Raw genomic sequence first — 115,343 nt, 5'->3', positions numbered from 1 at the left:
CAACTACACAATAAGTAATACTTAAAATGGCATTGCTATATTCATTTTTCGGAATAGACATGGCCAAAGCGATGGAAACACCGCCGCGAATTCCACCCCAAAATAAAACTTTTATCGTCTGCGGACTAAATCTTGTTCGGAAGGACATAAATTTTGTAGGTCCCCAAATCGAAATAAACCTTGCAATCAAAACCACAGCAATTGCCAATAATCCCGGAACTACATAATGATTTAGATCTTTAATCATCAATAATTCAAAACCGATAAAAAGGAATAAAACGGCATTCAGAATTTCATCGATCAGTTCCCAAAACTTGATCAGATAATCCTGTGTGATAGATTTCATTTTAAATTTAACATTAAAATTACCCATAAACAATCCTGCTGCAACCATCGTCAACGGACCGGAAACATGCATTTGTCTTGCAACAAGATAACCTCCCATCACGACCGCAAGCGTTACCAATACAGAGATAATATAATCATCAATTTCTCGCATCAATCTGGAAGTAACCCAACCTAAAAGAACACCCAGAAGCAATCCGCCACCGGCTTCTTTCATTAATAAAATTGTGATATTTTCAACACCTAAATCAACTTCTTTTCCTACAGCCAACTGTAAAACCACTGTAAAAACTACAACCGCCATACCGTCATTGAACAACGATTCTCCGGCAATTTTTGTTTCTAATGACTTTGAAACATTAGCCTGTTTTAAAACACTTAAAACCGCAACCGGATCGGTTGGCGAAATCAATGCTCCAAATACTAAACAGTAAATAAAAGGAATTTTCAGCCCCACCAACGGCAACAGATAAAACATTCCGAATCCTACAATAAAGGTTGAAATGATTACTCCAGCTGTTGAAAATATAAGAACCGGCCGGAACTGTTCTTTTAAATCATTAATATTAATATGAATTCCTCCTGCAAAGAGAAGAAAATTAAGCATTGCTCCCATCAGAACTTCTGTAAAGTCTATACTGTTCATCAAATCATTGAGATGACCGAACGTTTTAGGAAGAAAACTTTCACCAAATAAAACCAAAATGATAGATACCACGATGGCAATGACCATAATCCCGATGGTGCTCGGAAGTTTTAAAAATCTGTAGTTGATATATGCAAAAATGGATGCTAATACAATAAGCGCTGAAAATGAATAATATAATTCCAATAAAATTGTTTTAAAAAATTAAGTCTAAATAAAGTACTTTGATATAAATTTTGTTCTCGCCTTTTTCCCAAACGTCGACGATACCATCTTTCAAAGTTTTAGAAGCTCTTGTATAGTCTTGTCCCACATTCATTACATTGAGAAAGATATACTCATCTCCCACGCTGTTTACTTTAAATGCTGTTTTTTCTGATTTTCCGTCCCCGGAATCTTTGATAGCATCCGTAAGGAGCCTTAATTGGGAAATGTGATGAGCGAAGTTTCCTATATCTTTTGTCTGATCATAGGAACGCAGTAAAATAAGAATAACATCAAGGTTGGTAGGATCTTTTGAATAAAGTATTTTACCAAGCCTGATGCATTCTATAAAATTGTTGCTTTTGAAAGCCTCTGCTAATTCTTTGAAATCGTCTCCTGCTTGGGAAACCAGATCTTTCCTGAAATTTCTTCCGTAGTACAAATGCTGCGCTTCTGTACTGTCGATAGATTTTGGAAGTCCTCTGAATTTAAAGATAAGTCTGTCGTAATTGTACGCAGATTTGGGATTGCTGAGGTTTTTCTCGATATTTTTCAAATCGAGTTTTGTCTTTTGACCAAAGCCAAAAAACGGAAGAATAAGTAAAAAGAATAAAATTCTGCAATTCATTAATCTTCTTTTTCTGAAGCTTCGTCTTCGTCGTTATCGAAATATTCGAAGAGGAAATCATTGTATGGGAATCTTGAAATATGAATTTTCATCACCTCATCATAAACCAGTCTTTTCATCTCAGGGAAATTTTCTTTCGTAAGAGCAGAAATGAAAACTGCAGGGTGCTTAGATTTTGCCATCCAGGTTCTCTTCCATTCTTCAAGAGAAACGTTTTTGCTTGAACTTGGCGTAAGATCGTCCTCGTCTTTTTTCTCGTAACTGAAATCATCAATTTTATTGAAAATCATAATCATTGGTTTCTGATGTGCATTGATTTCCATTAAAATCTGATTCACAGATTCTATATGATCTTCGAAGCTTTCGTGAGAAATATCAACAACGTGAATCAATAAATCGGCTTCACGCACCTCATCCAAAGTAGACTTAAATGATTCTACCAATTGAGTCGGCAATTTTCTGATGAAACCTACGGTATCCGTCAAAAGAAAAGGTAAATTTCCGATTACTACTTTTCTTACGGTTGTATCTAAAGTTGCAAAAAGTTTATTTTCGGCAAACACATCAGACTTAGAAATAGCATTCATCAAAGTTGACTTTCCTACGTTGGTATACCCTACCAAAGCAGCACGAACTACTTTCCCGCGGTTATTACGTTGGGTTGCCATTTGTTTGTCGATAATTTTCAGCTTGTCTTTCAATAAAGATATTCTGTCGCGGATGATCCTTCTGTCGGTTTCAATCTCTGTTTCACCGGGACCACGCATTCCGATTCCCCCTTTTTGCTTATCTAAGTGAGACCACATTTTGCTCAATCTCGGCAGCAAATATTGGTATTGCGCCAATTCAACCTGAGTTCTTGCATAAGAAGTTTGTGCTCTTTGTGCGAAAATATCGAGAATAAGATTGGTTCTGTCAAGAATTTTTACTTCAATTTCTTTTTCAAGATTTTTAAGTTGAGAGGGAGACAATTCATCATCAAAAATTATGGTTCCGATCTCATTTTCCTTTACATATTCTTTTATTTCCTGTGCTTTTCCACTTCCTACAAAGGTTTTGGGATCTGGCTGAGTTAAATTCTGAGTAAAGCGCCTGTCTATTGTAGCGCCCGCCGTATGAGCTAAAAACTCCAGCTCGTCCATATATTCCTGCAACTTATCAGCATCTTGATTTTGGGTAACAACGCCCACCAAAACTGCCTTTTCGTAACTATGTTGTTTCTTTTCTAGCATTAAATTCTGTATAATTTATAAGATTTACAAGATAATATTTTTAATCAATAAATGCAACTACACTGTCTAAAAACAGGTGATTTTTCTCAAATAGTTACAGTATCTGTTTATATAATAGTTATTTATTCTCTTTTCTATGATAAATATTATTCTGAATCTTGAAAAATAAGATTATTCAGGTTTATATTTAGTTATTATTAATTTGTAGCAGAGAAAATTAATCCCAATCTGCAGCGATAAATTGCATTTGAGTTCCTTTGTCATCATAAAGCGTAAGAAAATGGCCATTGATTTCATAACGAGTCATTTTTTCAAAAACTTTTGTGAATTCTGTTTCCAGATTCATTTCCTGACAAGCCATTAAGGTGCTTCCTAACCCGGAAAACTCCACTTTGTTTTTAGATTTAAATTTTGAAGTAAAAAACATTCTGTTGCAGCCCATCATCGCTGTTCCTCGGATTTTACCGTCTGTTGCTGGCGCAGTAAGGTTGATCTCTGCTTTATTTTTTACAAGCTCTTCTTTTGTGAAGCCATCAAACGAAACCAACATCCATTCTCTTTGGTAGTGCTGATTATTCAACTTTGCCGTAGAGCAGCTTACAGCTAAATTTAAAATAAAAAAGGCGGAAAGAAATGATAAAATGTTTTTCATATCACTCAGCCACCCATTTTCGTACCAATTGCTGACAAATTATCGTAAAAATTAGTAAATTAGCCCCACAAAAATTATTTTATAAAATGAAAAGAATATTTTTACTATTCACTTTCTTGTTAGGCTTTGCTCAAATGAGGGCAGACGAAGGAATGTGGCTATTGATGCTCATCAAAAGACTTAATGGGGTAGACATGCAAAAACAGGGTCTAAAGTTGACTCCGGAAGAGATTTATTCTGTAAACAACTCTAGCTTAAAAGATGCAATCGTAAGCTTTGGAGGATTTTGTACAGGAGAAATCGTTTCAGACAAAGGGTTGATTTTTACAAATCACCACTGCGGGTACGGTGCTATTGCAGCGGCTTCAACTCCTGAAAAAGATTACCTGAAAAATGGTTTCTGGGCAATGAATCAGAAAGATGAGTTTAACTCTAAAGATCTTTATGTAAGATTTTTGGTAAGAATGGATGATGCTACGCAGAGAATCAATTCTAAACTAAACGAAAATATGTCTCCGGCTGACAGAAAAGCTGTAATTGATGCTGAGACTAAAGCAATTCAGGCAGAAAATTCTGAAAACGGAAAATATACTGTTGTAGTAAAAGATTTCTTCAACGGGAATGAATTTTACTATTTTGTTTATCAGGATTATAAAGATATCAGATTAGTAGGTGCACCGCCTTCAGCATTAGGTAAATTCGGAGGTGACACAGATAACTGGGAATGGCCTAGACATACTGCTGACTTTACAGTTTTCAGAGTATATGCAGATGCAGCAGGAAATCCTGCAGAATTTAAGCCAACCAACGTTCCTTTGAAGCCTAAGCATTATTTACCTGTTTCTCTTAAAGGATACAAACCTGGTGATTTCTCAATGATTCTAGGATATCCGGGAAGAACAAACCGTTACCTTACCTCTTATGGTATTGATCAAATGGTAAACAAAGATTATCCGGCTTGGGTAGAAGCTTCAAGACTTGCAATGGATGTGATGAAGAAGTATATGGATAAAGATAAGACAACTCAGCTTGCCTACGCTTCACAATATGCTTCTGTTGCCAACTATTGGAAAAACAGACAAGGAACAATTGATGCCGTGAAAAATAACGGAACAATTGCCGATAAAGAAGCTATTGAAAAAATCTACAGAGATTGGTCTGTACAGCCAAACAACGAAAGTTATGATGGCGTTTTAGAAGGTATCAAAGCTTATTACAAGCAGGTATCTGATAGAAATGTTGAGAAAAATTATGCTTCTATTCTTACAAGAAATACAAAATACATCAGCCTTTCTTACCAATTGGGAAGTCTTTTAGATGCTTATGCTTTACAGGATATGAAAGGTAGACTGGCCATGAAACCGAAAGTAGAAGAAGCTATTAAAACCGCTTACGAAAGCATCAATACTGATTTAGAATCAGAAATGATTACTTCTATGGTTAAGCTTTACCAAAGCAAAGTAAATCCTGATGTTGCTTCTAAAACAATTATGGATCTAGACGCCAACAATCTTGCAAAAATGGCGGCTTCATCAATATTTGCCAACAAAACTTCGGCTACAAATTTTATGATGAACCCAGACCGTTTGAAATTGGATGCAGATCCGCTTTCAAAAATCGCAAAAGGAATTATAGCTGATCAAAAATATTCGGCAGAAAGATTTGTGAAGGTTGACGATAATTTTGCTAAAAACAACCGTCTTTTCTTAGGTGGTTTAATGAAAGCAATGCCTGAGAAAAAATTCTATCCGGATGCAAACTCTACAATGAGGCTTACTTACGGATCTATTGATACCTTACCAATAAGAGACGACAGAAATTACTTTGGTGTTACTGACAACTACTACACAACAATGGAAGGTTTAGTAGGAAAATATAAAGCTGGTGACGAAGAATTTGATCTTCCACAAAGAGTAATTGCACTTCACAACATGAAAGATTATGGCCAATATGCTGATAAAGCAGGTTACATGCCGGTAAACTTCCTTTCTAATAATGATATTACAGGCGGTAACTCTGGTTCACCGGTAATTGATGGAGAAGGAAACCTTATCGGTATTGCTTTCGACGGAAACAGTGAAGCATTGAGCGGAGATATTGTATTTGAAGACAAATGGCAAAAAACAATCAATGTTGACATCCGTTTTGTTCTTTGGACAATTGACAAATATGCAGGTGCAAGAAGAATTGTAGACGAACTAAAATTAGTTAGAGACGAAAATACTCCAGCTGATACAGGGAAATCTAAACTAAAAAATGTTGCTCCGGCAAAAAAGAAAAAGTAATTTTCTAAACAATATTTTTTAAAACCGTGGAATTTATTTCACGGTTTTTTTGTTGTCTTTTTTTAATTAAATGATTCTGTACAAATATTCAGATGATCTATTTAAAACTTTTATTGATGAATTTTCTTCACCCGGAAGTGTTGAAGAATAACATTTTTTTGTACTTAATCTTTTCAAATTTTATAGGTTAAAAAACTAACTCCATAAAAAAACAATCATTTTTATACACTAAAAATCAATTACTTAGAATTTATTTTCAATAAAAACATATTTTTCTTGTCAGGATTCTTACATAAACACGACTATACTTATAAATCAGTTAAAACTATAAAAATACATTTATGAAAAGGAACATTTTAAAAATGACAACGCTCGGATTTGGGCTTATGACAATTTTCAGCCTTTCATCATGTGATGATGACGAAATGATGGTGATGGAAAGTCCTATGGAAAAAACAATTACTTTTGAAAATATTGTTACCCCAAAAGATTTTGTAGAAAGTGGCAGCTTTCAGGGAACCAATACTCCGGTTATTATGCCTGGAGAATCAGTCTCTTTTAAATTCATTGCAGGAAAAGCGCAGTCTTTAATGTTCGCAACGATGTACGGAGCATCCAAAGATTGGTTTTTTGCATCAAAACAGCCCGGAATAAAATTATTTGATGCTAATGGAAATGCCATTACCGGCGACGTTTCTTCGGAAGTTTTATTATGGGACAACGGCACAAAAGACAATACTACTGGAACCGCTCAGAACAATCCTATCGCTCAGGTTCCCAATGTGAATGCCTCTCAACTGGTAAAACTAAATCTTAGCTACGACATTATGAAATCTGAATTTACCTTAATGATAACAAACACCTCTGGAGGAACAGCTAATGCGACACCTTTATCTCCGGGAGTTTGGGCAGTTTCAAACTATAATGGTTCGCAATTGCTTAATTCTGCTCCATTTTTTACACCTAATGCATTATCAAATCCAGAAATTACAGATATTGCTCAAATGGGAAGCATTACTAAAATGGTAACCAAACTTAATGCAAATACAGGAATTATGACCGGGCTTTCTCCTGCTTTGGTTGTGGTTTACAGTGGTAATCAAAACCCTATTTACCAAGCAGGCCAGCTAGATTCTGGTAATGGATTAAAAGAAGTTTCTCAAACCGGAAATGTTATGAAACTTCAAACTACTTTAAAAGCTATGCCTAACGTAAAAGGAGTTTATATTGCAGGAAATGCTCCTCTAGCACCGGGAAGCAAGATGATGACCAGCTTTTCATTTACACCGGGAGATAAAATAGCCTACGTAACCATGTTTGGCTTTTCTAATGACTGGTTTTATGCTAATGAGCAAAGTATTGATGCGGGTACAACAGGCGATCTTACATCAAAAACAACTTTGTATGATTCGGGAACAGGAGTCAATCAATATCCTGGAGCAGGAAACCGTCAGTCTTTATTTGGAGGAACTCCTCAGGCAGAAAGTATTGTTATTTCGAAAGTAGGAACTCAATATCCCGTACCTGCAGTACAAAATGTCTTAAAAGTGACCGTGAATTAATTAAATATAAATCAGGGTTTAATAAAAACATCAAATGATTTCGATGAGCATCTCTGAATGAAAATTCTGGGGTGCTTTTTTATTAATGAAAATTGATATTAAAGATTCCTACATTTAGTTAGGAAATAAATACTTCATCTGATAAAAAATAGTCAAAAAAGAGAGCTGTTTTTTGCAAAACAGCTCTTCATAATAAGATATAAAAAAGGTTATTCCTTTACTATTTTTTTTGTAATAGTTGCTTTCGTTCCGTGTAACTTGAGAATGTATAATCCTCTAATCAGCGTAGAACAATCTATTGTGCCATTCAAAGTCTGACCTTTATCTATCAACCTACCTCCCGTGTCGTAAATTTCATATGTCATTACTGTGGTTGACTTAACGTAAAGAATATTTTTTACAGGATTCGGATAAATTTCTATATTTTCCTTTTGTTCATTAAAAGCAATATTTCCAATATCTTTTTTTCCTGAAGCATTCGTAGCTATTCCTCCCATATTAGAGGCTGTTCCCAACATTTGTCCAAATCTTGGTTCTTCTTTCACACATCTTACATTCATTGCATTCATTGGATGATTGGTATAAAATTCATTCATTGCTATTAATCGAGATAAAGATGCATTAATTGTTTCAAAAGCAAGATTATATGCTGTTCCATAAGAATTTGTTGATTTTAAAGCGCCTGTCCAAACTCCTGAAAGCCCCAAATTCATTGAAGACGACAGAGCATTATTACTGCTAGATCCTCTAAACCCTGTAGCAGGATAGTTTCCAATTTTATATTGTGTATTGATATTTCCTGAATTCGAAGATCCATTGAATTGATATCCATACACCAAGCTCGCATTTTTCACTGTTGATCCTAAGTAATACGGAACTCCTCCATTGTATATATCTGATGGGGTTTTAATTTCAAAACCAACATCCTGAACAATACCCAAACTATGGATTTTAAATTTGTCTACAGAAGCATTAGGCATGAAAAATCCATTATACCAAGGAGAGCTTCCCTTATTATCATTAGTATGATTAGGATCACTTGGCTCATTATCTGGTATCGTGATTGAAATATCAGGAACCCTCCATCCTCCAGGACATGGATCGAAAGGAGACTTCACCGTCGCATGACCCCATCTTTCCATCATTTGGTTAGGTGTAGAAAATAACCAATCTTGACCGTAGGCTGCATTAAAACTCGACCTATTTGTGTATTTCTCATTAGGTATCATAAACGCCAAAGGATTTTCAACGGAATACTTAAGATTATTTTGAATCTTTTCTTTTTTAGATGTTCCCACAGTTCCGTAATCGACATCTCTACGCTTAGTATAGTTATTTACATAACTGTTTCCGTTAAGCTCAGTAAATGATGAAACATACATATTTCCATCGACGTCAGGTCCAGATGATGTCCAGATGGAATAGTCTCCTGTTTTTTTGAGTCCGTTTGCTGTATTCAACCCTGTTTTTATAAATGTTGGAATTGGATCTTTTCTTCCCCATTGATATTGCATTCCAGCAGAATTATTAATCATAGCTAGCTCTTCTTCTGTTACTGCTTCAGGGTTTACAACATTCGGAAATGAATCTGTAGCACCCAAATTCCTGTCCATAAAGGTACTTTTCATAGGCTGCGCTCCGGAATTGGTAAAGTTCACATAGTTTGAGGTTGAAGGTAATAATACATCTTCAGTTTGATAAACGACTTCATTTATATCACTGTTATTTACCCAAACATGCCAGCTCCAATAAGCGGGATTTGAAATATTATCATTATGTAGCGAGATCAATGCATTTCCTATTTGGTTTCCTGCAATTTTTACCGAAATATAACCATTTTTAATGTTACTTATGTTGGTCGGTATATTGATTACCTTGACATTTGAAATTAAAGATTTGTTATCTGACCAATATACATTTACTTTCAGATTGTTGAAGCTTAACATTCCATGATCTGACAGATACTGATTGTAAACAGAAAATGCTTTTGAAATAGGAATCTGTATTTCCTGCTCGGTAGTTGATTTTGTAATTGCATAACTGTTGGGCTCTGTAATTCCGTCAGTAAAATTTAGTAGGGTATTTGAAATTAAATACTCTGTCGGAAAATTATAATTAACAGCATATTTATCTTCTATGCAGCGACATGCTGCTGCACCTGATAAAGCACCTGACTCGTAAGCGGAAACATAATATTTTCCAAACATATTAGGGTATTGTATTGTATCTGGTTGTGAGGAAAATTGCCCAGCGTCTCCATATGCATGAAAATAATATGAATATGGATTATTAACCTCTTCACCATTATTATTAATTGATATAGAAGCAACTGTGGCAGACTGAACAATAATCTCGTGCGGATCCTGATGATAAAAATCTCCAGTACTTCCTACAACATATTTACCATTACCCGGATATACTCCCATATTCCGGTTTCTTACTCCTAGAATTGTAGTATTGGTAAAATCTATCCCCAGATTTGCATAAATCTTAATTCCTGCTAAAGCATCATTCTGCTGGGTCGGTTTTACGTTACTATATGTGGCCTTATCATTACTAGGGTTACCCTGATTTCTACCCCATGGAGAAAAAGCATTCTGAACGGTAAGAGAAAAAGCATTATTGATGTAAGACGGTACTCTCCAGTTGTTTGGACATGGATCATATGAAGTTTTTGGCTTATAGGTATTTATTGCTCCTCCTGTATTGTATGCCAACTCAGAATTATCCCCCCAGAGGTCAGCTTTTTTTCTACTTGCATGGTCTACCCCAATATCTTTTGCAAACCAAGCGTCTCCAGAAACTATATTTATAAAAATTAAGTTTAAAGGATTGTTGACAGCATATTTTATATTACTATTAATATCAAGATACTGTCTCTGTACACTAGCAAGCCTGTTGACAGATCCATCACTTGTATAATCATATAAATGTTTTTTCAAACCGGCAGTCCCATTAACTTCATACATAGAACCATCTTTATTTTCAAACGCAGGGAAGGGATCTTTTCTACCCCACTGATACATTAGACCTCCAGATTTGTTCCAGTCATATCCAATGAAGCTCTTATTTGTAGCACCCAGATTTCTATCCATCCATTTAGGGGTAAATGTTTTGTTAACACCGTTTTCAACATAACTTGCTAATGGTCCATTATTATTAACATGTCCATAATTAACTCCCCCCGTTGGGTCATCTGTTACCCATATATGCCAACTCCATATTATTTTGTCATTAACTTTTAAAGCAACAACAGCATTTCCTTTTCCTTTAGTTTTATCTATTTCAACTTTTATTTTAGCATCTTTTGCAGATCCTCCCGCAGGGATTTCAATAGGTAAACTATAGTTAGTTGAACGTGTAAGTCCTGCGACATCTTCCCAATAAACCTCTGCTGTCTGCACTCCAATAAGTGCCGTAGAATCGTTTATCAATCCGTTTTGGTCATTCCACATTGCATAAGCCTTCTTTACAGGGATATAAATACCGTCAACTTCATTATTGTTTGAATCTTTACCTGTATATATATATGAGTTTGGTGCTTTACTCCAGTCTCTACAATCTGCCTGAGTAATAGTAGCTGTTACGCTTGATGTACAACCTGCATTATTTTTCACAACGATGGTATAGCTTCCAGATGCGAGAGCTGATTTCACATTGGATGTTTGATAAGTAAGCCCTCCATCAAAACTATACTGAATATCCGATTTAGGAGAAGTAACAGTAATAGTCCCCGTAGTAGTAGAACAGGATGGCTGAACGATATCCAGAACTGGATTTGTGGGAATACTTGGAGCTTGGTTAATAACAACACTTGTTGCGCTTGATACAGAACCTGCTAAATTTTTTACTTTTACTAAATATGTTCCCGGCGATAAGCCCGATCTTATATTTGATGACTGAAAAGTTGCACCATCATCAAAACTATAAGTAACATCTGTAGTTGGCGATGTTACCGTAATAGTGCCCGTTGATACGGTACATGAAGGCTGAAGTACCGAAACTACAGGAGTCTGTACTTGAGCTGTATGTATGTAATTATTTATCTTTAATGAAGATAACAATCCATTTCCAAAATCTGCCAACAGCTCAGCATAATGATTACCTACGGTAGAAAATGTAACGCTTGGATTATTTTGTGTTGAGGTCAAAATATTTGCTCCATCCTCAAAGCTCCAAGAAACCGACGTAGGGCTACCTGATGACAGATTACTAAACTGAACATTGCTTCCTACATTTACAGAAGTGGGTGTAGCAGAAAATTCCGCAATCGGCGAAAACGTAAATCCCAAACCAAAATTCACATTTGCGTTGACGTCTGTTGCCTGTCTCTGCCCTGTATTATTCGTATACACTTTTACCTTCACATAATATTTACCTGGTGTCAGAGGATAACTTATCACTTCAGGGTTCCTGCTGTTTAGCCATCCTTTAGCACCATCGCTCATCCACGATGTAGCAGTAATTAATAATTCGGTTTCGCTTCCGTCAGAGTTTTTTTTAACTAAATAAGTCCAGTTTCGAACAAAAGATAAGGATCTAAGATTTAAAACAGCCGTTGTCACCCCGTTTGGAATTTCAAATACTTTACTTTCATAATAATGGTTTCCGGTAATTGCATTGTTTCCGGTAATCCATCGTGTAATTCCTACAACTCCTCCTGTTGAAGCAGAAGACCATCCTATCGCATTAGAATGACGTGTGATAGGCGTACTTGTTACTCCATTAGGATCTTTGTACTTCCAATCGCTATCTGTAGCACCAATCTCTGCCATAATAGTACCGTCATCATTTCTTCCTGTACAAAGATCTATTACATTCGCTGCAGAAACCTGAATGCTTTTGGTAGAGAATGAACTTCCAGAAGCATTATTTACGGTTAATTTTGCGGTGTAAATTCCTGTTGCAGTATATGCCACGCTAGGATTCTGATTTGTAGAGCTGGAAGGTGTTCCTCCAGTAAATTCCCAAGTAAAAGAAGTCGGGCTTCCTGTACTTTCATTAGTAAATGTTACCGAATTTGCACCTGAAACGGCAGCCGTAAATTTCGATAACGGGCTTTGTGCATTGAAAAGCATTGCGCAAAACAACAGAAAAAGTAAATTAAATTTTTTCATTATTTGTTGTTTTTAATTATCCCTACTCTATTAAAGGCTTTTCGGGGTACTCCTTTTTATTTATACACTAGATTTCAACTCATTAATATTTAATTGGAAGTGAATAAAATTTTTATAATAGTGCTGATAGAATGTTATTGAAAATTATTGTAATCAGAAATTAAAGTAAATCACTCTTTAAAAAATCACACATTCCAAAATTCCCGATCGAGGCTTCTGTACTGTATCGCTTCCGAAATATGATGAGACAAAATACTTTCAGACTCTTCCAGATCAGCAATTGTTCGGGCTACTTTTAAAATTCTGTCAAATGCTCTGGCAGAAAGATTCAGTTTCTCCATAGCTTGTTTAATAAGGTTAAATGAGGCGTCATCAAGTTCACAAAACGTTTCAGTTTCTTTTGGTCCAATTTGGGCATTGTAGCTGATTTGCAAATCTTTATACCTTTCATTTTGAATTTCTCGGGCCTTTAAAACTCTTTTTCTGATATCTTCGCTTTTTTCACCTTTCCTTTTATCCGTCAATTTTTCAAACTCAACTTTCTGCACCTCAACATGAATATCGATTCTGTCTAAAAGTGGTCCCGAAAGTTTATTCATATACCGCTGCATTTCAAGAACAGAAGACGTATTATTGGGATCATCGGGGAAATATCCGCTCGGACTTGGGTTCATCGAAGCAATCAGCATAAAACTTGCAGGATAATTTACGGTAAACCTGGCTCTGGAAATTGTTACTTCTCGGTCTTCTAGAGGCTGGCGCATGACTTCCAAAACCGTTCTTTTAAATTCGGGCATTTCATCAAGAAATAAAACTCCGTTATGAGCCAATGAAATTTCTCCCGGTTGCGGGTAACTTCCGCCACCAACAAGCGCAACATCTGAAATCGTATGATGAGGTGAACGAAATGGGCGAACGGTCATCAAAGAAGTTTCCGTTCCCATTTTCCCTGCTACTGAATGTATTTTTGTGGTTTCTAAAGCTTCTTTTAAAGTAAGTGGCGGCAAGATACTCGGAACTCTTTTTGCCAGCATTGTTTTTCCGCTTCCCGGTGGGCCGATAAGAATAATATTGTGACCTCCGGCGGCGGCTACTTCCATTGCTCTCTTGGCGGTTTCCTGGCCTTTTACCTCAGAAAAATCAAAAGGGAAATTATTTATTTTATCCTGAAACTCTTTTCTGGTGTCTAAAACCACCTTTTCAAGAGGCTTTCCTTCATTAAAAAAATCGATGACTTCTTTAATATTTTCAACACCATATACATCAAGATTATTTACAATGGCGGCTTCTCGGGTGTTTTGTTTAGGTAAAATAATTCCTTTAAAACCACCTTCACGAGCCTGAATAGCAATGGGAAGTACTCCCCTTATCGGTTGCAAACTCCCATCAAGCGAAAGCTCGCCCATAATGATATAATCTTGTACATTTTCACCAAGAATCTGGTCAGACGCTATTAAAATTCCGATTGCAATACTCAAATCATACGCTGCACCTTCTTTCCGCAGATCTGCGGGAGCCATATTGATTGTAATCTTTTTTCCGGGAATCTTAAATCCGCAATTTTTGAGTGCCGCAGAAATTCTGTAACTGCTTTCTTTGATGGCATTATCGGGAAGACCTACCAAATGATAGCCTACTCCTCCTGTATCAACATTGACTTCTATGGTAATGGTTTGTGCAGAAACTCCATGAATGGCGCTGCCATAAATTTTTATCAGCATTATATTGTGTTTTAAGTAAAAATAATCAAAATTTCTATCAAATAATAATTAAATTTTATCAATTTGACAAAAGGTAATAGCTATCGAACAACTTAAACCAGAACAATATTTTTGTTCTGGTTTAAGTTTAATATGTAAGAAAAAATTTAGTAAGCCAGCGTTATACCTGCTCCCCAACCCATATCACTATCATAATGGGTAGATAAGGATGCATTTCGGGTAACTATATATTTTAAACCCAGCATATATTCTTTATCAGTATTTACCGAAAATGCTCCACGCAACCTTTGAGTAAGAGGAATATCTTCTCTTCTTAATTGCAGTCTTACAATTCCGTCTGTGAAGACTTCTGCCTGAAAATCAACCAGCATTGGTAAAGTGTAAACCACTCCGGCACTTAGCGTTGCACGTTGGTCTTTTTTACTTGTCTGCCCAAAAAGGTTTTTTTCCAATTCAGAACCGTGAGAGTTTCTGTATCTCCAATCAAAACCAATAAAAGGCATTAACCATTGCATTTTACCAATATATCGGCCAATATGGGTTTCTGTTTCGTAGCCGTGCATACTGTTGTATCCTAATCTCCATTCTGTACCGATGCTCCATCTTGCATTTTGCAACATTGCCTGACCGTCGTTACCATTGGTTGCAAAATCATTTTCCGCCATAAGATGCCATTCGTTACTTTCGTTCTGAAGCATTTTATAGGCTTTTTCTTTATTCGGAATTTCCGAGTTCTGATAGTCGCCAACGGCAAAAACTCTGTTCATCCCTGCCATCATGTGATATAAAATATGACAATGAAAAAACCAGTCTCCTTCGGTATTGGCAGCGAATTCTATTACATCTGTTTCCATGGGCATGATATCCAATACATTTTTCAATGGAGATTGAGCCCCGTTGTCATTAAGTACACGGAAATCAAAGCCGTGCAAGTGCATCGGATGTCTCATCATAGAATTGTTGATCAATTTTATTCTTAATGTTTCTCCTTTTTTAACCTGTATTTTATCAACTTCGGAAAGCACTTTATCATCCATACTCCAGACATAACGGTTCATATTTCCTGTAAGAGTAAGGGTAATATTTTTTATAGAATCTTTTTTCGGCAGTGAAGTATCGTATGGAGATTTAAGCATATTATAGTTTAAGGTTACTATATCTCCCATATTGTGTGAAGAATGATCCATCTTCATATCCTTATCCATATCTGTTTTTTGAGATTTTTTTGGTTTCTCACCAGAGATTTCAGGATACATTACAGCATTCATATCCATTTTCTGGAGGCTCATTGCCATTCCCATATCTTTCATATCGCCATTCATCTTCATCATATCATTCATCATTTTCATCCCTTCAAAATATTTAAGTTTCGGAAGTGGAGCATGAAGCTGCTTTACACCTTCTCCTATATAAATTGATGCTGACTTTGTTCTGTCTTCCGGGGTTACCAAAAGTTCGTAAGACGTATTTTTTTCAGGAATGGTGACTACGATATCGTACGTTTCAGAAACTCCGATGATAAGTCGGTCTACCATCAACGGCTCTACATCGTTACCATCGTTTGCTACAACTTCAATCTTACCACCTGCATAATTAATCCAGAAATAGGACGAAGCACCTCCGTTGGAAATCCGAAGCCGTACTCTGTCTCCTGCCTTAAATTGCGATAATTGCTGTTCAGAATTACCGTTAATCAAAAATTTATCGTAATAAATATCGCTTACATCCATTGCAAGCATCCTTTTCCATTCATTGGTCACTTTAGTTCCGAAATGCCCTTCTTTTATGGCTTCCAAATAACTTTGAGTGCTTTTTTTCTTTATCCCAAACCAATCATTGGCGTTGTGAAGCATTCTATGCACATTATGAGGGTTTAGATCTGTCCATTCACTTAAAATCAGCGGAATTGCCGGAATATCATCAATCCCTTTTCTGAACGTCGGATCATCATTTCTTTTTTTCAAGATCAGCGATCCGTACATTCCGATCTGCTCCTGCATTCCTGAATGGGAATGATACCAATGCGTACCTTGCTGAATGATCGGAAATTTATAAGTATACGTAGAATGCGGTTTAATCCCCATTTGGGTAAGCATAGGAACACCGTCTTCTTTGTTGGGCAGCATCAATCCGTGCCAGTGCAGAGAAGTTTCTTCATCCATCATATTATGTACAATGATTTCCGCAGTATCACCTTCGGTAAATGTGAGCGTCGGCATCGGAATCTGACCATTAACTGCAATCGCTCTTTTCATTTTTCCTGTGAAATTAACCAGCGTATCTTTTACATACAAATGATAGGTTACTGTTTTACCTTCCGTTATTTTCTTCTCAGGGAAAGGGGAAACTTTTTTGTTCTGAGTATTATGCGCAGAATGCTCCTGTGCTTTTGTAAAGGAAAATGAAAACAAAATCCAGAGAACTATATATTTAGTTTTTTGCATGTTACTCCTTGTTTTATTTTAAAGTTTCAACTGTATTTCCACAAGTAAGCATTTGTGCTCCGTAATATGGATTTTTAATTGTGCTTTCCGTACTCAGCCAGTTAGCATCCTGCATAGGACAATACTGATAATAAATAGGAGCCGAATGTTTTGAAGTTTTCAGCAATTCATACATGTTTTTAGATAACGATTTGAAAGCTTCTCTTTGTTTTTTAATATCCTTAGTTTGAGAAATCAGCCTTGCATATGTATTTAAAACATCCCTAATTTTCATCCACACATTATGCTCTTCTGTTGACAGTTCATTCATTTTTACCGCTGTGATTGCATTAGTCAACTCTTTAGATTTATCCGAAGCTGTTTTTGCATCAGTTTTTACTAAAGCATCTTTTATTGAAAAATAATGAGATTGAACATTGCTCAAAGGTGAGTCAGATTGTTTGCTTTCTTTAATCATTAAAGAATGGTCATGCCCGTGATCAGCCATTGTTTCGGCCGCAGTCTTATTCCTTTTGTATTGACAACAAGACGGAAGTTTAGCATATACACCATCCGGAGCGTAAAAAGATTCACTATCATATCCTGCCTGCGCAATTCTTTTTAAAATTTCCTGTTGGTCTGTTTTCGATGCATCATAAGTTAGAGTTGCCATTTTTGTTTCTTTATCCCAGTTTACCTTGGCTACGTTTTTGACATTTCCGGTTTTTTCAATTGTTGATTTGCACATGTCGCAATTTCCAGAGATTTTTACCGTTTCGGTTTTTGCATTTTTGATCTGGGCAGTATATATCAATGATACTAAAAGCATCATGACGGCCATTATTTTTGATATTGACTTCATAATATTTTTTTATTGTAATGATCACAAGTAAATGCAGCATTTACTTGTCTCATTGTTTTGAATTAAGTTTAAATAAATAATAAAGTTGAAAACAGAAACGTTTTCAAAAAAGCATAGCTGTGGCTATACATTAAAGGATTATCCAATTTTAGGAATCAGCCAAATGGAATAGAAACCTTTGGAAATATTAGTTTCATCATTCAGAAAAGAATGGGATACATTAACCTTTACTTTAGTGAAAGAGAAACTGTTAGAATAAAAAAAAGAAATATTGCTGTTTGTAGGACATTTACACAAAGCATTGCTACAATCGTTTCCGCAATGATTTTTTTCAGATTTCTTATGCTCGCAATCATCTTTTTTTGATGTAGAAGCCTTCGAATCTACTTTATGAGTTGAAGCAGCCTCCATTTTGCATGCATACATCTTATTGGGCATTAAGAAAAACCCCAAACAAAAGAAAAACAATATGTAAACGCTACGAAACATCTTCCTGCGAAGATAAAGCTTTTCTAATCCAAAAATAAAATTTTTAACAATTTTTAATTGCCATAATCACAATATATCTCCAAGCAAAATATTTATATTTGTAAATAACCTTCTTTTAAAGAAGCACAAAAAGAGAGAACATTTGATTATGACAATAAAACCTGAAATATCCTGGGCAGATTTTGAGAAATTAGACATTCGATGCGGGACAATTATTTCCGTGAATGATTTTGAAAAAGCAAGAAACCCTTCTTATCAGCTTGAAATCGATTTTGGAGATGTTGGAGTCAGAAAATCTGCAGCACAAATCACAACACTTTACAGCAAAGAAGATTTGGTGGGTAAACAAATTTTAGCCGTTGTTAACTTCCCTAAAAAACAGATTGCCAATTTTTTCAGCGAATGCCTTGTTTTAGGAGTCTATGGTGATGATGCAAAAGACGTAACGCTTTTATCGCCATCTCTTCCGACGAAAAACGGATTACAGGTGGGATAACGATCTACATAATCTCATCGTTTCTAAACTATTAATAATCAACTTACAAAAACACAACCATGATACAAAATATTTCATTAGAAAAAGTCTTATTCCTTGATATTGAAACGGTTCCAAATGCAGGTTCCTGGGAAGACCTTTCTGAAACCGAACAGAAACTTTGGGATAAAAAAACAAGATATCAAAGAAAAGATGAGATCTCTGCAGAAGATTTTTATGACAGAGCCGGTATCATGGCAGAGTTTGGAAAAATTATCTGCATTACGATCGGAATGCTCGAAAAAAACGATACTTTAAGAATAAAAAGCTTTGCAGATGATGATGAAAGAAAAATTCTTCAGGAATTTGGCGAGCTTTTTAACAGCCCAAGATTGCGTGATGTGATTCTCTGCGCGCATAACGGAAAAGAATTTGATTTTCCTTGGATTGCAAGACGATTTCTCATCAACGGAATGATGCCTCCATCTCCATTTCAAATGTTTGGAAAAAAACCTTGGGAAATTCCGCATCTCGACACGATGGAACTTTGGAAATTCGGAGACTACAAAAGCTATATTTCGCTGGAACTTTTAGCCCATGTTTTCGGAATTCCTACCCCGAAAGACGACATCGACGGATCAATGGTTTCATCAATCTACTACATAGAAAAAGACTTGCAACGAATAGTTGACTATTGTGAAAAAGATGTCTTAACTTTGGCTAATATTTTCAGACGGATGCGTCAGGAAGATTTATTAAAAAGAAATATCAATTTAGATTAAATAAAATACCGTTGGAACGGTCATTAAAACGATAAAATGAAATTTACAGACGATCAGATTGCCGATATAGGAGAAGAAATTATAAGAATATTAAAAACTGTTTATGATCCTGAAATTCCGGTAGATATTTATGAATTGGGTTTGATTTATGATGTACAGATTTCCGATGAAGCTGATGTGAAAATCATCATGACCTTAACGAGTCCTAACTGTCCCGTTGCGGAAAGTCTTCCGCAAGAGGTAAAGGACAAAGTGAAAGAAGTAGAAAATGTGAATGAAGTAGATTTGGAGCTAACTTTCGAACCCACTTGGAACAAAGATATGATGAGTGAAGAGGCAAAATTTGAGTTGGGAATGCTCTAAATAAGCAGGATGAAGGAAGCGGGAGGCTAGAAGTTTTATTTTCGTTCCGCATCAAAACAATATAAAACCGGAAATTCTCCGGTTTTTTTTTATTCTTTCCTGAAATCACATCTCTTTACTTTTAATGAAAACATTATTAGAAATGAATGCTTGTATCGACTTCCATCTCCCAACTTCAATCCTTTAATCTTCTCGTGCAATTTCTTTTCCTTCTCTTCTGCTCCATTCGCTCCACGAACCTACATATAGATTTGACATTTGAAAACCGGCATATTCTAATGCTAAAATAGTATGACAAGCCGTAACTCCCGAACCACAATGAACGATTAATTTTTCAGGCTTATTTTTCAATAAATCTTTATATTTTTCTCTCAAAATTTCCGGCTTCAGGAAACTTCCGTTTTGATCTAAATTTTCAGAAAAAGGAATATTAATGGCTCCGGGAATATGACCAGCAATTAAATCGATCGGTTCAGACTCACCCTTATAACGATAAGCATCTCTTACATCAATGACGGTAGCAGATTCGCTTGTTAATTCATTTTCAACATCTTCCAAGCTTGAAACAGGAAGACGCCAATGTTCTTTTGTAATGATTTCAGATTTCTCAAAAGTCTCTTCTCCTGACGAAAACTCCAACCCTTCTTTTTCGGCTGCCTGAATTCCGCCATCTAAAACCTGAATATTTTTAAGACCAAAGGATCTCAACATCCACCAAGCTCTAGCTGCAGCATTTGCTCCGTTTTTATCATCATAAATGACAACATGAGAATCTTCTAAAATCCCCAAATGAGAAACGGTTTCACTAAATTTTTGAATTTCTGGCAGAGGATGCCTTCCTCCAAAAGCTGCATTTTCGACAACATCAGCTAAATCTTGATCTAAATCTACAAACCTTGCTCCTTTGATGTGTTTATTGAGATAGTTTTGATAACTGTCTTTTCCGGTTCGTACATCAAGAATAATAAGACTTTTTGTAGAAAGTTCTTTTAATTGTTTTGGTGAAATTATGGGAAGCATTGATGTTTATTTTAATTTAAATGTTTATCACTGATTAATTTACATAAAAAGGCTTAAGCGACAATCATAACCACTCACTATAAAAGTATTATACATTTAACGCAAAGCTTTATTATTGCAATCTTATTTTAAGGAGCAAAGCCTGAGAATCAATAAATAGATTTTTTATGAAGCTCTCGTTTTATTCAAGCTTCATCAGCGACTTTGTCGCCATTCTTTGCTCCTTAAAATAATACATTTAAAAATTAAAATCTTTGCGTCATAAAAAATCTCGCTTAATTTCTTATCTAAAACTCAGTTCGGTTAGGTTTAAATCTATTAAAAACAAAAAACTGCAGAGATTTCTGCAGTTTTAGTCTATTGATAAATGAAAATCATGGTCTGTACAAGTTCCGGATGAAGACTTTTTGAAACCGGACAATTGTGAGCGGTTTCCTCAATAAAGGCCTTTTCTTCATCTGAATACTGATCTGAAAAAACAAAATTACAGACGATCTCACCAATTCTTCTCGGCTCGGTTTTCATAATTTTCTGAAGTGTACAATACGCTCCATCAATATTAATATTCTTGTCTTTACCCAAAATGGCAATGGTTGTCAATGCGCATTCTGCCAAAGAAGTTGCACACAAGTCTGTCGGTGAAAATTTTTCGCCTTTTCCGTGGTTGTCTGTTGGCGCATCACTTTCTATGATGGTTCCAGACTGTAAATGTTCTGCTGAACATCTTAAATCTCCTGTGTATGTTATTTTTGATGTCATATATTTTAATTTAAATGAAAGAGACACTGTCTCTAAAAATGAAAAATATCTTTCGCTCTGTTATAAGAACTCTCGAAGTTGAGTAAATTCAATTTGTGTTCCGCTTTTTCAACACTCATAAAATTGATTACTTGTTCTGTTGGCATATTTCCTACCAGATCATCTTTTGCCATCGGGCAACCACCAATTCCTTTTATTGCAGAATCGTATCTTCTGCAACCTTGATCGTAGGCCGCTTTTAATTTAGAATAAGAATCTTCGTAACGGTTATGAAAATGTGCTCCGAAATCTATTTCAGGATATTTTGAAGGAATTTTTTCGAATAATAAAGCAATAGTTTCCGGCGTTGCTACTCCCGTTGTGTCAGAAAGCAGAATGTTTTTAATTCCGATTTCAGAAAATCTATTGGCCCAAAAATCTACGTCTTCCCATTTCCACATTTCACCATACGGATTTCCAAACGCCATTGAAAAATAAATATTCAGTTCTTTGCCTTCACTTTTTGTGAGCTCAAGCATCTTTACAATATCATCAAAAGCTTCCTCCTGATTTTTGTTTGTATTTCTGTGCTGAAAAGTTTCAGAAATAGAAAAAGGAAATCCCAAAATATCTACAGACTGATGCTTCAAAGCCTTTTCAGCACCTCTGTAATTGGCAATAATTGCCGAAACCTTGGTATTAGACAAAGATTTATCGATATTCTCGGCAACCTCAGCAGAATCTGCCATTTGCGGAATTGCTTTCGGAGAGACAAAACTCAGGCAGTCAAGCACATCAAAACCAACTTCCATCAGTGAATTGATGTAATCTACTTTTTTATCGGTCGGGATAAACTCATCCCAACCCTGCATCGCATCTCTAGGGCATTCGGTAAGAAACATTTTACTTTTGATTTTCTCAAATATAATAAAACTAAACTATTTAGTTCTCGTTTCCAGCAAAGCTAATATTAAATTGATTATCAATAATTTATTTCTGATTTAAAATTTCGATACAATACATTCACCAACAAATAACCCGTTCTGAGCTTTGAATTTATTAACTTTGTTAAAATTTATGATATCAAAATGAGTACAATAGAATTCAACTCGATGTGGAGAGAAAAACTGCTGAACCGTTTTCTCAGCTATGTAAAAATATATTCAACAAGTGATGCTGAAAGCGAAACCACCCCTTCAACAGAACGACAGTGGGACATTGCCAATTACATCACTGAAGAGCTGAAAACGATTGGTCTGGAAGATGTTTCGATTGACGAGCACGGTTATATTATGGGCTACGTTCCCTCTAATTTGGAAAACGACAATCAGCCGACAATAGGATTTATTTCTCATTATGATACGTCCCCTGATTTTAGTGGTGAAAATGTAAAACCACAAGTTTGGGAAAATTATGCAGGTGAAGATTTGATCTTAAACAGGGAAACAAACTTTATTTTATCACCTTCAAAATTTGAAAGTTTAAAGAAATATATCGGTCAGACTTTAATAACAACTGACGGAAATACGCTTTTGGGAGCCGATGACAAAGCTGGCTGTGCAGAAATTGTAACGGCTGCTGAATATTTAATCGCCCACCCTGAAATCAAGCACGGAAGAATTGCGGTTGGGTTTACGCCGGATGAAGAAATCGGAAGAGGCGCACACAAATTTGATGTGGCAAAATTCGGTGCAGAATGGGCTTATACAATGGATGGAAGCGAGGTTGGAGAATTGGAATATGAAAATTTCAATGCTGCTGGAGCAGTGGTGAAAATTCACGGTTTGAGTGTGCATCCTGGTTATGCTATCGGGAAAATGGTAAATGCCAATCTTTTGGCTGCAGAATTTATACAGTCGCTTCCTGCGAACGAAACTCCTTCTACGACAAAAGGATTTGACGGATTTTATCATTTGATGGATGTAACGTCTGATGTTTCAGAGTGTAAACTTCAATATATCATTCGTGATCATGATGAAGAGAAATTTGAGGCAAGAAAAAAATTCATGGAAGAAAAAGTTGCTGAGTTTAATCAAAAACATGGTGAAAAAACCGCCGAAGTGGAGATAAAAGAACAATACCGCAACATGAAACAGCAGTTTGAAGGTAAAATGCACATCATCGATCTTGCTGCAAAAGCAATGAAAGAAGCCGGAATTGAGCCTAAAATAAAAGCCATCAGAGGCGGTACAGACGGAGCGCAATTATCTTACATGGGACTTCCTTGTCCGAATATTTTTGCGGGGGGAATCAATTTCCACGGACCTTACGAATATGTGGCTTTAGAAAGCATGGAGAAGGCAGTTGAAGTGATTCTGAATATTGTGAAAGCGTAAGAATTTAATGATATACAAAATAATCCGTCCCACAACTGGAACGGATTATTTGTTTTTATGACTTTAATTTAGAAATATTTAATATAAATCTAAAATCTGATATGTCTTTTCGTTAAAAGTAAAGGAATCGTTTTTTTGAAGATCTTTCATATTTGCATAAATGGGAGCTTTAGTTGAAATTCCAACAACGGTTGTTCCGCTCATCTCAATTTTGTCGGTTGAGATACCAATGAAAAAAGTTAAGGTATCCGTGACCACAATTGCTCCTGGAGACACATTGGCGTTCTCTTCCGTAATGTCTAGCTGACTTAAGTAATTTAATTCGTTTTGTGCAAAATCGAGTTCTTTTTCCAAAGCCTGTAAAACATCGAGCTTGTTACTGTGACGATCTTCGGTTTGGCTTGCCGATGCATTTCTGCTGAAAGTATCAGCTTTCATATCGGAAACACGCTGGGTATAATTCTCTGTTAATTCCTGCTGTTTTTTAATAGCTATCTGCAGAACTTCTTTCTTATTTATTTTTTTCATCTTAATGCTTTTATATTCAAATATATAGTTTTTTAGGATAAAGTAGCTTTTACAGTATACCAAAACTCCTCGCAAAAGCTTAGCTAACGATTTTTTTGTATAATGAGTACGAGCAGGATGCTCGCACCAGGGGAGCTATCGCGTAAAGAGCCGGAAATTAGGAAGTTGACAATAACATAACATCTTCTATTTCCCAATAATTATCATGCAATCTTAGTTTAAATACAGCATTTCTACCGTAATAATCTTTTTTTATAAGATGGTCAACAAAAACTAATGCTCTTTTTTTTGAAGTATCGAATACAATCTCTGAAAAATAGACAACACCTATCTCACATTCATTTGTATGTTTATCATACTCTGCCAGATCCAGAACTTTTGCGGTACATAAATTAAATTGATTTGCTTTTATAGTACTTCGTGTGCTTAATTTTTTAATAATATCTGTATTACTGGAAAATTCTTTTAAAAACTCCTTCCTTATTTTTATGGAATTTATATGAGCTTCGGGATGACCTGTAATAAAATATTTACTACCTGTAGCAAAATCTGTATTTTTATTTTTAGTAGAATCTATATACAAATTGCAAAATTTTTCAGGATGATTAAAAATTTCGTTGTGCGCTTTTGTCTTCTCTTCGATATATAAATCATCATCATGAACTCTTAAACTATCAAAATATCTTTTTTCACCTAAATAATCTTCTCTAAAAAAATAAGGTATCAACTGATCTGTTAAATCATTATATAGTTTTACATTAGTATCGGCAGATTGGCTTACACATTTTTTCATTTCCTCCTTACAATTCGTAAGTAATAAAGAGGATAATAAAATCATAACTATTTTAGTTTTAAAATTCATACTATTTAGGGATTTTGGGTTGGTCTTACTCGTGCTTTGTGTAGCAACTTTTCAAAGTAATGAGCGGGACGCGGATTGCTCATATGCTACTCTTCTTTTAAAAATTCATCAAATTCATTATCTAAGGAAATATTTTGTTTCAAAGAATCTGACCAACAAGAAGAATAAACGATATAGCTTCGTAACTCACTAAAAGTATATCTGTTTTTAAGTTTCTTATACAAAATAATATGCGTTTCACCTTGCGATAAGCCATTTTCTTTTAATTTTATTATCAAATCATCAACAGAGTATTCTGTTTTATAAATTCTATCAAAGATTTCATCTAATTTTTTATTTATCATTTGGTATTAAAAGTTTTTTGATTTTAAAACACTTTACAGTGGATATTATTCCTTTTTAATTCTTGTAATAATGATCCAACTTTTCATGACTTTTGAACATACCTAAATTTTATTCATTAACCCTCTAAAGTAAGGAATAAACCCTAAAACAATAGGAGCTAAAAGTATTGATAAACAAGTTATCCAAAACATTATTCCTTCTGGAGAAAGTGGAATATTCTTCCCAAAAATAATTCTCGATAAAAAGGTCAATAAAATATAGACTAATAAATTAAAAATAGAAAATAATAACGGCTTATAAATTTTTAAATTTTTAAAGTATTTAAATAAAAAAAAATATAATATTAAAAATGGTACTCCATAAAATAATAGTCTCCAAAAATTCCACAAGCTAACAGCATCTATTGTACTGGAAATGTTAAATGACTCTTCGACTAATAAAAATATATAACTAATGAAAACTTCTATCACAAAGAAAACAATATAAACTATTGAAAATTTTAATATGCTACTATCCATTATGTGCCTTTTTTATTAGTTCCTGACCTAATTTAACCTCAGTTCGGGATAAGAGATTCTGATAATAGTTTATAAAATCATAAAACGCAAAGATTTTATAATTAAACTTTATATTTTAAAAAGAAAGGCAAATAAATTTACTTCGCAAAGCTTGGGCAAAAGTTTTATAAAATCAACTTGTCGATTCTTCTTTGCTTACTCTCTTATAAAAGAATAAAATTCACCTCTGCGTTAATAGCCCACAGTTAATATGTGACGATTGTTGATTAACCGAACTTAGATTATCTATTTTTTTCATCTTAATGCTTTTATATTCAAATATATAGTTTTTTTTATGATAGATGATTCCGACACGATAAAAAGCAAACCACGCAACAAGTTAGTTTATTATTGTCGTTTCTTTTTGCATATCCGCAATCTGCTCATTTAGGGAAAGTCTTTTGTCAATTATTTGAGTTCAGAACTTAAACATTTGTGCTTTTTGCTCAAACACCAGAGTAATTAGCTCGGTTATCGGAGCTAAAAGCCTCATTTCCCGACCTCAAAGCTATATCTTTTAAGCATTTTACTCCAACCTTGTATGTTTAAGCTTCATCATCCTCCTATTTTATTCAAACTACCGAGTATAGAACACAAAAAACCACTACAAAATGCAGTGGCTTCACAATATTTAAAATTAAATTTTAATCGTTGTATTGATTTCCTAGAAAAGCATCCCAACCTTGTGCCGTTAAAGCAACCAATTGGTTAGAGCCTCTTGCCACCATAAAATTCCCTTCTTCCTTATCAACCGCATGACCGATAATGGTAAAATCTGGGTGGTTTTTCATTTTATCAAAATCATTTGGAGAGATTGTGAATAATAATTCGTAATCTTCACCTCCACTTAAGGCTGTCATTACAGGGTTTAGATTAAAATCATCAGCAGTTGTAATCGTTAGATTATCCATCGGAATTTTCTCTTCATACAATCTGAAACCAACTTTCGACTGATCAGAAAGATGCAGAATTTCCGAAGCTAGACCGTCTGAAATATCAATCATAGACGTTGGTTTGATGTCTAATTGTTCTAAAATCCCTTTCACATCAGTTCTTGCTTCCGGCTTTAACTGCCTTTCCAAAATATAATCAAAACCTGCCATTTCAGGCTGCATATTAGGATCAGCCAAGAAAACAGCATGCTCTCTCTCCAAAATCTGAAGTCCCATATAAGCTCCGCCTAAATCTCCGGTTACCACCAACAAATCGTTGGGTTGCGCGCCGCTTCTTTTAACAATATTTTCTTCATTTTCAATTCCAACAGCAGTAATACTCATCACTAAACCGGCATTTGAGCTCGTGGTGTCACCTCCGATCAAATCTACTTTATATCTCCCGCAAGCGGCCTGAATTCCGGAATATAATTCTTCCAAAGCTTCCACGGGAAAACGGTTTGAAACCGCCAGAGAAACCAAAATCTGTGTAGGTGTTGCATTCATCGCTGCAATATCACTCAAATTCACAACAACAGCTTTGTAACCTAAATGCTTTAATGGAACATAGCCCAAATTGAAATGAACGCCTTCTGCCAAAACATCAGTCGTAAGCACCACTTTCTTGTTTCCGGGATTGATAACAGCAGCATCATCTCCTACCCCGAGTTCCGAAGACTCATTGGATAAAGGAAAATGCTCCGTTAAATGTTTTATCAGCCCAAATTCTCCTAATTTCGAAATGGGGGTTAATTCTGGTTGTTTATCTTCAAACATATTTTAATATAAATAATAGGTAATTAGTAATGAGTAATTAAACCTTGAACTCAAAACTTTAAACATTGAATACTTGCGGGTCAATATTTTCTGGTCTGAAAGGAAGTTTTTTAAAGTCTTCTTTCGTCATCAATATCGTGTCAGGCGTTTTGTATTTATTCATTGCTTCTACCACATCATCCGGCGGCGAAGTCATTTTTCTTAGCATCGTATCAATCCATACACCAGTTGCTTCAGAGGTAGCACAGTGAGAACCATCCGGAAGATAGAATTTATGAACGAAACGATAGATCGCGGCATCTTCTGCACAGCCGTCTATTTCAAGGCTTACAATCACCTTTTGATCGGCAAAGATTTCTTTGAAAAAAGAAAAACGCTCATGCATAATCACAGGACCTATTCCCCATCTGCTCATTTGGGTAACACCCATTTTTTCCTTTTTCATAAAAGCCATTCTGGTTTGCGCACAATATTGCACGTAAGACGAGTTGGCCAAATGTTTATTTGCGTCTAGGTCGCTCCAGCGAACTTCGAATGTATGGTAAAATGTCATTTAATTTTGTTTAAAAGTGAACTATTGAACATTAACCATTCAAACCACCCATAATGTTTGTCATTCCGCAGGAATCTAAACAGCATTACTTAAAATCAGCTGAGATTCCTGCGGAATGACAAACTAGATAAATAATGAGGATAATACTTATTACGGTTAATAATTTCGTTTAAAATTCAAAAATTATAATCCCCAAAATTACTCAAATAAGATGGTTTATAAAAATTGTAGTTTTGCAAAAATAATCTTCAGCATAAGATTAAATAATTATGAAGCAAATTATCATTATCGGAGGCGGTGCCGCAGGTTTTTTTTGCGCAGCAAATCTTGACGAAAAGAAATATAAAGTCACCATTCTTGAGCAGAATTCAGATGTTTTGCAGAAAGTAAAAATTTCCGGAGGCGGAAGATGTAATGTAGCCCATGCCTGTTTTGATCCTAAAGAACTGGTGCAGTTTTATCCTCGTGGAAACAAGGAATTACTAAGCGTTTTTACCAAATTTCAACCCGGAGATACGATGGATTGGTTCGAAAAACGAAAAGTTTCGTTGAAGATAGAAAAGGATAACAGAATCTTCCCGGAAAGCAATTCTTCACAAACAATTATCAATACTTTTTTAAACGAAATTCAGCAGAAAAATATTGAAGTCAAGACCAAATGTTCTGTAAAAGAAATTGAAAAACGGGATGAAAACTATTTGGTGAAAACAAATTTGGGAGATTTTGAAGCTGATTTTTTAATTTATACAACGGGAAGTTCACCAAAATCTTTAAAAATGATTGAAAACTTGGGACATAAAATTATTGATTTAGTTCCTTCCCTTTTTACTTTTAATATTAAAGATGATTTGCTGAAAGATCTTTTGGGAACAAGCTTTGAAATGGCAGAAACCTCTATTCCGAAACTAAAAACTGAAGAAAGCGGTCCGTTACTGATAACCCATTGGGGACTTTCGGGACCTGCAATCCTTAAAATTTCGGCTTGGGAAGCGATTAATCTGGCGAAGGTAAAATACAATTTCGAAGTTCAGGTCAATTTTATTTCTAAAGATATCGATGATGCGGAAGAATTATTTCAGAATTTCAAACAGTCAAATCCTAAAAAAACAATCGGGCAATCTAAGATTTTTGATGTAACGAATCGTTTCTGGCAGAGAATTCTGGAAGTTTCAAAAGTTGATTTGAATAAACAAATTGCCAATATTTCAGGAAAAGAAATGCAGACAATTTTGGAAAATTTATGCAAAAAGAAATTTCAGGTTACCGGAAAATCAACATTTAAAGATGAATTTGTAACCGCAGGAGGTGTAGATTTAAAAGAAATTAATTTTAAAAATATGTCTTCAAAAATTTTGCCTAACTTTTACGTTGCCGGAGAAGTTTTGAATATCGATGCCGTAACCGGCGGATTTAATTTTCAGGCTTGCTGGAGTGAAGCTTGGCTGATTGCACAGGATTTAAATAATTTATAAATAAACTATAATGAAAAAATTACTCGTTTTTGCTGTACTTATCATTTCCGTAAAAACATTCTCTCAAGAAACCATTTCTTCTAATCAAGAAATCGCAACTGTAAATAATAATATTTACGATAAAGCTGACAAAGTAGCTGTATATCCTGGCGGAACAGATGCTTTCAGAAAAAACTTTTACCAAACCTTTGATAGTGGTAAAATCAATGGTCGAGGTAAGATAAGATCTGAAGCCACGTTTGTAATTGATCAAGAAGGATATATTACAGACATTCAGATTAAAGGAGATAATAAATCTATGAATAAAGAAATGGAACGCGCTATAAAAGCAATGTCTAAAACCAAATGGTCTCCAGCAACTTTAAATGGTCAGAATGTAAAATACAGATTTAGATTTCCTATAGCCACTAACCTTTAATAAAGCAAAAAACTCCATGTTCCTAGCCAAAAGAAATTTAGTATCCTTCGCAAAAACCCTTCTTATCGCAGGATTCGGATATTTCTTTTGGCTCATGCTGAAAATCACATTAGAATACGTTCCTTTAGACCCCAATGTGAGTTTTCTGATGATTAAACAGACTGAAGTGCACGACAGACCAGAATATCTTTGGTTTTTCTACACTCACGTTTACACAAGCATTTTTGTTTTATTAGCCGGATTTTTAGCTATTTTAAGAAAAGATTTCCAACTGAAAAACTTTCACATAAATGCCGGGAAAATTTATATTTTTCTAATTCTTCTTTTTGCTGCACCTTCCGGAATTTACATGGGGATTTTCGCCAACGGAGGTTTTCTCTCGAAAATTTCGTTTGTAATTTTAGGTAGTCTTTGGTGGTTTTCCACATTTAAAGCTTATCAACTAGCAAGACAGAAAAAATTCAAAGAACATAAGCAATGGATGTGGCGAAGTTTTGCGCTTACAATTTCTGCGCTCACTTTGAGAATTTGGAAAGTAATTATTGTATATTTATTCCACCCAAATCCAATGGATGTTTACCAAATAATTGCATGGCTGGGCTGGGTTCCAAACATTTTATTAATAGAATATTTAATCACAAAAAAGCACATTTAATTTAATATGAAAATTTTAAAATTTACCTTAATCACTCTGTCTACAATCAATTTGATCAGCTGTAAAAAAGACACTACGGTTACCGAAACTCCAAAAGATTCTTTAATAACAAAAAAAGATTCTGTGGTAATTCCTGAAGTTCATAAAGAATATTACGGGATTTACACCGGAGAATTTGCAGGCAAAGGAGAGCTTTATGATAACGAAACCAGAGAATATTACGAAGGCACAGATTACAAAAGACTTTCATTAAAAATCAATCGAATAACTCAGGATTCTGTGTACGGGCAAAGCATTGTGAATGGAACTCAGCGTCCGTTTCGCGGGGTTTTCAATGAAGGTACTCAATCTTTTATTCTGGATGAGCCCGGAAATGATAAAACCGACGGAAGATTTGAAATTAAGCTTAAAAACGACAGCATCACCGGAAAATGGACTGCCTTTAATAAATCTGCGGTAAAAGCTCCTTTAAAAAACCTGAGACTTATTAAAAAAGAGTTTGTTTACAATCCGAATTTTATGCTGGATGAAAATTCTGATCTGATCGATTGGGAAAACCCGAAAGATTTTAAAGAAAAATATACCGACGAGGAAACCGGAAAAACAGAAACTTATACTGCTGCAAAAAACAGAATTGCTTCTGATGCCGTTTTCAAAATCAATGCTTCAAAACAAAAACTGACAGAAAAAGATCTTAAAAATTTAAGAAAACTTGATATGGAAATCATTAAAAATGCAGTTTTCGCAAGACATGGTTATTCATTCAAAAAACAGACGTACAGAAACTTTTTTGAGCAGACAGATTGGTATATCCCTGTTTCAAATAATGTTGACAGCGAACTTTCCCCTATGGAAAAAGACAATGTGGCTTTGCTGAACCGCTTCATCAAATATGCGGAAGATAAATATGATTCTTTTGGAAGATAAAATAGTTTATGAAAAAATATATTGCATTTTTACTGATCTTATTTGGTATAATTTCTATTGATGCTCAAAAAGATTCGATACAATATCCAGATATAAAAGCAGGATCAGATTATAGAAAAAAAACATCTGTGGATAAAGTCCCTGAATTTCCGGGAGGACATTCTGCATTTATGAGGCAGATTATCAATAATTTCAAAACCTCAGCCTTATCGAAGCAGAACATTGCAAAAGCAAGAGCTATCGCTGTTTTTGACATCGATACCGACGGAAATATGATTAATCTCAAGATAGAATCTTACGATCACGAAATGGTAAAAAAAGAGTTTCTAAGTGCGCTCAACAAAATAAAAACAAAGTGGGTTCCCGGTGAACAAAATGGTGAGAAAGTAAAAATGCGTATGCGACAACCTCTTCAGTTTAATTTGGACTAATTGTCTTCATTTTTTGATCTGAATTTTGTGAAAATATATAAAATTAAGCACCCAACTGCGTAACACAGAATATCAATCCACGAGAAAGAATTTCCGATAACGATATACATCAGGCTTCCCGGTTGGAAGCCTAATTTGTCTGCAATATGGAAAAACTGTGCAAACTCCACCGTGCATGAAAAAGCAAAAATCCCGATGATTAATTTTGTTTCGTTGATGATGACAAAACTTTTCACAAAAGTATAAAGCAGCATCACCACAATCACGTCTCCCAGATAAGCTCGGATAAAGAAATTATCTTTTAAAACCGTTGCAATTAATACCTCAACAAGGAAAATAAGAATGGTTAAAAGAAAATATTTAAGGTTAAATTTAAAGTTCATCATGATTAATTTTGGCTAAGTTTTTATAAAAAAAGAGCAGACTAAAAGCCTGCCCAATATCTCAATTTAATTTTAAAAATAAAATTATTTTTTCACTTTTATTGTACAACCTATGGCTACTGTTTTGGCGTTTGCAACTGGTTTACCGCTCAATAAAGCATCCATTGCGTCTTGTACATAATGCTCTGAAACATCATTAGGATCATCATAATTATTGTCGATGGCTCCAATGTATTTTACGATATTTTTTGAGCCTTCTTTCTGAAGAATAAATACATGCGGTGTTTTTGTTGCTCCATATTGAGGATAAACTTTTTGGCCTTCATCTACCAAATAAGGGAATGTAAAGCCTTTTTCTTTAGCTCTGGTAATCATTTGTTGAAAACCGTCTTCCGGCTGCACATTCGCGTCATTTGGGTTAATCGCAATCACCGGATAACCTGCGTCTTTGTATTTTTTATCAAGTGCTACAATCCTGTCTTCATATTTTTTTGCATATGGACAGTGATTACAGGTAAAAACTACAATGAAACCTTTTGCTTCTTTAAAATCGCTCAACGAAACCATTTTTCCGTCTATATTTTTAAGCTTAAAATCGGCGGCTGCATCACCAACATCATAGCCTTTTGAAGAACTTACTTTTTGCTATGGTTCTTCATTATTTTTATTTATTGCCGTAAAGCTTAGTAAGCTTAAGCCTATTATTGCGGCAGCAACGAATGTTTTAATATTTTTCATGTTTATAGATTTTTTGTGATTATGTTCTCCAGTTCGGCCTTTGTCATTTCGCCGTCATTGAAGTGCACTTTTTCAGAGTTTTTATAGAAAATGGTGACAGGAATATTTCCGTCCCAGTTTTTTTCAAATTGAGGAATCCAGGTATTCATTCTTTTAATATCATCAAGAAGAATCACTTCTGCGGTTAATTTTTTATTTTTAATAAACTGAATAACACGCTCTTTATCTTTCGGGCGATCTAAAGACACCAAAAGCATTTTAAATTTAGGATTACTCTTATATTTATTATTTACCTCCATAAAATCCGGAAGTTCTTTCACACAAGGAGCGCAGGTTGTAGACCAGAAATTCAGAACCAGCAAGACATCTTTCTCATCTTGAATTTTCTTTTCGAGTACTTCATATTTAATCATTGGAACATCATTTATAATGATTTGTTCCTGTGAAAAATAAAAAGACAGACTGAAAATCAATGCACTGAAACTCAAAATTTTCTTCATACTCAAAATTAGCGAATGAATTTGTAAACCATTAAGATAGAGCTGTTAAACTTTGTTAATTAACCGAATGTTATTTAAATTGAGAATGTTATTTTTTTTAAAATTAACCGATGAAAAAATTAATTATAATTTCCGTATTACTATTTGGCTATTTCATACAAGCTCAGGAAGTTGCAGGAACAACTGATTTAGAAGAATTGGATGTTCGTAAAAATAACACCGAAATTTATAATGCTGTGGAAAAACCAGCTTACTTTCCCAAGGGCTCACTTTTTTTCAGGCAAAAGTTTGCAAGAAATTTCAAAGAAAAAAACGTCATCAGTAATGGAATAGAAAAATGTGAACTTACTTTTGTCATCGAAAGAGATGGCACCCTTACAGACATTAAAGTATCCGGAACTAATCAAAGCTTCAATAACGAAGCTATTCGGGCGGTTTCTAAAATTAAAACCAAATGGATTCCTGCGGAACTTGATGGTCACAAAGTAAGGTACCGTTTCAGAGTGCCACTTACCATAAACTTTAAATAATTGGTATTAAGTTTGATGCGTTCAATTTACTAATCTATACCTCTGAGAATAGCACTCAGAATAAGTATTATCAAAATTAAGTTGAATGAAAAAAGCTATTTTTCTGCTTGGTATATTTTTTAATTCTTTTCTTTTTGCACAGAAAACCGATGCAAAGAATCCTGTTCAGCAAACCGTTTCCGATGTTTCTAGTCTGCCTGATTTCAATGTTATCAAAACTAAATTAGATCTAAAACAGGTCGTCACAAAAGCAGATACTCTTCCGGAATTTCCGGGCGGAATGAATGCTTTTAAAAGAAAATATTTCGAAAATATTGAAACTTTAGATCTTAAAAATAATGAGAAGATTGATATAAGACTTTATTTTATTGTTGAAAAAAACGGATATGTAAGAAATGTCACCGCCGTTTCAAAAAACAAAAAACACGCAGAAGAAGCAGAACAAGGAGTACGAAGAATCTTTGCCCGCTGGAAACCTGCAAAAATCAATGGTGAAGCCGTACGATACTTATTTTATTTTCCTTTGACGAGTAAAAAATATAATTAAAGTAGGATATACTTTTCAAAGAGATTAAATCAGTTTTCAGTACTTTAACTTCTTTTTTTGAAAAAATTTAATCATGAAAAATCTTACTTTAATTATCATTATAATCTTAACCGGGTTTGTTTTCGGGCAAAATATTCCAGTACCTCCCGCAATGCCATCAATACCGAAAAAAATAGAGAATATTCATGTAACTACAGTATGTCCTGATTATCCTGATCACGAAGCCTATTTTCCTAATGGCACAGAAACTTTTATTAAAAAGCTAGAAAATGCAGTATTATTAGACTCTGTAAAAACTAAGAATGGAGAAAACACTCTTAAAGCGATTCTTAATTTTATTGTCGAACGAGATGGGAGCATCGCAGAGATTGAAGTTATCGGTTCTGATATGAATTTTAATACAGTTGTAAAAAAATCTATGAAACAGATCAATGGCAAATGGATTCCAGCAAAACATAATGGAAATTTTGTAAGAAGTAAACTTAAAATTCCTATTACTATAAATTTAAAATAATTATTTCCCAATCATTTTTTTAATCGAATTCAGCTTCATTAAAGCCTCAATGGGCGTTAAAGTATTGATGTCTATCTTCGTTAATTCTTCTCTGATATTTTCCAAAACAGGATCGTCTAACTGAAAGAAAGAAAGCTGCATGTTTTCATCAGTTACTCTTTTAATATTTTCCGACGAACCACTTTGCGAACGGCTTGCTTCCAAAGTTTTCAGAATTTCATTGGCTCTGTTAACCACTTTTGCAGGCATTCCCGCTAATTTCGCCACGTGAATCCCAAAACTATGCTCGCTTCCGCCAGAAATTAATTTTCTCAAGAAAATGATATTCCCTTTATTCTCCTGAATAGAAACATGAAAGTTTTTCACACGCTCAAAATTCACCGTCATTTCGTTAAGTTCATGATAATGAGTTGCAAACAATGTTTTAGCCTGCGTCGGATGTTGATGAAGATATTCCGCAATCGCCCACGCAATAGAAACCCCATCGTATGTTGACGTTCCACGACCGATTTCGTCTAATAAAATCAAACTTCTTTCAGAAATATTATTCAGAATATTCGCAGCCTCATTCATTTCCACCATAAAAGTAGATTCTCCAGCAGAAATATTATCACTCGCTCCTACTCTGGTAAAAATTTTATCTAAAAGTCCGATTTCCGCATGTTTAGCAGGCACAAAACTTCCAATCTGCGCCATTAAACAAACAATTGCCGTTTGACGGAGAATTGCAGATTTACCCGCCATATTGGGTCCCGTAACCATAATAATCTGTTGAGAATCTTTATCTAAAAAGATGTCATTCGGAATATATTTTTCGCCTAAAGGAAGCGCATTTTCAATAATCGGATGTCTTGCTTCTTTTAAATCAATTCCAAAACCGTCGTTCAAAACAGGTTTTGTGTAACTTTCAGAAACCGCTAGTTCAGAGAAACCTACAGCGACATCAAGCTGTGCAATAATATTTGAGTTTTCCTGAATTTGGTCGATGTAAATCATCGTGTCTGAACAGACTTTTCGGTATAATTGATTTTCAAGAACGCTGATTTTTTCTTCAGCGCCCAAGATCTGGCTTTCGTATTCTTTCAGCTCTTCAGTGATGTATCTTTCGGCATTCACAAGGGTTTGCTTTCTAATCCATTCACTCGGAACTTTATCTTTATGAGCATTTCTTACTTCAATAAAATATCCAAAAACATTATTAAAATCAATTTTCAGACTGGTAATTCCGGTGCGTTCTACTTCACGTTGACACATTTCGTCAAGAAAACCACGACCTTTATTTTGTAAACCTCTCAAATGATCGAGTTCTTCAGAAATATTCTGCTTAATTACATTTCCTTTCGCAAGATTGACCGGAAGCTCTTCATTCAAATGATTTTCAAGCAATTGAATCAATTCATCTAAAGAATTTAATGGTTCCAACCAAGCTAAAATATCAGCATGAGGATGAAGCAATCCTTTAATTTTCTGAATATTAATCAGACTTTGACGCAGATAACCTAATTCTTTAGGCGAAATTTTTTCTGCCGCCAATTTTCCCATTAGTCGATCTAAATCTGAAATAGCACGCAACAATTGGGAAATTTCATATTTCAGTTGATCATTTTCGTTTAAAAAATCAATTAAAGAAAGACGTCTTCCAATTTCTTCGACAGATTTTAAAGGAAGAATAATTCTTCTTCTCAATAATCTTCCGCCCATTGGTGTGGCTGTTTTATCGATAATATCTAAAAGAGATTTCCCTTTCGGATTACTTGGATAAACGATTTCAAGATTTCTCAGCGTAAAATGATCCATCATCAGATAATCTTCCTGCGGAATAATCTGAATTTTGGTAATGTGCGCCAATAATTTGTGATGGGTATCTTCAACAAGGTAAGCAAAAATAGCTCCTGCTGCAGTAATTGCCAAAGGTAAACCTTCCACCCCAAAACCTTTTAACGAATTGGTTTTAAACTGATTCGTCAGTTTTTCGTAGGCAAAATTATATTGATATGCCCAATCCTCAAGTTTAAAAATATTTCTGTTTTTCAGCTGATCGGGAATCTGTACACTTCTCTGATAAATAATTTCACTCGGATCAAACGTATTGATGATGTGTAAAATCTTATCTAAATTCCCTTCACTTACCAAAAATTCTCCGGTGGAAACATCTACCAAAGCGATTCCGTATTTTTCTTTTTCCTTGTGGAGCGAAAGCAGGAAATTATTCTTTTTTGAACTTAAAACTTGGTCGTTGAACGTAACTCCCGGGGTCACCAATTCCGTTACGCCACGTTTCACAATTCCTTTTACGGTTTTTGGATCTTCCAACTGGTCGCAAATCGCAACACGAATTCCGGCTCTTACCAATTTCGGCAAATAAGAATCTACCGAATGATGCGGAAAACCAGCCAATTCGATATGACCGTCTCCGTTGGCTCTTTTGGTAAGAACAATCCCCAAAATCTGAGATGTTCTAATGGCATCCTGCCCAAAAGTTTCGTAGAAATCTCCCACTCTGAAAAGCAAAAGCGCATCAGGATATCTCGCCTTGATGGTATTGTACTGAGTCATTAACGGGGTCTCTTTCTTCGTCGCCTTTGCCATTGAAATCGTTCTTAAAATTGGGTTGGTAAAAGTATGAAATAAAAAAGAAGGAGGGAAATGTTGATTTTAATTGCCACGAATGCACGAATTAGTTTATTACCACTTTCCTTAAATGATGTTTAAAACAATTTTACATAAAAAAATTCGTGAATTCGTGGCATGCAAGTATTTAAAATTTTTGTAATCTGTGGAAATCTAAATCTTATTCTTACTCAAATGTTTCTCCAAAGCTTCCGTTGCTTTCTCATACGCCCATTTTTGCTTGAAATTCACCCAATTCGCCTTAAACAGTTTTCGCATTAGTTTATCCGTATATCTCATAATGAAAACATGATACATCATATTGGCAAAAACTTTCGGTTTATTAGGTAAAGCTCTTAACGACATTGAAAAACCGGGTTCCAAATATCTATTGAAATGCCAAAAAGCTCCGGGAATAAAAAGTGCATCACCGTGTTCCATGAAAATTTCAATCCCTTTTGCATATTTCAAAGCAGGAAATTTCTCGTAATCCGGATTTTCATAATCAATATCATAAACCGTGTGAACTGAAAGCGGAACTTTATATAAAAACTTCGACTGTTTCTGGTCAAATAAAAGAATTCTCTTCTTGCCTTCAAAATGAAAGTGCATAAAATCTCCCAAGTCAACGTCATAATGCATTAAAACATGCGCATCACTTCCGCCAAAAAATAATGTAGGAAGTCTTTTGAAAAATTTAATTCCCAAATCGGGATAAGTGAAATTTTTGAGCAGTTCAGGAAGACGGTCGGTGATAATGTAAAAGAAAATACGGAGATCGGATGGTTTAGATTTTATCGTATCAATATAATCTTTCATTTTCATCTTGGTTACGGGAGCATCAGAACTTTTTTTGGCGTCTGCAGGCTTGTTATCATACAACGGAACTTCCTGTTCACCAGCTTTTTCTTTAATAAAATCAAAATTCCATTTGTCGAAAGCTTCCCACCGGCTCGCATAATTTTTTATAAGGAGCGGTTTCTGTTTTTTAAAATAGTTTTGCTGAAAATCTTCTTTCGTTATATCGTTTACAACATCTACGTTTTCGAGAATCATGGTTTTGTAAATTTAATGCGAAATAAAAATAGTGTTTTTTTGAAATTTATAAAAATTTATCTTTGCAGAAGACACGCAACCCATGAGAGTTTACAATACCAAACATTTCCTGAAAATACTGGTCAGCTTACACAAAAGCGACACCCTGAAAATCCTTTTCCCAACAATGATTTTGATGGCTGTTTATTCTTACGGAATCCAGTATCTGGAAATTGAATATTTGCATTTGACCTCAAAATCTAAAGTCAGCAACGTAGGCATGATTCATTCTTTATTGGGGTTTGTTTTGTCTTTACTGTTGGTTTTCAGAACCAACACCGCTTATGACAGATGGTGGGAAGGCAGAAAACTTTGGGGGAAACTGGTGAATGACACCAGAAATTTTGCTGTAAAAATCAATACTCTTCTTTCAGATGACAGAGATACTGCAAATCAGATTGCGCGTTATTTAAAATATTTTCCGCATTTTCTGGCTAAACATCTTTCTGAGGAATCTACAAGATTGGCTCTGGATGAGGACTATTCGGAAATTGAAAAATCTTTAAAACATCACGGCCCTACAGATTTGGTGATCCTTTTGACTCACAAATTGCATCAATTAAAAAAAGAAGGAAAAATCTCTGATGTAGAAATGCTTTATTTAGATACGCAAATCTCAGGTTTTCTTGATGTTTGCGGAGGTTGTGAAAGAATTAAAAATACACCGATTCCCTATTCATATTCTTCATTTATAAAGAAGTTCATCATTTTATATGTATTGGCGTTGCCAATTGCTTATGTCATCAATCTCGGTTTATTCATGATTCCGCTGACGGTTTTTGTATATTACGTTTTGATGAGTCTGGAATTGATTGCTGAAGAAATTGAAGATCCTTTTAATAATGATGAGAATGATATTCCGATGGAAGCCATCGCACAAAATATCGAAAGGAACGTGCATCAGATTATGAGTGCGAAAAAATAAAAGGAGAATTAAATCCGTTGGTAGACAAGAATTCGTAAATTGTAATAAGAAATAAAAATTATTTTGGTAAATAAATTAAAACTGGAAGAACTCAACAGAATAGATGTAGAAACTTTTAAAAAAGTTGAGAAAATTCCTTTGGTGGTCGTTTTAGATAATATAAGAAGCATGCACAATGTGGGTGCAACTTTTAGAACGGCGGATGCTTTTTTAGTTCAGAAAATTATTCTGTGTGGAATTACACCACAACCGCCACACCGCGAAATTCATAAAGCGGCTTTAGGCGCAACAGAAAGTGTGGATTGGTCATATGAAGCAGACATTAATGTAACAATTAATGATTTAAAAAGCCAGGGTTTTGAAGTGGTAGGCATCGAGCAGACCACAAACAGCCAAATGATTACTGATTTCAAAATCGACAATACTAAAAAGTATGCGGTTATTCTGGGTAATGAAGTAGAAGGAATCAGCGATGAATCTTTACAGAATATTGATTCTTTTATAGAAATTCCGCAACTCGGTACAAAGCATTCTTTAAACGTAAGTGTATGTGGCGGAATCGTAATGTGGGAGTTTGCAAAAGCCCTAAAATAAAAAAACTGCGTCTGTCAAAAGACAGTGCAGTTTGAAATAAATCTAATAAAAAGTAAAAATGAAAGGCGACAAAGATACTTTAAATTTCTTTACGAACAAATTTTAAAATCGCTTTTTTTACTTTTCATTAAAATAACTTAACTTTTAGAGGAAGGTTTCGTTTAAAATTTTATAAATTAGCACAATGTTTATCAAGGACTATATCTCAAAAGATTTTCCGTGTTTTCATCTGACTGACTCTATCGAATCGGCTAGAGAAACCCTAGAAGCATTTGGATATACACATATTTTCATCAAAAAATCACACCACTTTTATGGTGCCATCGCCAAAGACTTTCTGTATGAAGAAGAAGGAGCTTTAAAAAACCTTGAGCATCAGATTGAGCGGTTTGCGATTTTGGAGGACAATAATATTATGGACAGCATCCGGTTGTTTTATACATTCAATGCCAACATAATTCCTGTGATCAACAAAAATGAAAAATATCTGGGATACATATGTTGTGACGATGTTTTTCAGACCTTTTCAAAATATCCTCTGTTTTCGGAAACCGGTGCTATTCTTACGATAGAAACTCCGGCCAGAAAATATTCGATGACAGAAATTGCAAATATTGTCGAAAGCAACAATTCTAAGTTCTATGGCGGATTTATCAGTTTCATGTCAGATGAAGTAATTCACGTCACCATCAAAATCAGTAACGAAAATTTGTCTTCAATTGATGCTACTTTTGACCGTTATGATTACAGAATTGTAGAAAAATATTATTCTGATGAGAAAACAGATCTTTTCAAAGACCGTTTAGGTTTTTTACAAAAATTTATCGAAATATAATATGAAGGCAGCCATATATTCTCAGAAAAAAGATCTTGATACTTTTTTATATTTAAGCAAATTTATTTCTGAACTGGAAAGCAGAGGCGTAAAATCTGTTTTGTTTGACGAAATGGCAGAAGCACTTCAATTTTCAAAAATATTTGAGACTTTTGGCAACAAACAGGATCTTATCGACAAAGAAGTTGATCTTTTTTTCACTTTCGGTGGCGATGGAACGATTGTAAATTCTTTAACTTTCATTGAAGATCTTGAAATTCCCGTTGTAGGTGTCAATACCGGAAGACTCGGTTTTTTGGCAAGTTTCACCAAAGAAGAGGCCTTCAAAGAACTTGATTCTATCTTAAAAGGCGATGTTAAAACAAGCCGAAGATCTGTAATTGAAGTTGTTTCACCAAAATCTGACGAATTTTTCCCGTACGCTTTAAATGATGTGACTATTTCCAGAAAAGAAACCACTTCAATGGTGACGGTAGATTCTTATATCAATAATGAGTTTCTGAATGTTTTTTGGGGCGATGGTGTTATTGTTTCTACTCCGACAGGTTCTACAGCGTATTCCCTAAGTTGTGGCGGACCGATCATTTCTCCCAATAACGAAAACTTTGTCATCACTCCGATTGCTCCGCACAATTTGAATGTAAGGCCGTTGGTTGTTAACGATAAAGTGGAAATTAAATTTAAAGTAGAAAGCAGAGTTCCTCAATATTCTCTATCATTAGATTCAAGATTAATACATATAGAAACCGATAAGGAAATTGTGATAAAAAAAGCAAGTTTTCAACTATTATTGGTACAGCCCAACAATTTAAGCTTCTACGAAACCATTCGCCAAAAGCTACTTTGGGGACGTGATAAAAGAAATTAGTAATTTCTTAAAATTGATTATCTTTACAAGAATTTTTAAAAAAATTACCCTAATATTTTATAAAAAGTAAAACATGAGCAGAATTTTCCCGGCAGGAGTTGCCACAGGTCAGTTAGTTACAGATATTTTTCAATATGCTAAAGAAAACAAATTTGCATTGCCTGCAGTGAACGTTATCGGTTCTAGCAACGTAAACGCAGTAATGGAAACTGCAGCAAAACTAAATTCACCTGTAATCATTCAGTTTTCTAACGGTGGAGCATCTTTCAACGCTGGAAAAGGACTTAGCAATGACGCTCAGAAATCAGCTATTTTAGGTGGTATCGCAGGAGCTAAACATATTCATACCCTTGCTGAAGCTTACGGAGCGACAGTAATTTTACATACAGATCACGCTGCAAAAAAATTGTTGCCGTGGATCGATGGTTTGATGGATGCTAACGAAGAATTCTACAAGCAAACAGGAAAATCTCTTTACTCTTCTCACATGCTTGATCTTTCTGAAGAATCTTTAGAAGAAAACCTTGAGATTTCTGCACAATATTTCGAAAGAATGGCAAAAATGCAGATGACTTTAGAAGTTGAGATCGGGGTTACTGGAGGTGAAGAAGACGGTGTAGACAATTCTAGTGTAGATAACTCTTTATTGTATACACAACCTGAAGACATCGCTTACACTTACGAAAAACTGAAAGCAGTTTCTGATAATTTTACTATTGCAGCAGCATTCGGAAATGTGCACGGAGTTTACAAGCCAGGAAACGTAGTTCTTACTCCAAAAATCCTTGATAATTCTCAGAAATTTGTTCAGGAGAAATTCGGAACTGTTGAGAAGCCAATTAATTTTGTATTCCACGGTGGTTCGGGTTCTAGTTTAGAAGAAATCAGAGAAGCGATTGATTATGGGGTAATTAAAATGAATATTGATACCGATCTTCAGTTTGCTTACACAGAAGGAATCAGAGATTATATGATCGAGAATGTAGAATATCTAAGAACTCAGATCGGAAATCCTGAAGGAGAAGAAAAGCCTAACAAAAAATTCTATGACCCAAGAGGGTGGATCAGAAAAGGAGAAGAAACTTTCTCTAAGAGATTGGTTAGAGCTTTTGAAGATTTAAATAACGTAAATACTTTAAAATAAAAATTGTAATAGTGTATTAATGTAAAATGTATTCATGATTTGAATTTTACATTAATACACTTTACTTTTATACATTAATACATACAAGATGGCATTCGACTGGTTTAAAAGAAAAGCACAAAATATTACCACTTCTACAGATGATAAAAAAGATGTACCAAAAGGTCTTTGGCATCAGACTCCGTCAGGAAAAGTTGTAGAACACGATGAGTTGAAAAGAAACAATTATGTTTCACCTGAAGACGGATTTCATGTACGAATCGGAAGTGCAGAGTTTTTTGACATCCTTTTTGACGAAGGAAAATTCACTGAGCTAGACGCGAATGTGGAAAGTATTGATATGCTTAGTTTCAAAGATACCAAGTCTTACACCGACCGTTTAAAAGAAGTAAAAGCAAAAACAAAACTTACTGATTCTATCAGAAATGCGGTAGGAACTGTAAACGGAACCGAAATGGTAGTTTCTTGTATGGATTTTGCTTTTATCGGAGGATCTTTAGGTTCTGTGATGGGTGAAAAAATCAGAAGAGCAATTGATTACTGTATCGAAAAAAGACTTCCGTACATGATTATTTGTCAGTCCGGAGGTGCAAGAATGCAAGAAGCAACGTATTCTTTGATGCAATTGGCAAAAGTACAGGCAAAACTAGCTCAGCTCTCAGAAGCCGGGCTTTTATACATCGCTTATCTTTGTGACCCTACTTTTGGCGGAATTACCGCATCATTTGCAATGACTGCAGATATTATCATGGCTGAACCAAAAGCTTTGATCGGATTTGCAGGGCCAAGAGTTATCCGTGAAACAATTGGTAGAGATTTACCGGAAGGTTTCCAAACCTCAGAATTTTTACAGGAAAAAGGTTTCGTAGATTTTATTGTAAAAAGAACAGAAATAAAAGAAGTTGTTGCTAAAACAATAAATCTTTTGGCTGCGAAAGCATAAAAACGTAAACTAGAAAACATATTATCTCTCTCAATCTGGGAGAGATTTTTATTTTTATGAGGACATTTAAAGTTGTTTTAAGCACCATCAGATCAATGAGTTTAAAGAAAATTTTTAAACTCTCATCCGCCGTTTTACCCCATCCTCTTTTTTCTGTTTTAAGTTTTTATGCAACATTAAAAGCTTTTTCTATTGCACAGAAACTTTACCCAAAAACGGCATCTAAAAACGGTGAAGGTAATGCCTTCAGACATTCGCTTTGGTGTTGTCTGATCATGATGTATTGCAGCAAAGTATCTTCGCCAGAAAAAGCATTAGATTTCTGCAAAAAAATTACAGATCTTCACGAAGAATTATTTCCGAATGAACCTTTGGAAACCAAAATGGATCTCCACAACAACAAAATAGGAATGGATTATTTCATGGAACTTCTTCCGGGAATTCACCGCCAGTTTTTTGAAAAAAGCTTCTTCATTAAAGAGCTACAAAAGAAAACTGCTAATGCCAAAATTTTGAAAAACCTGGACGATAATTTTGAAGGAGAAATGGTTTATTTGGATGAAAAATAAATCTCAAATTAAATCATTAAGGAAATTAAGATTATAAGCTTAGGCTAATATTCTTAACAACTTCTTGAATCTTAATGGTTCAAAAAATAAAAGTTTACCTTTTTCACATTAAATTTGTTATCTTTTCTAAAAATTAATTTTACATAAATGGTTCTCAGCAGAATTTGGTCGGCTTTCATCATCATCGCCATTACAATTGCAAGTATAAAATATATTTCGTCAAGCCATTACAAAACCATTTTCAATGATATGGTTGTAGGAAAAGGCGGCGACACCGTACAAATTGCTACTCAGAATATGACCACGCTCTCTCCAATTGTAAGAGACAGCCTGAAGAAAAAACCTGATTTTGCAGACAGCAGAATTCATTATAAAACAGATTCTTTACAACAGAATGTACAGGTTTACAGAGTTCAGGAAGCAGACGGAGTCATTGGAACTTCTGAAACTGCCGTTAAAATCTGTCTTGGATTGATCGGAATCATGACCCTTTTCATGGGATTCATGAGTATTGCGGAAAAAGCTGGCGGAATCAATCTTTTAAGCCGATTGATACAACCATTTTTCTCCAAATTATTTCCTGAAATTCCAAAAAACCACCCCGCTTTCGGTCATATGTTGATGAATTTTAGCGCCAATCTTTTAGGTTTAGATAATGCAGCCACTCCGTTTGGTCTAAAAGCGATGGAAAGTTTACAGACTTTAAATCCTAATAAAGATACCGCGAGTAATTCACAAATCATGTTTCTTTGTCTTCACGCAGGTGGAATGACATTGATTCCGGTTTCTATCATTGCGATCAGGGCTTCGATGGGATCAAAAACACCGACTGATATTTTCCTTCCTTGTATGATCGCGACATTTGCGGCGACTTTAGCGGCAATGATTTTCGTTTCATTATATCAAAAAATAAATCTATTAAAACCTGTTGTTCTTGCTTACGTTGGAGGAATTTCAGCATTAATTGCGCTTCTGGTTGTTTATTTAGTTCAATTGAGCAAAAATGAACTGGATGATTTCAGCAAGGTTTTAAGCAACGGTTTGATTTTATTTATTTTTATTGCAATTGTTCTCGGAGCAGTTTACAAAAAAATCAATGTTTTTGATGCTTTTATTGAAGGCGCAAAAGAAGGTTTCTGGACCTGTGTAAAGATTATTCCTTATTTAGTAGGAATGCTGATTGCGATTTCTCTATTAAGAACTTCAGGCGTTTTTGATGTGATTATTGATGGAATGAAGTGGGTTGCCAATGTTGCGAATTTAGACGCAAGATTTGTGGACGGTCTTCCAACTGCATTAATCAAACCTTTATCCGGTTCAGGAGCGAGAGGAATGATGGTTGATACGATGGCAACTTTCGGAGCGGACAGTTTTCAGGGAAAATTAGCAGCTGTTCTTCAAGGAAGCTCAGATACGACGTTTTATGTGATTGCAGTATATTTCGGAGCAGTAGCTGTAAAGAATACGAGATACACCGTTGTTGCTATGCTTTTGGCCGATTTGGTGGGTGTGATTACTGCAATTGGGTTGGCGTATTTGTTTTTTGCTTAACTGTCACTTGTAACTAATATTAAGAAAGAATTTTTTTAAAGTTGAAAAATATAAAATTGGGATTTTTCTTAAAATCCTTAACCCTATGCGAAATAGCTTTTCTTAGTTTAATTATATTATCAGAAACTATTATCTATTATTTTAAGTTTAATAATATTTATTCAGAAGCTACTAACATTATAGGTTCAATAGTCTTAGTGGTTCTATGGTGGATTCCACTCTCATCTCCATTATCAGATAGATTTAGGAATGTATATTTCTCCTTAATTTGGATCTCAATTTGTATATATTGGATCATAATTAAGGAAGATTTAATAACTTCAATTTTGCCACTATTCACTTATGTTTTCACACAAATCACTCGGTTGATATTTAAATGGATTTATAAAAAAGAATTTATTCCGCTACTTGTCTATAGACAAGCTTTTCATAGGTATAGTAAGATAGAAAACAGAAAATCCACTCAAAAAGATTTTATCTTTTCTATGCTTATTTTCATTATTGGCAACATCCTTTCTATAGCATTTTTTATAGATAATAAATACTAATATTTTAAATAAAATTTTTAATAATAAAAAATATGATACACGATAAAGACTATATTCTTCGTATTGTAAAACAATTTTCTGAATTTCTTACTAAAAGAATCTTAGATGAAAGTGAAGAAACGATTTCCGAGCAGCAAAGAATTTTCGACACCAATATGAACGACACTTTTAAGATGAGTTTTAATGAACTTTCTTCGAAATCTGCTGAAGAAATCACACAATTAATTCATGAAAAAGAAAGCAATCACCATATTCCGTATTTTGAACTTTTAGGTCATCTTTTTTATGCGAAAGCAAAGGAAACTGACAACAAGGATTTTTCAGAGAAAGCCATCGTCTTTTACCAACTATATCTTCAGACCAGCGGAATATTCTCCCTTCCCATTGTCAATAGAATCAACGAAATAAAAAAAGCACTTGAATAAAGTGCTTTTGTATTTTTAGAATGTAATACTGTACGTTCCGGTGGATGATACGCTGGCTTTTTCAGCTTTCACGTATTTTTTAACCCATGCAACAGATGTTGAAACCACACAAGGATCTGATATTCCACCTGCTCTTCTTGCAGAAGAAATATTTCCCGCTTTATCTACAGTATAAGCAATGGTAATCGATCCGCTTGCTGAGCAATTGTGGCTTGGCTGAGCACCTCCTCTTCCCATTGTTCCGGGAATGTAGCCTATCAATCGACGGTCAATTCCTACTTTGCTGTCGCCGTTTCCATCTCCGCCTAAAGGATCGCCATTATTCCCGATTCCCGTTCCTGTTCCTTGGCTGCCGGCTTTTGTTCCACGACCTTTAATTAGGTTTCCGATGGCAGCAGCTCCTTTCCCGTCGCCTTTTCCAGTTTTAGAATTGGCTGTTGTTGCTGAACTTTTTGTGCTTTTCGTCGTCGAACTTGCCGTTGATTTTTTATTGGTTTTAGAATCTTCTTTTTTCGGAGCTGTAACTTTGGTATTGGTTCCGGTAATGATTTTGTCTTTAACTTCAGTTTTCTTTGATTCCGGCTTTGGATCTGAAACAACAACTGTTTTAGGCTCAGAAACAACATTTTCAGAAGGTTCGGGAGCTTTTTCTATCGCTTCTGCTGCCAGACTTCCTTCCTGATTCGCTGGTTCGTCGATTCCTGCTCCGTTTCGGTTATCGCCAAAATTCACGAGCATTGTAGTAATCACTTCGGGTTCTTTCGCACGCTCAGTAGGTTTCATTTTATAGATGAAAACGAATAACAAAATAGCAGACCAGATAATGATAGAAAGCACCGCACTTTTTATCTTATCTTTATTTTCTTCGTCTCTATTTATCGTATAACCTCTCATTGATTTATGGTCTCAAATTATTTTTTATTTGCCACGAATGCACTAATACTTTTTTATTTGTGTACTCGTGGCAATGAAGAATATTTATTCTTTTACCGTTGCAATTGCAATATTAAATTTATGCTTTTCTGCAATTTCCATTAAAAAAACAACGTCTTTATGCATTGTGCTCTCATCTGCTCTGATGGTAAATGATTTTGCAGATTTGCTTTGAAGATCATTTACAATAGTTTGTTCCACCAATTCTCTGCTTACCGGTGTATCATTTACAAAATACGATCCGTCCGGTTTTACACTTACCGTCATCGGATTCGGAATATTGTTATCTACGCTTCCTGTTTGTGGAAGTTTTACATCAATTGCACTTTGATTAGCCGCTGAAGAGGTAATCATAAAGAAAATCAACATCAGCAAAATAACGTCTGTCATCGCTGCTAAACTGAATTCCGGATGCGCTTTATTTCTTCTCTGAATTTTCATCTGTTAGAATTTATAAAGGTTTATTGATAATGTCTAAAAATTCTCCGGAAACATTCTGAGTTCTCAGAACGAATTTATCAATTCTTGTCAACAAAATATTATAGAAAAAGTTTGCCGGAATTGCCACTGCCAAACCAACTGCGGTTTGTCCAAGAGCGGTATAAATACCTTCAGACAAAGTTTTTGGAGAGAAAGCTCCTTCAGCGTGAGACAAATCAAAGAATGCAATAATCATCCCGATTACCGTTCCCAAAAGTCCCAACATCGGTGCAATACTTGGTACAACTGCCAAAAGGTTTAAGTTTTTCTCCATGTTGGCAACTTCGATCTGGGCCTGAGATTCCATTGCGCTTACGATATCAGAAACCGGTCTTCCTAATCTTGAAATCCCTTTTTCTAAAATTCTGGATTCTGGTGAATTCTGTGTTTTACAATAATCTGCTGCTGCTTCTATCTTTCCGTCTCGGATGAAATCTTCGATGTTATTCATAAAATTAGAATCAGTTTTTGAAGTCATTCTTTTAATAAAGAAAAATCTCTCAAAAAAAAGATAAACAGAGAAAACTCCCAATAACAAAACAGTTACCATCACTATTTTAGCGAAAGCACCACCATGAAAAAGGATATTCCAAAAAGAAAATTCAAGCTTTTCTACAGGTACAGTAGGTACAGCGACCTGTGCAAATAAAATCTGAGTAAGTTCCGTTAACAGCATTAATTGATTATTTTTATAATGATTTTAAACGACAAAAATAATGGAATATTATTAATCCTTATCTTAAAATAAGCTTAAAAAACACATTCCAAAGCTAATAATGTCTTAAAAAAGCAAATTTCTTTCCAAAAAAGTATTTGAAAAGAAATTTGAAGTGTATATTCTGGTAGCGATTAGTCTTCGTCTACCTCTATTTCGTCTTGTTTGAATTCGCATTTCAGCCTGAAAGGAATCGGTGTATCAGAACCGGTATAAAAATCATCGATTGTTCCTTTCCAGATTACCTGAAGCTCATCTTCTTCGTTTTTCTCAAAGCAAAGCTCGTTGTCATAAATGAAGGCATCTTCATCATCAAACAAATTGACTTCGGTATAAACCTCATCATCAGAATCGTTGATTTCAAATGTTTTTCCTTCAATTTCAGAAGATTCTATAGGAAATTCTATCACCTCCAGCGAAAGCTGCGGGAAATTGTACTGCAGAGAATCGTCGTCTACATGATCTAAACCGTCGTCGGTAATAACCTCTACTTCCAAAAAATGTTTTTGATTACTATAAACAGCCTTGCAATAAGTGCTTCTTATATTGTATTTTAGAGTTTCGTCTGGATGGTAAATTTTTAAAATCCCTTTCATTATTTCCTAAAAAAGAACTGTAATACTATGATTGTTAAATGCTTTAGGCAAAGATAAAAAATTGTATGAATCTGAAAAATGTTTTGAAAATTATTTTTATTAAAATATCTGTTTATAACAAATTTGATTACAATATTGGCTATTTTTGTTATTTATTACCCTGAATAAAATGCTGAAACAAATTTTGTAACAACAATTGTAATTTCGTCATACCAATAAAGATAAAGAGTATTCATGAAAAATATTTTATTTAAAACCATAATCGGCCTCGGTCTAGCGGTGAGCATTTCGTCATGCAAAAAATCAGATTCACCGTTAACGAAAGTTACCCCGACCAATATAGATTCTATTGCATCGAATTATTATGAGCAATATCTAAAGCTTTATCCTTTAGAAGCTACTTCACAGGGAGATTTGAGGTATAACGATCAACTTCCGATCAACATTGATAAAGACTTCATTTTGGGTGAAGTTGCTTTTTATAATTCAATTCAGAAACAGCTTGAAAATGTAGATTATAAAAGCCTTTCAGACGATGATAAAGTGGTTTATGATGTGTTGGATTATACTCTAAAAGATAAAATTGAAGCGTATGCTTATCATCCGGAATACATTCCTTTCAGCCAGTTTACAGGTTTGCCGTTAAATTTCCCTCTGTACGGTAGCGGACAGGGAAGCCAGCCCTTCAATACAGAAAAAGACTATGAAGACTGGTTAAAAAGAATGGAGAAATTCCCAGAATGGATGGATGCAGCTGCAGATAATTTCCGCGAAGGAATAAATAATAAAGTTGTTCTTCCCAAAAAATTGGTGATAAAAATGATTCCTCAAATGAAAGCCGAAGAAATCATTACACCTGATGTTGAGAAAAATATTTTCTACGGACCTGTAAAAAACTTTCCAAAGACTTTTAGTAAAGAACAGAAAGAGAAATTTACCAAACTGTATAAAGAGGCAATTGCAAAAAATATCATTCCTGCATACACAAAAATGGGTGCATTTCTGGAGAAAGAATATTTACCTAAAGCCAGAGAAACAGACGGTTACAACAGTCTTCCTAATGGAGATAACATTTACAGATATTACGCTAAAAGCTGGACAACAACCAATAAAACACCTGAGGAAATCAACAAAATAGGCCAACAACAAGTTGCTATGCTTCGTGGCGAAATGGAAAAAGTAAAGCAACAAGTTGGTTTCACTGGAACGCTTGAAGAATTTATTAATTCAGTAAAAACAGATCCGAAAGCAATGCCTTACAAAACCTCAAAAGAAGTTTTAGACGGATTCAACGGGATTTTAGCCAAAATAACTCCGAAGCTGAAAACCATGTTCAGTGTAACGCCAAAAACTAAGTTTGAGATCAGACAAACCGAAAAATTCAGAGAAGCAAGCGCAAGTGCAGAATACATCCAGGGAACTCCCGACGGAAAAAGACCGGGAATTTTCTACATGCCTCTTCCTGATCCATCGAAATTCAACGTTACTTCAGGAATGGAATCTCTGTTTTTGCACGAAGCAATTCCCGGACATCATTATCAGGTTTCTCTGCAACAGGAAAATACAAAGCTTCCAAAGTTTATGAGATTTGGTTGGTTTGGAGCCTATGGTGAAGGTTGGGCGCATTATTGTGAAACTTTAGGTCCGGAATTCGGATTGTACACAGATCCTTACCAAAAAATGGGGTATTTGAGCGATCAAATGCTTCGTGCCGTTCGTTTGGTTGTCGACACCGGAATCCATACCGGAAAAATGACAAGAGAAGATGCTATTACTTATTTTTTAAACAATATTGCTTACGATGAAGCAGGAGCAACTGCAGAAGTTGAACGATATATGGCTATGCCAGGACAAGCTCTAGGCTATAAAATTGGATCTTTAAGAATCAGAGAATTGAGAGAAAAATATCAGAAAGAATTGGAGAATAAATTCAATTTGGCAAAATTCCATGATGAAATCTTAAGCCAAGGCTGTCTGCCTTTGGATGTTTTGAATAGGAAAATGGAGCTTTGGGCGAAGAAGCAGAAGTAAATTTGATAACAATGCAGGGAAGGATTTTCCGAAATATAGAAGTCACGAATTAATTTTCGTGGCTTTTTTGTTTTAGATTTGTTTAAACAAAATTATGAAACAAGCTTTATATTTTATCTTCATTTTAATTTTCTGCCTATTAATTGTAAGCTGCAAAAAAGAGAAGAAAATTCAACAGAATTTTGAAAAATTTGTCGTTGACGAAAGTCTTCCACAAAATGACACAATAAAATTACTATCAAAATACCCTGAGCTAAAACTTTACAGAACTGATGTTAATGAGAGCAAAAGCAGAACAGCATATATTGTTCAGGAGTCAACAATTTGGAATATGTCGGGAAAGTTTGATAATTATAAATGTAAAGCCAATTTAAAGGACGACACTTTAAATATTTCACTGAATAACAACAATAAACAATCCGCAAATGGTGTTTTGGTAAAGGTTTTTAATGGTTCCTATTTCATTAAAGATTATGATCCGAAAACCATCAAAGGTGAAGAAAAGTTCATCAAATCAAAAGCAATCTATCAAAAGTTAGTTTTAAATAAAAAAGGTCATCAAAAAAATGACAGCATTTACGGGTTTATAGATTACAAATGCATGGTAGATGGTGGTGTGAAAAAGATTTTTAGAGGGTATTTTAGAACTCTAATTAAATAAAAATATTATTCTTAATTTTGATTTAGTAATAAACTACACCGTCTTTTTATTTCACAAAAATCCCTCCACATTTAATATCGCTAAAATTATGACAGAAAGCATAAAATCATTGTTCACAAGAGATTTAAACCAATTAAAAAAAGAAATAGAATCATATCAAAACGAAGAAGCCATTTGGAAAATCGATAAAGATATTCTGAATTCTGCAGGAAATTTATCTCTTCATCTGGTTGGAAATATTAATCATTTTATTGGTGCAATTTTGGGAAATTCAGGGTATGTGAGAAACAGAGAACTTGAATTTTCATTAAAAAACATTCCAAAAACCGAATTGATTCTGCAAATTGAAAAAACTATCGAAGTCGTGCATTCTTCGCTTGATCAATTATCAGAAGAAGATTTGAAAAAAGAATATCCTATTCAAGCTTTAGGCTATCCAATGACGACAGAATATTTTCTGATTCATTTGTTTGGACATTTAAATTATCATTTGGGGCAGATCAATTATCATAGAAGATTGTTGGGTGTAGAGTAAATTTTATTTCTTATTTAACCACCCCGTCAAAGATTCTACGAATTTTCGCCACCCCTCCAAAGGAGGGGAAGTTTTGTAAGTTTGATAATTAATTTATTTCCTTTTCTTCGAATAACATTTTAGTGAGAAAATCTTTCTCACCCTTTCCTCTTGCGGGAGAATATTCTCGTCCGTAGAAAATAATCTGAAGGTGAAGTTTATTCCAAACCTCTTCTTTCCACAGATTTTTGGCATCTTTTTCAGTTTCTACAACGTTTTTTCCGGAAGTCAATTTCCATTGCGTCATCAATCTGTGAATATGCGTATCAACCGGAAAAGCAGGAAAACCAAAGCCTTGGCTCATGACTACAGAAGCCGTTTTGTGGCCAACTCCTGGAAGCGCTTCGAGTTCTTCGTAAGTTTGAGGCACTACTCCATTATGTCTTTCGAGTAAAAGCTCCGCCATTCTTTTCAGATTCTTCGCTTTTGTATTGGAGAGTCCGATTTCTTTAATCAGTTCTTTAATTTGAAACTCTTCTAGTTTGGCCATTCTTTGAGGTGTTCCTGCAACAGCGAAAAGATCAGGCGTCACCTGATTCACTTTCTTATCTGTCGTCTGTGCGGAAAGCGCAACTGCAACCATTAAAGTATAGGCGTCGGTATGATCCAGCGGAATAGGAACTTCAGGATATAATTTTTCTAATTCTGACTGAATGAGCGCCGCTCTTTGCTTTTTTGTCATTTAACCATTAAATTTGAACAAAAATAAATCATTATGCTGAAAGTTGGAGACCAATTACCACAATTTGAAGGAATCAATCAGGACGGAGAAACAATTAATTCACAAAAATTAATTGGAAAAAAATTAGTTATTTTCTTTTATCCGCAAGCGAATACACCAACCTGCACTGTGGAAGCTTGTAATCTGAGTGATAATTATTCTCAATTGGAAAAAGCAGGATTTCAGCTTTTAGGAATAAGTGGAGATACCGTTAAAAAACAGAAAAATTTTCACAGCAAATTTGCTTTTCCTTATGATTTAATTGCTGATGAAAGTCGTGATATTATCGAGAAATTCGGAGTTTGGCAGGAGAAAAAAACTTTCGGAAAAACGTATATGGGAATCGTGAGAACTACCTTTATTTTCGATGAAAAAGGAATTTGCACCAGAGTTATCGAAAAAGTAACTTCTAAAACTGCAGCAGCTCAGATTTTGGAGGGATAATTTTATAATCCGTCATTCTGAATAAAACGAAGCGAAGTGAAGAATCTGTATTAGACCTGGATTCTTCATTTGTCAGAAGGACAAAAAGTCTGAAAATCATTCCGTTTCGTAATACATCAACTCTTCATTTTCATTGGGAAGCGTTACATATTTTTGGAATTTTAAACCTAATCTTTCAATTAATTTTTGTGAAGAAAAATTGTCTTTTACGGTAATGGCAGAAATTTTATTTAATCCAAGATCTTCCATTCCGACAGATTTTATTTTCTGAGCAGCTTCAAACATAAGGCCTTTACCCTCAAATTTTTCAAGAACAGAAAACCCGATATCTACAACATCAAGACCTTCTCTTTCAAAGATTCCTACCGCACCTATTTTTTGGCTTCCTTCTTTTAAAACAATAAGATAATTTCCAAATCCTACTCTTTCAATTTGAGGCAAAAACTTGTCTTTAATGTAATTTTCAGCATCAGAAATCGTTTTTATATGACGATCACCAATAAATTTGATAAACCTCGGCATGTTATACATCTCGAAAATCAGATCAGCATCCTCCAAAGATATCGGACGAATCAAAAGCCTTTCTGTTTCGTAAAATTTATCTTCTTTTTTTGATGGGTTGTTTTTTGGGCTCATCTTTTGGTTCTTCTTTCTTTTCTATTTTTAAAAGACGTGGGTTGTTTTTACAATTTTTAGTATAAACTTCAATGTACGTTCCGTTATCTTTAATATTCGAAACTACACCTGTAGCCTTATTAACCGTCAGCGTAAAATGTGTTTTTTGGTAAGGACACTCTTTTGAAGTGATTTTTCCGAGATCTAGGTAATAATTGGTTGCATCTGTGTAATAATTGGCAGCAACGTCTACAAATTGCTCATCAATTAAATATCCATCCAAAACGGCAGACAAAGCAGCTTCTTCAACGTTATCAACCTTTCCTATAAAACCTTTCAATTCATTAATATCGGTAAGATAATTAATCTTTCCGCCCACCGAATAAACAATATAATAAAAACTATCTTCACCAGGTCTGAGGCTGAACCCACTAAATTGAGGCACATAATCTTTCTTGGTTCCGGAAATTTTTACTTCTTTATTTTTCCCGTAACTGTTGTGTGCTAACACCCAAAAGTCAAGTTTATTATTCGGAATTATTTTAGCTAAAACGCCATCCACATTATTAAACTTATTTTTGTCCTGAGAAAAAACAGAAATTCCCAAAAGCAGAAAAGTAAACAGAAAAATAAGAGTTGTACTTTTTTTCATAGCTGATAATGTCACAGAAACCGTGCCAGTCTTTTACATAAATTTTTCGCCTTTTTTCAGGCTTTTTAAGTCTAAAACATAGTCTTTAATCTGCTGATCGTGCTCTCTCGGGCAAATTAACAATACTTTGTCTGTATCTACAACGATAAAATCCTGTAAACCGTCTATGACCACAGCCTTATTATTTTTCACATGAATAATATTCCCTGTAGAATCGTAAGTAAGCGCCGTTTTTATATTGATTGCATTTTCGTTCTGATCCCTTTCGCTGTTTTCGAAAACTGAAGTCCAGGTTCCGAGATCGCTCCAACCTAAATCGGCAGGAATTACATGCACATTTTTAGCTTTTTCTAAAATTCCGTTATCGATCGATATTTTCTGAATTTTAGGATAAATGAGTTCTATACAGCTTACTTCAGCTTCGGCATTGTATTCGCAAGCCATAAACTGCTGAGTCATATCCGGAAGAAACATTTCAAAAGCTTTATGAATAGATTTTACATTCCAGATAAAAATCCCTGCATTCCAAAGAAAATCTCCGCTTTCAAGGAAACTTTTAGCAATTTCAAGAATCGGTTTTTCTGTAAAAGTTTTAACTTTATAATAGTCTGAATCTTTTTCTTCAACAAACTGAATATATCCGTAACCGGTGTCTGGTCTTGTTGGTGTAATGCCTAACGTCAACAGATAATCATGTGTTGACGCAATGCTAAATGCCAATTCTACTTTCTCTAAAAAAATGTCTTCTTTTAAAATTAAATGATCTGCAGGAAGCACAATCATCGTAGCATCGGGATTCACTTCGGCAATTTTGTTTGCCATGTAAAGATTGCATGCAGCTGTGTTTTTCATCAGAGGCTCACCCACTACATTATCTTCAGGAATTTCCGGTAACTGCTGATGAGAAAGCCCAACATATTCTTTATTGGTAATTACAAATATATTTTCGTTGGGAATAATCTTACTGATTCTGTCATAAGTCTGTTGAATCATCGTACGACCCGTTCCCAAAATGTCCTGAAATTGTTTAGGGAATTTCTGTGTGCTCAAAGGCCAGAATCTACTACCGATTCCTCCCGCCATAATCACACAGTATTTATCTGATTTTGACATATTTTAACTGCATTTTTTCACTCTCGCCAGCGGTTTGAAAGAATACTTTCGCCCTGTAGCCAGATTCATACAAAGATAGTTTTTTTTAATCAGACCTTCCAACAAATACTTTTCGTCTCGATAGATGAAATTCTCTCCTTTACTGAGCTTTTCTATATAAACCTCATCATCATCCTGATTTTCAATATGAAAATATTTTACAAGATCCGGGCTTGCCATAAAATTGGCTTTCGGAGATCTGGAAAATTTAATAATAATCGGCTTCAGATCTTCTTCATAAACATCTATACTTTCCAGAAGCATTTCCCTGAAAGTATGTTTCCATTCGATACCGTGCGGAGCAATTTTTCTTCCGAATTTTTCGAAAGCGATAAGATGCGCCAACTCGTGGGTCAACACAAAAAAGAAGAGCTGCGGAGCCAACGTAGAATTGATGGTAATTTCATGCGAATTATCCCTTAATTTACGGTAATCTCCAAGCTTCGAATTTCTATTTTTAGTAACTTTTATATGAATATAATGACTTGAAAACCATTTCTTTAAATACAAAAGTGTATTCTGAGGTAAATATTTTTCTAAAGACTGAATAGACATTTTACAAACTTAGCGGAATTCCTGAATAGAAATTCAATAATTTAATACTGAAAAGATAATTAAATTTAGCCTGCTCTACTGAACCTTGAGCATTGGCATAATTGTTTCGGGCAATATTTAGATCATAAATTGTTGTACGACCCGCAGTGTAACTTTTGTCGGCAAATTCCATGGCTAATTTTGTGCTTTTTTCAGCTTCTACTGCTGCAAGATATACTTCGTAATTGGAATCAACATCAAACTGAGCTTGTTGTACGCTTTGTCTTACATTTTGTTTTTGCTGTTCTAAAGTAGTTTTAGCAATATTTTCATTGATTTTTGACTGCTCTACCTGAAGTTTGGTAATTCCTTTATTGAAAATCGGAATATTTAAACTCAGTCCGCCCTGTTGTCCAAAGTTATCTTTGTATTGCTTGAAAAAAGAAGGTTCCCTTGCAGCATTTCCAAACTGATCAAAGCCTGAATAGCTTGTATTCAATAAATTGTTATAAAAACTTCCTATTCCCAAACTCGCCGTAAGAGTTGGCCAGAAAGAAGTTTTGGTAATTTCGGTCTGCGCTTCTGCTGATTTTATTCTGCTTTCTGCCGCTTTTATTTGTGGCTGATTTTCATAAGCGATGCTTAACACATCATCTACAGAAACTAACTGAGGCGTAAGCTTATCATCAACTTGCACATCTTCTACATCAAAATCTTTATAATCTTTTAACTGAAGCAACTGCGCCAAAGCAAATAAGCTTCTTCCAACATTGATCTCTGCTGTCTTTAAGTTTTGTTTTTCTCTTGCCCAGGCCGCTTCTGCTTCTGCAACAATAGTTTGGGCGGTGGTACCTACTTCTGTAGTTATTTTTGCTCTGTCAAATTGTTTTTTGGCATTATCTGTTGCGCTTTGAGAAATCTTTACAATTTCCTTATTGAGTAAAGTCGTTAAATATTGTTGAGCAATCTGCAGCGAAATATCATTTTTAATGGTTTCAATATCATATTGACTTGCCTCAACATCAAACTGAGATTTTCTGATTGTTTTTTCAAGTCTGCCGTTGTTGTAAACCAAAATATCAGCTCCCAAATTAGCAGAATTGCTGAATCTGTCGTTTCTGATACTTCCTGTTCCCAAAGAAGCCTGCCCAAAACTCACGTTATTTCCTACGTTTGCGCTTACAGAAGGAAGGTAATTTCTCTGGGCAATTTTAAGACTAGAATCCTGAAGCTGTTTTGAATATTCATTCTGAATTACCTGCAGATTGTGCTTTACCGCATAGTCTACACATTCACGCAAAGACCATTTCTGCTGAGCGCTTAATCCCGCAAAGGCTAATCCCAAAACAATCGTCAAAACTTTTTTCATAAGGAAATATTTAATTTTTTTTCAAATGTAACCGTTATTTTCAAATTCTTTTTCAATAAAAAAAGTTTGCAAACAGCGATTTCAAATTGGCTTTTTTAGCATTAGACGTAAAGATTGCAAAAAAGTTACAGATTTAGAAAATTATTGTTTCATTTTAATGAAAGTTTTGAGAATTTTGCATCATGACAAACGCACAATATCAGGAAGCCGTAGAATGGCTTTTCGTTCAGGCGCCAAACTATCAAAGAGATGGGCAAAAAGCGTACAAACCAGGACTGGAGAATATCTCAAGACTCTGCGCTTTTTTTAACAACCCACAAGATAAAATAAAATGCATTCATATTGGGGGAACCAATGGAAAAGGGTCTACCAGCAATATGCTTTCTTCGGTTCTTCAGGAGTCGGGTTATAAAACAGGACTGTATAATTCTCCGCATCTTATTGATTTTACCGAGCGCATTAAAGTAGACGGTAAAAATTGTGATAAAGAATTTGTCTATCATTTTATTTTAAAACTACAAACGCTTCCCGAAGATATACTTCCTTCTTTTTTTGAATTTACTACAATTATGGCGTTTGAGTATTTTGCTCAGCAAAAGGTCGACCTTGCCATTATTGAGGTTGGCTTGGGAGGGAGATTAGATTCTACAAATATTATTAATCCTTTGGTTGCAGCGATTACGAATGTACAACTCGATCATCAGAATATTTTAGGAAACACGATCGAAGAAATTGCCTACGAAAAAGCAGGAATTATAAAAAATGATACGCCCATAATTTTCGGTGACGATAATGAAATAGTAAAAAATATTATTAAATCTAAAGCAGCTAAAGAAAACGCTTCATTTATTGATGCTTCTTTATTAAAAACCGAGTTAAAATCTGATCTGAAAGGAAATTACCAAAATAAAAACATTAAGGTTGTCTTAAGCCTAATTGAAGAGTTGCAAAAACTCAATTATAATATCTCCGATAAAAATATTGAAACCGGACTCTTGAACGTTCATAAAAACACAGGGTTCATCGGTCGTTGGTTTGAATTTTCTCATAATCCTCTGACTATTTGTGACACCGCACACAATCAGGCAGGTTTAGAATCTGTTTTTGAGCAACTGAATGCCATTGAAAAACGCAAACATGTTATTTTAGGGTTCGTCAATGACAAAAACATTGATGATGTAATGGGTTTACTGCCTAAGAATTCTGAGTTTTATTTTGCAAACCCATCCATCAACAGGGGAAGACATCCATTAGACTATGAAGATTTACTAAAAAAATCAAAAATAAATTACAAAATTTTTGATTCTGTACAAGAAGCCTATCTTTCTGCAAAACAAGAATGTACGAATGCAGAAATGATTTTTATTGGCGGCAGCAACTTTGTAGTGGGAGATTTTTTAGAAAAAAATTTGGAGATTTCCGAATAAGTCGTATATTTGCACCACTCTAAACGGTAATAACGTTACAGAGGGCGATTAGCTCAGTTGGTTCAGAGCATCTGGTTTACACCCAGAGGGTCGGGGGTTCGAATCCCTCATCGCCCACAAAAGTTCCTAAAACTTTTAAAAATTTAGGGCTCTTAGCTCAGTTGGTTCAGAGCATCTGGTTTACACCCAGAGGGTCGGGGGTTCGAATCCCTCAGGGCCCACAAAAACTCTCAGGTTATTCTGAGAGTTTTTATTTTTTTACATACTCTCAAAATCTTATGGGGTATTTTATTTTGGGATCAATCTCAAAAGTTGGGGACTAGGCAAAAAGTTTAGACAACCTGAACAGAAAAAATGCTTTATCCCGCACACCTCTTAATTGCAATCTGAAGTTTTTTATTTTCGCATTGAAAGACTCGGCGGAAGCATTCGTGCTTCTTCTTTCAAAATAATTGAGAATCTCATTGTAATGATTCATTATGGTTTTTCTGAGCACCGAGAAAGCTTTAAATCTTGATTCTTCCACCTCTTTGAACCAATGTGCCAGTTTCAACATTGCAACGGATTTTTGAATGTTTTGGTTGTAAATTTTCCTCAAGCCATCAGATAAATTGTACGCTTTTTCTAAATCAGGATATTGCGAGAATAAGATTTCAGCTCGCTGATTTTGCGATGCAGTCCATTTTTCTCTGGTTTTGTAGAGTAAATACCTGCTTCTTGCCAAAAGTTGCTTTCGGGTATCGCCATTTTCAAAAGTTTCAATCCCGGGGTTGTTTTTCTTTTCTTTTGCTTCCATGAGCAGGTTGTTTTCTTGCTCAATAGCTTCCCAACGGTGGCTTATCCTTAATTCCTGCAACGCTTCTATGGCTAATTTCTGGACATGGAATCGGTCGATAATTTGTGTGGCATTGGGAAAACATCTTTTGGCGATGAGCTTCATAGAACCTGCCATATCCAAAGTAATTCCTTTTACATTTAACCTTAGTTTTTTGTTGATTTTTAAGAGATATTCTATTACGGTATCACTGTTGGTTCCTTTGATAATGGCGACAATACTGCCTTTTCTGCCCCTTGCTTTTTTGGAGGTCAGAACAGTGTACAATTCGCCATCAGAAAGAGCAACTTCATCGAGAGATAGGTGGTGTGAGAGGTTTTCGGGATAGAGAATCCAATCCTCGGCGTGTGATTTTTGTTTCCAGTTTTTAAAATTGCTGATGCTTTGCTTGTATTGCCTTTGAAATTTCCTGCCATCCACGCCATACATCTCGCCAATGGTTTTACAGGGAAGCGCTTTAGTATCGGCTGATTTTTTTTAAGAACTCGGCAAAATCCTGTGTCATGCGGGTTCCTTTGGCAATGAGATTCCAATCTCTTTGGATGATGTTGCCGGTTTTTGTATCGGTCCATCTTCTGCGTTTGATGTGGAGTTTTACTGTTTTTCCACGAAGAGGAAAATCGTCAACGGTAATTTCCGGAACAAAACCTTTTGACTGCAATAACAGAGAAGAAAATTCTTTCGGAGCTGTATTTTTCTCGTCAAAGTAAATGTGGACGATTTTGTTTTCTTCTTCAACTTTTACAATCTCAAAATGCTCAATCAAGAGTTCAGGTAAAAATAATTTGAGGAGTTCGGCATCGTTTAACATTCCACAAAATTATCAATATTTTTTTTATCCCCAAGTTTTGAGATTGATCCTTATTTTGCTTTCTTGAGCATCAATCCAAGCTTATATAAATCTAAAAACTTCAGATTAGGATTTCTGGAAAGCAGATTCTTTTTTAGAAATTTTTCAAATAAAGAAAACAAAATTAAGCCAGGATATTTTAATCCTTTTTTACAAACTAACTGATATGCTTTCACCAATTTAATTTCCGCTAATTTTTGGCTTAAATCATAGTCTTTCAGCATGAGTAAAAGACTTTCTACAGATTCTTCAACTTTCCTCAAATAAACATTTCCATCTTCTACATCATTATTATAAATCGGATTATCAATATGAATCACAGGAATTTTTGCTGATTTTAAATCCATTGAAAATACTAAATCTTCATAGCCATATTTCCGGAGATCAGGATTAAATTTAATTCTATTAAAAACATCTCTTTTTATAAGAAAATTATTCGTCTGAAAACTTAAATAAGGCTTTATTTTTCTCTTTTCTAAGGGTAAATTTTCTCGTTCTACAGCAAACCTCCATCTTAAAATATGCTTTTGTGAAGAAGGTTTTTCCGAAACCGTTCTTCCACCATAAATAACAGCTGCATCAGAATTTTCATTTAAAAAATCGACATAGTTTTGAAGAAAATTTGTAGAAATAATTTTTCCGTCACAATCTAAAAATAGAAGGTACTCAGTTTTCGAATAATCCAAAAATAAATTTCTTATTCGAGATCTTCCAATATTTTTTTCAAGTAAAATAAATTGACCTACCTGATTATTGAGCTCATTATTTATTTGTTTGAATCCTTCGTCCGACCCATCATCAATAAGAATAATTTCTGCATCGATTGAATGGCTTGCTATTTCTCTCTTAAGGTCATAAACCAATTCTCTTACATCAAAATTATAAACCGGAATGCATATAGAGATTTTCATTAAGCTAGATTTTTTCGATGATCTTTTGCACATTGAGCTCTTCTAAACAAGCCCAATCGCCACGGAAACATTCTTTGTCCCCAAAAACAGAACATGGGCGACAAGTAAGGTCAGTAATCTGAACAACATCATCTTCACTTTGCCCGAATCCCAAAAACCCTGCGTAAGGATGAGTAGAGCCCCAAATAGAAACACAACGGGTTCCTACAATACTCGCAAGATGCATATTAGCTGAATCCATCGAAATCATTACTTCAAGTTGAGAAATCCTATTCAGTTCTTCTGAAAGATTGAGTTTTCCTGCCAGACTTTTGGTATTGGGAATCTGTTTTTCCCAACTTTCGAGGGTTTCTGTTTCTTTTTTCCCGCCTCCGAAAAAATAAACTGTATTTTTTTCTGCTAAAATTTTTACGAACTCAAAAGACTTTTCCAAAGGAAGCATTTTTCCTTTATGCTGAGCGAACGGTGCAAAACCAATTCCTGATTTTTGACTTGCTTTGGGTCTTAATTGATGCGAAAGCTCGACCTTAAAACCCATATCTCGAAAAACATCGGCATATCGCTCTACAGTCTTTTTAAGCTGAATTTTATTTAAATTCCAAACATCGGTAAGATATTCTTTTTCCTCTTTTCCTTTATTGATTTTAAAAACCTTTAAGCCTTTTCTTATATAAATCTTATCTAATATTTTTGAACGGATAACATCATGCAGATCAGCAACGTAATCTGGTTGATACAATGTAAGCAATTCTTTCCCCAACCGTCTGATTCCCAGGAAACCTTTATAATCATCAAGATCTATCCCATGAAATATAACGTTCGGAATATCAGCAAATAAGCTATCAAAATTACTCCTCGAAACCATTACAATTTCAACCTCCGGATTTTGCTCCAAAAACTCCCGGAAAACAGGCACAGTCATAGCGACATCACCAAATGCGGAAAAACGGTATGCTAGAATTCTGGTCAAAACTAAGATTTCAGTTGGTATGCGACTGCATAAAATTTGATTTGCTTGGTCATCGCCATCAATCCGTTGGCTCTGGATGGCGATAAAAATTCCTGTAAACCGATCTCAGAAATAAATTCAAAATCAGAATCAAGAATTTCCTGGGTAGAATGACCACTGTAAATGCTTACGAGCAAAGAGACAATTCCTTTTGGGAGAATTCCGTCAGAATCTGCATTGAAAAATAGTTTTCCATCTTTAAATTCAGCATCAATCCAAACCTTGCTCTGGCAACCCTTGATCAGATTATCATCTTTTTTCTTGTCCTCCGGAAGCCCCTTCAGTTCTTTGCCCAAATCTATGATATACTCATATTTCTGTTCCCAGTCTTCAAGAAACGCAAACTCGTCGATTATTTCCTGCTGTTTTTCTTTAATGGTCATTTCTATACTTTCTTTCTGCAAAGATAGCCAATTTTGAAAAGATAATTTAACAGAAACTATTTTCAATTATTTTAAAAGCAAGGATAAACTAAATATTCATTATTCAACATATTTTTAAACAAATACAAAAGTTCCTTTTTATTTTTGAATATGTCTATTCATTCGTTAAAATTTAATGCAACAATATTGATGATAATTTGATCATCTTAATTCTAAACAGTTTATCGTTTTGACGCTTTTTCAAAAACTCCTAATAATTTAGTCTCCTCATTTTCCCAGCAAAGAACTTCAGAAGCTTTTTGTAATTCAGATTGATAATTTATTCTTCCTTTATCTAGAACTAAATGTATTGCTGCAGCAATATTCTTCGGCTCATGATTTTCAATGATTTCGCCAACATTGAACTGATTTTTAATATTTAACATTTCCGGAAGTGGAGATAAAATTAAAGGAACTTTAGCCTGAATGCAGTCTAAAACCTTATTTGGTAATGAAAACTCATAGCTTTCGCCCCCATTTTCTTCTATACTCATCCCGACATCAGCAGTCAATGTGATTTTTCTTAAATCATCCGGAAGTAATTTCCCTAAAAACTGAACTTTATCCCGAAGGTTTTCCTTTAAAACTAAATCTTCATATTCTTTTTTCATAGGTCCGTCTCCTGCAATTTTAAAAATAACATTTTCAAGATGATGCATTGCCAAAATGGCTTTATCAATACCACGGAAAGGATTAATTGCGCCTTGATATAAAATTATTTTAGGATTATTTGACGGAATATCTATTGAGAAATCAATTTTTCTTGGTGCGTTTTGAACGACAACAGGTTCAATTCCATATTTATTATGAAACCACTTTGTATAACTTCCGCTTGCCGTAATCATGAATTCCAGATTCGGAACGATTTTATTCTGCAGATAGCGCCATAACTTTTGAGACATTTTTCCTTGTACAGCAGGCATTTCAGAGAAGATCTCGTGACTGTCGAATATCAAAGGAATATTCAATTTTTTAGCTAAAAGATAATTAGGCAGTAACGCATCCAAATCATTGGCATGAAGAATAGTATTCTGATCTGCTTTTTTATAAAGCTCCCAATAAAGTTTCCAGTTAAACTCAAAATAAGCGGTTTTTAATGTTTTAGAAACAAGATGTATTCTTGAAAAAGGATATGGTCGGGTCATTGCTTCTTCCCCACCCCAATTGTTACCAATTAACTCAACTTTATATCCGTTTTCGTGTAGTGTTTTACAAACTTTTTCGATTCTCTGATCGGTGTAAAGGTTACTAAAAGCAGAAGTCAATATTTTTTTTTGAGCCATTATTTCTTCTTTGCTGTCACTAAATGATAAATCTGTACAAAACAGATAATTGCGTTGGGAATAATCACCGGCCAAAGCATTCCGCTGAAAATTCCGTAGATGACAAAACAGATACACCCTATCAAATTGACAATCCTGATCTTGGTTAAATCTTTAAGGATGAAACTCAAAACGATAAAAACTGAAGCAGCATAACCAATATAATTGACGATCTCAGAACTCATGAGGGATATTTAAGGATAACAAACTTAGTCATTTTCAATAAGATAAAAAATATTTTTCTGCCATAAAGTCATTAATTGTTTTTTGGTAAAATATTTGTAATTTAGATATTGAATATAAAGCAATTCTGCTTTTATTCTAACGAGATATATTATGGATTATAAGTTTTCACAAGGTTTGAGCCAAGTGTTCAAGCAAAGCAAAAATGAAGCTAAGAGGCTGAAAAGTGAATTTCTTAATACAGAACATCTACTTTTAGGTATTATAAAAACAGAAAACTCTGCAAAAGAAATCCTTCAAGGGCTTAATGCCGATTTAACACAAATCAGAAGAAAAATTGAAACTTTAAATACAGCAAGTCTAAATCCTATTTCTGAGGAAGTCACCAATATTTCATTCACCAAAATGGCAGATCACTCCATTAAGCGTGCGGAGTTAGAATGCAGACAATATAAAAGTAACGAGATCAATACCGTACATTTGTTATTGGGCATTCTATATAAATATGAAGACCCTACTTCAAGTATTTTAGGAGCTTATGACATTGATTATGAAGGAGTTTCAAGAGAATATCAGACAATGCTTAAAAATTCTGGCCAAGCACCTCAAAATTCGGCTTACGATGATGATGATGACAGAGAAGAATTTGAGCAGATGAGAAAACCTACAGGAAATTTGGGCTCTTCAAAAAGTAAAACGCCAACCTTAGATAATTTTGGTAGAGATCTTACTTCTTTGGCAAGAGACGGAAAACTAGACCCTGTAATCGGTCGTGAGAAAGAAATCGAAAGAGTTTCACAGATTTTGTCAAGAAGAAAGAAAAACAATCCGCTTTTGATTGGTGAACCTGGTGTTGGTAAATCTGCCATCGCTGAAGGTTTGGCTTTACGAATTCAGCAGAAAAAAGTTTCAAGAGTTCTTTATGGTAAAAGAGTAATTACTTTGGATCTTGCAAGTTTAGTTGCCGGAACAAAATACCGTGGTCAATTTGAAGAAAGAATGAAGGCCATCATGACGGAACTTGAAAAAAATCGTGATGTCATTTTATTTATTGACGAGTTGCATACGATTGTTGGAGCGGGAAGTTCTACAGGAAGTTTAGACGCTTCAAATATGTTTAAACCGGCTTTAGCAAGAGGAGAAATTCAATGTATTGGTGCTACAACTCTAGACGAGTACCGTCAGTATATTGAGAAAGACGGAGCTTTAGAAAGAAGATTCCAGAAAGTAATGGTGGAGCCGACTTCTATCGATGAAACGATTCAGATTTTGAATCAGATTAAAGATAAATATGAAGAGCATCACAATGTAGTTTATACAGAAGAAGCAATTTTGGCTTGTGTCAATTTGACATCAAGATACATTACAGATCGATTTTTACCGGACAAAGCTATTGATGCGATGGATGAAGCAGGATCTCGTGTTTACATCAAAAACATGAAAGTTCCTACTGCCATTATCGATTTTGAAAAGAAAATTGAAGACATCAAAGAATTGAAACAAAAAGCAGTAAAAGCTCAGGATTATCTGGAAGCAAGAAAGCTGAAGGATGAAGAAGAGCGATTACAAATGGAGCTAAACTCTGCCCAGGATCAATGGGATAAGGATGTAAAAGAGAAAAAAGAAACCGTATCTGAAGAAAGTGTTGCAGAAGTAGTTTCTATGATGAGCGGTGTTCCTGTAACTAAAGTCGGTAAAAATGAGCTTGATAAATTGGCTCAGATGGACGACAATATGAACGGAAAAGTAATTGGACAGGAAGATGCGGTAAGAAAGGTTGTAAAATCGATCCAAAGAAACAGAACTGGACTGAAAGATCCTAACCGACCAATCGGAACATTTATTTTCCTTGGAACAACCGGTGTTGGTAAAACTGAGCTTGCAAAAGTGATGGCAAGAGAACTTTTTGATTCTGATGAAGCATTAGTTCGAATTGACATGAGTGAATATATGGAGAAATTTGCCGTTTCAAGATTAGTGGGTGCGCCTCCGGGATACGTTGGATACGAGGAAGGTGGACAATTAACCGAAGCTGTAAGAAGAAAACCTTATGCAGTCGTTCTTTTGGATGAGATTGAAAAAGCTCACCCGGATGTATTTAATATTCTTCTGCAAATCTTGGATGAAGGTCACGTTACCGACAGTTTAGGTAGAAAAATTGATTTCAGAAATACAATTATTATTCTTACTTCAAACATCGGTACAAGAGATATCAAAGATTTCGGAGACGGAGTAGGTTTCGGAACCAATGCAAAGAAAACAAATACAGATTCACGAGCAAGAAGTACAATAGAAAGTGCCCTTAAAAAAGCATTTGCACCAGAATTCCTTAACAGAATTGATGATATTGTGATCTTCAACTCTCTTGAGCAAAACGATATTAAGAGAATTATCGATATCGAGCTTAATAAACTTTACACAAGACTTGATAAATTAGGCTACAAAGTTGAATTAACTGAAGAAGCCAAAGATTTCATCTCTGAAAAAGGTTGGGATAAAGACTTTGGAGCAAGACCACTGAAGAGAGCTATTCAGAAATATATTGAAGATTTATTGGCAGAAATGCTTGTAAACAAACAATTAACTGAAGGCGAAACAGTAACTTTAGGTCTTAATGAAGCTAAAGACGGATTAGAAGGAAAAACTCACAAAACTAAAAAGTCTGCTGAGAAATCATCTCAATAATCAATTTTTAATATAAATAATGAAAGCATCGGGATATTCTCGATGCTTTTTTTGTCAATCACATAGACAACATACGTTTTCACAGACAATGCTGTTGAAAAATTAGGCTAATTACACTTAAATCCGCTCAATCAGTAAAATCTGTGAGAAAGACTTCTTCGAAATCAAAGTAATATCACAAATTCATGCTCAAGCATCTGTGATAATCTGTATAATCTGTGGGAAAATCTTAAAGTCCAACCACAAAACCAACACTAGGAATCAATCCACCAGAAAAAACGCTGCTGTTTTCTTTATACAAAACATTATACATCAATCCGATCTGCATAAAAGAATTATTCCCGATTTGTTGCATATATCCGCCTCCTAAATAAAGAGCCGTTTCCTGCTGATCGTCTTTATAGTCATAAAATTTATTTTCATAATTGATGAAAAAATGCTGCAGATTCCCGCTTACAAAGAAAGATCTGGCAAAATAATAATTCACAAACGGACCAAAACCGAACATTGTCGATTTATAATAATCTGAAGTCTGCCAGGAAACGCTTCCAATCAAACCTGCTTCCAAATCGTTTGTCAGCCGGTAACCAACTCTGGGTGCAACCTGCAAATTAAAATAAGAATTGCTACCGAAACCAACGCCTAAACCACCACCGAAAGTCCATTTATTGGTTTCAGCGGTTGGTGTACCTATTGCAACTTGAGAAAATGACAATCCGGAAATCAGGATGAATGAAGAAATAAATAGTTTTTTCATATTAAATATTTTACTTGGTGAAAGTTAAGCAACGATCTTGTGATACTATCGTTTTTATCAATGCATAAAATTATCATTTTTTTTGTGAATAGGATTATCGTAATTTTGCCGCTCAACTAAGAACTCCCGTTAAGAGTTTCGTAAAATTGAATTAAATGAAAGTAGTAGTAGGCCTCTCCGGAGGTGTAGATTCGAGTGTTACAGCGTATTTGCTGCAGCAACAAGGTCACGAAGTTGTGGCTTTATTTATGAGAAACTGGAACGATGCTTCGGTAACTTTAGAAGACGAATGTCCGTGGATTGAGGACAGCAATGATGCTTTGATGGTTGCCCAGAAACTGGGAATTCCGTTTCAGGTGATTGATATGAGCGAACTTTATAAAGAACGTATCGTCGATTATATGTTTGATGAATATCAGAAAGGAAGAACTCCGAATCCTGATGTTTTGTGCAACAGAGAAGTGAAATTTGATGTTTTTATGAAGACCGCAATGTCTTTAGGTGCTGATAAAGTGGCAACTGGACATTACGCAAGAGTAGATTCTACTTTTGATGAAAACGGAAAAGAAATTTTTCATTTGTTGGCAGGAAAAGACAATAATAAAGATCAGTCTTATTTTCTTTGTCAGCTGAATCAGGATCAATTGTCAAAAGCTTTATTTCCAATCGGTGAATTGACGAAGCCTGAAGTAAGAGAAATTGCCAAAGAAATTGGTTTGGTAACGGCTGATAAAAAAGACTCTCAAGGACTTTGCTTTATCGGAAAGGTAAGCCTTCCTCAATTTTTACAACAGCAATTGATTCCTAAAGAAGGTGAAATCGTAGAGATTTTCAAAGATTCTCCGCTTTTTTCACAGGAAGCTCCAAGCTTTTCATCTAAAGAGGAAGAATTAGAATTTTTAAGTCAAAAAATTAATTATAAAAAAGCTGACGGAAAAGTAATCGGAAAGCACCAAGGCGCTCAATTTTTCACGATCGGACAAAGTAAAGGACTAGGAATAGGCGGACATAAAGAAAGTTGCTTCATTGTGTCGAGAGACATGGAAAACAATATTATTTTTGTCGGTGAAGGTCACAGCTTCCCTGGATTGCATAAAAAAGCGCTGAAAATAGATAATGCTGAACTGCATTGGGTACGTGAAGATTTAAGATTAAAAAATGGAGAATCAATGGAAGTAATGGCGAGATTCCGTTACAGACAAGAACTTCAGAAAGCTACCATTTATCAGTTTGAAAACAGTTTTTTTGTAGAATTTGAGAATCCTCAATCTGCAATCGCTGAAGGACAATTTGCAGCCTGGTATATTGATGATGAATTGATCGGAAGCGGAGTAATTTCGTAATTTAATATTGAAAAGATTATTTTTAAAGCAAAGACTTAATTTTTTAAGCTTATTATTTTGAGGAGCAAAAAATGGCGACAAGTCGCTGATGAAGCTTGAATAAAGCCAATACCTCTGTTTCTTAAAAAGGAAAAAAGTTTTCTGTAACATATTTCTGATTGTGATACTTACTCAGTAAATAACAATTAAAAATATTTATCATGAAAACGACTTTAAAAATCAGTACGCTTACGTAAACCAAATTTTAATTGCGATAGTTTCTGCGACTTTAGGTTACAATCTTTATCAGGAAATCGTACATCCAGAAAATTCAAGATTAACGCTAAGCATTATCTTGGTGGTTTTAACTTATATTATGGTTGAAAAATATGGTTATAAACCGGAAAAAGAAATTCAGAAATAATTATAAACAGAGGTTTGAAGAGATTCAGGCCTCTCTCATTTTAAAAGATCTAAGCCACCAACCAGTCTTTAAAATCTTTTACCCTTTCACGGCTCACTGTAATTTCTTCCTTTGGCTGAAAATTCAGCTCCACTTTATAATTGGGCGAAGTATGAATATTTTTTATAAAATCTGAGTTGATAATAAACTGCCTGTTGACACGAAAAAATTGCTTATCATCAAGCACATCAGTTAATTCATCTAAAGTAAATTCTGAAGGATATACCCGATCCTGAGTCTGCAGATAAACAATTTTATTTTCACTGAAAAAACAGCTGATTTCAGACGTCTGTACAATTTTTAAATTATAACCGATCTTCACCAGAATTCTTGAAAGTGTAGATTTTTCTTTTTTAATTAACTGCTTTATTTCTTGTGAATTAACCGACTCACCGGAAGGAATAAATGATTTGAATTTTTCGATTGCTCCGGCAAGATCTTCTTCCATGATTGGTTTTAAAAGATAATCGATGCTGTTGAGTTTAAAAGCCTTCAAGGTGTACTGATCAAAAGCTGTGGTATAAATAATAAAAGCTTTTGTAGAAATTTTCTCAAAAATATCAAACGAAAGACCGTCTCCCAAAACGATGTCTGAAAAAATAAGTTGCGGATGTTCATTTTCAGAAAACCAAGTCACTGCTTCTTCTACAGATTCAAGATTGGCAACTAATTGCAAATCAGGAAAAAGACTCAACATTCTTTCTAGTTTTCTTGCTGCAGGTTTTTCGTCTTCGATGATGACTGTTTTAATCATTAATTGGCTTTTAAGTTTAATTTTAAATAAAAATAATTAAATCTCTTTTAGTTTTAAAAATTAATCGGCTTTTTGCTTTTATTAAGTTCTTCATCTAAAATTTGATTTTCCCACTCGGCATCAAATATAAAAAGATTTACAGCTTTTACTCCTAAAATTATTGCCCATACTGTGAGAATAAACCATCCTTGAAAACTGTGGATTGTTCCATTATCTTTAATAAAATTTCTAATAAGAATAAATCCGGCAACGATCGTAAACCACATGCAGTTTTTATAGAATGATTTTAGGCCTTTTACTCTTTGTTGTGCGCTGTTATAATTCATTTTATTACGTTTTAAAGTTTATTAATTAAAGTGATTTTGAATTTCTTTTCTCCTCCTCCATCAATTCTCTTATTTTTTTCTCTTCCCAGTTTTTACCGATTCCAAAAGTACTTACGGCATGTAAAGTAAGGCCTAATCCCCATCCTAACATTGGCCAATAAAACCATAAATGACCAGGTGATGTCAAAAGATTTAGAATCAACAAAAACGGAATAACCAAACAGTAAGAAGTAAGATTTCCATAAAACCCTTTCAGATCTTTTACTCTTTTTGCTGCTTTTTTGTACGCTAAGTTTTCTCTGTTTAATGATAAATTTTCCATGATCTTTTATTTCTTTAAATTACTATTTGTTTGTTTTCTTGAGTCAAATTTAGGTCGATTAGCTTCCTCAAATCAACTTTATATTACTGAACTGTGGAAAATATTGACTGAACAGCAAAAATCCCGACTCAACGGAAATCGGGATTTTATTTTATGTTTTTAAAAACTATCTTTTTAATTAATATACAAATGGAATCAGCTTTTTTGTTGTCCGTTTATATTCCAAATATTCATTTCCAAATTGTTGTATCAAAGCCTGTTCTTCTACTTTAATTCGATATAAAAATGCTGAAAATGTAGGCACAAAAGTAATAAACAGAGAAAACCAATTATTTAGAAATAATCCCAAACCCAGAAAAGTGAGAAGTGCAAACGAGTAAGAAGGATGCCTTACAAACCTGTAAAAACCTTCTTTTTTGATCTGATGATCTTCTTTAATGGAAACATCTACCGTGAAAAATTTCCCAAGAGATTTAATGATCATCCAACGGAAAAGCACTCCCGTCACAATTAAAATTTCACCTAAATATAAAATCCAATATTGGTTCCTGATATGAAAAGAAGTCAGTTTAGAAACCATTACTGCCAAAAAAACTGACGGAATAATAACAACCCACAAAATATTGAGTGTAGACTTATCTTTCTTTTGGTCATTTATTTCTGATTTAAATTTTTGCTTGTAGTAAATTTCGCTCAAAAACCATCCAGCAATAGAACTGTAAAAAAGCAGATATAATGCATTCATTTCACTTATTTTTATCCATAAATTCCTGAATCTTCTTTTCTTCCCATCTTTTCACAAAATTTATTTTAGGAAAATAAACCACAAACGCATGCGCAATAAGCCCTATTCCCCAAAATGTTGCCGTAAAGAAATTTTTAAATTGAAAATAGCTTTCTCCCGGTTTCAAATTGGTATAATTATACCAAACAATCAAGAGATTCACAGTAATATAGGCAAATAAATGCCCATAAAAACCTCTTAATCTTTCTACTTCTTTTTTCGCCCGCTGATATCGGATATCATTTTCGTCAAATTTTTCCATTGTCTCTGTTTTTGTTCATAATTTCTCTGATTTTCTTTTCCTGCCACGATTCTCCTACTCCAAAAACCTGAAATGCGTGAGTCGCTACACCAATTCCCCAACCCAGTAAAGGAAACCAAAACCAGTGATTGCGGCTGTTTGTAGTAAGATTGATAAAAATTAAAAAAGGAATAACAATACAATAAGAAATCAGATTAGAATAAAATCCTTTGATTTCCTCTACTCTCTTTTTGGCTTTTTTATACGCCTTGTCTCCATCTTCTATTTTTTCAAATACAATCTTCGGTTTACCTAATAAAATCGGAAGCTTTACTTTAAAATAATCTTCAGATTTTTCAATAAAAACATTCTCTTTTGTAAGCAAAGCGTACCGCTGAACAATATTTGCCAAACCTATTCCTGCGCTTTCTTTGATCAATTCTCTCGCCTGAAGATTGTTTTCTATACACAACGTATTGTTTTCAGAAAACACTTTGATCAATAACGGTTTTGAAGACGTTGCAAAATTATGTTTGATACAATTCTCCAAAAGCAATTGCAATGAAAGCGGAACAACAAATTTTCGTAAATCTTCTTTTTCAACAATAAATTCAAAATCTACGCTGTCTTCAAACCTTGTTTTTAGTAATTCGCAATAAGTTTTGGCAAATTCTATTTCTTCTTCCACCGTCACCAATTCTTTATCTTTCTGCTCCAAAACATATCTGTAAATCTTTGACATTGAAGCAGTAAACTTCTGTGCCTGATTTGGGTTTTCGTCTATTAATGAGCTTAAAACATTTAAAGAATTAAAAAGAAAATGCGGATCCAGCTGGTTTTTTAAGCTTTCAAACTGTGCATTGGCAGATTTTGCGATAAGTTTCTGTTCTACAACTTCTTTTTTAGTGTTCTTTTTAAGCTCTTCCATAAAGCCTTTCGCATGCAGAAAAGCAGAGATCAGCAATGCAACATTGATCATAAACCAATTGGTAAAATTGTATTTCCCTGAGAAAAACATTTCCGCTGTAGCCTCTTTTTGGATGATCACAAAATTGATGTAGTTGCAGAAATACACCAGAATAAAATTGGCAATAAGAATGGAAACGATGCTTAAAACAGCTCTTTTGGTCGTCGCTTCAGACCACGGCATTTTCTTGTTGAGAAAATCGTTAATCAAGCCATTTCCGATTCCTATCACAAAAGAATACATCGCCGAAATAAGCAAAGTAAGCGAGAAATTCTCAAGATTTTTTTCTTCTGTCGAAAGGAAAAAGAAAATCAGGGTGGTTGCCAAAGACACCCAAAATAAAATGATAAAATCTTTACGTTTCATTGTTCAAATTATACTTCAAAAGTAGCTTTTATTAAATTCTGCGAAATTTTTCCTTACTGAATGGTTATTTTTATGTTCCGAACTGTAGTAAAACTTTTTACATGTTCATATTTAATCTGATAAACATTATGTTTGTCATTCTGAAAAGAATCTAAACAAACGTTGTAGAGATGCTTACAGCATGACAAACACACTTAAAAAAATAGATAATAAGAACTATTCGCAACCTCCAAAACTTTTTTATAATCTTAAAACCTTTTCAGCGTTTGAAATACTGAAAGTGTTTAATTCTAAATTTTTTAAGGAGTTATTTTTTAAACAAAACTATTTTGCTTTTTCCAATCCAATAAAATACGCTGCTTCCTCTTTCCCCCAATTCGGTTCTAAACTTGTTTTTGGTTTAAACGAATTAAATTTTTCCAAAGCAGCTTTAAACAGTTCCATTCCTTTTATTTTGCTTCCTCCATATTGTTCTGGTGTAAAGTAAATATCTTCCGCTTTTATAAGCGTCACTCTTGGATTATTTGGATTAAATTTTTCAGCTTTATTAAGTTCATCCTGAGCTTTCATTCCAAAAGTCATGTATCTTTCCTGAGGATTCACCATCATTTTTAATGAATAAACCATTTTTTGAAGCAAATGAATTTCAGAATTTTCTTTTTCAACACTTTCTGCAGCGTCAATAAATTTCTGAGCCTGATCTGCGACAGCATCCAATTCCTGCATTTTTCCTTCTCTCATCAACACTCTTCCTTTTTGGATGTAAGCAAAAGCAGCATAATAATTCGGTAACCATTTTGTGGTTTCTTTCTCAGCAATTCTCTGAAAATCGTTGGCTAAAGCCTGGAAATCTTCCGGTGTTTTACAGGTTTCGATTTTAGCAATCTTTTCGGTCATTACTTTTTCATAATTAGCCTGAGCAAAAGATAATAAACTCATACAAGCTAAAGCAAAACTTAAAATGTATTTTTTCATAATTTCTAAATTGTTTAATGTTATTTTTTATTTAAAGATATTTTTTTTACCGCAAAAGAGACAAAAGATTTTATTATTGTTTTAGTTTTTTAAAAGCTAACAAAACAACATTAAAGGTTTACTTTTTGTAACCTTTTATAATCCTTTTTTCAATCACTTCTTTTGTATCTTTTGCGGTTTAAAAGAATTAAAGGTTATTATTAATTGCATCCTGAGTTTTATCGACTCCAAAACTGATAAACATCCCCACAAAAACAAACGTATTGACTGGTGGAACAACTGCAGAGCTTCGGCTTCCGTTTTGTGAAAAATTGTATCCGTAAACGTTTTTATTTCCTAAAATATTTGAGATGCTTAAAACGAAAATAGTAAATGCTTTTGAGTCTTTTTTACCAATATTCGGAAGATAATTAAAGCTTAAATTCAAAGCGTTGTAATCTTTCAGCCTTCCTTCGTTTCGGATAATGTTTTTATCATTTTGTGTCACGATGTCGTAATAAGGTCGCCCTTTTGCGTATGTATAAGAAAGATTCACTCCGGTTTTCCATTCCGGGATAAATCTTTTGGCAACTACGGAAATGGTATGTTCAGCCGCAAAACTGGGTTTTAAACTTACAGGATAATTCAGGAAATCTCTTTTAGAATTCAGGAACGAATAACTGATCCAGTAATCGATATTTTCAAATGTTTTTTTGTCTCTCCAAAACACTTCAAGCCCTTTTGCAAAACCGTTTCCGTTATTATTAAAAGCTGTTTGTACTTGCTGATTCTGGTTGCTGTTCGGGACAATATTCTGAGTTTTAATCAATTCATCATATTTTTTATAAAAAGCTTCAAATCTCAAGCTTCGTCCTTCTGTCGACCTCTGAACCTGAAAAATATAATGTTGTGATTTTTGAAAATCTAAATCTGCAGAAGAGTTAATGTATTTACTTTCAGGATTTTGGAAGAACAATCCGTAAGCGAAAGAGGTTGTCCAGTCTTTTGCCAAACGATAAGCCAAAGCAAAACGTGGTGCCAAATTATTTTTATTCAGATAAGAAGAATTTTCGGCTCTGACTCCAATTTTCGCAGATAAATTGTTGCTGAAACCCAAATCTGTTTCCAAAAAACCGGAAGAAATCAAATCACGATAGTTTTTATTGACTTCGCCGAAATTCAGTTTTTCATTGGCATAATTCAATTCAAATCCGCCTCGCAAAGCGCTTATTTTATTAATTTTCCTGTCGATAACTGCTTTAAAATTGATATAATTTCCGTCATTTAATAATTCTGTTTTTTCCGATTCAATTTGATTGGTTTCTGTCGAAAAATTTAAATCTGACTGATTGTAAGAATACGAAGCACTTGTATTGAAAAGATACTTCCCGAATTTTTGCTTGAAAGACAAATTATGGTAGGTATTTTCACCTTTTAATCTTACTAATGCAAAATCATATCCCGGTTCTAAACTTTCGGTTTTTACGCCCATTCTATTCGTGTCAAACATTCCGTAGTATTTTAAAAATCCTCCTGATTTTGTTTTGATTCTAAAATTCGCATCACCGTTTAAACCTTGAGGTGCATCAATAAAATTTGTATTAAAATTGAAAATTTTCTGCATTAAATTTAAATTTGAATATCCCAAAGTTGCGCCGTAAGAATAGTTTTTATTGTCACCTAATTTCTGGAAACCTCCATTTAAAAATATCGGTGAAACCCCGAAATCATAAGAACTTTGGTCGGGAAGATCTACACTTTCCAACATCAATGCTCCGGAAAGAGCCTGGCCGTACAACGCAGAATATCCACCGCTGGAAAATATATTTCCTTTAAAAAGAGACGTATTGAAACGGTCTCTTCCTGCAATTCCGGGAACAGAGCTTGAAAAATAATTATTGATTAAGCTTCCATCCATAAAAATTTTGGTTTCTGTTCCTGTTCCTCCACGAACGAATAATCCTTCGGTTTCGCCCACTTTCTGTACTCCGGGAAGATAAGTCAGAGCAGAAGAAATTTGTCCGTCGGCTCCGGCCGTTGTGTAAATATCAATCGGTGTCAGTAAAGCGGTTGCTCTTTTTCTGTCGCTTGCCTCGATAGAACCTGCAGAAATCACGACTGCATCTATTTCATTGATTTGTTCCTTTAATTCAGTGTTTACGGAAACGTCTTTATCCTCAATTACAATAGGTTTTTGAACTTCATTATATTTTGGATGCGTGAAGGTTAATATTTGGTTTCCTTTTTCGGAAGTTTCGAAAGAAAAATTCCCGTCGGAATCTGTGGTTGCACCGTCGTAAGTATCTTTTAAAGTAACATTAATCTCGCCTATTCCCTTATTTTTAAAAGTCACCTTTCCGGTGATTTTTGTCTGAGAAAAACTCAGAGCAAAAGAGAAAAAAGAGATGAGAAATAATAGTTTTGTTTTCATAGCTGTTTTAATTCGAATCAAAAATAGGCTGAATTTTTATGCCTTTAAACTTTTTGTTGCTGAGCTGTAGAATTTTGAAACTGAATCGTTTTTTCTGACTTTTATTCTCAAACGATTGCGAAAATGAAGTGATAAAATGTAAAAAATTCGAGTAAGGTTCTTCATAACTGACTTCAAGATCAATCGTATATGTATTTTATAATTTCCAAATTATATTCTGTTCTGAAATTCTTTATTTATCTTTATGATCATAACATTTAAATATTAATTTATGAAACTACAAACTTTAACATTATTAGCAAGTTGCGCTTTATTTGCAGCATCATGCAGTTCTAGCAAAACGTACAACGTTATGGCAAAAAGCGGAACTGAAACCGGAGGAACGGCAAAATTTACTCAAAACGGAAATGAAGTGGTTATGGATTTGGAAGTAACGAATCTTACACCGGGAATTCATGCAGTGCATATTCATGAAAAAGGTGATTGCTCTGCTCCGGATGCAACTTCTGCAGGCGGACATTGGAATCCGGGGAAAAATGACCACGGAAAATGGGGATCTGATCATTTCCATATGGGAGATATCGGAAATCTGGAAGCCGGTGCAGACGGAAAAGCAAAACTGACTTTTAAAACCGATAAATGGTGTCTTGATTGTGTAGACGAATCTAAAAATATCATTGGAAAAGGAATCATCATTCATGCTGATAAAGACGACTTTATGACGCAGCCAACCGGCAATGCGGGCGGAAGAGTGGGATGTATAGAAATTAAATAATCTCTTCCATTCTTAACCAAAAAAAGCGGCGCTAATCTTCGATTAGCGCCGCTTTTTTATAGTATTTATCTTACACTTTAGCTTTCATGTCTGCAACGATATTCATTGCTTCCTCAAGATAAGAGTCTTTTCTGAGATTTTTGATCCACATTTCAGATTTCTTTTTGAAAACCTCATCCTTCTTTTCTCTTTCGATTTCTGCAGGATACATTTCAAATTTTAATCCGTTATCAAATTTTGTCAGTTTCTTAAACTTTTCAATTTGAGATTTTCTGTGCTTCATTAAGTCATTAAACTTGTTAATATTCAATGTAATGGTTTCTTCTTTATCTAATTGCTCTCTCCATTGCGCAGATTCAAGCAACAATTGATAGTTTGCATTTTTTGCCATTCTGTCGTTGCTCGCTTTTTCTAAAGCTTTCACATCAAAATAACTCAGCTTCTGGAAATTTGCACTAGGAATCTTGTCCCAAGCCAAAGCAAAATCATCATATCTTTCCCCAATTTCTGCGTACGTGAAGAAGTCTTTCATCTGAATATCAGAAACAATCCCTTTTCTCTGGTTTGATTCTCCGGTAATTCTGTAGAATTTCTGAATCGTCAGTTTTAAAGATCCAAAATCATCTTCAGTGTTTAAAAATCTGTTTAGATCTACGAAAGTTTGCACCGTTCCTTTACCATAAGATTGAGGCGAACCAACGATAACCGCTCTTCCGTAATCCTGCATTACACCTGCCAGAATCTCTGAAGCAGAAGCCGAAATTTCGTTTTGCATAATCACTAAAGGACCAGTCCACACAGGTGATTCCTGCTTGTTTTTTAACGTCTGAATTTTTCCGTTTCCGTCTTTTACCTGAACATAAGGACCTGCATTCATAAATAATCCCATGATATCACCAACTTCCGTTAAAGAACCACCACCGTTATTTCTAAGGTCTAAAACAATTCCTTCAATATTCTGAGCTTTCAGCTTGATAATCTCGTTTTTGATGTCATCAGAAGCGTTTCTTCCTTTTTCATCCTCAAAATCTGCATTAAAACTTGGAAGATTGATAAATCCGTATTTTTTCCCGTTTGGAGAGTTTACAATAATACTTTTCGCAAAAGTGTCTTCAATAGCCACTTCTTCACGAATCATCGTCACTTCTACAATGGTTTTATCTTTTTTCTGAACCGTCAATGTAACCGGAGTTCCTTTTTCACCTCTTATCAATCTTACCGCCTCATCAGAAAGCATTCCTACGACATTTACGTGGTCTTCTTTAGGATTAGATTTTACTTTTAAGATTTTATCGCCATCAGACAATTTTTTGGATTTCCAGGCCGGCGCACCGATCGTTAAAGCACCTAAATAAAGATTTCCTTTTTTCTCCTGAATAATAGCACCAATTCCGATAACTTTCCCTTTAAACTGGGTATCAAAATCTTCTTTATCTTTTGGAGAATAATAATTGGTGTGTGGATCAAAAACTTCTGTATACGCATTCATATAAACAGAAAACCAATCCATTTTTTTTCTCTTTTTAAATCTTGTAAATGTTTCTTTCACAAGATCTTTCACCTCATCTGTTGCTTTTGTAAGCTTTTGTTGAGGACTAAGAATCTCAAGCTTGATGGTATCTTTCAGCTTAAATTTCTGTACAGAATCTTTCTTTTCTTTCTGAGCTTCTTCTTTGCTGTTCATCGATTCAATTTCCTGAAGGATATTGTATTTGATGAATTTTTTCCACTCATTATACTGCTCATTCTTATCGGCAGGAACGTTTTTAAGTTTTGCTTCCAGCGTCAGCGTCTCATCTTCTTCCAGATTGATCGGCTTGCTGAAAATTTCCTGGGTAAGCTTATCTATTTCATCTACTCTTTGATATAATCTGTCAATGGTAAGTTTGTAAAACTGCAGATCTCCCTGGTTGATATAATCGTCAAGCTTTGTTTCGTGCTTGGCAAATTCGTTCATATCAGACTGCAGGAAATATCTTTTACCCGGATCAATCATTTCAAAATAATGTTTGTAAACATCTTTTGAGTAAGCATCATTAATAGGTTTTGGGCTGTAGTGTAAGTAAGAAAGTGTATTTTTAACACTCACCATTATCGTCTGCATCTTCTCATCGTCATCTTTTGGCGAGTTGAAACAAAACATAAGACTTGTTAATGGAATAAAGAGTAGAAATTTATTTAGTTTAAAATTTTTCCACATAAATCTGTAATATATTTTTATTAATTCTATGAAATCATGTAATAAGTAGCATTTATTAAATGACTGTTACAAACTATCAAATTTAATACCTTATTTACAATTATCAATTAGTTTTAAGTAATTTTGTTAAAATTAAATTTTTATGGAAAAACCACTTATTCTGGTAACTAATGACGATGGTATTACAGCTCCGGGTATCAGAAATCTTGTAGAATTTATGAATGAAATCGGCGATGTAGTGGTGGTTGCTCCCAACTCCCCACAAAGCGGAAAAGGCCATGCAATCACGATAAACTCTACACTGAGCTATGAAGAAGTACAGCTTGAAGGTCCACAAACCGATTTTTCGTGCAGCGGAACTCCTGTGGATTGTGTAAAGATGGCTTTAGATAAAATACTTCCTAGGAGACCAGATCTTGTCGTTTCAGGCATCAACCACGGCGCCAATTCTTCGATCAACGTAATTTATTCGGGGACGATGTCAGCAGCTGTAGAAGGCGGTGTAGAAGGTCTTCCTTCGATAGGTTTTTCACTTTTAGATTTTAGTTGGGAAGCAGATTTTACACAGGCTAAAGAATATATTCAGAATATTGTAAAGAAAACTTTAGAAAACCCAATGCCTAAAGGTGTTGTACTTAACGTTAATATTCCTAAGCTTTTAAAAGAAGAAATAAAAGGTGTGAAAATCTGCAAGCAGGCTCATGCAAAATGGGAAGAAAGTTTTGACGAAAGAATCAATCCGCACGGTAAAAAATATTACTGGCTAACTGGTTATTTCAACAATATGGATGAATCTGAAGATGCAGACGAAACAGCCTTGGCCAACGGATATATCTCAATTGTTCCCGTGAAGTTTGATATGACCGCTTATGAATATATGAATACGCTTCGTGAGGTGATGGATTTTGATTAAATATCTCTCTCACTTATTATTTTGCCACGAATGCACGAATTAATTACACAGATTTAGTTATAGAATTCGTGCATTCGTGGCAATCTACTTTATAACCTATTTTATTCTCAATCATCTGTGGAAAGTCGAAAATCTGTGTAAAAATTCATTTAAAACAAAACCTTATCATCTTTTCTCAGCTCTTCCAAATATTTACTTTTATCATCTCTGTAAAAGAGGTTCATCGTCTCAAAAGGGATCATTTTTAAATCTTTATTGACAATGTGAACACAAGATTTCTTTACGGCACGGACATCAAAATCATGGGCATCCATAAAATTCATGATAATAATTCTGAACAGATTATCATAATCTAAATTTGGAGCCGAAACTTCTGGAAGACAACATAGTAATTGGTTTACTTTAGGCTGTACTTTATCAACAGAAATTCCTGTACTGAAAATATCTAAAAGCTGCATTTGCAAACCTTCATCCTGTTCGTAAACGATGGTATTTTTAGTTTCATTATTCAATAAATCAGCAGGATTAATGTATCGTGTCAGGGGAATCGTTTCGCCCTCTAATTTTAAAATATAACCCATTGCCAATGCATCCGGATTACACGGAACAGGAATAATATCATCTCCATTCAAAAGAGGAAACTGATTTAAAATTTCCTGTCGTACTTCCGTCAACGTAATTTTTTCGTGTGCAGAATCTTCTCTATTTCTTCCGGCAACTTCTACAGGCTGAAAAGTAATTCCACGAACGCATTTTTGTTTTAAAGCAAAGTAAATTAATTTTCCGATCTCATCAATATTTTTTCCTTTTTGAAGAACAATCACGAGCGTTGTAGAAAGATTTAGCGCATTTAGTTTTTCTAAAGCCTTCATTCGTACATCCGATAAATCTTTTCCTCTGAAATCCTGTAAAACTTCAGCTTTAAAAGAATCAAACTGGAGATAAATTTCAAATTCCGGAGCATAAGTTGCGAGCTTTTCTGCAAAACCAGGATCATTTGCAATTCTGATTCCGTTGGTATTAAGCATTAAATGTTTAATCGGTTTCGACTTCGCAATATCCATAATTTTAAAAAACTCAGGATGAATCGTCGGTTCGCCACCGCTTATTTGTACAACATCAGGTTGTCCCTCGTTTTTAACAATGATATCAAACATCGCCTCAATCTCTTCTAAGCTTCTGTGACTTCCGTAATGTGGCGAAGACATCGCATAGCATGTCGGGCATGTCAGATTACATCGATCGGTAACTTCCACAATCGAAAGACAGCTATGTTGCTCATGATCAACACATAAACCACAATCGTAGGGACAGCCATATTCAACATCGGTTCCGAAATGAACGGGCATTTCAGAAGCTTTATTATAATTTCTAATGTTTTTATAATACTGAACATCCGACGCAATCATCGTTTTAAAAAAACCATGATCCGGACATCTTTTGGTCATAAAAACAGATTCATCCTCAATGATGATTTTTGCGCCTACCCTTTTCAGGCATTCCGGGCAAAGACTGATTGTATAATCGTAATACGTATAATTTCTTATCGGCATAATTTCAATTTTTACATTCCTCCACAAACGACACCACTGATCAATCCACAAATCAACATTGAAATAAGCACTGTTGTCCAAAACTGGCTTTTAGAAAATTTCCTTCCGTCTTTACTTTCGTAAATAAGTTTTACAAAAACAGTAACGACTAATGATACAACGAAAGCGACAGCAATAATCATCAGAATGATCATGGCGACCAAACCTTCTAATCCACCAACTTCCAAGAGGGTCAGCATTTTCATAATTTAATTATTTTAGGTTGAATTAAATTTCTTCCGTTTTTTAATACATAAATATAATAAATAATCATTGAAAGACATACGAGTTGGATAGTTCCCAAATTTCCGACGATCTCAATTTTAGGTTTAATAAAATCTAAGAAGAATCTGAATGAAAAATAACTCAGCATAAAAAGCTTAAACAGAAATCCCGAAACGTATTTGTTTTTCCGGCCAATCATTTTTAATTCGAACCACATGAAGAGCAAAAATGCAATTTCGTAAAGAGCGACAGGATGTCTGAGATATTCATCTCCGAGATGCATTCCGAAGATTGAAGTCGTCGGCAAGCCATATGTTTCTTCATGAATTCCTGTGAGAAAACAGCCTATTCGCCCGATAATCATTGCTAATATTAAAGGATAAACAATCAAATCTCCGGTGCTTTCTTTATGACCAACTATTTTCTTTGCCAATTCTACTCCGATGAGCCCAAAAGCCAGTCCTCCAACGATGGTATTATTGGTCCAGAATCGTTTAAAATTAAAATCATCGAAAAAAACATACGGATTCTCCAGATTCCCAATGAGTTTTGAGCCGATTAATGCTCCCGCTGTTGCGCCGATAAGCACTGCAGCCGAAGTATTGAAAGGCAACTTTTCGGGTGATTTTCGCTTCAAGTAAAAATAAAACCGCATCCCAATGAAAATCCCAACCGTTTCAAACACAGGATGTGCAAGAATCGTTTTACCAAATAATTGAAATGTAACCGGGAAATCCATAAAATCAAAAATAGGACATTTCAATTATCTTTTCCTACAAATTTTCACAGATAATTGTATTAAAAAAAATGTTTTACATGTCTTTACTTTTGTTTTTTTAATCATTCTTATTATTTTTACGATACTTTTCACACCTTTTTCAATTAATTGATAACTCAAACTAATATCAGTTAAGATTTGTACAACTGTTTCAAAATTAAAATTTGCCATAGATTTAAATATTTTAATAGCAAAAATAAAATTGGGAATGTTAGGATTAATTGTGTGCGTTTTAATTATTGAAATTCATGTGTTATTAATGCTGTAAGTTTATAGTTAATTAATCTATAAAATCATTTCTTTTAAGCTTTTCTATTAATCTTTTTCCTAATTTTATTTAAAATAATTTCCAAATTATGCGAATAGAAAATGATATAAAGCTTGGTTTTAAAGACGTGATGTTCAGACCAAAACGTTCTACTTTAAAATCTCGCTCAGAAGTAGATTTAAACCGCGAGTTTACCTTTCTTCATACTCAAAAAAAGTGGAAAGGTACGCCCATCATCGCAGCTAATATGGATACGGTGGGAACATTTGAAATGGCCGTTGAGCTGTCCAAAGAAAAGATAATTACTGCGATTCATAAACATTATACCGTTGAAGAATGGAGCAATTTCTTACATAATCAGTCCGAAAGTATTTATCAATACATTGCTTTAAGCACAGGAACCGGAAAAGCAGACGAGGAAAAAATAAAAACTATTCTCGAAAACCATCCAAAAATAGAGTTTCTCTGTATTGATGTAGCCAACGGATATTCTGAGCATTTTGTGCAATTTGTGAAGAAAGCAAGAGCCAATTTTCCCGATAAAATAATTATTGCAGGCAATGTGGTAACCGGAGAAATGGTGGAAGAACTTCTTTTGGTTGGCGCAGACATTATAAAAGTAGGTATCGGTCCCGGTTCGGTATGTACAACAAGGGTAAAAACCGGGGTAGGATATCCGCAGTTATCGGCAATAATTGAATGTTCTGATGCCGCCCATGGCCTGAAGGGTCATATTATCGCAGACGGAGGTTGCAAAGTTCCGGGTGATGTAGCGAAAGCTTTTGGTGGCGGAGCAGATTTTGTGATGCTTGGCGGAATGTTTGCCGGTCATGATGAAAGTGGTGGCGAAATGGTTGAAGAAAACGGTAAAAAATTCAAACTATTTTACGGAATGAGTTCAAAGACAGCAATGGATAAACACTCCGGTGGTGTTGCAGAATACAGAGCCTCGGAAGGTAAAACAGTGAAAGTTCCCTATAAAGGTGGAGTGATAGAAACGGTGAAAGATATTTTGGGTGGTGTACGCTCTACCTGCACGTATGTAGGCGCTTCAACTTTGAAAGAACTGTCTAAAAGAACGACTTTTATTAGGGTTCAGGAGCAGGAAAACCAGGTTTATAATGATTAATTATATGCTCTCCTTTTGTAAATTAGGATTGTATTAATAATTTTTAAAATCCTATAAAACCTTTATTCAAAAGGTTTTATCGAAATAGAGGGCAAAATGAGGGCAAGATATTTTGTCTATTTTTTTACTTTTCCGTCTATTTGTACCGTTCAAAAACTGAAATCCGAATGATGGAGAAAACTAATCTCTGGAGATTTTTAAACAACTGGGTTTAGAAATTCCGGAGATTTTTTATTTTTTCTAAAAGTATATTTTTTAAATCTTTTTTTAGATAAATCTCTCAACATCGACACCATGAACTGTTATTTCTTATTTCTTCACTATAAATATGGCACATTTATACAGATGTAGATTTATTTAAAATAAGTCACCAACGCAATAAGCATTTCAAGAGTCCGGTTTCATTGGCACAAAAATTGTGTAAAAATACAGGATCAAAAAAACACGGTAACACCCATGAATAATAGGTTTTTGGGCAATGATTTTGATTTTTATGATTTATAATACCAAATTATCTCAATGGGTTATCTCCATTCGTACAAATATTTATTTGCCTTAATTTTTTTGAGTAATTTTTTTCATGCTCAAAATCAGTCTGACATTGATTTTTTAGTCAAGCAAATCAGTATTATTCAACGATCAGGAAAATCTGATCAGATGCTGGAGGCTTCTCAAAAGCTTCTTAAGCTTTCGACTCCTTCAAAAAACGAGAAAGGATTATCTTATGGCAATTTTTATCTTGCTTCCTATTACTACGATCAGGCAAAGTTTAAAGAGAGCATTGATTATGCAAAAAAAGCGCAAAAATATTCTTCTTATCTAGAAACTGATAAAACACATTCTGCAAATATTTCCTCTTTACTGGCAGGAAATTACTTACTTCTTGAGCTTTATACCTTATCATTTAAAAACTATAGAGAAGCTCTGGAAATCTTAAAAACAAAGACCAACAAAACAACAACAGATCTTCTTACAGAAAGTACTGTTTATTCTCATTTGAGCTACATTTATGAGAATATTGATAAACCGGATTCTATGCATTACTTTCTGAAAAAAGAAGATGCCATTATCAAAAAAATCAATGTACAGGACGCTTATATTCAAAAAGGCTGCTCGTGCCTTGGCTTTGGAAATTATTATCTGAATCAAGAGAAAGCAGACTCTGCCCAGTATTATTATAAGAAATCATTAAGCCATTTTAATAATAAAATACATCCCTGCAAAATTGAAGCATTAATCGGCTTGGGAAATCTATTTACTGCTCAAAAAGATTATTCTAAAGCTCAACGTTTTTATGATCTGGCTTTAGAGAATTTTGATCAACACAATTTTCCAGATATTCTGAGTGAACTGTACAAAAAAATTGCAGAATTAAAAATTTCTCAGGGAATTGTAACAGACGCCAAATATTATCAGGATCTCTATCTTAAAACCAATAAAATATTGGATGACAGAATGAAAAAAGAAAGAGATTTTGTACTAAATGAAGCAATGAAAGAAGAAAAAATAAAGCATACGCTCGAAGCAGAAAAAATGCAGAGAACAACCTTAATCATTATTGCTGTACTCATTTTTATCACCGCATTTATTATTTATCTTCTAAAAAAATCGAAATCTAAGAATCTTAAATCTATTGAAATTGCTCAAAAACTGCTTAAAGAAAAAGAAATCACCGAGCAGGAAACGCATAAACTGAAACAACAGATAAACGAGGCTTTCGAAGAAATTATAAAGCTGGCAAAGGATAATAATCCGTCATTTTATACTAGATTTCAAGAGGTTTACCCAAAATTTCAGTCCAAAATGCTTAAACTCAATGAAAGTCTGAAGCCCAGCGAACTCACTTTTGCAGCTTATATATATCTGGGGTTTACAACAAAAGAAATTGCAGATTATACTTTTAAGGCTATTAAAACAATAGAAAACAACCGTTATCATTTTAGGAAGAAGATCAATCTGTCTCCTGAAAAAGATCTTCAAATATGGCTTCGAAACTACATCGATTCCGAATAATAAAAAATCCCTTCCATAAAGTATATGAAAGGGATTATATTTTAGAATAAAGCTTTATTAAGTTAACATTCCGCCGTCAACGTTTAAAACCTGACCAGAAATATAAGAAGACATCTCGCTACCAAAGAAAACGCAAGCATTGGCTACATCTTCAGGCTGTCCTCCTCTTTTCAAAGGAATACCTTCTCTCCATCCCTGTACGGTTTTTTCGTCTAGCGCAGCGGTCATTTCAGTTTCAATAAATCCAGGTGCAATTGCATTACAACGAATGTTTCTGGAACCTAATTCTAAAGCAACAGATTTTGTAAATCCTATAACTCCAGCTTTTGAAGCAGCATAGTTTGCCTGCCCAGCATTTCCTTTTACGCCCACTACAGAAGTCATATTGATAATAGAGCCTGATTTAGCTTTCATCATCGGCTTAATTACCGCTTTAGTAAGGTTGAATACCGAATCTAAATTAACCTTAATAATCGTATCCCAATCGTCTTTTGACATTCTCATCAGAAGATTATCTTTGGTAATTCCTGCATTGTTTACCAAGATATCTATTTTACCAAACTCAGCCATTACATCTTCTACCAATTTCTGTGCAGCATCGTAATCTGATGCATCAGACTGATAACCTTTAATCTGAGTTACAGAACTTAAAGCAGTTTCCAATTCTTTCGCTTTTTCTACAGAACCGGCGTATGTAAATGCTACTTTCGCTCCGTGCTGAGCAAAAATTTCGGCAATACCCTTCCCGATTCCTCTCGTAGCTCCGGTAATTAGCGCTACTTTTCCTTCTAATAGTTTCATATAATGATTATTTATTTTAAACATCCAAATAACCTGAGTGGTTTAAAGTTATTCAGTTTGCAAATATATATATTTTGTTTTTGCGATTAATTCACGAGTTACTCAAAATTGTATTCTAAAACAATTTATCATCTGAAGAAGTAAAATCAATCACTTCCGATTCTTTATCTTTCGTAAGGATAAGCTTTTTGTTATCTGCAGAATATTTATCGTAAATCACCTCTTTCAAAGGTTCATTTTTAAGATTGGTTACGCCGAATTTATCGCCTTTTTGTACAACAACTTCTTCTCCCGAAAGAAAACTTACGATATCATCATAAATAAAAGGAACTATTTCGTTTCCTTCTTCGTCGAGCATTCCGTACAGGTTTTCTTTATTTTTGCAGATCATTGCAGGATAAAACTGAAACGGCTTTATAGAAACAATATTTTTAATGGGCGTGTAAGATTTATCTTTTGGTGAAAACTTATAATAAACCTCGTCTTTTTTTACAATTACATTATTTAAAAAGATTTTCTCTATCTGAAAGCCTTCGTCCAAAACACTTTCAAAATTCTTATTCAAAAGCCTTTCTTCGTTATCCTTGCTTACAAAAACGTAATCTTCACCCTTTATTTTAAAACCTTCTACAACGTCATATTCTTTAGGTAAAATAACTTCCCCGCTAATTTTAATAACAGCAATTTTAGGATTCTTCGAGTCTTTAAGTGTCTTAAAAATACCGTTGAATAAATGATTTACATAATGATATTCGGTAGGATAAACTTTTTTTTCCGTTTTAGAAAAAACACTTACTTTATTGTCTTTGATAAGATAAATATAGTTTCTTCCTACAAAAGCCTGATCGTAGATATTTTCGGCTAAAACCTGCTCATTTTCATCTACAATTCCGTACTTATTTTTTGTAACATTTTTCGTAATTAAAAAAGGAAAACCATTAATATCCTCGATATAATGATCCGAAAACCGGCTCACTGTTTTACCATCAATATCAATTACCTCTCCAGTTTTAATTCCTGTATTTAAATAAACTTTTCCTTTGTAAAATCTCAAGTTTTCCTTGAATTCTCTATCAGAAACCTGTTGACCGTCAAAATTATAAATAAACCAAAGTTTATCTTTTTTAATGAAAAATCTGCTGTCGTTTGCAAATTCTATTTTATCCTGATACGGAATAATCTGTTTCCCGTTGTAGTCGTAGACACCGTCTTTTCCGTCTTTTGAAACAATCAAACGCTCTCTATTTTCCCACGTTTTATATTTAAATTTATCTAATGGAATCAACTGATTTCCATTTCCGTCAATTAAAGCTGTTTTTCCGTTCGCTTCACCCTCTTTTACTTTTAAAATAAACCTGTCTTTGGACAGCCGAATAATTTCACTTTTATAAGGATAATTAAAAGAAATAGTTCCTAAAGAATCTATAATAGAAGAATATCCGGTGTCAGAATCTGTAATGATTCCGTAACCTTTGGTATAAGAATGTACTTCTTTCCCAACTTTTTTAGACAATAATATCTCTTTATACTGATTGGTCTGTGCTGAAAAAATACCTGAAAACAGAATGAAAACTATTTTTTTCAATGAAATTACTTTAAAGAATTATTAACGATTAAAACAATTTCACCTTTTAAAGTTTTGCTTTTGGAAAACTCAATTAATTCATTGATTGTTCCTCTTTTTGTCTCTTCAAATTTTTTCGAAATTTCACGGCTTAAGCTTGCTCTTGTCTCTTCACCGAAAAATTCTTTTATCTGTTCTAAAGTTGTGTTGATTTTGTGTGGACTTTCATACAAAACAATTGTTTTTTTCTCTTCTGCAAGCTGTTTCAGTTTTGTTTGTCTTCCTTTTTTCGGAGGAAGAAAACCTGCAAAAAGAAACTCATTATTCGGCAAGCCGGAAACTACTAAAGCCGGAATCAAAGCGGTTGCGCCCGGAAGGCAAATCATCTCAATATTGTGATCTGATCCCGCTTTCGCCAATAAATAACCGGGATCTGAAATTCCCGGAGTTCCTGCGTCGGTAATAATGGCAACGTTCTGACCGTTTTTAAGGTCTGCAATTACTTTTTCAGTCGCCTGATGTTCATTATGAAGGTGATAAGATCTCAAAGGTTTCGAAATTTCAAAATGCTTCAATAAAACTCCCGATGTCCGGGTATCTTCACACAAAATATACTCTACTTCCTTCAGCGTTTTGATCGCTCTGAAAGTCATGTCTTCAAGATTTCCGACCGGTGTCGGAACAAAATATAAAATACCGCTCATTAATTTAAATATTTGAATCCAAATAACCCTTTATCATAAACAACATTTATTGTATCTCCATGCTTTATTTGATCCAAAGGCCGTACGTGGTTTATTTTTCTTTTTTCTTTGAGTTGATTAAAAAATTTTCTGTCTGTAAGCTCAGAAATATACTCTTTGCTATTTTTTGTTCGGATTGAAATTTGGTTTTCATAATTAAATACTACATATTCAAACCTTTCCTTTCCCACAGATTTTATTTGATTGATATACAAGGCATTAATTGTAATAAAATTATTAAGAAAAACATAAAATAAAAAGAAATAAAATAGAGGAAATAGTATTAATCTTCCAATTGCTTCTTTAGTTTTTTTACTTTTAATAAATATAAAAATGATAAGAATAGCAAAAACTGTAAGATAAATTTTCCAGAAATAATGATCTTCAAAATATTGTATATCACTTTGCAGATATTTCATTTTAACAAAAGGTTTTTCAAGAAAACTATAAATAGATAAAACCGCGATACAAATAATGTAAAATGCAAGTTGATCTGACTTTATTTTTTTCCCAAAAACATTAATGTTTCTGCTCATTGAAATTCTATAAAAATTTATTTTCTACCAATACCCAAAGTCTTTGGGCATATTCATCTACTTTTTCCCAATTTTTATCATAATATAGTTCACTTAAAAATTCTTTTGCTTCTTCGATGTTTTTACACCTGTTGAGCTCAGAAATTGACGCATTCAGATCAGTCTGGCTTCCATTAAAAAGTACTTTGGTAAAAGCAATTCTGTCATTCAGATCAAGTCTGAACTCAGGTCTTGGCTTTTCGGCCTCCATAAATTGAGTCGGAATATTTGTTTTTATTAAACTTCCCCTGTCTTCTTTTACCACCGGAATTTCAACTTTTTCATGCGGCGTTTCTCTTTCCAAAGGATCATCATCAAATAAGGTTTGAATGTTTTTTAAACCTCGAATGTTGGCAAGCTTTATTTTCTTTTCCTGACGATACGCCTCCAGATTTTCAAAACTTTCGTCTGATTTTGGAGTTTCAGATATTATTTCAGACTGTGGTTTATCAATATCGACGATTTTTCCCCGGTTAGAATCCTCTGTTTTCGTTTCAACTTCTTCTTCGGAGGTTTCAGAATCTTTTTTAATTTCATTTAAAATAGATTCTACATTTGAACTCTCACTGATGATTTCATCATTCTCATGATTAAACGTTGAAACATATTCATTTTCAGTATCTTCAACCAAAATTTCATCTTCATTATATTCGGTTTCAAAAATATCCTGAATTATATGAGTTTCAGCAGGTATTTTTTCAGAATTTAGATTTTCTTCTTCACTGATTTCATTCAACTGATCACTAAAAGTAACTTCTTCCGCTGTCGTTTTCTCGTTATAAGTTTCTTCATTGAAATCATCATCACTTTCCGGCTGAGAATTTTCAAGAATCCTTTCTTCGTCAATAAAGCTCAAAACATGGTCAGTATTTTCTGACGGCTCATCTTCTTCAATTTCATTTAACTGATTATTGAAAACAGCTTCTTCTTCAAGATGATCAGAAATTTCGTCCGAAACAAAATTCCCTTCAGCCTCAGGCTGATTTTCTTCCACAAAACTTACTATATTTTCGTGGTAATCACTTTCAATAATTTCATTTAACTGATTATTAAAAATCGCTTCCTCTTCTTCCACTTTATTTTCGGGTTCAGAGAAAGATTCATTTCCAATTTCGTTCAATTCATTATTAAAAATTGCTTCTTCTTCGGTTACCAAATAATTCGAAATAGAAGATTTCTGTTTTTGATAATCAGCAAAATTTGAATTATTGCGGCTGTAATACTCCAGATTTTTATCTAACAATTTTAAAAAAGCAATTTTTTCCACAAGATCGTTCAAGAGATCATGTTTCGAAATCAGTTCGTCAACATTGTTTATTCCACCCAAAATATCAATGATACTGCTGGATTCAAAAAAAATTTTGTCCTTTAAATCTTGAATGTTCTGCATCGTAGATTCTTATTAAAATTGCTTACTTTTGATGTTAAAATATTACGGCTAATTTAACAAATGTTTTTAGAAAATACAATTAATCATTCCAAACAGAGCGGTTGGATGGAAGTTATTTGTGGCTCAATGTTTTCCGGAAAAACCGAAGAGTTGATCCGAAGGCTGAGAAGAGCAGAAATGGCGGGGCAGAATGTGGAAATTTTTAAACCTAAAACCGATACGAGATATTCTGATGAAGATGTCGTTTCGCATAACAAAAACAAAATTCGCAGTACTGCTGTAGAAAATCCTGATGAGATTATTTTGTTGGGATCAAATTGCGATGTGGTGGGAATTGACGAGGCTCAGTTTTTTGACGAAAGTATCGTAGATGTTGCCAATCAGTTGGCAAACAGCGGAATTCGGGTAGTAATTGCAGGTTTGGATATGGATTTTCTGGGACGACCTTTCGGGCCGATGCCTCATTTGATGGCAACTGCCGAATATGTTACAAAAGTACATGCCATTTGTAGAAGAACAGGAAATTTAGCCAATTATTCGATGAGAACTTCTGACGGAAAAAACTTGGTAGAACTTGGAGAAACAGAATCTTACGATGCTGTAAGCCGAAGAGTTTTTGTGGATGAAGTTTTAAGCAAAAAAGAAGTTTAATATCAAATTAATTTTTAATTTTGTTTAAATTTTAATAGTAAAAACTATCAAAAAATGATATTAGAAATTAAAAATTACATAAAAATAAGTAATTCTATTGATGAGATTCTGAAAAATTCTCCTTTCAAAATAAAATATATTATTGAAAAGACAGGAATTTCTGAGCCTACATTTTTTAGAAAAATGAAGGAGAAAAAATTTTTACCTGAAGAATTGCTGAAAATTGCTGAGATTATTGAACCTGAAAAGAATTCAAAAGAACATATTTTAAAGGCTATTGAGGAAGGTTTGGAAGACGTAAAAAACGGAAGAATTACAGAGCATAGTCTTGTAATGAAAGAGGCAAGAGATAGAATTACAAAAAAGAAAAATGAATATCTTTTGGACAAATAGAGCCAAAGTAGATTTAGAAAGTTTGGAAGATTTTCTTATTGAAAATTGGGGCTTTAATGTTCTTGATGATTTTTATGAAATTTTAGAAAGAAAAATTTCAAGTTTGGAAAATGGAAGTTTAATTCATCAAAAGTATGAAAACACAGAATTTCATAAAATACTGATTACTAGACATAACTATATTATTTACGAAATTTCTGGAACTCAAATCAATCTTTTGAACATGATTAATAATTTTCGGGATCCGGAGTCTAACTATAAATTAATTACTGAAAAGTAGTTTATGAACTACACTATAAATCAAATTGCAGAGATCACCAATGCTAAAGTTATTGGAGAAGGAGAATTAGTGATCAAAAACATAGCTTTCGACAGCAGGATCATTTACTCAACTAAAAATACTGCGTTTATTGCTATTAATACTCAAAAAAATTCAGGCGAAAAATATATTGAATCTGCGATCGACAGAGGGATTAATGTCATTATTTCTGAACATCATTATTCTCAGTTTGAAAATATAACCTGGATTATTGTAGAAAATTCTGTGGAATTTCTTCAGAAACTAGCCAAATATCACTGCAAAAATTCTCATATAAAATCAATCGGGATTACCGGGAGTAATGGTAAAACAATTTTAAAAGAATGGCTGTATCAATGTCTTTGGAATGAATTTCCGACTGTGAAAAGCCCAAAAAGTTTCAATTCTCAGATTGGTCTTCCGCTTTCTTTGCTTCAAATTAACGAGAACCATAAATTGGGCATTTTTGAAGTCGGTATTTCTAAGCCGAATGAAATGGAAAATCTGGAAAATATCTTCCATCCACAAATTGGTTTATTGACCCATATCGGCACCGCTCATCTTGCCAATTTCAAATCTGAAGAAGATTTGATTGACGAAAAAATAAAGCTTTTCAAAGATTCCGAAGTCATTATTTACAATGGAGATAATTTATTGGTTGACAAAAAATTAAACGATTTATATTCAAGTAAAAAATTAATTTCTTACGGACTTAAAGATTCCAATCAGATTTACTTTAAAAATAATATTTCAAAAGACGAGCAACTTGTTGCACACTATTTTGGCGAAGAAATTTCCTTCCCTGTTCACCAAAGAGATGAAGCGACTTTAACGAATGTTTTAGCGCTTATAACTGTTTTGAAGGAGTTTGGTATAGAAAATCAAAATATAATCGAAAAAATCAATGCTTTAAAGGCTGTTGAGATGAGACTTGAAGCGATTGAAGGCATTAAGAGCAATATCGTTATTAATGATTCTTTTAATCTTGATTTAGATTCTCTTAAAACCGCTCTTCAGTTCTTAAATGAATATAAAAAACCGAAGAAATCATTAGTATTAACCGATATTGTCGGTGTTAATTCCAATTCAAAAGAGCTGTATGAAGAAGTCTCAGAATTGGTCAATGATCAAAAATTTGATTCCGTTTTCTTAATCGGTGATGAAATATCAAATTTTAGTGATTTATTTAGAGCTAAAACTCATACTTTTATTAATACTCAGGAATTAATTGACAGCAAACATCTTACAGAAATTGAAAATCAGATTATCTTACTGAAAGGTGCAAGAAAATTTGAGATTGAGAAAGTAAAAGATTTGTTGGAGCTCAGAAAGCATGATACGGTTTTAGAAATCAATCTGAATGCTCTTTTGCACAATATAAATTATCATAAATCCTTACTGAAACCATCCACAAAAATGATGGCAATGGTAAAAGCAAATGCCTACGGACTAGGAAGTTATGAGATTTCAGAATTTTTACAGCATCATCATATTGATTATCTGGGAGTCGCTTTCGTTGATGAAGGAGTCGAGCTTAGAAAAAAAGGAATTACGGTTCCTATCGTTGTGATGAATCCTGAGCAACATAGCTATGAAACTGTCATTCAGTATAATTTAGAACCTGAGATTTACAGTTTCAGGGTGTTGGAATTATTTTATGAAGCCATTCAAAAATCAGGAAATGACAAAAACTATCCTATTCATATCAAGTTGGAAACAGGAATGCATCGTCTTGGTTTCAAAGATTTTGAATTGGATCAGTTGAGCCAGATTTTAAATAAAACAAGCTTAAAAGTACAAAGTATTTTCAGTCATCTTTCATCTTCAGATATGCCGACTGAGAAAGATTTTACTTTACATCAGCTCGAAACTTTTGAGAAAAATTCAAGCTATTTAATTGAAAATTTAGGGTACGCTCCTATTCGCCATATTTTGAATTCATCCGGGATAACAAGTTATACCAGCCATCAATATGACATGGTGAGAATAGGCATCGGAATGCTAGGAGAATCACCAAATAGTGATATACAGAAACAGTTACATTCTGTGGTAAGCTTTAAAACCGTAATTTCACAAATTTCCTTGGTAGAAAACGGTGAATCAGTAGGATACAGCAGAAGATTTAGACCAAACCATGCTACAAAAATAGCCACAATACCTGTTGGATATGCAGATGGAATACCAAGGTTGATCGGAAACCAAATCGGAAATGTTGGTGTAAATAAAACTCTTGCTCCAATTGTTGGAAGCATTTGTATGGATATGATGATGATTAATGTTGATCACATCGCAAATGTAAAGGAAGGTGATACCGTGACTGTTTTTAATGCAAAACCGACCCTTAAAGAATTCGCAGAGTACTGCAAAACCATTACTTATGAAGTATTAACCTCCATTTCACCTCGTGTAAAACGGATTTACGTAAAAGATTAACTATGAGAAAACTCCTGACTTTGCTGTTCGTATTTCAGCTACTTTTGATACAGTCTCAGGTAAAGAAAGATTTGGTGATTCCTAAAAATCCCAAAATCGGACTTTCACTTGCTGGTGGCGGAGCTAAAGGTTTTTCGCATGTAGGAGTTCTTAAAGTATTAGATTCTTTGGGCGTGAAAGTAGATTACATCTCAGGAACGAGCATGGGCGCAATTGTAGGAGGATTATACGCATCCGGATATTCGGGGAAAGAAATCGAAAAAATTGTGATGGATACTGATTTTTATTCTTTAATCAGAGATCCAAAATCAAGGAAAGAAAGTTCATTTTTCAATAAATCGGTAGACAAATATCTTTTCACCATACCTTTAAAAAACGGCAAGATAACCCTTCCCTCTTCCATCAGCTCCGGGCAGAAGAATGTTTATCTTTTGAAAGAATTATTCAAAAATGTCTCCAACGTTAATGATTTTTCAAAACTGCCAATTCCTTTTATGTGTGTTGCCACCAATCTCGAAAGCGGGAACATGAAAATTTTTGAAAGCGGAGATCTGGTACAGTCTATCATGGCGAGTTCAGCTTTTCCGTCTTTAATGGATCCTGTAAAAATTGGCGACAGTATTTACATAGACGGTGCAATGACCGTTAATTATCCTTCAAAACCTTTAAAAGACAAAGGAATTGATATCGTAATTGGAGTAGATTTAAATCAGGATTTATCTAAAAGAGAAGATCTAAATAATATTATTTCAATTCTTAATCAGGTTATCGACTTCGGTATTCAGAAAGATACCAGAAGACAATATAAACATACCGATATTAATATTAAGCCTAATCTTACCGGGATGACGGCGACAAGCTATGACGATAAGAAGAAAATTCTTGATAGCGGATATGTAGAAGGCTTAAAATATGCTGCAATACTAGATCAATTGCCAAAGCGGGAATTTGACCGTCTCAGACAGGCCGTAAATCCTATATATTCTAATGTATACAAGATTGACAGTATTTCGATAGATGGCGGTAGAATTTACGGTAAAAACTATGTTCTCGGGAAAATGGGGCTTCGTCTCCCTTCACTGCAGACTTACGGAAGTATTAACAGAGGTTTAGATAAACTCGTTGCGACAAACAATTATAGTTTTATTAATTACGATATTGTTACAGAAAATAATTTTAATTATCTCAAATTATATGTGACCGAAGATGAAGCCAGACATTTTCTGAAAGTTGGACTTCATTACGATGAAATTTTTAAAACCGGGCTTTTATTAAATTACTCTGCGAAAAGACTTTTATTTAAAAATTCAAATCTTTCTTTAGATGTCGTTGTAGGAGACAAACCCAGATATTATTTAAACTACTTTGTCGATAACGGATACATTCCGGGATTTGGTATTTATTCTTCAGGAATGAGTTTTGATCTAAGGAATAGCTCAAACATTAATGCCGATAACTGGGAATGGTTGCGTAATGAAGTTTACATCCAATCGGTATGGAAGGATAAATTCGCAATTGGAGCAGGAATCAGCCATGACTACTTTGAAGCCGAAATAAATGGTTTAAATAAGCGCTACAACCGTTTCCTAAATCCGTATGTATTTCTAAAAAGTGATACCCAGAATGATCGCGATTTCCCAACAAAAGGTTTTTATCTTAATGCTGAAGGAAAAGTTATCGATCTAATGAAATCTGAAGTTGAAAAAAGATTGATTCAGGTAAAAGCCGATGTAAGAGTTAATCTTCCAATCACAAAACAGCTAAGTTATCATCTTAATCTTTATGGCGGAATTACCATTGGTGAAAATCTTCCGGAATTTTATCAATACAGATTGGGAGGAATTTTCGAGCAAAATATTGTCAACTTCAAAAACTTTTCTGGATTTTATTTTGCACAGCTCAATTCAAATAATGTGGTTTTAGTATCAAATGATCTTCAGTTCAAATTTTATAAAAACTTGTTTTTGAGCGGGAATTTTTCTTTCGCCAATCTTTCTGATGACATCAGCTTTGAAGATGCTGTGAAAGTAAATTACAGTTCTTTAGGAGCAACTCTGGGATACAAATCTCCCTTTGGGCAGATAAAACTGAATTTCAGTCATTCACTAAAAAATAATCAAAAAGGCATATTCAGTGTTATTTTAGGACACTGGTTTTAAAAAAATGATACAATTCTTTTACGAAAACTTACCAGAATCGGTAAATACAGACTACACAACATGGTTGAAAGACATCATTCTTTCGGAAGGTAAAAAATTAGGAGAAATCAATTATATCTTCTGTGACGACGAATATTTATTGAAAGTAAACCAAGATTATCTGCAGCACGATTATTATACAGATATCATCACTTTCGACTATGTAAAAGGCAAAACAATAAGCGGAGAGATTTTCGTATCTTTGCAGCGCATTTCAGACAACGCTTCTACTCTATCCAAAAATTATGAAGAAGAACTCAGACGAGTATTGGCTCATGGCATTCTTCACCTTTGCGGATATAAAGATAAAACTGAAGGAGAAGAACAGTTAATGCGTAGTAAAGAAGATTTTTATATTGCAAAATATATCTAATTTTTTTTATTGCTTATTCCCGCTCTCCGCACTCGCTATTTTCTTTTTTAAGAAGAAAATGAGTTCAAACAAATGCTGCGATCAGGGCTAAATAAGACGTGCTACAAGCGATTATAGCTTGTGGAATTAAATAATGTTTCACGTGAAACATTTAGACAAAAGATTAAAATTTAAAGCTTAAAAATAAGCAATAAAAAAATGATTTCAGAAATATATGATGTAATTGTAGTAGGTGCAGGTCACGCAGGTTGTGAAGCTGCTGCTGCTGCTGCCAATTTGGGTTCAAAAACTTTATTGGTTACAATGAATATGCAGACCATTGGACAAATGAGCTGCAACCCGGCAATGGGAGGAATTGCCAAAGGACAGATCGTAAGAGAAATCGACGCGATGGGAGGATATTCGGGAATTATTGCTGACAAATCGGCAATTCAATTTAAGATGCTCAATCTTTCAAAAGGTCCCGCAATGTGGTCTCCTAGAACACAGAATGATAGAATGCTTTTCGCAGAAGAATGGCGTTATGCTCTGGAAAACACTCCAAATCTTGATTTCTTTCAGGATATGGTAAAGAGTTTAATCATAGAAAATAATAAAGCAGTTGGTGTTGTAACTTCATTAGGAATTGAAATTAGATCAAAATCTGTTGTCTTAACCAACGGTACTTTCCTTAATGGATTAATCCATGTTGGTGACAAGCAATTGGGAGGCGGCAGAATGGGAGAACCAAGAGCTTTTGGAATCACAGAACAGTTAGTTTCTTTAGGCTTTGAAGCTGGAAGAATGAAAACTGGTACTCCACCAAGAGTAGATGGAAGAAGCCTTGATTACTCAAAAATGGAAGAACAAAAAGGAGATCAAAATCCTCAAAAATTCAGCTATTTAGATACTCCGAAGTTAACCAAACAATTAAGCTGTCACATCGTATATACAAACAAAGCTGTTCACGATATTTTACGTGAAGGATTCGATAGAAGCCCGATGTTTAACGGTACAATTCAAAGTTTAGGTCCAAGATACTGCCCAAGTATTGAAGATAAAATTAATCGTTTTGCTGAAAGAAACAGACATCAACTCTTTGTAGAACCTGAAGGCTGGAAAACTGTTGAAATCTACGTAAACGGCTTTAGTTCGTCTCTTCCAGAGGATGTTCAGATTAAAGCGATGAAACATATTCCAGGATTTGAAAATGTAAAAGTATTCAGACCAGGCTATGCTATTGAATATGACTACTTCCCTCCTACTCAATTAAAGCATACTTTAGAAACAAAATTGGTAGATAATTTATACTTCGCTGGACAAATAAATGGTACAACCGGTTATGAAGAAGCTGCTGGACAAGGCTTAATGGCTGGTATAAATGCTCATAATAAAGTTCATGAAAAAGATGAGTTTATTCTTAATAGAGACGAAGCGTATATTGGCGTTTTAATCGATGATCTGATCACCAAAGGCACTGAAGAACCTTATAGAATGTTTACTTCAAGAGCTGAATATAGACTTCTTCTAAGACAGGATAATGCGGATATTAGACTTACTGAAAAAGCATATCAATTAGGTCTGGCAAAAGAAGAAAGATTAACAAGAGTTGAAGAGAAAATAGCTAAAAGTCAGGAACTTGAAACCTTTTTACGAGAAACATCTTTAAAGCCGGGAATCATCAATCCTATTCTTGAAAGTATTGAAAGTAACCCAGTAGATCAGGCTTACAGAGCGTCACAATTCCTTACAAGACCGAATATCACTCTTGAAAAACTTGAAGAAATTGATGCAATTAAAGAAGTTTCCTCAAAATATAGTGATGAAGTAAGAGAGCAGGCAGAAGTAAATATAAAGTACAAAGGCTATATAGAAAAAGAAAAAGAGAACGTTGCGAAGCTGAATCGATTAGAAAATGTAAAGATTCCTGAAGATTTTGATTACCTAAAAATATCAAGTTTATCTGCCGAAGCAAAGCAGAAAATGAATAATGTAAGACCAAAAACCGTAGCTCAAGCTGGAAGAATAAGCGGTGTTTCACCCGCCGATATAAACGTTTTACTGGTCTATTTAGGACGTTAAACAGGTAATGTTTCACGTGAAACATAGACGAAATAAAGTCAAAAATTAAGGTATTTGTGAACTTATTTAAGTTGATGAATCTTAATTTTTAATTTAAAACAAAAATTCAATGAAAATAAAAGATCATTTTCTTTCTCAGGAAATATTTGAAATTAAAGAAACAGAAACGAAAGGTGTTTTTAAAACTACCCCTATTCCATCCAATATTTCTAAATATTACGAAAGTGAAGATTATATTTCTCATCATCAGGATTCGGGAAGTTTGAAAGAAAAGCTTTATAAATTTTTGCAGTCTTTCAATTTACAGTACAAAAAAACAATTCTCTTAGATAGAATCGAGAAGAATTCAAGAGTATTAGATTATGGATGTGGCGCCGGAGAATTTGTAAAATATATAGAAAACGATTTTATAACTTTCGGATTTGAACCTAATTCAGATGCTAGAAAAGCTGTCAATAATAAAATTTCAAAAGCTACAATTGTAGATGATATCAATGCGATTAAAGATTACAGTCTAGACGCAATTACACTTTGGCATGTATTCGAGCACGTGGAAAATCAAGATGAGATGCTTGAAATTTTCAATAAAAAATTAAAAGAAAAAGGTTTACTTATTATTGCCGTTCCCAATCCTACTTCGTACGATGCAAAACATTATAAGGAATTTTGGGCAGCGTATGATGTGCCAAGACACATCTTTCATTTCTCTAAAAATGGAATGGAAAATCTTATTGCAAAGAAACCAAATTGGAGAATAAGAAAAATCAAACCTTTGGTTTTGGATTCTTACTACATCTCAATGTTGAGCGAAAAGTATAAAAAATCACCCTTATTTTGGCTAAAAGCATTGCTCTACGGAACGATTTCTAACGTAAAAGCCCTTTTTTCAAACGAATTTTCAAGTATGATCTACATTATCGAAAAAAAGTAGAAAATCGATTTTTGCCCTATTTCTAAAGGTCAATTTTTACCATTTTTACAAAAAAATTAAAAAACTCGAAACAAAATTTCGAGTTTTTTTAATTTTATCTGATACTACCCCACTCTGACTTGTAGTTATATTTTCTATTCTAAATCTGACTTTTAAAAAAGATTATAATAATAAAAAATATTAGTTAAATGTTAGTATTGCTATTTTTCAGTACAAAAAGAAAATATGTTTAGAACTAAACTAACCGCATGAGAATCCCTTATATTTTTTTTGATTAAGAATTATGCAGTAAAAGGAATAGAAAAATAAAAGTAAAAAATTATACAAATATTATTATTTTCATTTTTGGGAGAGATTAAAAAAATTTAAGAAAGTAAGTATATCTGTAATTTAAAATAAAGGCTCTGAGAATCGCCTGTATTATTTTTAATTGATAAGAATACAATATAACAGATAGGGAAAGTATTAAAACTTTGAAGGAAATTATCTCCTATACAAATCAAACAGCTAAAAATATTTATATAACAGAGAAATCAAGAGTATTTAACTGAATTAAGAAAAAAGTCTGCTAATATTTAGCAGACTTTCAATATATTTTTATTGTTTAGTTATTGATAGCAGCAACTCCAGGAAGTTCCAATCCTTCTAAACTTTCTAGCATTGCCCCACCGCCGGTAGAAACGTAACTAACTTTTTCACCATAACCGAATTGTTTAACAAAAGCCACGCTATCTCCACCTCCAACTAAAGAGAAAGCACCTAATTTTGTAGCTTCTGCAATACTATCACCTAAAGCTATAGTCCCAGCTGAAAAATTAGACATTTCAAAAACTCCGATCGGGCCGTTCCAAAGAATTGTTCTGGAATTTAATAAAACATCATTGAATTGATCTCTTGATTTCGGACCAGCATCCAATCCCATCCATCCTTCAGGAATTTCGTAGATATCAACTTCTTTTTTATCAGCATCATTACTGAAACTTTCAGCAATAATGGTATCTGAAGGAAGATATACTTTTACATTATGTTCTTTTGCTTTTCCTAAAATTTCCAGAGCCAAAGGTAATTTATCTTCTTCTACTAATGAAGTACCAATTTTACCGCCAAGAGCTTTAATGAAAGTAAAAGCCATACCTCCACCAATAATTAAATTATCAACTGCAGGTAGAATATTTTCTATAATGGTAATTTTAGTTGAAACTTTAGATCCTCCAAGTATAGCTGTAATAGGCTTTTCACCACTTTTTAAAACTCGATCGATTGCCTGAAGCTCTTTAGCCATAAGTAAACCGAAAAATTTAGTTGACGTAAAAAATTTAGCGATAACAGCCGTTGAAGCATGTGCTCTGTGAGCAGTACCAAATGCATCATTCACATAAGCATCACCTAACTTAGAAAGCTTTTCAGCAAAAGCTTCATCACCCTTTTCTTCCTCATTATGAAAACGCAAATTCTCTAATAAAAGAATTTCTCCGGCGTTCAGCTCAGAAGCAGCTTGCTCAGCTTTCTCTCCTACACATTCATCAACAAATTTTACTTCCTTACCCAATACATTAGATACTTCATCTACAATATGTTTTAAAGAAAACTCATCTTTCACTTCTCCTTTCGGTCTTCCCAAGTGAGCCATTAAAATCACGGAACCGCCATCTTTAAGAATTTTATCAACTGTAGGTTTTACAGCAACAATTCTGGTATTATCAGTTACTTTCAACTGATCGTCCTGCGGAACATTAAAATCTACTCTTACCAGAGCTTTCTTGTCTTTAAAATTGAAATCATTAATTGTTTTCATACCTAAATCTATATTTTTTGTCCGATGAAATCGTTTTACTCAATTAAAATTTTGAATTTTCAAAGCTCAGACCGATTTCATCATTTCTTTTGAAATTTTGTTTCACAAATGTAAGATTTTAAAGTCTCGCAAAAAATCGAATCTTTCAAAAGTTTTCAAAAAATTCTGAACAAAGCTCTCACCCACCAATCAACATTATTCACTTTTTTTTTAAAAGAAAGAATGAGTACTGTTGTTGAGTATTGTTAGTAACGGGGATAACTTTAAACCTAAAAGTTGATAACATGTATTTTTTTGATAATTCATATTTAATTCACAAATTAAAATGCTGTAAATCTGATTTTTCGGGTACTTACTAACAAATATTGATAACTTTTCCACGATCGCAATTCTTAATAACTGAATTATGGAAAAACTAAAGAATAGTCTGAAGAAAGTTTTTAAAAATTTTTGCTCAATAATTAGGAGGTTACTTTCATTACAACATTTTTCGCAAGAAAAAAACATTATGTTCGGCGAAGTTTTCCACAGTTATTCACAGTGCTTTTAACATTTTGTTAGAATTTAATTAACAATTATTAAAAATGTTGGAAAATGACAAAGTTAGAATTAGGATGATATTGAAAATCAATATATTGAATTTTACAATTGTTGTTAGTAACTGCTTTAGAAGAATAATACTATACTACAACCCTCTCAAACATTATATACATAGAAATCTATTTTTATTCGTTGACTTGTTAAAAGTTTGTTCTGAGGAGATGTAACGCAAAAGAAATATTTATCATTATGAAAGATTTGGAGGAAGTAACTGTATTACTATTTGCTTTAAAAAGTAAGTTAACAGAATACGATTGCAGACTTAGTTATAGAAAATTAATATGCTGAAAAAAGACAAATATTTTGCTTTTACGGATGAAATAGTGATTGTATAGAAATGTTGATTAATATAAGTAGTTCAATTCCTATCAAGTAAAATTTAAACTAAATATTTAGGTGAATTGAAAAGTTATGTTAAATCTATTGCAAGTCCTTTGTACATTTTTATAACGTCAATTTACTGAAAAAACTAATCAAATTTGAATAAATGAAAGATAAAAATGGAAGCTATTTATCGGTATATCTAGATTAATAATTATGTTTCCTCATTGGAATTCTCATATAAACCTACTAAACAAATATGATTAAATTCTGATTTAATGTAACTTTGCCAAAGATTTAATGCTGCAGATATAAATAAAGTATAATAAATAAAGTAAAAATGAAAAGAAAAATTGCTATCGCCGGAGATCACGCGGGTTTTGAGTATAAAGAATATTTGAAACAGCAGTTAAAAGATGATTATGAAATTCAGGATTTTGGAACTCATTCTCTTGAAAGTGTAGATTATCCCGATTTTGTACATCCTGCAGCTTCTTCTGTTGAAAATGGAGAAAATGAACTAGGAATTTTGGTATGCGGAAGTGGACAAGGCGTACAGCTTTCTGCTAACAAACACCAGGGAATTCGTTGTGCACTTTGTTGGATGCCTGAAATTGCGGCTTTATCTAAACAACATAATAATGCAAATATGGTTGCATTACCTGCAAGATTTGTAGCTAAAGAATATGCTTTGGAAATTGTAAAAACTTTTTTGAATACAGAATTTGAAGGAGGAAGACACCAAAACAGAGTAGACAAAATTGCATTCTGCTAAATTGATAAAGGCTTGTAAATCAAATTACAAGCCTTATTTATTTTTTATTTTATATATTTGCATCGTCCGACAGCAATTACTCAACTGTTGATTCCTATGAAGTTTCAGATAGTTTTAATGAGATTATCAGAAAATTTTTCACAATTCTTCTCCATATTTGTTTTAAATTTATGCAAATTTAGTTCTGCGCTGTACTTAATTTTATATAAAGAAATAACGCACACTTAAAGCGATGTATTCATTTATGCGAGAAAAGTATTCCATATTATTTGTTTCTGAAAATAAGAATAAACCAAAATTTCACAAAAAGTAAAAATCGAGGAATTGTAGAGTAATTTGGAGTAAGAATTGTACTTCAAAATAATATCAATAATTATTACCAAACACAAAAACAATTATCAAAAAAATGATAATTATATTAAAAATAAAATTTAAAAATGCCAAAAAAGAAAAAATATATAAGTCAGAAAAATGATCACAAATTAATGGAAATCGGAAGATTGATCATGAAATTTATGAATCAAAATCAAACTAAAATCTACAATTACAAACAAATCTCAGACGGAATAGATCATAAAAATCCAAGACAGCGTGAGATGGTTATACAGGCTTTGCACAAACTTTTGTCAAGCCAAAGAATTAAAGAAACCGAAAAAGGAAAATACAGCATCAATCTTAATATCGAAGGTACTTTAACGGGAACGATAGATTTCAACCAAAGCGGAAATGCTTATGTTACCGTAGAAAATCTTAAAGATGATGTCTTTATTCATTCAAAAAATGTGAAAGACGCTTTGCAGGGTGATAAAGTTTTAATTGTTACCTATAATTTTAAAGGTAAAAAATTAGAAGGCTCTGTTTTAGAAGTTCTGGAGAGAAAAAGATCAGAATTTGTAGGTACTTTTCAATTGGTTCCACATAAAGAATTCGGATTTGTAGTTTGCGATAAAAAAACCATTAACACTGATATTTTTATTCCGAAAGGAAAAATAAACGGTGCAGAAAACGGTAATAAAGTCGTTGTAAAAATGACCGAATGGAAAGCGGGAGACAAAAATCCTGAAGGTGAAATTTTACAGGTTTTAGGAAATCCCGGAGATCATGAAACGGAGATTCACTCTATTCTTGCAGAATACGGTTTACCTTACGAATTCCCTGAAGAAGTGGAAAGAGATGCCGATAAAATAGACCGAACAATAACTGATGAAGAAGCTGCAAAACGTTGGGATATGCGTGATGTTTTAACGTTTACCATTGACCCGAAAGATGCAAAAGATTTTGATGATGCCTTATCGATGCGCAAGCTTGAAAACGGAAATTGGGAAGTCGGTGTTCACATTGCTGATGTTTCACATTATGTGGTTCCGGGAACTATTTTGGATGATGAAGCGTACGAAAGAGCGACTTCTGTTTACCTGGTAGACCGTGTTGTACCGATGCTTCCGGAAGTTTTGAGTAATGATGTTTGTTCGCTTCGTCCGAATGAAGATAAATATACTTTTTCTGCCGTTTTTGAATTGAATGACAAAGCAGAGATCCAAAAAGAATGGTTTGGAAGAACGGTCATTCACTCTGACAGAAGATTCACCTATGAAGAAGCTCAGGAAAGAATTGAGACCAAAGAAGGCGATTTGCAGGAAGAGATCAATGTTTTAGATGGTCTGGCTAAGATCATGCGTGCAGCTCGTATCAAAAACGGTGCAATTACATTTGACAGAAGTGAGGTTCGATTTAATTTAGATGAAAATAATCAGCCGATTGGAGTTTATTTTAAAATCAGTAAAGATTCTAATCACCTGATCGAGGAGTTTATGTTGCTGGCCAATAAAAAAGTTTCAGAATTTGTTTCGTTGAAAAAAGGTCAGCCAAATAATAATACATTCATCTACAGAATTCACGATGATCCGGATCCTGCAAAACTGGAAGCTTTAAGAGATTTCGTTTCTACTTTTGGATATAAAATGGATCTTGCCAATACCAAAAAAGTAGCAGAATCTTTAAATACTTTACTGAAAGATGTAAAAGGAAAAGGCGAAGAAAATATGATCGAAACCTTGGCGATGCGAAGTATGAGTAAAGCCGTTTATTCTACAGATCCTATCGGTCACTACGGCTTAGGATTTGATTATTATTCGCACTTCACCTCTCCTATTCGTCGTTATCCCGATTTGCTGGCGCACAGATTGTTGCAGCATTATTTAGACGGAGGCAAATCTCCCGACAGAAATGAGCTGGAAGAAAAGGCAAAACACTGCAGTGCAATGGAGCGTTTGGCAGCCGATGCAGAAAGAGATTCTATCAAATTTATGCAGGTAAAATTCATGGAAAAACATTTAGGAGAAACTTTCACAGGAGTTATTTCCGGAGTTGCAGAATTTGGTTTCTGGGTAGAAATTCCTGAAAACGGTGCAGAAGGTTTAATTAAGCTTCGCGATTTGATGGATGATTCTTATACTTACGACAAAGCGACACACGCAGTGTACGGATCTCGTACCGGAAACAGATATCAATTGGGTGATAATGTTCAGATTAAAGTGGTAAAAGCTAATTTGATTCAGAAACAACTCGATTTTAAAATTGTTGAATAAGAATTAAAAAAAATTATACGAAAGACTGCCCAATTGTGGCAGTCTTTTTTGGTTAAAAAAGTCTTTATGAAACAATTCAGGCTTAAAAAACTCATTTTTGCAGACAAATAGAAATATAATTTTTAAATTTGGGATAGAAACAAATTTAAATGTTTGAACTTGTATTTTCGGCCATTGGTCTGGGCTTCATGCTGAGCTTAGTTTTCATAGGTCCTATTTTTTTTCTCTTGATAGAAACCAGCTTTACAAGAGGCCCGAAACACGCATTGGCACTAGATTTAGGCGTAATTACGGCTGATCTATTATGTATCATTGCAGCTTACTATGCAAGCGCCGATATTGTACAGCTTATCGATAAGCATCCCGGATTTTACAGAATTACATCCATCCTTATTCTCGCATATGGAATTATCATGATGGTGACAAAAACCAAAATGCATCTGCCTGGAGAAGAAAAAATAATAAGCCAGAATTATTTCAAAACATTCATTAACGGTTTTTTACTGAACCTTTTGAATGTCGGAGTAATACTTTTCTGGTTAGTAACAGTAATTGGAGTCCGCAATCAATATCCCGATACAGAAACGCTCATTCTTTATCTGGCCATCGTCATTGCAACCTATCTTTTAATTGATTTGGCTAAAATTTTTCTGGCAAAACAATTTCATTATAAACTTACTCAGCGATTAGCAAACAACATTAGAAAAGGTGTGGGAGTTGTGCTGATTATTTTCAGTTTTTTCATTTTCCTTCAAAGCTTCAAAATGTTTAATCAGTTTGATAAACGACTTGAAGAAGCCGAAAAAAAGGAACTCAAATACAAAACAGATCGATGAAAATATTCCCAAAGTCAATCAAAAAAGGTGATAAAATTGCCATTATTTCTCCTGCAGGCTCAGTTGAGCCAACTCAATTGGAAAAAGGAATTGAAATGATCAAATCTAAAGGTTTTGAACCTATTTTAGGGGAACATCTTTATACAAAATTTTCAAACGGATACAATTACGCAGGCACCGAAGACCAAAGATTGAAAGACATAAATTGGGCTTTAAATGACAACGAAATTTCTGCAGTCTGGGCTTCAAGAGGCGGTTATGGCTGTCAACATTTACTTCATGGTTTAAATTTAAAAGAATTTAGCAAAAACCCGAAATGGTACATTGGCTATTCTGATAATACCGTGATACAAAGTTTTTTGATGAAAAAAGGTTTTGCTTCTATTCACGCACAAACCATTAAAACATCAAGCTTCGGAGTTACTGAAGAAAGTTATGATCTTATTTTTGATATTTTAAAAGGAAAATCACCGAAGTACAGCTTAGAATCAAGTCAGTTTAATAAGAAAGGAAATATTGAAGGAGAATTAATTGGAGGTAATTTAGCGCTAATTTATGCTCTTTTAGGAACCAAATATTCTTTTGATTTTAAAGATAAAATATTATTCATCGAAGATATTGGCGAAAATTTTTACGCACTCGACAGAATGATGATGAGCCTTGAATTAGCCGGAGTTTTTACAAAAATAAAAGGTTTGATAGTGGGTGGAATGACCAATATGGGCGATGAAAAAGACAACAAACAATACGAAGAAAGTTTTGATGAATTTGCAAACAAACTTATTTCAGACAGAATTTCAAAGTATAACTTCCCAGTTGTTTTTGATTTTCCAAATGGTCACATTAAGGATAACCGACCGCTGATTATTGGCAGCAAAGTTTCTTTAAAGATTGGAGAAAAAACGTCTTTAAATTTTAAAAAATAAATGTTCCACTCAAAATTTGTACTTGCATTTTTTCTGATTGTTGCCGGAATTTTACACTTTGTAAAACCGCATTTTTTCATGAAAATAATGCCTGATTATATTCCTTATCATATGCAAATGGTTTACATCAGCGGTGCAGTAGAAATTTTATGTGGAATCCTCCTCCTCTTTCCCGAAACACAAAAGCTGGGAGCTTATCTTTGTATTGCTCTATTGATAGCAGTTTTTCCGGCGAATATTGAGATGGCGAAAAAGTTTTATCAAATTCATCACAAATATTTTTGGTTGACTGTTTTAAGGCTTCCTTTACAGGTTGTATTAATCTGGTGGGCTTACCAATTTAGAAAATAATGGCATCACACAACGATTTTGGCAAGAAAGCAGAAGATTTAGCGGTTCAGTTTTTACAGAAAAACGGCTATAAAATTCTTGTGAGAAACTTCCGTTATCAAAAAGCTGAGATCGATATTATTGCTGAAAAAGACAACTTAATTATTGTGATCGAAGTAAAAGCGAGGTCAACTGATTTTTTCATTCTGCCTCAGGAAGCGGTTACGAAAGGTAAAATCAAGCTTATCGTTACTGCAGCCAATCATTTTATGGAAGAATTTAATAAAGATCAGGAAGTAAGATTTGATATTATTTCTGTACTTCCCGACGAAAAAGGAAACTTAATTATAGAACATATTACCGATGCTTTTGAAGCATTTGATGCAAACTAAAGTAATGTAGCAATCTAATAATTTAACAATGTAACAATCATTGGTAAACTGGGACATCGATACATTTAAAAAATGAAATTTTTTTATGAAAACAATACTCATCACCGGAGCGACTTCCGGAATAGGAAAATCTACCGCTGAACTTTTAGCAAAACAAAGAAACAGAATCATTATCTGTGGAAGACGGCCAGAAGTTCTGGAGTCTGTAAAGACAGAATTATCGGCTTTAACAGAAGTTTTTAGTTTAAAATTTGATGTTAGAAATCTTGAAGAAGTTGAAACTGCCATCGAATCGCTTCCGGAAGAATGGAAAAAGGTTGATGTATTAATTAATAACGCCGGAAATGCGCATGGTTTAGAGCCTCTTTCAGCAGGAAGTACAGACGATTGGGATTCTATGATTGATGGTAATGTAAAAGGTCTTTTATACGTTTCTAAAACGCTTATTCCGATGATGAAGGAAAGAAATTCCGGACAAATCATTAATATCAGTTCGGTTGCAGCGAGACAAACCTATGCGAATGGTGTTGTATATTGCGCTACCAAAAAAGCAGTCGATGTTATTTCTGAAGGAATGAGAATCGAGCTTACAGAATTCGGAATCAGGGTAACGAATATTCAGCCTGGTGCTGTAGAAACTGATTTCTCACTAATTAGATTTAAAGGTGATCAGGAAAGAGCAGCAACAGTTTATGTAGGTTACGAGGCTTTAAAAGCTGAAGATATTGCTGATGCAATTGCCTATTGTATCAATGCTCCGCAACACGTAACGGTTTCTGATATGACGATTTATCCAAGCGCACAGAGCGAGCCGAGGACGATTTATAGAAAAGGATAATTGAAATTGATTAATTTGAGAATTTTAAAATGAGGTTCTTCCCTATTCTATTTTTGTTTTGCTTTGTTTTTGGATTTTCTCAAAATTATTCAAAAGATGAGAAAGCTGTTTTATTACAAGTAAAAAAGCTTGATTCTTTGATGATGAAAAATGATGTTCAAATTGTTGATTTGTTTTGTTCAGACGTTTCATTCGGACATTCCAATGGCTGGATTCAAAATTTGGATGATTTTAAGAAAGATTTTACATCAAAAAAAGTCAGTTATAAAGAAATCATACAACTTGAAATTTCAGAATTAAAACAGTTTAAAAATACGGTAAGCATTCGAAGAAGTGTAAAAGTTGCAGGTCTTTACAAAAATCAGGATTTTGAAATGAAACTTGCTTTATTTGAAATCTGGCTTAAAAAGAAATCTGCCTGGAAATTGTGGAGCCGGCAAAGTGTGGAAATAAAGCCATAAATTTGCACAGAATATCAACACAATGGACGAAGAAATTCAAAAGTTTTTAATCTACGATACACCTAATGAAAAAGTTAGGGTTGATGTTTTTTTGCAAAACGAAACACTTTGGCTTACGCAAAAGGCGATTGCTACTTTATTTGGTGTAGCTAAATCGACAGTTAGTGAGCATCTCACAAACATTTTTAATACAGAAGAATTAAGTAGAGATGCAACTGTTCGGGAATTCCGAACAGTTCAAATTGAAGGAGAAAGAAATGTTGCTAGAAACCTTGAATACTACAATCTAGATGCTATTATTTCTGTCGGTTATCGTGTAAATTCATCAAAAGCAACACAATTTAGAATTTGGGCGACCCAAACTTTGAAAGAGTTTATTATCAAAGGTTTTGTAATTGATGATGAACGACTGAAGCAAGGACAAAATGTATTTGGTAAAGATTATTTTAAAGAACTTCTTCAGCGAATTCGCTCTATTCGGGCAAGTGAGAGAAGAGTTTATCAGAAAATCACAGATATTTTTGCTGAATGCAGTATTGATTATGATAGAAATTCAGATATCACAAAGAATTTTTATGCAATAATTCAGAATAAATTTCATTTTGCGATAACCGGTAAAACTGCGGCAGAAATTATTTATCAAAATGTCGACAGTAGAGAAGAGAATATGGGTTTGATGAATTGGAAACATTCTCCGGACGGAAGAATTTTAAAATCTGATGTTATTGTTGCCAAAAACTATCTATCTGAAAAAGAAATTCAACAATTGGAAAGAACTGTTACAGGTTACTTTGATTATATCGAAGGTTTAATTGAGAGAGAAAATACTTTTACAATGGAATCTTTGGCCAAAAGTGTCAATAGATTTTTAGAGTTTAACGAGTATAAAATCTTGGAAGGAAAAGGAAAAATTGCGAAAATTGCAGCTGATAAAAAAGCAGTTTCTGAATATGAAACTTTCAATAAGACTCAGAAAATAATTTCTGATTTTGATAAGGAAATTAAAAAATTAGGTAAAAAAGATAAGTTATAAAACTTATAAAATTAATTTAAAATGAAAATATTATATCTCGAAACTTCCTCAAAGAACTGTTCGGTAGCCATTTCAGATGGTGAAAAACTGCTGTGTTCTACAGAAGAAATTTCAGAAAATTATAAACAGTCAGAAAGTCTTCACACGTTTGTAGAATGGGCTTTGGAAGGCGCCAACTTGTCAATGAAAGATATTGAAGCGGTTTCTTTAGGAAAAGGTCCGGGTTCTTATACCGGTTTGAGAATCGGTGCTGCTTCAGCAAAAGGCTTTTGTTACGGACTTAAAATTCCTTTAATTGCCGTTAATTCAATGGAAAGTATGATAGAGCCTTTTGTAGGGCAAAACTATGAAATGATTATCCCTTTAGTCGATGCAAGACGAATGGAGGTTTATACCGCTGTTTACGATGGTATTTCGGGGGAAGAGCTTATTCCTACCGAAGCTAAAATTTTAGATGAAACTTCTTTTGAAGAACTGAAAGACAAAAAAGTACTTTTCGTGGGCGACGGAGCATTAAAGGCAAAAGAAATATTAAAGCTCCTAAACGCAGAATTCAATACAGACATATACCCTTCTGCTCAGCATTTGATAAAGAAAACTTTAGAAAAAATAAAGAATGAAGATTTTGAAGACATTGCTTATTTCGAGCCTTTTTATCTGAAAGATTTTCACGGAGTGAAGAAAAAAAGTAAAAGCGAAGAATAATCTTCGCTTTTTTTATTTAGTCATTGGTTTTGCTTCAACCGGAGCCTGAAGCTTTTGCATCGTGTTATTCCCTGGTTTTTTCAGAATATTGTTATTCTTTGGTGGGTTATTGTTCATCTGATTAACCGTATTATTCGGTGCAATATTACTATTTTGAGATTGAATATTACTTGGCTGTCCCGGTCCGTTAAAAGGATTATCTGGCATCTTATTTCCTTTATTATCGGTTGCCTGGAAGGCAATATCACTTTTCAGATAATTCAGCATTTCTTTAGCTTTAATTCCTTCAGGAGTTTTGGCATAATTCAACACTATTTGTTCAAGTTGTAGAATCATCACTTCTTTTCCACCAGTTTTTCCGGCATTGAAAGCATTTAAAAGATTAAGTTTTGGGACTAAAGCATCTTTAGGGTATTTGAGAACCACCTGCTCTATTTTGCCCTGACTTTCTGCAAATTTTTCAGATTCATACAATGCAAAGGCCATTTTGTATTCGTTTTCAACCTCTTCAGAAGATTTTACAAAATTATTATTTTTAGGATTTCTTGCGAATTCTGCATAGGAAGTATAAGGATAATCGGTCAGTAAAATCTGTTTTGCTCTGGCTGCAATTTGTGGATTTTTCTCATAATTCATTGCGAAAATTTCATATAAAGCCTGAAGCATCACTTTCTCTTCCGGTTTTACATCTACCAAATCATAAAGCGTTTTTGTTGCTAAAGGTGTATTGGTAAAATAATTCTGATACATTACCCCAAGTCCCAATGAAGCGGTGTCTCTATCTTTTTTCAACTGAGATAATTTTCCGGCATCTGAAGGAATTTGCTCTATATAAAATGAAGGCTCAAAACGTCTCGGATTTGGCACTGAAGTCACTCCTAAAGCTTCATTTTTCATGTCTTCCAGAGAAGTCATTTTTTTAGAATAACGCCAGTTGTCGACCAAAGCACGGTCGCCCCAAACTTGTTTAAACGT

The 115,343-nt window shown here is 34.1% G+C and carries 112 protein-coding genes and 2 tRNA genes (2 of these 114 cut by a window edge); 54 read left to right on the top strand and 60 right to left on the bottom strand.

Features of this window, described 5'->3' with window-relative positions:
* The 4 genes from EG358_RS01980 to EG358_RS01965 all read right to left on the bottom strand — a co-directional run.
* Nucleotides 1-1,177 carry the 5' portion of a cation:proton antiporter gene (locus tag EG358_RS01980; protein ID WP_076561214.1) on the bottom strand. It extends 110 nt beyond the left edge of the window, so only the first 1,177 of its 1,287 coding nucleotides appear in the window; it begins with the start codon at nt 1,175-1,177; its stop codon lies off the left edge, out of view.
* Between the two features lie 10 nt (nt 1,178-1,187).
* The gene (locus EG358_RS01975; protein ID WP_076561213.1) at nt 1,188-1,823 is read right to left on the bottom strand and encodes a DUF4919 domain-containing protein; all 636 of its coding nucleotides are present in this window, start codon (nt 1,821-1,823) and stop codon (nt 1,188-1,190) included.
* Nucleotides 1,823-3,055, bottom strand: coding sequence for a GTPase HflX (gene hflX / locus EG358_RS01970; RefSeq protein WP_076561212.1), 1,233 nt, complete (start codon nt 3,053-3,055; stop codon nt 1,823-1,825). Before hflX ends, EG358_RS01975 begins: the two co-directional genes overlap by 1 nt.
* 217 nt (nt 3,056-3,272) lie before the next feature.
* Nucleotides 3,273-3,707, bottom strand: coding sequence for an META domain-containing protein (locus tag EG358_RS01965; RefSeq protein ID WP_076561211.1), 435 nt, complete (start codon nt 3,705-3,707; stop codon nt 3,273-3,275).
* 86 nt (nt 3,708-3,793) lie between these two features.
* Between EG358_RS01965 and EG358_RS01960 the strand changes: the two genes are divergently transcribed.
* Both EG358_RS01960 and EG358_RS01955 read left to right on the top strand, forming a co-directional pair.
* A complete protein-coding gene (locus tag EG358_RS01960; RefSeq protein ID WP_076561210.1) occupies nt 3,794-5,992 on the top strand; it encodes a S46 family peptidase in 2,199 nt (732 codons plus the stop codon).
* Nucleotides 5,993-6,333: 341 nt separating this feature from the next.
* Nucleotides 6,334-7,554, top strand: coding sequence for a spondin domain-containing protein (locus tag EG358_RS01955; protein WP_076561209.1), 1,221 nt, complete (start codon nt 6,334-6,336; stop codon nt 7,552-7,554).
* Between the two features lie 209 nt (nt 7,555-7,763).
* Here EG358_RS01955 and EG358_RS01950 read toward each other — a convergent pair whose 3' ends face one another.
* From EG358_RS01950 to EG358_RS01930, 5 genes are all read right to left on the bottom strand, one after another.
* A complete protein-coding gene (locus tag EG358_RS01950) occupies nt 7,764-12,671 on the bottom strand; it encodes a PKD domain-containing protein (protein WP_083677056.1) in 4,908 nt (1,635 codons plus the stop codon).
* A 185-nt stretch (nt 12,672-12,856) separates the two neighbouring features.
* Nucleotides 12,857-14,392, bottom strand: a complete 1,536-nt coding sequence (locus EG358_RS01945) for a YifB family Mg chelatase-like AAA ATPase (protein WP_076561207.1) — start codon at nt 14,390-14,392, stop codon at nt 12,857-12,859.
* Between the two features lie 146 nt (nt 14,393-14,538).
* A complete protein-coding gene (locus tag EG358_RS01940) occupies nt 14,539-16,836 on the bottom strand; it encodes a multicopper oxidase domain-containing protein (RefSeq protein WP_083677055.1) in 2,298 nt (765 codons plus the stop codon).
* A gap of 13 nt (nt 16,837-16,849) precedes the next feature.
* A complete protein-coding gene (locus EG358_RS01935) occupies nt 16,850-17,677 on the bottom strand; it encodes a DUF3347 domain-containing protein (protein ID WP_076561206.1) in 828 nt (275 codons plus the stop codon).
* Between the two features lie 138 nt (nt 17,678-17,815).
* On the bottom strand, nt 17,816-18,103 hold the full coding sequence (locus EG358_RS01930; protein WP_076561205.1) for a hypothetical protein: 288 nt from the start codon (nt 18,101-18,103) through the stop codon (nt 17,816-17,818).
* Between the two features lie 211 nt (nt 18,104-18,314).
* Here EG358_RS01930 and EG358_RS01925 point away from each other — a divergent pair, with 211 nt between their 5' ends.
* The 3 genes from EG358_RS01925 to EG358_RS01915 are packed head-to-tail and all read left to right on the top strand — an operon-like array spanning nt 18,315 to nt 19,786.
* Nucleotides 18,315-18,662, top strand: a complete 348-nt coding sequence (locus EG358_RS01925; RefSeq protein WP_076561204.1) for a tRNA-binding protein — start codon at nt 18,315-18,317, stop codon at nt 18,660-18,662.
* Between the two features lie 59 nt (nt 18,663-18,721).
* Nucleotides 18,722-19,423 (top strand): 3'-5' exonuclease, encoded by a 702-nt coding sequence (locus tag EG358_RS01920; protein ID WP_076561203.1) that lies wholly within the window; start codon nt 18,722-18,724, stop codon nt 19,421-19,423.
* A 36-nt stretch (nt 19,424-19,459) separates the two neighbouring features.
* Nucleotides 19,460-19,786 (top strand): SUF system Fe-S cluster assembly protein, encoded by a 327-nt coding sequence (locus tag EG358_RS01915; RefSeq protein WP_076561202.1) that lies wholly within the window; start codon nt 19,460-19,462, stop codon nt 19,784-19,786.
* Between the two features lie 183 nt (nt 19,787-19,969).
* Here the strand turns inward: EG358_RS01915 and EG358_RS01910 are convergent, their stop codons facing one another.
* The 3 genes from EG358_RS01910 to EG358_RS01900 all read right to left on the bottom strand — a co-directional run bounded on the left by EG358_RS01910 (nt 19,970) and on the right by EG358_RS01900 (nt 22,446).
* Nucleotides 19,970-20,806: a sulfurtransferase gene (locus EG358_RS01910; protein ID WP_076561201.1), complete on the bottom strand. Its 837-nt coding sequence runs from the start codon at nt 20,804-20,806 to the stop codon at nt 19,970-19,972.
* Between the two features lie 357 nt (nt 20,807-21,163).
* Nucleotides 21,164-21,565 carry an OsmC family protein gene (locus EG358_RS01905; RefSeq protein ID WP_076561200.1) on the bottom strand — a complete coding sequence of 134 codons (402 nt, stop codon included), beginning with the start codon at nt 21,563-21,565 and terminating at the stop codon, nt 21,164-21,166.
* A gap of 32 nt (nt 21,566-21,597) precedes the next feature.
* Nucleotides 21,598-22,446, bottom strand: coding sequence for a hydroxymethylglutaryl-CoA lyase (locus EG358_RS01900; RefSeq protein WP_076561199.1), 849 nt, complete (start codon nt 22,444-22,446; stop codon nt 21,598-21,600).
* A gap of 186 nt (nt 22,447-22,632) precedes the next feature.
* Here EG358_RS01900 and pepT point away from each other — a divergent pair, with 186 nt between their 5' ends.
* Nucleotides 22,633-23,880: a peptidase T gene (gene pepT / locus EG358_RS01895; protein WP_076561198.1), complete on the top strand. Its 1,248-nt coding sequence runs from the start codon at nt 22,633-22,635 to the stop codon at nt 23,878-23,880.
* Between the two features lie 78 nt (nt 23,881-23,958).
* Here pepT and EG358_RS01890 read toward each other — a convergent pair whose 3' ends face one another.
* The 6 genes from EG358_RS01890 to EG358_RS01865 all read right to left on the bottom strand — a co-directional run bounded on the left by EG358_RS01890 (nt 23,959) and on the right by EG358_RS01865 (nt 28,434).
* Nucleotides 23,959-24,408 (bottom strand): hypothetical protein, encoded by a 450-nt coding sequence (locus EG358_RS01890; protein ID WP_076561197.1) that lies wholly within the window; start codon nt 24,406-24,408, stop codon nt 23,959-23,961.
* A gap of 157 nt (nt 24,409-24,565) precedes the next feature.
* The gene (locus tag EG358_RS01885; protein WP_123889996.1) at nt 24,566-25,270 is read right to left on the bottom strand and encodes a hypothetical protein; all 705 of its coding nucleotides are present in this window, start codon (nt 25,268-25,270) and stop codon (nt 24,566-24,568) included.
* A gap of 86 nt (nt 25,271-25,356) precedes the next feature.
* Complete coding sequence (locus EG358_RS01880) at nt 25,357-25,614, bottom strand: hypothetical protein (protein WP_076561195.1); 258 nt, start codon at nt 25,612-25,614, stop codon at nt 25,357-25,359.
* 102 nt (nt 25,615-25,716) lie between these two features.
* Nucleotides 25,717-26,133 (bottom strand): hypothetical protein, encoded by a 417-nt coding sequence (locus tag EG358_RS01875; RefSeq protein WP_123889994.1) that lies wholly within the window; start codon nt 26,131-26,133, stop codon nt 25,717-25,719.
* A gap of 683 nt (nt 26,134-26,816) precedes the next feature.
* Entirely contained in the window at nt 26,817-27,881 is a 1,065-nt protein-coding gene (gene thiL, locus EG358_RS01870; protein WP_076561194.1) for a thiamine-phosphate kinase, read from the bottom strand.
* A gap of 58 nt (nt 27,882-27,939) precedes the next feature.
* Nucleotides 27,940-28,434, bottom strand: coding sequence for an acyl-CoA thioesterase (locus EG358_RS01865; protein WP_076561193.1), 495 nt, complete (start codon nt 28,432-28,434; stop codon nt 27,940-27,942).
* A 269-nt stretch (nt 28,435-28,703) separates the two neighbouring features.
* Here EG358_RS01865 and EG358_RS01860 point away from each other — a divergent pair, with 269 nt between their 5' ends.
* Genes EG358_RS01860 through EG358_RS01840 form a run of 5 tightly spaced genes read left to right on the top strand, consistent with a single transcriptional unit; the run spans nt 28,704 to nt 32,337 of the window.
* On the top strand, nt 28,704-29,906 hold the full coding sequence (locus EG358_RS01860; RefSeq protein ID WP_076561192.1) for a BaiN/RdsA family NAD(P)/FAD-dependent oxidoreductase: 1,203 nt from the start codon (nt 28,704-28,706) through the stop codon (nt 29,904-29,906).
* Between the two features lie 10 nt (nt 29,907-29,916).
* On the top strand, nt 29,917-30,324 hold the full coding sequence (locus EG358_RS01855) for an energy transducer TonB (protein ID WP_076561191.1): 408 nt from the start codon (nt 29,917-29,919) through the stop codon (nt 30,322-30,324).
* A gap of 16 nt (nt 30,325-30,340) precedes the next feature.
* The gene (locus EG358_RS01850) at nt 30,341-30,979 is read left to right on the top strand and encodes a DUF2306 domain-containing protein (protein ID WP_076561190.1); all 639 of its coding nucleotides are present in this window, start codon (nt 30,341-30,343) and stop codon (nt 30,977-30,979) included.
* Between the two features lie 6 nt (nt 30,980-30,985).
* Nucleotides 30,986-31,906 carry a YARHG domain-containing protein gene (locus tag EG358_RS01845; RefSeq protein ID WP_076561189.1) on the top strand — a complete coding sequence of 307 codons (921 nt, stop codon included), beginning with the start codon at nt 30,986-30,988 and terminating at the stop codon, nt 31,904-31,906.
* A gap of 8 nt (nt 31,907-31,914) precedes the next feature.
* Nucleotides 31,915-32,337, top strand: a complete 423-nt coding sequence (locus EG358_RS01840; RefSeq protein ID WP_076561188.1) for an energy transducer TonB — start codon at nt 31,915-31,917, stop codon at nt 32,335-32,337.
* On the opposite strand, the gene EG358_RS01835 is transcribed toward EG358_RS01840, so the two are convergent.
* The 3 genes from EG358_RS01835 to EG358_RS01825 all read right to left on the bottom strand — a co-directional run bounded on the left by EG358_RS01835 (nt 32,334) and on the right by EG358_RS01825 (nt 33,958).
* The gene (locus tag EG358_RS01835; RefSeq protein ID WP_076561333.1) at nt 32,334-32,720 is read right to left on the bottom strand and encodes a ribosomal maturation YjgA family protein; all 387 of its coding nucleotides are present in this window, start codon (nt 32,718-32,720) and stop codon (nt 32,334-32,336) included. The two genes, EG358_RS01840 and EG358_RS01835, sit on opposite strands and share 4 nt — an antisense overlap.
* Before the next feature lie 84 nt (nt 32,721-32,804).
* The gene (locus EG358_RS01830; protein ID WP_394337940.1) at nt 32,805-33,278 is read right to left on the bottom strand and encodes a thioredoxin family protein; all 474 of its coding nucleotides are present in this window, start codon (nt 33,276-33,278) and stop codon (nt 32,805-32,807) included.
* 182 nt (nt 33,279-33,460) lie between these two features.
* Nucleotides 33,461-33,958 (bottom strand): TlpA family protein disulfide reductase, encoded by a 498-nt coding sequence (locus EG358_RS01825; RefSeq protein ID WP_083677053.1) that lies wholly within the window; start codon nt 33,956-33,958, stop codon nt 33,461-33,463.
* Nucleotides 33,959-34,068: 110 nt separating this feature from the next.
* On the opposite strand from EG358_RS01825, the gene EG358_RS01820 reads away from it, so the two are divergent.
* From EG358_RS01820 to EG358_RS01810, 3 genes are all read left to right on the top strand, one after another.
* A complete protein-coding gene (locus EG358_RS01820; protein ID WP_076561187.1) occupies nt 34,069-34,488 on the top strand; it encodes an energy transducer TonB in 420 nt (139 codons plus the stop codon).
* Between the two features lie 85 nt (nt 34,489-34,573).
* Entirely contained in the window at nt 34,574-35,035 is a 462-nt protein-coding gene (locus tag EG358_RS01815) for an energy transducer TonB (RefSeq protein WP_076561186.1), read from the top strand.
* A gap of 73 nt (nt 35,036-35,108) precedes the next feature.
* Entirely contained in the window at nt 35,109-35,549 is a 441-nt protein-coding gene (locus EG358_RS01810; RefSeq protein WP_076561185.1) for an energy transducer TonB, read from the top strand.
* Here EG358_RS01810 and mutS read toward each other — a convergent pair whose 3' ends face one another.
* Together mutS and EG358_RS01800 are read right to left on the bottom strand one after the other, a co-directional pair.
* On the bottom strand, nt 35,550-38,138 hold the full coding sequence (gene mutS / locus EG358_RS01805) for a DNA mismatch repair protein MutS (protein ID WP_076561184.1): 2,589 nt from the start codon (nt 38,136-38,138) through the stop codon (nt 35,550-35,552). It lies immediately after the preceding gene.
* A 195-nt stretch (nt 38,139-38,333) separates the two neighbouring features.
* Nucleotides 38,334-39,215, bottom strand: a complete 882-nt coding sequence (locus EG358_RS01800) for a cupin-like domain-containing protein (RefSeq protein WP_076561183.1) — start codon at nt 39,213-39,215, stop codon at nt 38,334-38,336.
* Nucleotides 39,216-39,297: 82 nt separating this feature from the next.
* Here EG358_RS01800 and EG358_RS01795 point away from each other — a divergent pair, with 82 nt between their 5' ends.
* From EG358_RS01795 to EG358_RS01755, 9 genes are all read left to right on the top strand, one after another.
* Nucleotides 39,298-40,179: a bestrophin family protein gene (locus EG358_RS01795; RefSeq protein WP_076561182.1), complete on the top strand. Its 882-nt coding sequence runs from the start codon at nt 39,298-39,300 to the stop codon at nt 40,177-40,179.
* Between the two features lie 63 nt (nt 40,180-40,242).
* On the top strand, nt 40,243-40,773 hold the full coding sequence (locus EG358_RS01790; RefSeq protein ID WP_076561181.1) for an RNA methyltransferase: 531 nt from the start codon (nt 40,243-40,245) through the stop codon (nt 40,771-40,773).
* A 184-nt stretch (nt 40,774-40,957) separates the two neighbouring features.
* The gene (locus EG358_RS01785; protein ID WP_076561180.1) at nt 40,958-41,608 is read left to right on the top strand and encodes a CBS domain-containing protein; all 651 of its coding nucleotides are present in this window, start codon (nt 40,958-40,960) and stop codon (nt 41,606-41,608) included.
* A gap of 1 nt (nt 41,609) precedes the next feature.
* On the top strand, nt 41,610-42,476 hold the full coding sequence (locus EG358_RS01780) for an NAD kinase (RefSeq protein WP_076561179.1): 867 nt from the start codon (nt 41,610-41,612) through the stop codon (nt 42,474-42,476).
* Nucleotides 42,477-42,549: 73 nt separating this feature from the next.
* Nucleotides 42,550-43,620, top strand: a complete 1,071-nt coding sequence (fbaA, locus tag EG358_RS01775) for a class II fructose-bisphosphate aldolase (RefSeq protein WP_076561178.1) — start codon at nt 42,550-42,552, stop codon at nt 43,618-43,620.
* Between the two features lie 88 nt (nt 43,621-43,708).
* Entirely contained in the window at nt 43,709-44,563 is an 855-nt protein-coding gene (gene accD, locus EG358_RS01770; protein WP_076561177.1) for an acetyl-CoA carboxylase, carboxyltransferase subunit beta, read from the top strand.
* 56 nt (nt 44,564-44,619) lie between these two features.
* The gene (locus EG358_RS01765) at nt 44,620-45,132 is read left to right on the top strand and encodes a DUF6973 domain-containing protein (protein ID WP_076561176.1); all 513 of its coding nucleotides are present in this window, start codon (nt 44,620-44,622) and stop codon (nt 45,130-45,132) included.
* Between the two features lie 147 nt (nt 45,133-45,279).
* Nucleotides 45,280-46,683 carry a nucleoside recognition domain-containing protein gene (locus EG358_RS01760; RefSeq protein WP_076561175.1) on the top strand — a complete coding sequence of 468 codons (1,404 nt, stop codon included), beginning with the start codon at nt 45,280-45,282 and terminating at the stop codon, nt 46,681-46,683.
* 580 nt (nt 46,684-47,263) lie between these two features.
* A complete protein-coding gene (locus EG358_RS01755) occupies nt 47,264-47,656 on the top strand; it encodes a hypothetical protein (protein ID WP_076561173.1) in 393 nt (130 codons plus the stop codon).
* 15 nt (nt 47,657-47,671) lie between these two features.
* Here the strand turns inward: EG358_RS01755 and EG358_RS01750 are convergent, their stop codons facing one another.
* The 4 genes from EG358_RS01750 to EG358_RS01735 form a co-directional block, all read right to left on the bottom strand.
* Nucleotides 47,672-48,550, bottom strand: coding sequence for a ferric siderophore ABC transporter substrate-binding protein (locus tag EG358_RS01750; protein WP_076561172.1), 879 nt, complete (start codon nt 48,548-48,550; stop codon nt 47,672-47,674).
* A gap of 84 nt (nt 48,551-48,634) precedes the next feature.
* Nucleotides 48,635-49,030 (bottom strand): ExbD/TolR family protein, encoded by a 396-nt coding sequence (locus EG358_RS01745; RefSeq protein WP_076561171.1) that lies wholly within the window; start codon nt 49,028-49,030, stop codon nt 48,635-48,637.
* A 10-nt stretch (nt 49,031-49,040) separates the two neighbouring features.
* Entirely contained in the window at nt 49,041-49,745 is a 705-nt protein-coding gene (locus EG358_RS01740; RefSeq protein WP_074230603.1) for a MotA/TolQ/ExbB proton channel family protein, read from the bottom strand.
* Nucleotides 49,746-49,918: 173 nt separating this feature from the next.
* Entirely contained in the window at nt 49,919-50,380 is a 462-nt protein-coding gene (locus EG358_RS01735) for a hypothetical protein (protein ID WP_076561170.1), read from the bottom strand.
* Nucleotides 50,381-50,614: 234 nt separating this feature from the next.
* Here EG358_RS01735 and EG358_RS01730 point away from each other — a divergent pair, with 234 nt between their 5' ends.
* From EG358_RS01730 to EG358_RS01720, 3 genes are all read left to right on the top strand, one after another.
* Complete coding sequence (locus EG358_RS01730) at nt 50,615-52,411, top strand: DUF885 domain-containing protein (RefSeq protein WP_076561169.1); 1,797 nt, start codon at nt 50,615-50,617, stop codon at nt 52,409-52,411.
* 94 nt (nt 52,412-52,505) lie between these two features.
* On the top strand, nt 52,506-53,072 hold the full coding sequence (locus tag EG358_RS01725) for a hypothetical protein (protein ID WP_076561168.1): 567 nt from the start codon (nt 52,506-52,508) through the stop codon (nt 53,070-53,072).
* Between the two features lie 88 nt (nt 53,073-53,160).
* Nucleotides 53,161-53,607, top strand: a complete 447-nt coding sequence (locus EG358_RS01720; RefSeq protein ID WP_174565099.1) for a DinB family protein — start codon at nt 53,161-53,163, stop codon at nt 53,605-53,607.
* 88 nt (nt 53,608-53,695) lie between these two features.
* Here the strand turns inward: EG358_RS01720 and EG358_RS01715 are convergent, their stop codons facing one another.
* Nucleotides 53,696-54,328, bottom strand: coding sequence for an endonuclease III domain-containing protein (locus EG358_RS01715; protein ID WP_076561166.1), 633 nt, complete (start codon nt 54,326-54,328; stop codon nt 53,696-53,698).
* Nucleotides 54,329-54,361: 33 nt separating this feature from the next.
* On the opposite strand from EG358_RS01715, the gene bcp reads away from it, so the two are divergent.
* On the top strand, nt 54,362-54,811 hold the full coding sequence (bcp, locus tag EG358_RS01710; protein WP_076561165.1) for a thioredoxin-dependent thiol peroxidase: 450 nt from the start codon (nt 54,362-54,364) through the stop codon (nt 54,809-54,811).
* Nucleotides 54,812-54,907: 96 nt separating this feature from the next.
* Here the strand turns inward: bcp and EG358_RS01705 are convergent, their stop codons facing one another.
* Genes EG358_RS01705 through EG358_RS01685 form a run of 5 tightly spaced genes read right to left on the bottom strand, consistent with a single transcriptional unit; the run spans nt 54,908 to nt 59,133 of the window.
* Entirely contained in the window at nt 54,908-55,447 is a 540-nt protein-coding gene (locus EG358_RS01705; protein ID WP_076561164.1) for a GNAT family N-acetyltransferase, read from the bottom strand.
* The gene (locus EG358_RS01700; protein ID WP_076561163.1) at nt 55,410-56,078 is read right to left on the bottom strand and encodes a hypothetical protein; all 669 of its coding nucleotides are present in this window, start codon (nt 56,076-56,078) and stop codon (nt 55,410-55,412) included. The genes EG358_RS01705 and EG358_RS01700 overlap by 38 nt, the downstream gene beginning before the upstream one ends.
* 33 nt (nt 56,079-56,111) lie before the next feature.
* Nucleotides 56,112-57,191 (bottom strand): mannose-1-phosphate guanylyltransferase, encoded by a 1,080-nt coding sequence (locus EG358_RS01695; RefSeq protein ID WP_228421379.1) that lies wholly within the window; start codon nt 57,189-57,191, stop codon nt 56,112-56,114.
* Nucleotides 57,192-57,194: 3 nt separating this feature from the next.
* Nucleotides 57,195-57,785, bottom strand: a complete 591-nt coding sequence (locus tag EG358_RS01690) for a SprT-like domain-containing protein (protein ID WP_076561162.1) — start codon at nt 57,783-57,785, stop codon at nt 57,195-57,197.
* Nucleotide 57,786: 1 nt separating this feature from the next.
* On the bottom strand, nt 57,787-59,133 hold the full coding sequence (locus tag EG358_RS01685; protein WP_083677052.1) for a TolC family protein: 1,347 nt from the start codon (nt 59,131-59,133) through the stop codon (nt 57,787-57,789).
* Between the two features lie 182 nt (nt 59,134-59,315).
* Here EG358_RS01685 and EG358_RS01680 point away from each other — a divergent pair, with 182 nt between their 5' ends.
* The 3 genes from EG358_RS01680 (at nt 59,316) to EG358_RS01670 (ending at nt 60,781) form a co-directional block, all read left to right on the top strand.
* Nucleotides 59,316-60,560 carry a bifunctional folylpolyglutamate synthase/dihydrofolate synthase gene (locus tag EG358_RS01680; RefSeq protein WP_076561160.1) on the top strand — a complete coding sequence of 415 codons (1,245 nt, stop codon included), beginning with the start codon at nt 59,316-59,318 and terminating at the stop codon, nt 60,558-60,560.
* 42 nt (nt 60,561-60,602) lie between these two features.
* Nucleotides 60,603-60,677: transfer RNA gene (locus EG358_RS01675), tRNA-Val, on the top strand.
* 29 nt (nt 60,678-60,706) lie between these two features.
* Nucleotides 60,707-60,781 (top strand) — tRNA-Val (locus EG358_RS01670).
* Between the two features lie 98 nt (nt 60,782-60,879).
* Here the strand turns inward: EG358_RS01670 and EG358_RS01665 are convergent.
* The 7 genes from EG358_RS01665 to EG358_RS01635 form a co-directional block, all read right to left on the bottom strand.
* Nucleotides 60,880-61,824 carry an ISAon1 family transposase gene (locus EG358_RS01665; protein WP_115596394.1) on the bottom strand — a complete coding sequence of 315 codons (945 nt, stop codon included), beginning with the start codon at nt 61,822-61,824 and terminating at the stop codon, nt 60,880-60,882.
* 28 nt (nt 61,825-61,852) lie between these two features.
* A complete protein-coding gene (locus EG358_RS01660; protein ID WP_076561346.1) occupies nt 61,853-62,206 on the bottom strand; it encodes an ISAon1 family transposase N-terminal region protein in 354 nt (117 codons plus the stop codon).
* A gap of 50 nt (nt 62,207-62,256) precedes the next feature.
* Nucleotides 62,257-63,156, bottom strand: coding sequence for a glycosyltransferase family 2 protein (locus tag EG358_RS01655; protein ID WP_076561514.1), 900 nt, complete (start codon nt 63,154-63,156; stop codon nt 62,257-62,259).
* 4 nt (nt 63,157-63,160) lie between these two features.
* On the bottom strand, nt 63,161-64,126 hold the full coding sequence (locus EG358_RS01650; RefSeq protein WP_228421387.1) for a glycosyltransferase family 9 protein: 966 nt from the start codon (nt 64,124-64,126) through the stop codon (nt 63,161-63,163).
* Nucleotides 64,127-64,128: 2 nt separating this feature from the next.
* Nucleotides 64,129-64,548, bottom strand: coding sequence for a SufE family protein (locus tag EG358_RS01645; protein WP_076561348.1), 420 nt, complete (start codon nt 64,546-64,548; stop codon nt 64,129-64,131).
* Between the two features lie 221 nt (nt 64,549-64,769).
* Nucleotides 64,770-65,870 carry a glycosyltransferase family 4 protein gene (locus EG358_RS01640; RefSeq protein ID WP_076561349.1) on the bottom strand — a complete coding sequence of 367 codons (1,101 nt, stop codon included), beginning with the start codon at nt 65,868-65,870 and terminating at the stop codon, nt 64,770-64,772.
* The gene (locus EG358_RS01635) at nt 65,870-66,094 is read right to left on the bottom strand and encodes a uroporphyrinogen decarboxylase (RefSeq protein ID WP_076561350.1); all 225 of its coding nucleotides are present in this window, start codon (nt 66,092-66,094) and stop codon (nt 65,870-65,872) included. The genes EG358_RS01640 and EG358_RS01635 overlap by 1 nt, the downstream gene beginning before the upstream one ends.
* Before the next feature lie 151 nt (nt 66,095-66,245).
* Here EG358_RS01635 and EG358_RS01630 point away from each other — a divergent pair, with 151 nt between their 5' ends.
* The gene (locus EG358_RS01630) at nt 66,246-68,777 is read left to right on the top strand and encodes an ATP-dependent Clp protease ATP-binding subunit (protein ID WP_076561351.1); all 2,532 of its coding nucleotides are present in this window, start codon (nt 66,246-66,248) and stop codon (nt 68,775-68,777) included.
* Between the two features lie 229 nt (nt 68,778-69,006).
* Here EG358_RS01630 and EG358_RS01625 read toward each other — a convergent pair whose 3' ends face one another.
* Nucleotides 69,007-69,534: a hypothetical protein gene (locus EG358_RS01625; protein ID WP_076561352.1), complete on the bottom strand. Its 528-nt coding sequence runs from the start codon at nt 69,532-69,534 to the stop codon at nt 69,007-69,009.
* A 155-nt stretch (nt 69,535-69,689) separates the two neighbouring features.
* Here EG358_RS01625 and mnmA point away from each other — a divergent pair, with 155 nt between their 5' ends.
* Nucleotides 69,690-70,877 carry a tRNA 2-thiouridine(34) synthase MnmA gene (mnmA, locus tag EG358_RS01620; RefSeq protein ID WP_076561353.1) on the top strand — a complete coding sequence of 396 codons (1,188 nt, stop codon included), beginning with the start codon at nt 69,690-69,692 and terminating at the stop codon, nt 70,875-70,877.
* Nucleotides 70,878-71,329: 452 nt separating this feature from the next.
* On the opposite strand, the gene EG358_RS01610 is transcribed toward mnmA, so the two are convergent.
* The 8 genes from EG358_RS01610 to EG358_RS01575 all read right to left on the bottom strand — a co-directional run bounded on the left by EG358_RS01610 (nt 71,330) and on the right by EG358_RS01575 (nt 78,464).
* Nucleotides 71,330-72,073, bottom strand: coding sequence for a LytR/AlgR family response regulator transcription factor (locus EG358_RS01610; RefSeq protein WP_083677058.1), 744 nt, complete (start codon nt 72,071-72,073; stop codon nt 71,330-71,332).
* 53 nt (nt 72,074-72,126) lie between these two features.
* The gene (locus EG358_RS01605) at nt 72,127-72,399 is read right to left on the bottom strand and encodes a 2TM domain-containing protein (protein WP_076561354.1); all 273 of its coding nucleotides are present in this window, start codon (nt 72,397-72,399) and stop codon (nt 72,127-72,129) included.
* 25 nt (nt 72,400-72,424) lie between these two features.
* Nucleotides 72,425-72,721, bottom strand: a complete 297-nt coding sequence (locus EG358_RS01600; RefSeq protein ID WP_076561355.1) for a 2TM domain-containing protein — start codon at nt 72,719-72,721, stop codon at nt 72,425-72,427.
* A gap of 178 nt (nt 72,722-72,899) precedes the next feature.
* Complete coding sequence (locus EG358_RS01595; protein WP_076561356.1) at nt 72,900-73,466, bottom strand: methyltransferase family protein; 567 nt, start codon at nt 73,464-73,466, stop codon at nt 72,900-72,902.
* Between the two features lies 1 nt (nt 73,467).
* Entirely contained in the window at nt 73,468-73,767 is a 300-nt protein-coding gene (locus EG358_RS01590) for a 2TM domain-containing protein (RefSeq protein ID WP_076561357.1), read from the bottom strand.
* Nucleotides 73,754-75,079 (bottom strand): 2TM domain-containing protein, encoded by a 1,326-nt coding sequence (locus EG358_RS01585; protein WP_076561358.1) that lies wholly within the window; start codon nt 75,077-75,079, stop codon nt 73,754-73,756. The genes EG358_RS01590 and EG358_RS01585 overlap by 14 nt, the downstream gene beginning before the upstream one ends.
* 324 nt (nt 75,080-75,403) lie before the next feature.
* Entirely contained in the window at nt 75,404-76,054 is a 651-nt protein-coding gene (locus tag EG358_RS01580; protein ID WP_076561359.1) for a hypothetical protein, read from the bottom strand.
* 187 nt (nt 76,055-76,241) lie between these two features.
* On the bottom strand, nt 76,242-78,464 hold the full coding sequence (locus EG358_RS01575) for a TonB-dependent receptor (RefSeq protein WP_076561360.1): 2,223 nt from the start codon (nt 78,462-78,464) through the stop codon (nt 76,242-76,244).
* A 271-nt stretch (nt 78,465-78,735) separates the two neighbouring features.
* Here EG358_RS01575 and EG358_RS01570 point away from each other — a divergent pair, with 271 nt between their 5' ends.
* Nucleotides 78,736-79,239, top strand: a complete 504-nt coding sequence (locus tag EG358_RS01570) for a superoxide dismutase family protein (protein ID WP_076561361.1) — start codon at nt 78,736-78,738, stop codon at nt 79,237-79,239.
* A 70-nt stretch (nt 79,240-79,309) separates the two neighbouring features.
* Here the strand turns inward: EG358_RS01570 and EG358_RS01565 are convergent, their stop codons facing one another.
* A complete protein-coding gene (locus EG358_RS01565; protein WP_076561362.1) occupies nt 79,310-81,439 on the bottom strand; it encodes a carboxy terminal-processing peptidase in 2,130 nt (709 codons plus the stop codon).
* A gap of 142 nt (nt 81,440-81,581) precedes the next feature.
* On the opposite strand from EG358_RS01565, the gene surE reads away from it, so the two are divergent.
* Nucleotides 81,582-82,352, top strand: coding sequence for a 5'/3'-nucleotidase SurE (gene surE, locus EG358_RS01560; RefSeq protein WP_076561363.1), 771 nt, complete (start codon nt 81,582-81,584; stop codon nt 82,350-82,352).
* Nucleotides 82,353-82,501: 149 nt separating this feature from the next.
* Here surE and EG358_RS01555 read toward each other — a convergent pair whose 3' ends face one another.
* The 3 genes from EG358_RS01555 to EG358_RS01545 are packed head-to-tail and all read right to left on the bottom strand — an operon-like array spanning nt 82,502 to nt 84,908.
* A complete protein-coding gene (locus EG358_RS01555; RefSeq protein WP_076561364.1) occupies nt 82,502-83,905 on the bottom strand; it encodes a radical SAM protein in 1,404 nt (467 codons plus the stop codon).
* Nucleotides 83,906-83,916: 11 nt separating this feature from the next.
* Nucleotides 83,917-84,150, bottom strand: a complete 234-nt coding sequence (locus EG358_RS01550; RefSeq protein WP_076561365.1) for a hypothetical protein — start codon at nt 84,148-84,150, stop codon at nt 83,917-83,919.
* Nucleotides 84,147-84,908, bottom strand: a complete 762-nt coding sequence (locus EG358_RS01545; RefSeq protein WP_076561517.1) for a prolipoprotein diacylglyceryl transferase — start codon at nt 84,906-84,908, stop codon at nt 84,147-84,149. Before EG358_RS01545 ends, EG358_RS01550 begins: the two co-directional genes overlap by 4 nt.
* Nucleotides 84,909-85,303: 395 nt before the next feature.
* Here EG358_RS01545 and EG358_RS01540 point away from each other — a divergent pair, with 395 nt between their 5' ends.
* Nucleotides 85,304-86,344 (top strand): GMP reductase, encoded by a 1,041-nt coding sequence (locus EG358_RS01540; RefSeq protein ID WP_076561367.1) that lies wholly within the window; start codon nt 85,304-85,306, stop codon nt 86,342-86,344.
* A gap of 519 nt (nt 86,345-86,863) precedes the next feature.
* Complete coding sequence (locus tag EG358_RS01535; protein ID WP_076561368.1) at nt 86,864-88,357, top strand: tetratricopeptide repeat protein; 1,494 nt, start codon at nt 86,864-86,866, stop codon at nt 88,355-88,357.
* Between the two features lie 57 nt (nt 88,358-88,414).
* Here the strand turns inward: EG358_RS01535 and fabG are convergent, their stop codons facing one another.
* The 5 genes from fabG to EG358_RS01510 form a co-directional block, all read right to left on the bottom strand.
* Nucleotides 88,415-89,158: a 3-oxoacyl-[acyl-carrier-protein] reductase gene (gene fabG, locus EG358_RS01530; RefSeq protein WP_076561518.1), complete on the bottom strand. Its 744-nt coding sequence runs from the start codon at nt 89,156-89,158 to the stop codon at nt 88,415-88,417.
* A gap of 115 nt (nt 89,159-89,273) precedes the next feature.
* The gene (locus EG358_RS01525; RefSeq protein WP_076561369.1) at nt 89,274-90,743 is read right to left on the bottom strand and encodes a WG repeat-containing protein; all 1,470 of its coding nucleotides are present in this window, start codon (nt 90,741-90,743) and stop codon (nt 89,274-89,276) included.
* 5 nt (nt 90,744-90,748) lie between these two features.
* The gene (gene rsmI, locus EG358_RS01520; RefSeq protein WP_076561370.1) at nt 90,749-91,426 is read right to left on the bottom strand and encodes a 16S rRNA (cytidine(1402)-2'-O)-methyltransferase; all 678 of its coding nucleotides are present in this window, start codon (nt 91,424-91,426) and stop codon (nt 90,749-90,751) included.
* The gene (locus EG358_RS01515) at nt 91,426-91,884 is read right to left on the bottom strand and encodes a hypothetical protein (RefSeq protein ID WP_123889992.1); all 459 of its coding nucleotides are present in this window, start codon (nt 91,882-91,884) and stop codon (nt 91,426-91,428) included. The genes rsmI and EG358_RS01515 overlap by 1 nt, the downstream gene beginning before the upstream one ends.
* A gap of 124 nt (nt 91,885-92,008) precedes the next feature.
* Nucleotides 92,009-93,430 (bottom strand): hypothetical protein, encoded by a 1,422-nt coding sequence (locus EG358_RS01510; protein ID WP_076561372.1) that lies wholly within the window; start codon nt 93,428-93,430, stop codon nt 92,009-92,011.
* 60 nt (nt 93,431-93,490) lie between these two features.
* Here EG358_RS01510 and EG358_RS01505 point away from each other — a divergent pair, with 60 nt between their 5' ends.
* The 8 genes from EG358_RS01505 to EG358_RS01470 all read left to right on the top strand — a co-directional run bounded on the left by EG358_RS01505 (nt 93,491) and on the right by EG358_RS01470 (nt 102,768).
* Entirely contained in the window at nt 93,491-94,081 is a 591-nt protein-coding gene (locus EG358_RS01505) for a thymidine kinase (RefSeq protein WP_076561373.1), read from the top strand.
* A 54-nt stretch (nt 94,082-94,135) separates the two neighbouring features.
* A complete protein-coding gene (locus EG358_RS01500) occupies nt 94,136-94,474 on the top strand; it encodes a hypothetical protein (RefSeq protein WP_076561374.1) in 339 nt (112 codons plus the stop codon).
* On the top strand, nt 94,452-94,754 hold the full coding sequence (locus EG358_RS01495) for a type II toxin-antitoxin system RelE/ParE family toxin (RefSeq protein ID WP_076561375.1): 303 nt from the start codon (nt 94,452-94,454) through the stop codon (nt 94,752-94,754). Before EG358_RS01500 ends, EG358_RS01495 begins: the two co-directional genes overlap by 23 nt.
* A 3-nt stretch (nt 94,755-94,757) precedes the next feature.
* A complete protein-coding gene (locus tag EG358_RS01490; protein WP_076561376.1) occupies nt 94,758-97,205 on the top strand; it encodes a bifunctional UDP-N-acetylmuramoyl-tripeptide:D-alanyl-D-alanine ligase/alanine racemase in 2,448 nt (815 codons plus the stop codon).
* A gap of 2 nt (nt 97,206-97,207) precedes the next feature.
* Complete coding sequence (locus tag EG358_RS01485) at nt 97,208-99,364, top strand: patatin-like phospholipase family protein (protein WP_076561377.1); 2,157 nt, start codon at nt 97,208-97,210, stop codon at nt 99,362-99,364.
* 4 nt (nt 99,365-99,368) lie between these two features.
* A complete protein-coding gene (gene ybeY / locus EG358_RS01480) occupies nt 99,369-99,776 on the top strand; it encodes an rRNA maturation RNase YbeY (protein WP_076561378.1) in 408 nt (135 codons plus the stop codon).
* A 198-nt stretch (nt 99,777-99,974) separates the two neighbouring features.
* The gene (mnmG, locus tag EG358_RS01475) at nt 99,975-101,837 is read left to right on the top strand and encodes a tRNA uridine-5-carboxymethylaminomethyl(34) synthesis enzyme MnmG (RefSeq protein ID WP_076561379.1); all 1,863 of its coding nucleotides are present in this window, start codon (nt 99,975-99,977) and stop codon (nt 101,835-101,837) included.
* Between the two features lie 109 nt (nt 101,838-101,946).
* A complete protein-coding gene (locus EG358_RS01470) occupies nt 101,947-102,768 on the top strand; it encodes a class I SAM-dependent methyltransferase (RefSeq protein WP_076561380.1) in 822 nt (273 codons plus the stop codon).
* A 604-nt stretch (nt 102,769-103,372) separates the two neighbouring features.
* Here the strand turns inward: EG358_RS01470 and EG358_RS01465 are convergent.
* Nucleotides 103,373-104,563, bottom strand: a complete 1,191-nt coding sequence (locus EG358_RS01465; RefSeq protein WP_076561381.1) for a phosphoglycerate kinase — start codon at nt 104,561-104,563, stop codon at nt 103,373-103,375.
* A 1,261-nt stretch (nt 104,564-105,824) separates the two neighbouring features.
* Here EG358_RS01465 and rpiB point away from each other — a divergent pair.
* From rpiB to tsaB, 10 genes are all read left to right on the top strand, one after another.
* Nucleotides 105,825-106,259, top strand: coding sequence for a ribose 5-phosphate isomerase B (rpiB, locus tag EG358_RS01460; RefSeq protein WP_076561382.1), 435 nt, complete (start codon nt 105,825-105,827; stop codon nt 106,257-106,259).
* Between the two features lie 437 nt (nt 106,260-106,696).
* Nucleotides 106,697-108,847 carry a ribonuclease R gene (gene rnr, locus EG358_RS01455; protein ID WP_076561383.1) on the top strand — a complete coding sequence of 717 codons (2,151 nt, stop codon included), beginning with the start codon at nt 106,697-106,699 and terminating at the stop codon, nt 108,845-108,847.
* A gap of 149 nt (nt 108,848-108,996) precedes the next feature.
* The gene (locus tag EG358_RS01450; protein WP_076561384.1) at nt 108,997-109,683 is read left to right on the top strand and encodes a LysE family translocator; all 687 of its coding nucleotides are present in this window, start codon (nt 108,997-108,999) and stop codon (nt 109,681-109,683) included.
* The gene (locus tag EG358_RS01445; RefSeq protein ID WP_076561385.1) at nt 109,680-110,609 is read left to right on the top strand and encodes a S66 peptidase family protein; all 930 of its coding nucleotides are present in this window, start codon (nt 109,680-109,682) and stop codon (nt 110,607-110,609) included. The genes EG358_RS01450 and EG358_RS01445 overlap by 4 nt, the downstream gene beginning before the upstream one ends.
* Nucleotides 110,610-110,960 carry a DoxX family protein gene (locus EG358_RS01440; protein WP_076561386.1) on the top strand — a complete coding sequence of 117 codons (351 nt, stop codon included), beginning with the start codon at nt 110,610-110,612 and terminating at the stop codon, nt 110,958-110,960. It abuts the gene before it with no gap.
* Nucleotides 110,960-111,331, top strand: a complete 372-nt coding sequence (locus EG358_RS01435) for a YraN family protein (protein ID WP_076561387.1) — start codon at nt 110,960-110,962, stop codon at nt 111,329-111,331. The genes EG358_RS01440 and EG358_RS01435 overlap by 1 nt, the downstream gene beginning before the upstream one ends.
* Before the next feature lie 85 nt (nt 111,332-111,416).
* Complete coding sequence (locus tag EG358_RS01430; protein WP_076561388.1) at nt 111,417-112,169, top strand: SDR family NAD(P)-dependent oxidoreductase; 753 nt, start codon at nt 111,417-111,419, stop codon at nt 112,167-112,169.
* A gap of 140 nt (nt 112,170-112,309) precedes the next feature.
* Entirely contained in the window at nt 112,310-112,630 is a 321-nt protein-coding gene (locus EG358_RS01425; protein ID WP_123889990.1) for a hypothetical protein, read from the top strand.
* Between the two features lie 22 nt (nt 112,631-112,652).
* The gene (locus EG358_RS01420; RefSeq protein WP_076561390.1) at nt 112,653-113,663 is read left to right on the top strand and encodes a virulence RhuM family protein; all 1,011 of its coding nucleotides are present in this window, start codon (nt 112,653-112,655) and stop codon (nt 113,661-113,663) included.
* 21 nt (nt 113,664-113,684) lie between these two features.
* Nucleotides 113,685-114,368, top strand: a complete 684-nt coding sequence (tsaB, locus tag EG358_RS01415) for a tRNA (adenosine(37)-N6)-threonylcarbamoyltransferase complex dimerization subunit type 1 TsaB (protein ID WP_076561391.1) — start codon at nt 113,685-113,687, stop codon at nt 114,366-114,368.
* 12 nt (nt 114,369-114,380) lie between these two features.
* Here tsaB and porW read toward each other — a convergent pair whose 3' ends face one another.
* Nucleotides 114,381-115,343 carry the 3' portion of a type IX secretion system periplasmic lipoprotein PorW/SprE gene (gene porW / locus EG358_RS01410; protein ID WP_115596392.1) on the bottom strand. It continues 1,611 nt past the right edge of the window, so the window shows 963 of its 2,574 coding nt (coding positions 1,612-2,574); the start codon falls outside the window, past its right edge; it ends in the stop codon at nt 114,381-114,383.

Source organism: Chryseobacterium indoltheticum (genome assembly GCF_003815915.1).
GTDB lineage: Bacteria > Bacteroidota > Bacteroidia > Flavobacteriales > Weeksellaceae > Chryseobacterium > Chryseobacterium indoltheticum.
Note: the sequence above shows the minus strand (reverse complement) of the source record. Positions and strands in the feature narration are given on the sequence as shown.

Coding starts and splice junctions, on each gene's coding strand:
- EG358_RS01975 (WP_076561213.1), bottom strand. CDS start 1,823: ATGAATTGCAGAATTTTATTCTTTTTACTTATTCTTCCGTTTTTTGGC.
- hflX (WP_076561212.1), bottom strand. CDS start 3,055: ATGCTAGAAAAGAAACAACATAGTTACGAAAAGGCAGTTTTGGTGGGC.
- EG358_RS01965 (WP_076561211.1), bottom strand. CDS start 3,707: ATGAAAAACATTTTATCATTTCTTTCCGCCTTTTTTATTTTAAATTTA.
- EG358_RS01960 (WP_076561210.1), top strand. CDS start 3,794: ATGAAAAGAATATTTTTACTATTCACTTTCTTGTTAGGCTTTGCTCAA.
- EG358_RS01955 (WP_076561209.1), top strand. CDS start 6,334: ATGAAAAGGAACATTTTAAAAATGACAACGCTCGGATTTGGGCTTATG.
- EG358_RS01950 (WP_083677056.1), bottom strand. CDS start 12,671: ATGAAAAAATTTAATTTACTTTTTCTGTTGTTTTGCGCAATGCTTTTC.
- EG358_RS01945 (WP_076561207.1), bottom strand. CDS start 14,392: ATGCTGATAAAAATTTATGGCAGCGCCATTCATGGAGTTTCTGCACAA.
- EG358_RS01940 (WP_083677055.1), bottom strand. CDS start 16,836: ATGCAAAAAACTAAATATATAGTTCTCTGGATTTTGTTTTCATTTTCC.
- EG358_RS01935 (WP_076561206.1), bottom strand. CDS start 17,677: ATGAAGTCAATATCAAAAATAATGGCCGTCATGATGCTTTTAGTATCA.
- EG358_RS01930 (WP_076561205.1), bottom strand. CDS start 18,103: ATGTATGCATGCAAAATGGAGGCTGCTTCAACTCATAAAGTAGATTCG.
- EG358_RS01925 (WP_076561204.1), top strand. CDS start 18,315: ATGACAATAAAACCTGAAATATCCTGGGCAGATTTTGAGAAATTAGAC.
- EG358_RS01920 (WP_076561203.1), top strand. CDS start 18,722: ATGATACAAAATATTTCATTAGAAAAAGTCTTATTCCTTGATATTGAA.
- EG358_RS01915 (WP_076561202.1), top strand. CDS start 19,460: ATGAAATTTACAGACGATCAGATTGCCGATATAGGAGAAGAAATTATA.
- EG358_RS01910 (WP_076561201.1), bottom strand. CDS start 20,806: ATGCTTCCCATAATTTCACCAAAACAATTAAAAGAACTTTCTACAAAA.
- EG358_RS01905 (WP_076561200.1), bottom strand. CDS start 21,565: ATGACATCAAAAATAACATACACAGGAGATTTAAGATGTTCAGCAGAA.
- EG358_RS01900 (WP_076561199.1), bottom strand. CDS start 22,446: ATGTTTCTTACCGAATGCCCTAGAGATGCGATGCAGGGTTGGGATGAG.
- pepT (WP_076561198.1), top strand. CDS start 22,633: ATGAGTACAATAGAATTCAACTCGATGTGGAGAGAAAAACTGCTGAAC.
- EG358_RS01890 (WP_076561197.1), bottom strand. CDS start 24,408: ATGAAAAAAATAAATAAGAAAGAAGTTCTGCAGATAGCTATTAAAAAA.
- EG358_RS01885 (WP_123889996.1), bottom strand. CDS start 25,270: ATGAATTTTAAAACTAAAATAGTTATGATTTTATTATCCTCTTTATTA.
- EG358_RS01880 (WP_076561195.1), bottom strand. CDS start 25,614: ATGATAAATAAAAAATTAGATGAAATCTTTGATAGAATTTATAAAACA.
- EG358_RS01875 (WP_123889994.1), bottom strand. CDS start 26,133: ATGGATAGTAGCATATTAAAATTTTCAATAGTTTATATTGTTTTCTTT.
- thiL (WP_076561194.1), bottom strand. CDS start 27,881: ATGTTTGAAGATAAACAACCAGAATTAACCCCCATTTCGAAATTAGGA.
- EG358_RS01865 (WP_076561193.1), bottom strand. CDS start 28,434: ATGACATTTTACCATACATTCGAAGTTCGCTGGAGCGACCTAGACGCA.
- EG358_RS01860 (WP_076561192.1), top strand. CDS start 28,704: ATGAAGCAAATTATCATTATCGGAGGCGGTGCCGCAGGTTTTTTTTGC.
- EG358_RS01855 (WP_076561191.1), top strand. CDS start 29,917: ATGAAAAAATTACTCGTTTTTGCTGTACTTATCATTTCCGTAAAAACA.
- EG358_RS01850 (WP_076561190.1), top strand. CDS start 30,341: ATGTTCCTAGCCAAAAGAAATTTAGTATCCTTCGCAAAAACCCTTCTT.
- EG358_RS01845 (WP_076561189.1), top strand. CDS start 30,986: ATGAAAATTTTAAAATTTACCTTAATCACTCTGTCTACAATCAATTTG.
- EG358_RS01840 (WP_076561188.1), top strand. CDS start 31,915: ATGAAAAAATATATTGCATTTTTACTGATCTTATTTGGTATAATTTCT.
- EG358_RS01835 (WP_076561333.1), bottom strand. CDS start 32,720: ATGAACTTTAAATTTAACCTTAAATATTTTCTTTTAACCATTCTTATT.
- EG358_RS01825 (WP_083677053.1), bottom strand. CDS start 33,958: ATGAAGAAAATTTTGAGTTTCAGTGCATTGATTTTCAGTCTGTCTTTT.
- EG358_RS01820 (WP_076561187.1), top strand. CDS start 34,069: ATGAAAAAATTAATTATAATTTCCGTATTACTATTTGGCTATTTCATA.
- EG358_RS01815 (WP_076561186.1), top strand. CDS start 34,574: ATGAAAAAAGCTATTTTTCTGCTTGGTATATTTTTTAATTCTTTTCTT.
- EG358_RS01810 (WP_076561185.1), top strand. CDS start 35,109: ATGAAAAATCTTACTTTAATTATCATTATAATCTTAACCGGGTTTGTT.
- mutS (WP_076561184.1), bottom strand. CDS start 38,138: ATGGCAAAGGCGACGAAGAAAGAGACCCCGTTAATGACTCAGTACAAT.
- EG358_RS01800 (WP_076561183.1), bottom strand. CDS start 39,215: ATGATTCTCGAAAACGTAGATGTTGTAAACGATATAACGAAAGAAGAT.
- EG358_RS01795 (WP_076561182.1), top strand. CDS start 39,298: ATGAGAGTTTACAATACCAAACATTTCCTGAAAATACTGGTCAGCTTA.
- EG358_RS01785 (WP_076561180.1), top strand. CDS start 40,958: ATGTTTATCAAGGACTATATCTCAAAAGATTTTCCGTGTTTTCATCTG.
- EG358_RS01780 (WP_076561179.1), top strand. CDS start 41,610: ATGAAGGCAGCCATATATTCTCAGAAAAAAGATCTTGATACTTTTTTA.
- fbaA (WP_076561178.1), top strand. CDS start 42,550: ATGAGCAGAATTTTCCCGGCAGGAGTTGCCACAGGTCAGTTAGTTACA.
- accD (WP_076561177.1), top strand. CDS start 43,709: ATGGCATTCGACTGGTTTAAAAGAAAAGCACAAAATATTACCACTTCT.
- EG358_RS01765 (WP_076561176.1), top strand. CDS start 44,620: ATGAGGACATTTAAAGTTGTTTTAAGCACCATCAGATCAATGAGTTTA.
- EG358_RS01760 (WP_076561175.1), top strand. CDS start 45,280: ATGGTTCTCAGCAGAATTTGGTCGGCTTTCATCATCATCGCCATTACA.
- EG358_RS01755 (WP_076561173.1), top strand. CDS start 47,264: ATGATACACGATAAAGACTATATTCTTCGTATTGTAAAACAATTTTCT.
- EG358_RS01750 (WP_076561172.1), bottom strand. CDS start 48,550: ATGAGAGGTTATACGATAAATAGAGACGAAGAAAATAAAGATAAGATA.
- EG358_RS01745 (WP_076561171.1), bottom strand. CDS start 49,030: ATGAAAATTCAGAGAAGAAATAAAGCGCATCCGGAATTCAGTTTAGCA.
- EG358_RS01740 (WP_074230603.1), bottom strand. CDS start 49,745: ATGCTGTTAACGGAACTTACTCAGATTTTATTTGCACAGGTCGCTGTA.
- EG358_RS01735 (WP_076561170.1), bottom strand. CDS start 50,380: ATGAAAGGGATTTTAAAAATTTACCATCCAGACGAAACTCTAAAATAC.
- EG358_RS01730 (WP_076561169.1), top strand. CDS start 50,615: ATGAAAAATATTTTATTTAAAACCATAATCGGCCTCGGTCTAGCGGTG.
- EG358_RS01725 (WP_076561168.1), top strand. CDS start 52,506: ATGAAACAAGCTTTATATTTTATCTTCATTTTAATTTTCTGCCTATTA.
- EG358_RS01720 (WP_174565099.1), top strand. CDS start 53,161: ATGACAGAAAGCATAAAATCATTGTTCACAAGAGATTTAAACCAATTA.
- EG358_RS01715 (WP_076561166.1), bottom strand. CDS start 54,328: ATGACAAAAAAGCAAAGAGCGGCGCTCATTCAGTCAGAATTAGAAAAA.
- bcp (WP_076561165.1), top strand. CDS start 54,362: ATGCTGAAAGTTGGAGACCAATTACCACAATTTGAAGGAATCAATCAG.
- EG358_RS01705 (WP_076561164.1), bottom strand. CDS start 55,447: ATGAGCCCAAAAAACAACCCATCAAAAAAAGAAGATAAATTTTACGAA.
- EG358_RS01700 (WP_076561163.1), bottom strand. CDS start 56,078: ATGAAAAAAAGTACAACTCTTATTTTTCTGTTTACTTTTCTGCTTTTG.
- EG358_RS01695 (WP_228421379.1), bottom strand. CDS start 57,191: ATGTCAAAATCAGATAAATACTGTGTGATTATGGCGGGAGGAATCGGT.
- EG358_RS01690 (WP_076561162.1), bottom strand. CDS start 57,785: ATGTCTATTCAGTCTTTAGAAAAATATTTACCTCAGAATACACTTTTG.
- EG358_RS01685 (WP_083677052.1), bottom strand. CDS start 59,133: ATGAAAAAAGTTTTGACGATTGTTTTGGGATTAGCCTTTGCGGGATTA.
- EG358_RS01680 (WP_076561160.1), top strand. CDS start 59,316: ATGACAAACGCACAATATCAGGAAGCCGTAGAATGGCTTTTCGTTCAG.
- EG358_RS01665 (WP_115596394.1), bottom strand. CDS start 61,824: ATGTATGGCGTGGATGGCAGGAAATTTCAAAGGCAATACAAGCAAAGC.
- EG358_RS01660 (WP_076561346.1), bottom strand. CDS start 62,206: ATGTTAAACGATGCCGAACTCCTCAAATTATTTTTACCTGAACTCTTG.
- EG358_RS01655 (WP_076561514.1), bottom strand. CDS start 63,156: ATGAAAATCTCTATATGCATTCCGGTTTATAATTTTGATGTAAGAGAA.
- EG358_RS01645 (WP_076561348.1), bottom strand. CDS start 64,548: ATGACCATTAAAGAAAAACAGCAGGAAATAATCGACGAGTTTGCGTTT.
- EG358_RS01640 (WP_076561349.1), bottom strand. CDS start 65,870: ATGGCTCAAAAAAAAATATTGACTTCTGCTTTTAGTAACCTTTACACC.
- EG358_RS01635 (WP_076561350.1), bottom strand. CDS start 66,094: ATGAGTTCTGAGATCGTCAATTATATTGGTTATGCTGCTTCAGTTTTT.
- EG358_RS01630 (WP_076561351.1), top strand. CDS start 66,246: ATGGATTATAAGTTTTCACAAGGTTTGAGCCAAGTGTTCAAGCAAAGC.
- EG358_RS01625 (WP_076561352.1), bottom strand. CDS start 69,534: ATGAAAAAACTATTTATTTCTTCATTCATCCTGATTTCCGGATTGTCA.
- mnmA (WP_076561353.1), top strand. CDS start 69,690: ATGAAAGTAGTAGTAGGCCTCTCCGGAGGTGTAGATTCGAGTGTTACA.
- EG358_RS01610 (WP_083677058.1), bottom strand. CDS start 72,073: ATGATTAAAACAGTCATCATCGAAGACGAAAAACCTGCAGCAAGAAAA.
- EG358_RS01605 (WP_076561354.1), bottom strand. CDS start 72,399: ATGAATTATAACAGCGCACAACAAAGAGTAAAAGGCCTAAAATCATTC.
- EG358_RS01600 (WP_076561355.1), bottom strand. CDS start 72,721: ATGGAAAATTTATCATTAAACAGAGAAAACTTAGCGTACAAAAAAGCA.
- EG358_RS01595 (WP_076561356.1), bottom strand. CDS start 73,466: ATGAATGCATTATATCTGCTTTTTTACAGTTCTATTGCTGGATGGTTT.
- EG358_RS01590 (WP_076561357.1), bottom strand. CDS start 73,767: ATGGAAAAATTTGACGAAAATGATATCCGATATCAGCGGGCGAAAAAA.
- EG358_RS01585 (WP_076561358.1), bottom strand. CDS start 75,079: ATGAAACGTAAAGATTTTATCATTTTATTTTGGGTGTCTTTGGCAACC.
- EG358_RS01580 (WP_076561359.1), bottom strand. CDS start 76,054: ATGAAAAAATACATTTTAAGTTTTGCTTTAGCTTGTATGAGTTTATTA.
- EG358_RS01575 (WP_076561360.1), bottom strand. CDS start 78,464: ATGAAAACAAAACTATTATTTCTCATCTCTTTTTTCTCTTTTGCTCTG.
- EG358_RS01570 (WP_076561361.1), top strand. CDS start 78,736: ATGAAACTACAAACTTTAACATTATTAGCAAGTTGCGCTTTATTTGCA.
- EG358_RS01565 (WP_076561362.1), bottom strand. CDS start 81,439: ATGTGGAAAAATTTTAAACTAAATAAATTTCTACTCTTTATTCCATTA.
- surE (WP_076561363.1), top strand. CDS start 81,582: ATGGAAAAACCACTTATTCTGGTAACTAATGACGATGGTATTACAGCT.
- EG358_RS01555 (WP_076561364.1), bottom strand. CDS start 83,905: ATGCCGATAAGAAATTATACGTATTACGATTATACAATCAGTCTTTGC.
- EG358_RS01550 (WP_076561365.1), bottom strand. CDS start 84,150: ATGAAAATGCTGACCCTCTTGGAAGTTGGTGGATTAGAAGGTTTGGTC.
- EG358_RS01545 (WP_076561517.1), bottom strand. CDS start 84,908: ATGGATTTCCCGGTTACATTTCAATTATTTGGTAAAACGATTCTTGCA.
- EG358_RS01540 (WP_076561367.1), top strand. CDS start 85,304: ATGCGAATAGAAAATGATATAAAGCTTGGTTTTAAAGACGTGATGTTC.
- EG358_RS01535 (WP_076561368.1), top strand. CDS start 86,864: ATGGGTTATCTCCATTCGTACAAATATTTATTTGCCTTAATTTTTTTG.
- fabG (WP_076561518.1), bottom strand. CDS start 89,158: ATGAAACTATTAGAAGGAAAAGTAGCGCTAATTACCGGAGCTACGAGA.
- rsmI (WP_076561370.1), bottom strand. CDS start 91,426: ATGAGCGGTATTTTATATTTTGTTCCGACACCGGTCGGAAATCTTGAA.
- EG358_RS01515 (WP_123889992.1), bottom strand. CDS start 91,884: ATGAAATATCTGCAAAGTGATATACAATATTTTGAAGATCATTATTTC.
- EG358_RS01510 (WP_076561372.1), bottom strand. CDS start 93,430: ATGCAGAACATTCAAGATTTAAAGGACAAAATTTTTTTTGAATCCAGC.
- EG358_RS01505 (WP_076561373.1), top strand. CDS start 93,491: ATGTTTTTAGAAAATACAATTAATCATTCCAAACAGAGCGGTTGGATG.
- EG358_RS01500 (WP_076561374.1), top strand. CDS start 94,136: ATGATATTAGAAATTAAAAATTACATAAAAATAAGTAATTCTATTGAT.
- EG358_RS01495 (WP_076561375.1), top strand. CDS start 94,452: ATGAATATCTTTTGGACAAATAGAGCCAAAGTAGATTTAGAAAGTTTG.
- EG358_RS01490 (WP_076561376.1), top strand. CDS start 94,758: ATGAACTACACTATAAATCAAATTGCAGAGATCACCAATGCTAAAGTT.
- EG358_RS01485 (WP_076561377.1), top strand. CDS start 97,208: ATGAGAAAACTCCTGACTTTGCTGTTCGTATTTCAGCTACTTTTGATA.
- ybeY (WP_076561378.1), top strand. CDS start 99,369: ATGATACAATTCTTTTACGAAAACTTACCAGAATCGGTAAATACAGAC.
- mnmG (WP_076561379.1), top strand. CDS start 99,975: ATGATTTCAGAAATATATGATGTAATTGTAGTAGGTGCAGGTCACGCA.
- EG358_RS01470 (WP_076561380.1), top strand. CDS start 101,947: ATGAAAATAAAAGATCATTTTCTTTCTCAGGAAATATTTGAAATTAAA.
- EG358_RS01465 (WP_076561381.1), bottom strand. CDS start 104,563: ATGAAAACAATTAATGATTTCAATTTTAAAGACAAGAAAGCTCTGGTA.
- rpiB (WP_076561382.1), top strand. CDS start 105,825: ATGAAAAGAAAAATTGCTATCGCCGGAGATCACGCGGGTTTTGAGTAT.
- rnr (WP_076561383.1), top strand. CDS start 106,697: ATGCCAAAAAAGAAAAAATATATAAGTCAGAAAAATGATCACAAATTA.
- EG358_RS01450 (WP_076561384.1), top strand. CDS start 108,997: ATGTTTGAACTTGTATTTTCGGCCATTGGTCTGGGCTTCATGCTGAGC.
- EG358_RS01445 (WP_076561385.1), top strand. CDS start 109,680: ATGAAAATATTCCCAAAGTCAATCAAAAAAGGTGATAAAATTGCCATT.
- EG358_RS01440 (WP_076561386.1), top strand. CDS start 110,610: ATGTTCCACTCAAAATTTGTACTTGCATTTTTTCTGATTGTTGCCGGA.
- EG358_RS01435 (WP_076561387.1), top strand. CDS start 110,960: ATGGCATCACACAACGATTTTGGCAAGAAAGCAGAAGATTTAGCGGTT.
- EG358_RS01430 (WP_076561388.1), top strand. CDS start 111,417: ATGAAAACAATACTCATCACCGGAGCGACTTCCGGAATAGGAAAATCT.
- EG358_RS01425 (WP_123889990.1), top strand. CDS start 112,310: ATGATGAAAAATGATGTTCAAATTGTTGATTTGTTTTGTTCAGACGTT.
- EG358_RS01420 (WP_076561390.1), top strand. CDS start 112,653: ATGGACGAAGAAATTCAAAAGTTTTTAATCTACGATACACCTAATGAA.
- tsaB (WP_076561391.1), top strand. CDS start 113,685: ATGAAAATATTATATCTCGAAACTTCCTCAAAGAACTGTTCGGTAGCC.